Source organism: Legionella pelazae, assembly GCF_052527395.1.
In genome coordinates, this window is record NZ_JBNVZS010000012.1 from 1 (window position 1) to 106762 (window position 106762).

Genomic DNA, 106762 nt, shown 5'->3' on the forward strand with positions numbered 1-106762 from the left:
AGTTGTAATTATAGAGAAAAAAGCTATAATGCTTGCTCTATAAAAAATTATGCTGGCGTAGCTCAGTTGGTAGAGCAACTGACTTGTAATCAGTAGGTCCTGGGTTCGATTCCTAGTGCCAGCACCATATGAAAGTATAAGCGTGCTTTAGTTTATGCACGCTTTTTTTATGGTTTTTGTTTTAGTAGTAAATACTCCAAAGCAATTAAGATCATGAAAAAACTGTGGAATTTTAAAAGCAGTCAGTAATCAAAGCACAACTGTCTTTTAGTTTAAGCTAGTCCTCACACTATTGTACTTGACATTAGTCTTTACGTGAAAGAAAATGGCGTTCATTTTGGAGGGGTTCCCGAGCGGTCAAAGGGATCAGACTGTAAATCTGACGGCTCAGCCTTCGAAGGTTCGAATCCTTCCCCCTCCACCAGTTACGAAGAAGTAATAGACAAGCGGGTGTAGTTCAATGGTAGAACTTCAGCCTTCCAAGCTGATAGCGTGGGTTCGATTCCCATCACCCGCTCCAAATTTGTTTGTCAAAACTTCAAACCCAGTCTGATGCTTGAAAGCCCACATAGCTCAGGCGGTAGAGCACTTCCTTGGTAAGGAAGAGGTCACTGGTTCGAGTCCAGTTGTGGGCACCATAATTATGAACTTTCTAAGGGGAGATTTTCCGATGGCGAAGGAAAAGTTTGAACGTAAAAAGCCACACGTGAATGTGGGTACGATTGGCCACGTTGACCATGGTAAAACGACGCTGACGGCAGCGATTACAACGATTATGGCCAAGAAGTTTGGTGGTACAGCAAAGGCTTATGATCAAATTGATGCAGCGCCAGAAGAGCGGGAGCGCGGTATTACGATTTCAACAGCGCATGTTGAATATGAGTCAGCCAATCGCCATTATGCACATGTTGATTGCCCAGGGCATGCCGATTATGTGAAGAACATGATTACCGGTGCTGCGCAAATGGATGGTGCTATTTTAGTTGTTTCTGCAGCGGATGGTCCAATGCCTCAAACTCGCGAGCATATTCTTTTGTCTCGTCAAGTAGGTGTGCCTTACATAGTTGTTTTCTTAAATAAAGCGGACATGGTAGATGATGCCGAGCTTTTAGAGCTTGTGGAGATGGAAGTACGTGATTTATTAAGCAGCTATGAGTTTCCTGGTGATGACATTCCAATTGTGACGGGGTCTGCCTTAAAAGCACTGGAAGGCGATACCAGTGAGATTGGTGTACCTGCGATTGAGAAGCTGATTGATACGATGGATTCTTACATTCCTGAGCCTGTTCGTAACATTGATAAGAGCTTCTTGTTACCGATTGAAGACGTGTTTTCAATTTCAGGTCGTGGAACTGTTGTGACCGGTCGAATTGAGAGCGGTATTATCAAAGTGGGTGAAGAAGTTGAGATTGTCGGTATTCGTGATACTCAAAAAACCACTTGTACGGGTGTTGAGATGTTCCGCAAACTGCTTGATGAAGGTCGTGCAGGGGATAACGTGGGTATCTTATTACGTGGTACAAAACGTGATGAAGTGGAGCGTGGCCAGGTACTAGCAAAACCCGGTACTATCAAGCCTCATACTAAATTTGAAGCGGAAGTGTATGTGCTCTCCAAAGATGAAGGCGGTCGTCATACACCCTTTTTCAATGGTTATCGCCCACAGTTTTATTTCAGAACCACTGACGTAACCGGCTCTTGTGACCTCCCTGAAGGGGTTGAAATGGTGATGCCAGGTGATAATGTTCAATTGACTGTACATCTGCACTCGCCAATTGCAATGGATGAAGGTTTACGCTTCGCTATTCGTGAAGGCGGTCGAACTGTCGGTGCTGGTGTCGTTGCAAAAATTATTGAGTAAGTATGTCGAATGTGAGATAGTAACGTCTCACATTCAATTGTGTTGTTAAGTTAGGCCAGTAGCTCAATTGGCAGAGCGGCGGTCTCCAAAACCGCAGGTTGGGGGTTCGATTCCCTCCTGGCCTGCCAAAAACCATAAAAGTATGAAAAATTCAGCAAATTCTAAAAGTAATTTTAAAGACATTGGTTTGTGGGCAGGAGTAGCAATAGTAACGATTGCTGCATTTCTGTGTACTTATTATTTTAACTTTTCAGCACCTATTAAGGCTATTATCTGGATCGCCTGGTTTATATTAGTTGCTCTTCTAGCCTATTTTACTACTGTAGGACGTCAAGCTTTTGCTTTCGCTATTGAAGCAAAAATTGAGCTACTAAAAGTAGTATGGCCTACACGCCAGGAAACTATTCAGACTACATCAATCGTTATGATTATGGTTGCAGTAACAGGTTTTATTCTTTGGGCAATTGATTCTGGTATGATGTGGGCAATTGCTAAAATAACTCATTTAGGTTGACAGACGTGGAAGAGCAGAAATCAAAACAGTGGTATGTAGTTCATGCCTACTCAGGCTACGAAAACTTTGTTATGCGTGAGATTAAGGCACGTGCCGAGCAGCATGAGATGCAAGATAAAATAGGTGAGGTCATTGTTCCTTCCGAAGAAGTAGTTGAAATGCGTGCTGGTCAAAAACGTAAAAGTACCCGCAAATTTTATCCTGGTTATGTACTAGTAAATATGATCATGGATGACAAAACATGGCATATGATTCGTAAAATTCCTCGTGTTTTAGGTTTCATTGGTGGAACAGGTCAAACGCCAACACCGATATCTGACAAGGAAGCATCTGCTATACTTCAACGTATTGAAGATGGTGTTACTAAACCTAGACCTAAAATACTCTTTGAACCAGGTGAAGTTGTACGAGTTAAAGAAGGTCCATTTGTTGACTTTAATGGCGTAGTTGAAGAAGTTAATTATGAAAAGAATAGACTACGCGTTGCAGTTCTCATCTTTGGTCGCTCAACGCCAGTAGAGCTAGAATTTAGTCAAGTAGAAAAAACTTAATTAATTTCCTAATTTTTTAAACCTATTTAATTTTATTTAACTAGCTTAAGGGTTAGAATTAAATAATTTTGAACTGGTTTAATATATTGTGATATAATGTTGCATTTTGTAATCGGGGAGCTTGATAACTCATTTCAAGGTTATTGGGCGCTAGCTAACCCATCGAGGAGTCCTAAATGGCTAAAAAAGTAGAAGCATACATAAAATTGCAGATCCCTGCAGGCAAGGCGAATCCTAGTCCACCAGTTGGTCCTGCTCTAGGTCAGCGTGGTGTCAATATTATGGAGTTTTGTAAGGCTTTTAATGCTGCAACTCAAAATTTAGAGGCAGGATTACCTACACCTGTTGTAATAACAGTCTATAATGATAGAAGTTTCACCTTTGTGACTAAAACTCCGCCAGCATCTGTCTTAATTAAGAAAGCTGCTGGTATTCAAAGTGGTAGTGGAAACCCTAATACTAAAAAGGTGGGTAAGATTACACGTGCCCAAGCTGAAGAAATTGCCAAAACAAAAGAACCAGATCTCACAGCAGCTTCATTGGATGCAGCAGTTCAATGCATTATCGGAACTGCAAGGAGTATGGGTGTTGAAGTTGAAGGCGTGGAGTAAGAGATTATTATGGCTAAATTAAGTAAAAAGCAGCAAAAAATACGCGAAAAGGTTAAGACGAATTATCTTTATCCTGCTCCTGAAGCAATTGATATTATTAAAGAATTTGCAAGTTCAAAATTTGAAGAAAGTGTTGATATTAGTGTTAATTTAGGTGTTGATCCTCGTAAATCAGACCAAGTTGTGCGTACTTCAACTAACTTACCCAAGGGTACAGGTAAAAAAGTTAGAGTTGCAGTCTTTGCACAAGGCGAAAATGCAACAAAAGCTAAAGACGCGGGTGCCGATGTTGTTGGTTTCGAAGATTTAGCAGAGCAGATTAAAGCAGGTGAATTAAACTTTGATGTAGTCATTGCAACGCCTGACGCTATGCGAATTGTTGGTCAATTAGGTCAAATTTTAGGGCCAAGAGGTTTAATGCCAAATCCTAAAGTCGGAACTGTAACCATGAACGTTGAAGCTGCAGTTACAGATGCTAAAGCTGGTCAGGTTCGTTATCGTACCGATAAAAATGGTATAATTCATTGTACAGTAGGTAAAGTTCATTTCTCAGCAGAAGATTTAATAGAAAATATTGCTGCCTTAGTTGCTGACTTAAAGAAAGCAAAACCTGCGTCGTCAAAAGGCGTTTATCTTAAGAAAATTACACTTTCATCTACTATGGGGCCAGGGTTACCTATTGATCTTGCATCAATACCTGTGTAACATACAACGCCCTTAAATCCGCTTTCACGGCATAGACATGGTTCGATGCCGTCGAAGACCGCAGGCGCTAATTAAGTTAGCTTAATCTCCTGCGCAGACGGTGAACCGGCTTCGGTATTTACCTTAGACGGCCACCATAACTGTCAAATCATTTTGATTTGAACAACTAAGGAGGTCATTAACGTGACGATAACTTTAGCTGCAAAAAAAGCCGTTGTTGAGGAGGTAACAGAAGTTGCTTCTAAGGCTGTATCGGCTGTAGTTGCTGATTATCGCGGTTTGACTGTGAATCAAATGACTCAATTACGAACGGAGGCTCGAAAGTCAGGCGTTTATTTACGTGTTGTTCGTAACACCCTTACTCGTCGTGCTTTCGAAAACACTCAGTTTTCTTGCCTAAGCGATAAATTGGTTGGCCCTTTGTTTATAGCACTTTCGCTAGAGGCCCCAAGCGATGCGGCACGTTTACTAAAAGAGTTCGTAAAGACATTTGAAAAGCTTGAAATCAAAGCATTATCTGTAGGCGGCCAAGTCTACGACCCAAGTCAACTTGAAGCGGTCGCTAGCTTACCTACACGTGATGAAGCATTAGCTAAGCTGATGTATGTGATGAAAGCACCAGTAGAGAAATTTGTTCGTACTCTTGCAGAGCCTCATGCCAAATTGGTTAGAACACTTGCTGCAATTAAAGAGCAAAAAGAACAAACTGCGTAATCTAATATAATTTATTAACTAGGAGCTAGAAATGGCTGTTTCAAAAAATGAGATTCTTGACACTATCTCAAACATGACTGTTATGGAAGTGGTAGAGCTTATCGAAGCAATGGAAGAAAAATTTAATGTTTCTGCAGCTGCTGCAGCTGTTGCTGTTGCTGGTCCTGCTGCTGCTACTACTGCCGCCGCGGAAGAAAAAACTGAATTTAACGTAGTTATGACTAACTTTGGTTCTAACAAAGTAGGCGTAATTAAAGTTATTCGTACAATTACAGGTCTTGGCTTAAAAGAAGCTAAAGACTTAGTTGAAGGTGCTCCGTCTACTGTGAAAGAAGGGGTATCAAAAGAAGAAGCGGCTGATATCAAAAAACAACTCGAAGAAGCTGGCGCTACTGTCGAAGTTAAGTAATATTGTTATAATTTTTGAAACCCGGCCATGTTTACATGGCTGGGTTTATGTGTTTGATATTATCAATAATTTACAGAGGAATCACCATGGCCACTGCAAAAGCTACCCCTCAATACTATTCCCATGCTGAGCAAAAACGATTTCGCAAAAGCTTTGGTAGGCAGGCTGATAAAATGGCTATTCCCAACCTGCTTGATATTCAGCTGAAATCTTATGCAGATTTTTTAAAGGCTGATTCAAATTCAAATTTATACCAGAATACAGGTCTCCATGCAGCCTTTTTGTCGGTTTTCCCTATACACAGCTTTTCAGGTAACGCAAGACTTGAGTATGTAAGTTATAAGTTAGGCGAACCTGCATTTGATGTACGTGAATGTAAATTACGTGGTTTAACTTATTCAGCACCCCTACGAGTCAAAATTAGACTTGTTGTCTTAGATAAAGATACTCCAGGCGAGCCAAAACCAATTAAAGATATACGTGAACAAGACGTATTTATGGGCGAAATCCCTTTAATGACCGATGTAGGTACTTTTGTAATTAATGGTACAGAGCGGGTAGTGGTTTCTCAATTACATCGATCTCCTGGTGTGATATTTGAGCATGATCGTGGTAAGACTCATTCATCAGGAAAATTATTATACTCAGCTAGGATTATTCCCTATCGTGGTTCTTGGTTAGACTTTGAATTTGATCCTAAAGATTGCGTTTTCGTAAGAATTGATCGCCGACGTAAGTTGCCTGTTACTATTTTACTTCGTGCTCTGGGTTATGAAGTCGAAGAAATACTTGCTGAATTTTTTGAAACGACGGCTTGTACCTTAAGAAATGGTGAATTTCATATTAATTTAATTCCTTCACGACTACGTGGAGAAATTGCCTCTTTTAACATTCATGTGCCTGATACAAATGAATTAATTGTGGAACAAGGTCGTCGCATTACAGCTCGCCATATTCGATTAATGGAAAAGAGCAATATGCAAGATCTCGTTGTGCCACGTGATTATTTAGTTGGTAAAGTACTTGCAAAAAATATTATTAATACTGATACAGGGGAAATGTTAGCGCAAGCTAATGATGAAGTAACCTCTGAGTTACTTGATCAACTAGCCGAACAGGGCATTTTAACCTTCTATATGATTTATACCAATGATTTGGATCACGGTTCTTATATTTCCGATACCTTAAAAATTGATCCTACTACGAATCAATTAGAAGCATTGGTTGAAATTTATCGCATGATGCGTCCAGGTGAGCCACCTACAAAAGAAGCAGCCGAAGCACTCTTTAAGAACTTATTCTTCGCCGAAGATCGCTATGATCTTTCTGCTGTAGGCCGTATGAAGTTTAACCGTCGAGTAGGTCGAAAAGAAGATACAGGCCCTGGTACGCTTACTAAAGAGGATATTCTTGCTGTTATCAAGACACTTATCGATATTCGTAACGGTATCGGTATGGTGGATGACATTGATCATTTAGGTAATCGCCGGGTAAGAAGTGTTGGCGAGATGGCTGAAAATCAATTTAGAGTTGGATTAGTTCGTGTAGAACGTGCCGTTAAGGAACGTTTAAGCCTTGTAGAATCAGAAAACTTAATGCCGCAAGATTTAATTAATGCCAAACCTGTTTCAGCGGCTATTAAAGAATTCTTTGGTTCAAGCCAACTTTCTCAATTTATGGATCAAGTTAACCCTCTCTCGGGTGTGACTCATAAACGCCGAGTCTCAGCATTAGGCCCTGGTGGTTTAACACGCGAGCGCGCAGGCTTTGAGGTCCGGGACGTACACACAACACACTATGGCCGTGTATGTCCAATTGAAACCCCTGAAGGTCCAAATATTGGTTTGATTAATTCTTTATCCGTATATGCCCGTACCAATGATTATGGGTTCATTGAAACGCCATGTCGCAAAGTAGTCAACGGCCGAGTCACTGATGAAATTGAGTATTTATCTGCGATTGAGGAAGTTGATCAGTATATTGCTCAATCAACAGTGGCTGTTGATGAAAAGGGTAATATTACTGCTGATTTAGTGCCATGTAGACATCAGAATGAGTTTTCATTAACTACGCCTGATAAGATTAACTATATGGACGTTTCACCCAAGCAAATTGTGTCAGTAGCTGCTTCATTAATTCCTTTTCTTGAGCATGATGATGCGAATCGGGCTTTGATGGGTTCAAACATGCAACGACAAGCTGTGCCGACGTTGCGTTCTGAAAAACCGTTAGTTGGAACAGGTATGGAACGTACGGTAGCTTCTGACTCCGGCGTATCCGTGGTTGCTAAACGTGGTGGCGTTATTGATTTAGTAGATGCTTCAAGAATTGTAGTTCGCGTAAATGATGAAGAGACAAGCGCTGGCGAAACTGGCGTAGACATCTATAATTTAACTAAGTACTTCCGTTCCAACCAGGACACTTGTATTAATCAGCGTCCAATTGTGGCGAAAGGTGACAAGATACGTCGTGGCGATGTACTGGCTGATGGCCCTTGTACAGACATGGGTGAGTTAGCTTTAGGTCAAAACCTGCTTGTAGCCTTTATGCCTTGGAATGGTTATAACTTTGAGGATTCTATATTAATTTCAGAAAGAATTGTTCAAGAGGAGCGGTTTACAACTATCCATATCGAAGAACTAACTTGTATAGCACGTGATACCAAATTAGGCACTGAAGAAATTACCGCAGATATTCCTAATGTTGGTGAATCGGCCTTAGCAAGCCTTGATGAGTCTGGCGTGGTTTATATTGGTGCAGAAGTTAGTGCTGGGGATATTTTAGTCGGTAAAGTAACGCCAAAAGGTGAAACACAGCTTACCCCGGAAGAAAAATTATTACGTGCTATTTTTGGTGAGAAAGCGTCAGACGTGAAAGACTCGTCTCTGCGTGTTCCTTCTGGTATGAATGGTACAGTAATTGATGTACAGGTATTTACGCGCGATGGTCTTGAGAAAGATGAGCGGGCAAAAAGTATCGAAGAAGAACATTTAGCACGTGTACGAAAAGACTTAATTGATGAGCGACGTATTCGTGAAGAAGACATTTATCATCGCGTGTTTAATTTATTGCTAGATAAGCCCGCTACAGGCGGTCCAGGCAAGATTAAAGCGGGCAATATCATCTCGGCAGATTACCTAAATTCAATGACTAGAGAGAAATGGTTTGATATTCGCGTTGACGACGATGCAGTAAGCCAACAATTAGAGCAGCTTTCTAAGCAGCTTGAATTGTTGAGTAAAGAAATGGAAAAGCGTTTCAGTGATAGTCGTAAAAAGATAGTTCAAGGTGATGATTTAGCGCCTGGCGTGTTGAAGATTGTCAAAGTTTATCTTGCTGTCAAACGTCGTATTCAGCCAGGTGATAAAATGGCAGGACGACATGGAAATAAAGGGGTGATCTCTATTGTTGTCCCTGTTGAAGATATGCCTTATATGGAAGATGGTACAGCCGTAGATATTGTGTTAAATCCGTTAGGTGTGCCGTCTCGAATGAATATTGGCCAAGTTTTAGAGACCCATTTAGGTCTTGCAGCAAAAGGGTTAGGTAATCGAATTGCCAACTTAATTAATGAGGAGCGACCTCTTAAAGAGATACGCAGCTTCTTAAATGAGATTTATAACCATGATGGAACACAGCGAGTAAGTTTAGATGCTCTAAATGATAGTCAATTAAAATTACTGGCTGATAATCTGCGCAATGGTGTACCGATGGCAACGCCGGTATTTGATGGCGCCACAGAAGCTGAAATTAAATCAATGTTAGAACTTGCTGGTCTGCCAGCTGATGGTAAAACAACATTAATTGATGGACGGACTGGTCGCAAATTTGATAACCCAGTAACGGTTGGTTACATGTATATGCTAAAGCTCAACCACTTAGTTGATGACAAAATGCATGCTCGTTCTACTGGATCTTACAGCCTTGTAACCCAGCAACCATTGGGCGGTAAAGCACAATTTGGTGGTCAGCGGTTTGGGGAAATGGAAGTTTGGGCGCTTGAAGCATATGGTGCTGCTTATACGTTACAAGAAATGTTAACAGTTAAATCAGACGATGTCGGAGGACGAACTAAGATCTATAAAAATATAGTTGATGGTGATCATCGTATGGATCCTGGAATGCCTGAATCCTTTAATGTGTTGTTAAAAGAGATTCGTGCTCTGGGTATTGATATTGAATTAGACCATGACTAATTACTCAGTGATGTATTCTGACAACTAATTTTTGGAGGCATAGATTTGGCTACTCTAAGCGGTAATCCCATGAGAAAAGCACCGGTAATGAGTGACTTACTAGGTATTCTTAAACAGCAAGGTCAAAGTGAAGAATTTGACGCAATTAAAATTGCACTGGCTTCGCCTGATTTAATACGTTCTTGGTCGTATGGTGAAGTAAAGAAACCGGAAACGATCAATTATCGGACCTTTAAACCAGAGCGTGATGGTTTATTTTGTGCAAAAACATTTGGACCTATTAAGGATTATGAGTGCTTATGTGGAAAATATAAGCGCTTAAAACACCGTGGTGTCATTTGTGAAAAGTGTGGTGTCGAGCTTGCGTTAGCAAAAGTACGACGTGAGCGGATGGGGCATATTGAACTAGCGAGCCCTGTAGCTCATATATGGTTCTTAAAGTCATTACCATCTCGAATTGGTTTACTACTTGATATGACATTAAGAGATATCGAGCGCGTTCTCTATTTTGAGGCGTTCGTTGTCGTTGATCCTGGAATGACAGAGTTAGAGCGTAGGCAACTGTTAAATGACGAAGCCTACCTAGAAGCGATGGAAGAATACGGTGATGAGTTTGACGCGCGGATGGGTGCTGAAGCAATTCGTGAACTGCTTCGTCAAATTGATTTAGAAGAAGAAATTAAATCTCTGCGTGAAGAGTTACCGTTAACCAATTCTGAAACAAAGGTTAAGAAAATTACTAAACGGCTAAAATTACTAGAAGCCTTTTATGAATCAGGTAATAAACCCGAATGGATGATTATGGATGTATTACCGGTTTTACCGCCGGATTTACGTCCGTTAGTACCTCTTGACGGTGGGCGTTTTGCAACATCTGATTTAAATGATTTATATCGTCGAGTTATTAACCGCAATAATCGTTTAAAACGCTTATTAGATCTTAATGCGCCCGATATTATTGTTCGCAATGAAAAGCGTATGCTACAAGAATCGGTTGACGCTTTACTCGATAATGGCCGCCGTGGTCGTGCAATTACTGGTACTAATAAGCGACCTTTAAAATCTTTAGCAGATATGATTAAAGGAAAACAGGGTCGTTTTCGTCAAAATCTGCTGGGTAAGCGTGTTGATTACTCGGGTCGTTCAGTTATTGTTGTTGGGCCTACTTTACGCCTACATCAATGCGGTTTGCCAAAGAAAATGGCACTAGAGCTCTTTAAACCGTTTATTTTCAGTAAACTAGAATTTAGAGGCTTAGCGACTACCATTAAAGCGGCTAAGAAGATGGTAGAAAGAGAAGAGCCTGTTGTTTGGGATATTCTGGAAGATGTTATTCGAGAGCATCCTATCTTATTAAATCGTGCACCAACCTTACACCGCTTAGGCATTCAAGCGTTTGAGCCCGTACTAATTGAAGGAAAGGCTATTCAGCTACATCCTCTTGTTTGTACAGCTTATAATGCTGATTTCGACGGTGACCAAATGGCCGTGCATATTCCGCTTACTTTGGAAGCACAGTTAGAAGCTCGTTCTTTAATGATGTCGACTAACAATATTTTATCGCCAGCCAGTGGTGAGCCAATTATTGTACCTAGTCAGGACGTTGTTTTAGGGCTTTACTATTTAACTCGTGAGCGTGTTAATGCTAAGGGTGAAGGTAAGTTTTTTGCTAGTGCACAAGAAGCACAGAATTTTTATGAAGCGGGTCTCATTGATTTACATGCCAAAGTTAAACTTCGCATTCCTGTTGACATAGAAGAAGAGGAAAGTGGCGATGAAGGTGAGGGCGAAGGTGGTGAAAGACGGCTTAAGTATGAGCTTGTAGAAACTACTGTAGGCCGTGGCATCTTAGCAGATATCTTGCCAAGAGGTATGTCATTCGACCAAATTAATCGTCCGATGACGAAAAAGGCAATATCTAAAGTAGTAGACAGTTGTTATCGTAAATTTGGCTTGAAAGAGACAGTTATCTTTGCTGACCAACTCATGTATATGGGCTTTAAATTTGCAACCCGAGCCGGCGCTTCCATTGGTATCGAAGACATGGAGATACCAGAAGATAAAGCTACAATTATCGAGCAAGCAGATAATGAAGTACGAGAAATCGAATCACAGTATCGTTCAGGTTTGGTAACAAACGGTGAGCGCTATAATAAAGTTATCGATATATGGTCACGTACAAATGAAATGGTTGCCAAATCGATGATGACCCGTATTGCGACGGAAGAAGTGGTTGATAATAATGGAAAAACTGTAAGGCAAGCTTCATTTAACCCGATCTTTATGATGGCGGATTCAGGAGCGCGGGGATCTGCTGCTCAGATTCGCCAGTTAGCAGGTATGCGGGGATTGATGGCCGCTCCAGACGGTTCAATCATTGAAACACCGATTACCGCGAATTTCCGGGAAGGTCTAAATGTTTTCCAATACTTTATTTCGACCCACGGTGCCCGTAAAGGTTTAGCAGATACTGCATTAAAGACAGCTAACTCCGGTTATTTAACTCGACGCTTAGTTGACGTTGCTCAAGATGTAGTAATTACCGAAGATGATTGTGGTACTGATCAAGGTATCCTCATGCAACCATTAATTGAAGGAGGGGATATCGTCGAGCCTCTGCATGAGCGAGTTTTAGGCCGTGTTGTTGCTAAAGATGTCTTTATTCCAAACCAAAGCGAACCTATTGTGATGGCAGGCACTCTGTTAGATGAAGAGTTAGTTGAAAAACTTGAACGCCACAGTGTTGATCAAGTACTTGTCCGCTCGCCAATTGAATGTAGAACGCGTTTTGGACTCTGCGCTAAATGTTATGGACGCGATCTAGCAAGAGGTCACTTAGTTAATACAGGTGAAGCTGTTGGTATTATTGCAGCTCAGTCAATTGGTGAACCTGGTACTCAGTTAACCATGAGAACCTTCCACATTGGTGGCGCGGCTTCACGAGCAACTGCAGCTAATAATATTCAAATTAAGAATAAGGGTGTTATTCGTTTACATAATATTAAAACAGTAACGCATGCAAATGGTAACCTTGTTGCTGTATCGCGTTCAGGGGAAGTGTCCATTGTTGATGATTTTGGCCGTGAAAGAGAAAGATACAAACTGCCTTATGGAGCCGTGTTGACTGTACAAGATAACACAGCTGTTGAAGCAGGTCAGATCATTGCAAGTTGGGATCCACATACCCATCCTGTTATCTCTGAAGTGAGTGGGCGATTGAAATTTATTGACCTTATTGAAGGTATAACGATGAATCGTCAAACTGACGAAATTACAGGCTTAAGTAATATAGTGGTAACTGATGCGAAACAGCGAAGTGCGCTAGGCCGAGACATGCGTCCAATGGTGAAGTTAGTATCGGATAATGGTGAAGATATTTTCTTAGCTGGCACAAACGTAGCAGCACAATATTACTTGCCAGTCGATGCAATCATTAACTTTGAGGATGGTAGTGAAGTAGGTATAGGGGATGTTATTGCCCGTATACCACAAGAGCGTTCTAAGACTCGCGATATTACCGGAGGCTTACCTCGAGTAGCTGACTTGTTTGAAGCGCGTAAACCTAAAGATGCTGCTGTAATGGCTGAAATTTCAGGTATAGTAAACTTTGGTAAGGAAACAAAAGGTAAGCGTCGTTTGATTATTACTGAATCAGAGGATAAATCACATGAAGAGCTTATTCCTAAATGGCGCCATATATCAGTATTTGAAGGTGAGCATGTCGAGCGTGGTGAGATTATAGCTGAAGGACCATTAAATCCACATGATATCTTACGATTGTTAGGTGTAGGCGCATTAGCAAATTATATTGTCAATGAAGTACAAGATGTTTATCGATTACAAGGCGTAAAAATTAATGATAAACACATTGAAACGATTGTTCGGCAAATGCTACGTAAGCGTGTAATTACCTATGCTGGAGATTCAAAATTCCTAGCTGGTGAGCAAGTTGAGGAAAGCGTGATGTTGCAGGAAAATGATAAACTTGCAACCGCAGGTAAGGAATTAGCAAGAGGAACGCCAATATTGCTAGGTATTACTAAAGCTTCTTTAGCAACAGAATCCTTTATCTCTGCTGCATCCTTCCAAGAAACAACTCGCGTACTAACTGAAGCAGCGGTTAGTGGAAAGGTGGATGATTTGCGTGGGTTAAAAGAAAACGTTATGGTTGGTCGTCTAATTCCCGCAGGAACTGGATATACCTATCATCAAAAGCGAAAAGCTAAACGTGCAAAAGCGGTAGGAAATGAGCATAATACGCATACAGTGACTGCTAGTGATGTCGAACATGCGCTTAGCGAAGCATTGAATGCTGACAATCATGATCATTAATTCGGATTAAACTATAGCAGATTTGCTTGACAAATCTGCTATCCCTATATAGAATCCGGCCTCCTTATGCATTCGAAATATGACCAAAAAAATTCGGAGTTAAGAATAAATGGCTACTATTAACCAGTTAGTAAGAAAGCCTCGGGTACACGCAAAAAAGAAAAGTAATGTCCCTGCGCTAGAATCATGTCCCCAACGTCGTGGCGTATGCACACGTGTCTATACAACTACGCCCAAAAAACCTAACTCAGCAATGCGTAAGGTAACTCGTGTTCGGCTCACAAATGGTTTTGAAGTAACTTCCTATATTGGTGGTGAGGGACACAATTTACAAGAGCACTCTGTTGTGCTGATTCGAGGTGGTCGTGTTAAGGATTTGCCTGGTGTGCGCTATCATACTATTCGTGGAAGCCTAGATACCTCGGGTGTAAATGATCGTAAGCAAGGACGTTCTAAATACGGAACGAAGAAGCCTAAAGATAAGAAATAATTTGATGGTAGGAATGTGAAATGCCCAGAAGAAGAGAAGTCCCTAAACGCGAAATTTTGCCTGATCCAAAATACCATAGTGAATTATTGGCAAAATTTATTAACGTATTAATGGTAAGTGGTAAAAAATCAACCGCTGAGAAAATCATATACGGTGCATTAGCGCTATTAGCTGATCGAGTTAAGAAAGCGAGAAAGCATGAGGAAGAGGGTAGTGAGAGTGGCAGTGCTACTGGCACAAATCTCGTATTAAGATACTTTGAGCAAGCGCTCGATAACGTTAGACCTACTGTTGAAGTTCGCTCAAGACGCGTAGGTGGTGCGACTTATCAAGTCCCAGTTGAAGTTCGTACAGATCGAAGTATTGCCTTAGGTATGCGTTGGATCGTTCAAGCTGCTCGTTCACGTGGTGAAAAAGGTATGATGCTACGTTTAGCAGGCGAATTAATGGATGCCTATGAAAATAAAGGCTCTGCCGCTAAAAAACGCGAAGATACACATAAAATGGCTAAAGCTAACCAAGCTTTTGCACATTTTAGATGGAATTAAGAGAGGTAATCCGTGTCTACTCCATTAGAACTTTACAGAAATATTGGTATTGCGGCTCATGTTGACGCCGGTAAAACGACAACAACAGAGCGCGTCTTATTCTATACAGGTATGTCCCATAAAATTGGTGAGGTGCATGATGGCGCTGCGACAATGGACTGGATGGTTCAGGAGCAAGAGCGCGGTATTACCATTACTTCTGCGGCAACCACTTGCTACTGGCAAGGTATGGATAAGCAATATCCTAAACATCGCATCAATATTATTGATACTCCAGGCCACGTAGATTTTATGATTGAAGTAGAGCGTTCTCTACGCGTTCTTGATGGTGCTATTGTTGTATTCGATGCTGTATCGGGTGTTGAGCCTCAATCAGAAACGGTTTGGCGTCAAGCTGATAAATATGGTGTGCCCAGGATTGTTTTCGTAAACAAGATGGACCGTATGGGGGCAAATTTTCTACGTGTAGTGAGTCAAATTAAGCAGCGCCTTGGATCAAATCCTGTTGTTTTACAGCTGCCAATTGGTTCAGAAGATGCTTTTGTTGGGGTAATCGATTTAATTAAAATGAAAGCGATTCACTGGGACGAAGCAAGTAAAGGTATGTCCTTTGAATACAAAGATATTCCGGCTGAAATGTTACCGCAATGTGAAGAATATCGAGCTAAAATTATTGAAGCTGCAGCTGAAGCAACTGAAGAGTTGATGGAGAAATATTTAGAAGGCGAGGAATTTAACGAAAAAGAAATGAAAGATGCCCTTCGTCATCTTACTGTGACCAATAAGATTGTCCCTGTATTTTGTGGATCAGCTTTCAAAAATAAAGGTGTTCAAGCGGTATTGGATGGTGTTGTGGACTATCTTCCATCACCAATCGATGTTCCTGCCATTAAAGGTCATGATGATGACGGCAATGAAGTTAACCGTAAAACCTCTTATGATGAGCCTTTCTCAGCACTAGCCTTTAAGATTGCAACCGATCCTTTTGTTGGTACGTTAACCTATTTCCGTGCTTATTCAGGCGTACTTAAAAGCGGCGATACCGTTTTTAATTCCGTCAAAGGTAAAAAAGAGCGTATTGGTCGTATATTGCAAATGCATGCTAATTCTCGTGAAGAAATTAAAGAAGTACGAGCGGGAGATATTGCAGCAGCAGTAGGACTTAAAACTGTAACTACTGGTGATACACTGTGTGATATTGATAAACCAGTTATACTTGAGCGCATGGATTTTCCGGACCCGGTAATTGCAGTAGCTGTGGAACCTAAAACTAAGGCTGACCAAGAAAAAATGGGAATTGCTTTAGGTAAATTAGCGCAGGAAGATCCTTCTTTCCGAGTTCATACAGATGAAGAATCTGGCCAAACAATTATTCAAGGTATGGGTGAGCTTCACTTAGAGATTATTGTTGATCGCATGAAGCGAGAATTTAATGTTGAAGCAAATGTTGGTAAGCCGCAAGTAGCTTATCGAGAAACAATTAAGCAGGCAGTTGAGCAAGAAGGCAAATTCGTACGCCAATCAGGTGGTCGCGGTCAGTATGGTCATGTATGGCTTAAGATTGAGCCTCAAGAGCAAGGCAAGGGATATGAGTTTGTTAATGCTATCGTCGGTGGTGTGATACCAAAAGAGTATATTCCAGCAGTAGATAAAGGTGTTCAGGAACAATTACAAAATGGTGTTATTGCTGGCTATCCTGTTGTTGATGTAAAAGTAACTCTATTTGATGGTTCATATCATGAAGTGGACTCAAGTGAAATGGCATTTAAAATTGCCGGTTCACAGTGCTTCAAGCAAGGTGCTCTTAAAGCAAAACCAGTTCTTCTTGAACCAATAATGAGTGTTGAAGTTGTAACTCCTGAAGACTATATGGGCGATGTGATGGGTGACTTAAATCGCCGCAGGGGTATGGTACAAGGTATGGAAGATTCACCCGCTGGTAAGATAATTCGAGCAGAAGTTCCTTTAGCTGAAATGTTTGGCTATGCAACCGATGTCCGTTCTATTAGCCAGGGCCGTGGAACATTTTCTATGGAATTTGCACGATACGCTGAAGCGCCTTCGAATATTGCTGAAGCGATAATTAAGAAACAATAAGTTACGAGGTATTGAAATGGCGAAGGAAAAGTTTGAACGTAAAAAGCCACACGTGAATGTGGGTACGATTGGCCACGTTGACCATGGTAAAACGACGCTGACGGCAGCGATTACAACGATTATGGCCAAGAAGTTTGGTGGTACAGCAAAGGCTTATGATCAAATTGATGCAGCGCCAGAAGAGCGGGAGCGCGGTATTACGATTTCAACAGCGCATGTTGAATATGAGTCAGCCAATCGCCATTATGCACATGTTGATTGCCCAGGGCATGCCGATTATGTGAAGAACATGATTACCGGTGCTGCGCAAATGGATGGTGCTATTTTAGTTGTTTCTGCAGCGGATGGTCCAATGCCTCAAACTCGCGAGCATATTCTTTTGTCTCGTCAAGTAGGTGTGCCTTACATAGTTGTTTTCTTAAATAAAGCGGACATGGTAGATGATGCCGAGCTTTTAGAGCTTGTGGAGATGGAAGTACGTGATTTATTAAGCAGCTATGAGTTTCCTGGTGATGACATTCCAATTGTGACGGGGTCTGCCTTAAAAGCACTGGAAGGCGATACCAGTGAGATTGGTGTACCTGCGATTGAGAAGCTGATTGATACGATGGATTCTTACATTCCTGAGCCTGTTCGTAACATTGATAAGAGCTTCTTGTTACCGATTGAAGACGTGTTTTCAATTTCAGGTCGTGGAACTGTTGTGACCGGTCGAATTGAGAGCGGTATTATCAAAGTGGGTGAAGAAGTTGAGATTGTCGGTATTCGTGATACTCAAAAAACCACTTGTACGGGTGTTGAGATGTTCCGCAAACTGCTTGATGAAGGTCGTGCAGGGGATAACGTGGGTATCTTATTACGTGGTACAAAACGTGATGAAGTGGAGCGTGGCCAGGTACTAGCAAAACCCGGTACTATCAAGCCTCATACTAAATTTGAAGCGGAAGTGTATGTGCTCTCCAAAGATGAAGGCGGTCGTCATACACCCTTTTTCAATGGTTATCGCCCACAGTTTTATTTCAGAACCACTGACGTAACCGGCTCTTGTGACCTCCCTGAAGGGGTTGAAATGGTGATGCCAGGTGATAATGTTCAATTGACTGTACATCTGCACTCGCCAATTGCAATGGATGAAGGTTTACGCTTCGCTATTCGTGAAGGCGGTCGAACTGTCGGTGCTGGTGTCGTTGCAAAAATTATTGAGTGAGCAAGATGAGTAACAATCAAAATATTAAAATTCGCTTAAAGTCCTTTGATCATCGTTTAATCGATACATCGACTCGCGAAATTGTAGAAACAGCAAAGCGTACAGGGGCTCAGATTAGAGGCCCCATTCCCCTTCCTATTAAAAAGGAAAAATTTACAGTATTGATTTCACCACATGTTAATAAAGATGCGCGTGATCAATACGAATTACGAACCCATAAACGTCTAGTAGTAATCGTTCATCCAACTGAGAAAACAGTGGATGCCTTAATGAAACTAGACCTAGCTGCCGGGGTCGATGTTCAGATAAGTCTAGATGATGAGTAATCATTACAAGGCAATGGATACTAAAGAGGTATTACTATGACGACATTAGGGTTAATTGGCAGAAAGGTAGGCATGACACGCGTCTTTACAGATGCTGGCGTTTCTATACCTGTTTCCGTAGTAGAGGTACTACCCAATCGAATTTCTCAGTTAAAAACTTTAGAAAATGATGGCTATATTGCTATTCAACTAACTGCAGGTGAGAAAAAAGCTAGTCGAGTTAGCAAACCACTTACCGGACATTTCGCAAAAGCAAAAATTGATGCAGGCGATACGGTAGGGGAATTCATTGTAGAATCAATTGATGAATTTCAAGCAGGCCAGGTTATTAATATTTCAGATGTATTTACAAATGGTCAATTTGTAGACGTTTGTGGAACGTCAAAAGGTAAAGGTTTTGCTGGTACCGTAAAACGCCACAATTTCCGTACTCAAGATGCTACACATGGTAACTCTAGATCTCATAGAGTGCCGGGCTCTATCGGTCAAAATCAGACACCTGGTAGGGTATTTAAAGGCAAAAAGATGGCTGGTCATATGGGTAATGCTCGTTGTACCACACAGAATTTAGAGTTAGTACGCGTTGATGCAAAACGAAACTTACTACTCATTAAGGGTGCGATTCCTGGTTGCCCAGGTTCTAAGGTGCGCGTAACACCAGCTGTTAAAAAGCAAGCAAGGGGAGAATAATGGAACTGACTACTAAAGATACCAATACTTCCTTAAAGGTGAGCGAGCAGGTTTTTGATTACAATTATAATGAAGGTTTAATTCATCAAGCAGTTGTAACTTTCATGAATAATGCCCGCAGTGGTAATAGTGCGCAAAAAACTCGTGCAGAAGTAAGAGGCGGCGGCAAGAAGCCTTGGAATCAAAAAGGAACAGGCAGAGCTCGTGCAGGAACTATCCGCAGTCCACTTTGGCGTAGTGGTGGTGTAACTTTTGCCTCTAAAAAGAGAGATTATAGCCAAAAATTAAATAAAAAAATGTACAAAAGGGCATTACGTAGTATAATCTCTGAACTTTATCGCAATGGTAACCTAATTGTTGTTGATGATTTCCAATGTAACTCACATAAGACAAAAGATTTTATTGCGAAGGTAAAAGAATTTGAGCTCACTAACGCATTAATTGTAATGGATGAAATAGGTGAACAGGAATATTTAGGTTCACGCAATTTAGCTGAGTTTGATATTTGTGATGTTATATCTGTAGATCCTGTAAATTTACTACGATTTGAAAAGGTAGTTATGACTAGTGGCGCAGTTAAGCGACTTGAGGAGTTATTACAATGAATGCTGAACACATTATAATGGTTCTGCGTGAGCCCCATACTTCTGAAAAGTCTACAATAATGGCTGAAAAATTTAAGCAATTTACCTTTAAAGTGTTGCCTACAGCGACTAAGTCAGAGATCAAAAAAGCAGTAGAACAGATGTTTAACGTCAAAGTTAAAAGTGTGTCAGTAATAAATGTTCCTGGAAAGCAGAAACGTTTTAGACAATTACAAGGTAAAAGAAGTGATTGGAAAAAAGCTTATGTTTCTCTGCAGGAAAATTATGATATTGACTTTAGCTTGGCAGAATAAGGCAGATTAAGATGGCTCTTTTAAAATCTAAACCCACCTCACCGGGTAAGCGTGGTGAGTTAAAGGTTGTACATCATAATATTCACAAAGGACAACCACATGCCGCTTTAGTTGAGAAATTGAATAAAACTGGCGGACGTAATAACTCTGGCCGCATCACAGTTCGCCATATTGGTGGCGGAGTTCGATGCAAATATAGACTCATCGATTTTAAACGTAATAAAGATGGTATTGAAGCCAAAGTTGAACGCTTAGAATATGATCCTAATCGTTCGGCCCTGATTGCCCTTATTGTGTATAAAGATGGGGAACGACGTTATATTATTGCTCCGTCTAATTTAGAAGTTGGTGCTGTTGTTGTAAGTGGTGAAGATGCGCCTATTAGTGTAGGCAATTGCCTCCCTCTTCGTAATGTTCCTGTCGGAACTACTATTCATTGTGTAGAATTAAAGCCTGGCAAAGGTGCACAGCTTTTACGTAGCGCAGGATGTAGTGGCCAGATAGTTGCTAAAGAAGGTGCATACGCCACATTAAAATTACGCTCTGGTGAAATGCGAAAAGTATTAACCTCATGTCGTGCGGTAATTGGTGAAGTTAGCAACAGCGAGCATAGCTTACGTAGCCTTGGAAAAGCCGGTGCTAAACGTTGGCGCGGTATTAGGCCGACTGTTCGAGGGGTAGCTATGAATCCAGTTGATCATCCTCATGGAGGGGGAGAGGGAAGAACTTCAGGCGGACGTCATCCTGTAACACCGTGGGGTGTACCTACCAAAGGGTATAAAACTCGGAGCAATAAGCGAACTGATCGCTTTATTGTAAGACGACGCAAAAAGAAATAATTAGTTAAGAGGATATTAAGGTGCCACGTTCCATAAGAAAAGGTCCATTTATAGATCGACACTTATTAAAGAAAATAGAATTGGCGAATCAGACAAAGTCTAAGAAACCAATAAAAACTTGGTCTAGACGTTCGACAATAATTCCTGAAATGATTGAACATACAATTGCTGTTCATAATGGTAAAGTGCATGTTCCTGTCTATATTACTGATAATATGGTCGGTCACAAATTAGGTGAGTTTGCTATGACTCGAACATTTAAAGGGCATTCTGGTGACAGAAAGGCTAAAGGTAAATAAGAGGTCATGATGGAAGTTACAGCTAAATTAAGTAATGCACCTCTATCTGCCCAAAAAGGTAGATTGATTGCGGATTTAATTCGTGGTCTAAGTGTTTCAAGTGCACTTGATGTATTGCGCTTCACACCTAAAAAGGGTGCGAAATATATGTTAAAATTATTAGAATCAGCGATTGCTAATGCTGAAAATAATAATGGTGCTGATATAGACGAACTAAAAGTTGGAACTGTCTGTGTGGATGAGGCTGCTACTTTTAAAAGAATTAGTCCACGTGCCAAGGGAAGAGCTAATCGCATTTGCAAACGCAATTGCCACATTTTAATTAAAGTATCTGACGGGGTATAGCATAATGGGACAGAAAGTAAACCCAATAGGTATTCGTTTAGGTATTACTAAAGACTGGAATTCAAAATGGTACGCCAGTAAAACGTTTGCCAAATTATTAAACGAAGATATTAACTTAAGAAAAGAACTTAAGAAAAAATTTATGTCAGCTGCCGTCAGCCGGATACAAATTGAAAGACCAGCCAATAATGCAGTCGTAACTATTCATAGTGCTAGACCTGGTGTTTTAATTGGTAAGAAAGGAGGCGGTATTGAAGGTCTACGTAGTGAGATCGCAGCTAAGTTAAATGTACCTGTTCATTTGAACATTGAAGAAGTTCGCAAACCAGAGCTAGACTCTGTTTTAGTTGCAGAGAGTATTGCTCAGCAATTAGAACAACGAGTCATGTTTAGAAGAGCAATGAAGAGGGCTGTAACTTCGGCTATGAAAGCTGGTGCAAAAGGAATCAAGATTTGCGTTAGCGGCCGTCTTGGAGGAGCTGAAATTGCTCGTAGCGAATGGTATCGTGAAGGACGCGTTCCCTTACATACTTTTCGTGCAGACGTTGATTATGGCACTGCAGAAGCAAAAACAACGTACGGTATTATTGGCGTTAAAGTATGGATCTTTAAAGGTGAAGTGCTGCCACAAAAAAATCGTAACGTTGAAAGCAGTAAATGAATGAGGATTGTTAATCATGTTACAGCCTAAACGTACTAAATATAGAAAACAAATGAAAGGTCGCAATCGCGGTCTGGCATTGAAAGGTAATAAGGTCAGTTTTGGTGAGTTTGGTTTAAAAGCTTTAGAACGCGGACGTTTAACTGCTCGCCAAATTGAGGCTGCTCGACGAGCCATGACTCGTCACATTAAACGTGGAGGAAAAATATGGATTCGTGTTTTTCCCGATAAACCAATTACCCAAAAGCCTCTTGAAGTTCGTCAAGGTAAAGGTAAAGGAAGTGTAGAATATTGGGTTGCTCAAATTCAGCCTGGAAAGGTTTTATTTGAAATGGAAGGTGTGACTAGAGAATTGGCTATGGAAGCTTTTAATCTAGCGAAAGCAAAATTACCTTTCAAGGTTATCTTTGAAGAGCGGAAGGTGATGTAATGAAAGACAACAGCGAATTAAGAGAGCTTTCTCTAGAGCAGTTAAATGAAGAGTTACTTGATTTAAGAAAATTGCAGTTTAAATTAAGAATGAAAAAAGCAAATGGCTTATTAGAAAAAACTCATCCTATTAAAGAAGCGAGACGAGCCATTGCTAGAGTAAAAACAATTATGACGGAAAAGGTTGGAAAGACTTATGTCGAAAAATAGTGAATCTAATGCCAGAACGCTGGTTGGAAAAATCGTTAGCGATAAGATGCAAAAAACTATTGTAGTCATGGTCGAGCGTACAGTAAGGCATCCTAAGTACGGCAAAATTATAAAGAAAAGAACAAAATTACATGCCCATGATGAAAACGAGATAGGCAAAATTGGCAACACTGTTAAGATTCGTGAATCACGACCTCTCTCGAAAACTAAAAGTTGGGTTCTTGTTGAAGTTATTTCTTAATAGGTTGTAACGACTTTTAAAATTCAAAAAGGGCTGATATAATCAGCCACCTTTTTCTGGTCGTATTAAGAACTGGAGTTTATTATGATACAAATGCAGACGGTGCTTGATGTTGCTGATAACAGCGGCGCGCGCAAAGTGATGTGTATCAAAGTGCTAGGGGGCTCTCATCGCCGCTATGCACGAGTAGGAGATGTCATCAAAGTTAGTATTAAAGATGCAATTCCTAGAAGTAAAGTAAAAAAGGGTGCAGTCATGAAGGCTGTAGTGGTTAGAACTAGCCAGGGCGTTCGCCGCGATGATGGTTCACTTATTCGTTTTGATGGAAACGCAGCTGTTCTCTTAAATAACCAAAACGAGCCTATCGGTACCCGTATATTTGGTCCAGTAACACGCGAATTAAGGGAGAAATTTATGAAAATTATCTCTTTAGCCGCAGAAGTATTGTAAAAGGATAAAATTATGAAGCGTATCCGTTCTGGCGATACAGTCATTGTTATCACTGGTAAGAGTAAAGGGCATATTGGTAAAGTAACCCGCGTATTTGGTGACTCAGTGGTTGTTGAAGGCGCCAATTTGGTTAAAAAACACATTAAGCCTAATCCACAGGTCAATGATAAAGGTGGCATTCGCTCTATTGAAGCACCGCTGCATATTTCTAATGTCGCCTTATACAATCCTGCTTCAAAAAAAGCAGATAAAGTAGGTTTTAGAAACATAGAGAAAGATGGCAAAACATATAAAGTTAGATATTTCAAGTCTAACGATGAAGTAGTTGACTTAATCTAATTACGTAGGTGGCGGGAAATGGCAAGACTTAAAGAATATTATAAAAGCGAAGTAGTTGAAATGATGATGAAGAAGTTCGGCTACAAAAGCGTAATGCAAGTCCCTAAAATTGTTAAAATTACATTGAATATGGGTGTTGGTGAAGCAGTAGGTGATAAAAAGGTTATGAATCATGCTGTTGAAGATATGTCTTTGATTGCTGGTCAAAAACCAATTATAACTAAGGCTCGAAAATCATTGGCTGGTTTTAAAATCCGTGAAGGTTGGCCAATAGGCTGCAAAGTTACTTTACGAAAAAACCAAATGTATGAATTTTTAGATAGGCTAATTAGTATCGCTCTGCCACGCGTTCGTGACTTTCGTGGTCTCAGCCCTAAATCCTTTGACGGTACTGGTAACTATAGTATGGGGTTAAGCGAGCAAATCGTTTTTCCTGAAATTGATTTTGATAAAACTGACGGAATTAGGGGTTTAGATGTTTGCATTACAACTAGTGCTAAAACGAACGAAGAGGCAAAAGCTTTACTAGAAGCGTTTAATCTACCTTTAAAAGACAGAGACAAACATTAAAGAAGGGTATTACCGTGGCTAAAAAATCAATGCTCGAACGAGAAAAAAAGCGTGCAAAGCTGGTTGAAAAGTATAGACAAAGACGAGCTGAATTAAAGATATTAATCAAATCTTCAGAAGATTTTGATACAATTATGGATGCACAAGAGCGGTTAGCGAAACTGCCTGTTAATTCTAATCCGGTCCGTCATAGCACTCGATGCCAACAATGCGGCCGGCCTCACGCCGTATATAAAAAGTTCGGGCTTTGCAGAATTTGCTTACGGCAACAATTAATGAATGGTAATGTTACTGGCGGTCGTAAATCTAGCTGGTAATATCAAGACTATTGGAGAAAAAGAGTGAGTATGCATGATCCTGTAGCTGATATGCTGACCCGAATTCGAAATGGACAGCAGGCGAAACACCAAAGCGTTACTCTTCATTCATCAAAACTGAAAGAAGAAATCGCTCGTGTATTAAAAGAAGAAGGCTACATACTAGATTATAGTATTGAGTCTAGTAAGAATAATATTAAAAGTATTACTATCGATTTAAAATATTATCATGGTAGACCTGTAATCGAGCGGATTGAACGTATAAGCCGTCCTGGCTTAAGAGTTTATAAGCCTTTTAATGAATTATCAGCTATACCTGGATTTGGAATTGCCATTTTATCAACTTCTAAGGGTGTTATGACTCATGTGGCAGCTAAATCCCAACGGGTTGGTGGCGAAGTACTTTGTGAAATAGCTTAAAGTTTGCGAGGAATGATATGTCAAGAGTAGCAAAGGCCCCAATATCTCTACCCAATAATGTAGGGTTAACTGTAACGAAAGAATTTATGACCGTTAAGGGGCCAAAAGGGGAATTAACACAACCTTATAATAAATTAGTTGATATCTCTACTGACGGTTCAAATGTAGTAACATTCAAGCCTGCTTCTAAAGATCCTAAAAGTTGGGCTCATGCAGGCACTGCTAGAGCGTTACTCAATAATATGGTTAAAGGTGTAACTGAAGGTTTTACTATAACCTTGGAGCTGGTCGGTGTCGGTTATAGGGCACAAGCTAGTGGAAAGATACTTAATTTATCTTTAGGTTTTTCTCATCCAGTAGAATTTAAACTACCTGAAGGCGTAACAGCCGAAACACCAAATAATACTACTGTTAATTTACGTGGTATTGACAAACAGTTATTAGGTCAGGTTGCTTCCGAAATTAGAGCAATAAGAAAACCTGAACCTTATAAAGGCAAAGGTGTTAAATACGCTGGCGAATATATAGCTCGTAAAGAAGCTAAGAAGAAATAGGGTTTAAAATATGAGTAAACGAACTTCTCGTGTTCGACGTGGTATGAAAGCTAAAGCAATACAGCGAAATTGTAATCGTCCGCGTCTTGTTGTTTATCGTAGTGCATGTAACATCTATTCTCAGATTGTTATTGGAGGTGAAAACGGAGACGTTGTTTTAGTTTCTTGTTCAACACTTGATACTGAATTAAAACCTTCATTAAGCGGCACTAAAGTTGAGCAAGCCCATCAAGTTGGTAAACTACTTGGTGAAAGAGCTAAAGCTAAAGAAATTCTTAATGTAGCTTTTGATCGCTCTGGCTATAGGTATCATGGTCGTGTTAAAGCATTGGCCGATGGTGCACGTGCAGCTGGTTTGAATTTTTAAAGGAAAAGTAATGGCATTTGATGATTCTAAAGTAAACGAGGGCTACCAAGAGAAATTAGTTTCCGTTACTCGTACAGCCAAAGTTGTAAAGGGTGGCCGCGTTTTTGGCTTTGCTGTTTTAGTTGTAATTGGTGATGGTAAAGGTAAAGTTGGTTTTGGTCGTGGTAAAGCGCGCGAAGTTCCAGTAGCAATTCAAAAAGCTATGGAACAAGCGAGAAAGAATATGACTTATATTCCACTAGCCGGAAATACTATTCATCACGAAATTACTTGGAATTATGGTGCTTCAAAAGTATTTATGAAGCCAGCCAGCGAAGGTACTGGTATTATTGCTGGCGGTGCTATGCGTGCTGTTTTAGAAGTTTTAGGCGTGCAAAATATTTTAGCTAAAAGTATTGGTTCAACTAATCCTAGCAATATTGTAAGGGCTACTATTGGTGCCTTAACTAATATTGGCACTCCTGACTATGTTGCAGCGAAACGCGGTAAGTCAATTGAACAAATAACGGCAGATCAGCATGAGTAAAAATATTAAAATTACTTTAGTTAAAAGTATTATTGGTCGTAAGCCTAAGCACATTCAAATTGTTAAACAGCTTGGCTTAGGTAAATTAAATAGTTCTGTCATTCATGCAGATAATCCTTCTATTCGTGGGCTAGTGAATGCAGTTGAATATTTATTGAAAGTCGAGGAGTGCGCTTAAATGAACTTAAATTCACTTTCCCCTGATTATGGTTCACGAGCAGCGAAACGTCGCGTTGGCCGTGGCATTGGTTCAGGCTTAGGTAAAACAAGTGGAAGAGGTCACAAAGGCCAGAAAGCAAGAGCAGGCGGTTTTCACAAAATCAATTTTGAAGGCGGTCAAATGCCTATTCAACGTCGTTTACCTAAAATGGGCTTTAAGTCAAGAAATGGTAAATTAGTTGATGAAATTACTTTATCTGAGCTTGCAAAGTTAGATACTGATACTGTTGACATGAACAGTTTAAGAGAATTCGGTTTAATTAATAAACTTATTAAAGATGTAAAAATTATTCTTTCTGGCGAGATTACTAAGCCTTTAAAGATCAGAGGTCTTCGGATTACAAAGGGTGCGCGTGCAGCAATTGAACAAGCAGGTGGAAGCATAGAAGATTAATATGAATAGCAAAAAACAATTAACTAGCCAAACCAAAGGTGGGTTGGCAGAATTAAAAGCTAGGCTTTTATTTGTAGTTCTGGGTATTCTTGTGTATCGTCTAGGAGCGCATATTCCTGTTCCTGGACTAGATCCACAGAAATTAGCTAACTTCTTTGGCGAACAACAGAATACTATTTTTGGCTTGTTTAATATGTTTTCTGGTGGTGCATTATCTCGGGTTACAGTTTTTGCTATTGGGATAATGCCTTACATTTCTGCTTCAATTATAATTCAACTTTTTTCTGTTGTATCACCTAAGCTTGAGCAATTGAAAAAAGAAGGTGAATCTGGAAGGCGGAAAATAAATCAGTACACCCGCTATTTAACATTGGTTTTATCTATTTTTCAATCGCTAGGTATGGCTCGTTGGTTAGCTGGTCAGAACATTGCATTACATGCTGACATTTTTTTCTATTTTACAGCTGTAGTTACTTTGGCTACTGGTACGATGTTTCTGATGTGGCTGGGTGAGCAAATTACTGAAAAAGGTGTCGGTAATGGTATTTCCCTAATTATCTTTTCAGGAATAGTTTCAAGTATGCCTCATGCATTAGCTTCTATTTTTCAGCAAGTACGTGAAGGGCAGATGCAAGCGCTTACTTTAATTTTAATAGGTTTCATTGTAGTTGTCGTTACAGGATTTGTTGTGTTTATGGAAAGAGCGCAAAGACGAATTCGTGTAAATTATGCTCAGCGTACTCAAGGTCGAAAAGTCTATGCAGCTCAAACAAGCCATTTGCCCTTAAAAATAAACATGTCTGGAGTAATTCCACCTATTTTTGCTTCTAGTATTATTTTATTACCAGCTACCTTGGCTCAATTCTTTGCTAAAGGTAAGGGAATGGATTGGTTAGCTGATATTGGCATGGCACTTTCTCCTGGTCAGCCTCTTTACCTTATTGTTTATGGTGCCGCTATCTTATTTTTTGCCTTTTTCTATACTGCTCTTGTCTTTAATCCAAAAGATACTGCAGATAATTTAAAGAAGTCGGGCGCTTATATTCCTGGTATTCGGCCTGGTGAGCAAACAACACGTTATATTGATTCAGTTATGACGCGTTTAACATTAATAGGTGCTATCTATTTAGTTTTAGTATGCTTGTTACCACAAATTTTAATGTATACCTGGCACGTTCCCTTTTATTTTGGCGGGACTTCACTTTTAATCATTGTTGTCGTAATTATGGATTTTGTTGCGCAAGTACAAGCCCACTTAATGACTCAACAATATGATTCTTTGATGAGAAAGGCCAATTTTAGAGGCACAAAATTACCTGGTCTTTTATAAACAAATTTTTTGGAGTTATCAATGAAAGTTAGAGCATCAGTCAAGCGCCTATGCCGAAATTGTAAAATTATTAAGCGAAACGGAATAATTCGTGTTATTTGTAAGGATGCAAGGCATAAACAAAAGCAAGGTTAATAATTATTGCTTGATTTTGTATCAATAAAATAGTATTCTTCTGTCCCTTTCTGGCAGAGCAAAATAACGTACGGAGAGATTAATGGCTCGTATTGCAGGTGTAAATATACCAGATAATAAACATATTGTTATTGCATTAACGTCAATTTATGGTATTGGTAAAACAACTTCAAAAAAATTATGCCAAGCTGTGGGGGTTGATCCAGCCACTAAAGTTTCTCAAATTCCTGAGGAATTGCTTGAAGCGTTACGTGCTGAAATTGCAAAAATGACAATCGAAGGTGATTTACGCCGTGTTGTTACGATGAATATTAAGCGTCTAATGGACTTAGGTTGTTATCGAGGCTTACGTCACCGTCGAGGTCTTCCTTTACGCGGGCAGCGTACTAAAACTAATGCGCGTACTCGTAAAGGTCGTCGCAAAGGCGTAAGTAAATAATTATTTTAGGAAATTGAGATGGCTACAGCTAAAGCAAAGCAACAAAAGACCAGAAAAAAAGTTAAACGTGTCGTTTCTGACGGTATTGTGCATGTACATGCATCCTTTAATAACACTATTGTTACTTTCACAGATCGGCAAGGTAATGCTCTTTGTTGGGCAACCTCTGGCGGATCTGGATTTCGCGGTTCAAGAAAGAGTACTCCTTATGCTGCTCAGGTAGCTACTGAACGCGCCTCTGCAATTGCTAAGGAATTTGGTATGAAATCTGTGGCTGTATTTGTCCACGGGCCTGGACCTGGACGCGAATCGACAATTCGTGAATTAATATCTCAAGATTTCAAAATTGTTGAAATTACCGATGTTACAGGCATACCTCACAATGGTTGCAAGCCCCCTAAAAAACGTCGCGTTTAAAGATTCAGGAGTGATTAATGGCTAGATATCTTGGTCCTAAGTGTAAACAATCTCGTAGAGAGGGCATTGATCTTCTTACAAAAAGTGCAGTACGAGATTTTAAATCTAAATGTAAAGCAGATAAATTACCAGGTCAACATGGTGGTTCTAAACCTCGTTTAAGTGACTATGGTCTTCAGTTACGTGAAAAGCAGAAATTACGTCGCTATTATGGCGTTTTAGAAAAGCAATTTCGTAATTATTATAAAGCAGCTGCTCGTAAGAAAGGTTCTACTGGCGAGAACTTGATGGTATTACTTGAAAGTCGTCTTGACAATATTGTCTATCGTATGGGATTTGCTAGTACCCGTGCTGAGGCAAGACAACTTGTAAGTCATAAAGCAGTTTTAGTGAATGATCAAGTAGTTAATATTCCATCTTATCTTGTTAAACCTGGTGATGTTATTGCTATTCGTCAACGAGCTAAAGAGCAAGGTCGTATTAAAGCAGCTATTGCTTTATCTGAGCAAAGAGCACCATGCGATTGGTTAACAGTAGATTCTAATTCGTTAAAAGGTACATTTGCTTCTGCTCCTAGTATCAATGACTTGTCGTCTGATTTTAACGTCAATTTAGTTGTAGAACTTTACTCTAAGTAAGATCTGGAGACATTGTCTAATGTATGAAATTAATGAAATGCTGACACCCACTGTACTTAAAGTACAGGCGAACACTAAACATCATTCTCGTATTGTACTTGAACCTTTAGAGCGTGGATATGGTCATACTTTAGGAAATGCATTACGAAGAATTCTTCTTTCATCTATGCCAGGTTGGGCAATCACTGAAGTAGCAATTGACGGTGTCTTGCATGAATATAGTACAATAGAGGGCGTTCGTGAAGACGTTGTTGACATACTCTTAAATTTAAAACAAGTTGCAATCAAAATTGCTGCTGGCCGTGAAGCAACTCTTACTTTAAATAAAGTTGGACCTTGTGTTGTTACTGCCGGTGATATTGAATTGTCAGCTGATCAAGAAATTGTCAATCCTGAACACGTTATTGCTACATTAAACGAAAATGGCCAACTCAATATGACAATGAAAGTAGAGCGAGGAATTGGTTTTCACACAACCGATAACGCCGGCTCTATATTCGAAGAAGAAACTGCTCAGAAATCTGTTGGTAAGCTTAAACTTGATAATAGTTTTTCACCTGTGGTTAAAGTTGCCTATTTTGTTGATAGTGCTCGCGTAGAAAATCGAACTGATCTAGATAAATTAACTATTGATTTATTTACTAATGGTACTTTAGATCCTGAAGAAGCTATTCGAATTTCTGCCTCTATTCTACAACGTCAGCTCCATGCCTTTGTTGATATGAAATTTGAGGAGTCTCGTACTGATAACAAAGAGCGTAATGACTTTGATCCAATTTTGTTAAGACCAGTGGATGATTTAGAACTTACTGTTCGTTCAGCTAACTGCTTAAAAGCTGAAAATATTTATTATATTGGCGATTTAGTGCAAAAGACTGAAAATGAATTGTTAAAGACGCCTAATTTAGGTAAGAAGTCACTTACAGAAATTAAAGACGTGCTTGCTTCTCGCTCATTGTCTTTAGGAATGAAACTTGAAAATTGGCCTCCAGCTAATCTAGGCGATTAATATTAGGAGTTTAAGATGCGTCACCGTAATGCCGGCCGAAATTTTAGCCGAACTAGTAGCCATCGTAAAGCGATGTTTTCGAATATGTGCTGCTCTTTAATTGAACATGAATTAATTAAGACTACACTTCCCAAAGCAAAAGAACTACGTCGTTATTTAGAGCCATTAATTACTGTTAGTAAGAAAGATTCAGTTGCCTCTAGAAGACATGTTTTTGATAAATTACGCTCTAAAAGCGCTGTAGGTAAATTATTTACTGTTCTAGGGCCTCGTTTTTCCGAAAGACCTGGCGGCTATGTACGCATTTTAAAATGCGGTTTCCGTCCTGGCGATAATGCGCCTATGGCTGTAGTTGAACTTGTTGATCGTCCCGTACAAACAGACGAGAGTGATTCTGAAGAATAGATTTAATTTTTTTGCAAGCCCACACAATGTGGGCTTTTTATTTTTATAAGTTCTGTATTTTTTATATTGTCTTTAATGTTTTAACGCTGCCTTTAAAGTTCTGCATTAATCTAATGATAGGGCGTACTTTCATTTAATAAAAAATAATTATACTATCTGCTTCTATTTTCTCTTTTACTTGTAAGTGAAATTTGCATGTCAGCAAGAAGCTTTAAATGGGCCTTAATTGATATTGAAACAACAGGCTTACATGTTAAACAAGATAAAATTATTGAAATAGCGGTAATTATTTTAACTGAGAAAGGAGTAGAAGCTACCTGGCATAGTTTAATTAATCCTGAGCGGTCTATTCCTGAACAGATTATAAAATTAACTGGAATAGATAATAACTTAGTCCAAAGCGCTTCAACTTTTAACGTCATTGCTGAGGAGTTAATATTACTTTTGCAGGGATGCGTATTAGTAGCGCATAATGCTCGCTTTGATTATAGTTTTTTAAAAAGTGCTTTTAAAGTATGCGAGCTCTCTTTTCAAATGCCTGTTTTATGTTCTATAAAATTATTAAAAGATTTCTATCCTGCTCTTAAGAGTTATAAGTTATCTGCTATAGCAAAAGCTTTTTTTCTTTCTAAAGATGTTATTCATAGAGCGCAGGATGATGTTAATTTATTACGAAAAATAATAGATCGTCTGATTCAAGAATTTTCGTTAATAGAGGTACTTAAAAAAGCAAAAAAAGCCTATCAACAGCCGAGTATTCCTTCAACTTTAATAACGGACTGTAGTACCTTTCCGGAGACACCCGGTGTGTATATATTTTATGGAAATGAAAAAACTTTACCTTTATATATTGGTAAAAGTATTTCGCTTAGACAAAGAATATTATCTCATTTTCAAGCTGATCATGCTCATGCAAAAGAGTTTGCTTTATCCCAACAAGTTAAACATATTGAAATCATTCCTACAGCAGGTGAGTTAAGTGCTTTACTTTTGGAGTCAGCACTTATTAAAGAAAGAATGCCATTATATAATCGTCGTCTGAGAAAGAAGAAAAGCTTAGTTACTATAAGAGCAATGAGGGTAGATGGTTATATAACTTTAGCGGCCATGCGAACTACAGTGGAAGATGAGTCTGAAATGGTAACAAATGATTTATATGGTGCTTTTAGAAGTATAAGTGCAGCTAAAAAAATGTTGCTGTATTGGATCAAAGAATTTGGTCTTTGCGCGAAACTTTGTAACCTTGAACAAACAAGGCATGCTTGCTTCTCTTATCAATTAAAAAAATGTCAGGGTGCTTGCATACATGCTGAGACTTACGAAATTTATAATAAGCGTGTTGAAGAAGCTTTAAGGCAATATAAACGCGAAACTTGGCCTTATAAGGGCAGTATTGCTATTAAAGAAGAAGATAAAGGTAATAAAATGACGCAATATTTAGTTTTTGATCAATGGCATTATCTTGGCTCAGTCAATACTGAAGCAGAACTAGGTGCTTTAAAGAAGAATAAGAAGCAACTGGCAGATACTTTTGATGATTACAAAATATTATTAGCTTTCCTTAAAAACAAACATAATAAATTAGACATTTTGGAATTAAACAACTCTTAAGATTTGTTTAAGATCCCCATCATTAATAATTTGATTAAATGATTTAGTAATGAACTTGCAGTCAGTTGATAGTTCAAGAAAACGCCTTTGAAGGTCAATATTTGCTATAGGATTAATGACAATAATTTCTTTTTTTGCAATGTCAGATTTAGATAATATGGCTTTAATATGAACGTCGGCTTCTGGAAGAGAGTACCCGATAAAAACTATCTTTTTTGCTACCCGAATTTCAGCGCTGGCTTCATTTAACATCTGACTTATAATAGGATGCATTAAATTTTTATTATAAGAAGGTGGAATAATTAAGCTTTTCATAGCATTGCCATCTAGTGAGCAAAAATTTGAATTGGTTTCCGTTAGTAAATCAGTTGTACTGGGGCTACTTGCAAACTCGTTCTCTTTCTCCCAGGCCCTTAATATTAGTTGATTGCAACAATTACAATATTTCCAATTTAAGCTCCCATGCAATTTAATATATTTTATTCTTAATGGGTAACTGGCAGAGGTTGATAAAATAGGTTTCTGGGGATTTACCCACCAATCAGAGGGATGTAAATATTCAAAATTGTAATTTGCAAGAGGATAACGATAATCTAGATAACAATTAAGCGGGTATAAGACAGAAAATGCATCTTCAGCTAACGTGTCATAGTTAACAGTAATAATAGAAATATTTTGCTGAAGTACGAAAATTTGCTTCCAGAACTCTTTTAAAACAATACTTTTTCTTCGAGCACTCGCACCAATAATATAATAGATTAATTTAATTAAACTTTCTCTTAAGTAAATAATATACTCTAAAGTATATAAGCCACTTAAACTCTCTCCGCGCATAATAAAGTATTCAATAAATCCAAATATTTGTTCTAGAGGCGGAAAACAATCTTTGTTTAAATCACAGATAAAGTAAGTTTTAATAAAATCGGTGACAATTTTATAAAGATTAGATTTTTCATAATGATCATTTCTAAAGTTAAATAGTAGAGGAATAATATTTTTTTGTAATGGTGCTCCATCAGCGATAGATGCTCCTGCGCCTAAAAAAAATACCGCATCTCGTATCATAGGGTATTCATGATAGATATTACGGTTAAAGTAAACAGCTTCCTTAGGATCGTGAGGATAAGACTTGGAAGATATATTTAGGGCTTGCTTATATAATTCAGAGAGTGATTTGCCATCTTTATTATGCCAAACTACCCAGCCATTTATAGGACGGGCATCGCCTATACTAAGTAAGTATTGAATGGCAGCGAAGCTAGGATTTAAATAGGCGGTTCCCACTAATAAACCTTTCGCTGTTACCTTCGCTTCAAACTTATAAGTTTTATGATTGTTAGCTAAATAGTCAAAAAATAAAGTCTCATTTAAATGAATTAATTTTTTTTTCAGCAATAATTGATAGATAGAGAACGCTTCCGATTTTTTTGCTCGCATAAGAACAATCATTATTTGAATTATATAATTTAGTGTAACAAACTTTATAATCAAATTCCGCTTAGGTCATGTTTAACAACGCGTTAAAAGTAAAATCTACAAGTTATGTAAAAGCTCTATTAAACATATTTTTGTCTAGTCATTACCCTGTTTTACGGTATTTAATTTGTTTCTAAAGTTAAAACGAAATTTGCTGTTTATAGTGAGTAGACGTTAGAATTGAGATCTAATTTCTCTTATCTGCCATTTCATTAAAGTAAGGTTTAGTGACGCATAGGCTCTTTGCCTAAGCTTAAACAGGGTAGAGGTCGTGCCAATTATTAATTTGGCACGGGAAATTTGAAGCTATAAAGTTATTGCCAGGCCGACCTAAATCTTTTAATAAACAGGCTCTTAATTAAGCAAACTTAAAATAATACATGAAGTTTGACATGACGTGACGTAATGTTAAACACTATCCAATTAAAATGGAATATCATCATCTAATTCTGCAAAAGCATCTTCTGCTGGATTTTTGCGATTAGTTGATTGGTAAGAAGGTTGTTGCTGCTGAGGAGGCGCTGATTGCGTATCATCATAGCCAGCTGAGCCACCACCTACTTTACTATCAAGCATTTGCACATCAGTAGCAATAATTTCAGTTGTGTAGCGATCTTGACCTTGCTGATCTTGCCATTTACGAGTACGAAGGCTACCTTCAATATATAGTTTAGAACCTTTACGCACATATTCGCCAGCAATTTCCCCTAAACGGTTAAAGCAAACAACACGATGCCACTCAGTTCGCTCTTGCTTATCACCACTTTGCTTATCCTTCCAAGTTTCACTGGTGGCTATTGATAGGGTAGCAACAGCATTGCCATTAGGCATGTACCGGACTTCGGGATCACTACCAACGTTACCTATTAAGATGACCTTATTAATTCCACGAGCCATTAAATTCTCCTGCTTGCGAGATAGTTAGAGCAAACATTATAGCCAATATAAGCTGATTTTCGAAGGTTTATAAGTAATAATCTACTCTAAAATTAAGATGATAAATAAATTAATATGCTATATAGCATACTCATTTATCGATAATGGTTTAGGATTTTTTCAGCACTTCCGGCCCTATAAATTGCTTTATTAGCGCTTACATAAACTGTATTTTCTTCGCTTGCAATAATAACATTAATTACACCTGGTAAGGATTGTAATGTACTTATTAATTTTTTTTCTATATATTTATCAATATTAGGTTTAGCAAGAACGATATTAATTTGATGTGAATGAATAGTCATTGGTAGAGCAATAATAAACCATATTAATCCTAATAAAGCATTAGTAATAAAAATAGCGTGAATACCTATATACTGATATAAAATACCAGCGCTAAAGCCGCCAATAAAAATCCCCAAAAACTGACAACTGGAGTAGACACCCATGGCAGTTCCTTTATTATTTGCACTTGCTTGTTTAGATATTAATGAAGGTAAACTTGCTTCAAGAATGTTAAAAGCAGTGAAATAAAATAGCATAGTAAAGCAAAAAAAGATCCACTCATTATGTAAAAATACAAGAATAAATTGGGCCCCAGCAGTTAATATTACAGCAGATAAAAAAATAGGTTTCATAAATTGCTTTTTTTCGGCGAGAAAAATAAGCGGTACCATAAATATAAAAGAGGAGATCATTAACGGTAAATAAAAGTGCCATTGTTGGGTTAAATGGCCTAGCTTTAAGTGTTGCTGTAACAATAGAGGAATAGCAAAGAACGTAGCAGTTAAAATAAAATGTTGCAGAAAAATACCAAGATCTAAACGTTGTAAATCTCTATCGGTCAGCGTCGTTTTTAAGAGTGATACTTTAGCCTCACTATCTGTATGAAAACGCTGTTTTTGCGGATTAGGAATCACGCCATAGAGCATTACTAAACCGAGAAGTGCTAACAGTGTAGTTAGATAAAAAATACCAGCCAGACCATAATAGTGTGCAATTGCAGGACTAATTACCATAGCTAAACTAAAAGAAATACCTATGGTCATACCGATAACAGCCATTGCTCGGGTTCGTTCTTCATCAGCTGTTAAATCGGCAAGTAAGGCAATTAACACACTGCCAATAGCGCCCATACCCTGTAAGATGCGGGCAATAATCATCCCATAAATAGAATGTGTTAAAGCACCTACTAAGCTGCCAATGGCGAATAAAATTAAACCAATGGCTATAATTTTTTTTCTACCATAGTAATCAGATAAAATGCCAAAGGGCATTTGTAATAATCCTTGACTTAAGCCATAGCTGCCTAGGGCAATGCCAATTAAAGTAGGTGTGGCATAATTTAATTGATTAGCAAGGACTGTAAATACTGGGATTAGCATAAACAGGCCTAACATGCGAAATGAGAAAATAGCTGCGATTGGAAAAGCGCTTTTTAACCAAGAATGTTTCATGTAAATCTAAATGACTATGTTGATCATGAAATAGTACAAAGTTGAGCAGTTATGCACAAGTTGTTTTTTTGCTACAAGAAAAGTTAAATCAGAGTAGTGTGTCTTTGCCGCAGTTGGGATCCATTATCACGTTATCTGACAGATTTCCCATCAATCTGTTTTTCCCGCGTAGGTGGAGGTCCATTCTGCAAATACAGCAGAGCTTGCCTAAGAGCTAGTTTTCTGCTTGCGCAGGAATGACACAAATAGGATCAAACAGGCGAGTATCTAGTTGCTAACTTACGCTTTGGGATAAGTTAACATTGACAGTTAATAATATTGACGATAGTTTTGGTTCTCTATTTAAATTTTGGGCGATAATATGAGTCTTGTTTTTAATAATAAGGTGGCATTAATTACAGGCGGTGCTCGGGGTATAGGCCGTGCTACTGCAATAAAGTTAGCTAAAGCAGGTAGCGATATTGCCATTGTTTACTATAGTAGCTCAGATGAAGCACAACAATTAGTAGTTGAAATCCAAGAGCTTGGCTGCAAGGCAATAGCCTTACAGGCAGATGTGGCTGATCATCAGTCAGTTAAAGATATGTTTGTAGCGTTTCGCAAGACATTCAATGAACTTCATTTTTTAATTAGTAATGCTGCAAGTGGCGTGCTTAAATCGGCCTTAAAAATGTCGACAAAGCATTGGCGTTGGTGCCTAGAAACAAATGCCCTGGCTTTAAATCATTTAGTACAAGAAGCAAAAGATTTAATGCCTAAGGGCAGCGCTGTTATTGCTCTGTCTAGTTTAGGCGCGCATCGGGCTATTCCTAATTATGCCTTCATCGGTGCCTCGAAAGCAGCATTAGAGGCGTTAGTTCGTTCGCTTAGTCTTGAGTTAGCACCATTTGATATTCGTGTTAATACCGTTTCTGCTGGCGTAGTCGATACTGATGCACTGAAATATTTTCCCAATCGTGAGCAATTACTTGATGAATCACAATCCCGCTCATTGGCTTCTCGGCCTTTAACGCCAGAAGATGTGGCTAATGCTATCTACCTTTTATGTCTACCTGAGGCTCAAATGATCAATGCGCATACCTTAGTTGTTGATGCCGGCTATAGCCAAGTAGGTTAGTTGCTTTAATCATTCATGCAGAAGGTTAAAAATAGCAAATAATCCTTCTATATAACGCATAGCTCGGCATTAAAACTTTGTGATATACTCGTTAAATTTACCATTTAGCAGAATTTTGAGGATATAAAATGAATGTAGAAAGCGTTTACCCAAAGGTAAGGGAAATTATCGCTGATGTTCTTGTTATTGATGAAGATGAAATAAAACTTGATAGTCGGCTCATTACCGATTTAGGTGCTGAATCGATTGATTTTCTTGATTTGGTTTTTCAATTAGAAAAAGAATTTGGTATTAAAATTCCTCGCGGACAATTGGAAAAGAATGCTCGTGGCACACTTGCTGAAGATGAATTTGAAAAAGGTGGTGTGTTAACTGAACAAGGGATGCAAGCATTAAGAAATTACTTGAGTGAAGTCCCGGAAGCTTACTTTAAACCAAATTTAAGGGTAAATGAAATTCCGATGCTTTTTACAGTAGAGACGTTTTGTAAGCTTGTAATTAACGCTGTAAATACTAATAAGTCTTGTGAAACTGTTGTCTAATGCGCTTTCTATTTGTTGATCAAATCTTAGAGCTCGTTCCAGGCAGCTTGATACGGGGCGTTAAGCATATCACGCATGATGATAGCTATATTTATAAGAATGAAGAGGGGCAATATTATTTTGCCCCTTCTTTAATTGGTGAAACATTAGGTCAGCTTGCTGCATGGAATGTTATGTATACTAATAATTTCACCAAACGTCCTGTAGCAGGAATTGTTGCCTCTGCTCATTTGTATCGGCAGGCTTATGTTGGTGAGACACTTCTATTAGAATCAGTTATTGATTCCTTAGATGAACAGGCTGTTCAATACCATAGTATAGCGCGTATTGGTAATGAAGTCGTTTTTAAGGTAAATGGTGCCTTAGGGCCCTTATTACCTATGGAAAATTTTATTAGCCAGGAAGAAATTCGCCGCCAGTTTAATGAAATTTATCGTCCAGGTGATTGGTCTCTCTATCAAGAATTATTTACTCCAGACGGTGAAGCCATTGCTGCTAATTCAGAAACGCTAAGCCCTTTTCAAATGTCTTTTGATAAAATTATTCACTGTAAACCTGGTGAATCGATGACGGCTGTCAAACGGATTAGCCGCAGCGCTCCTTATTTTCCCGATCATTTTCCTAATAAACCCGTTTTACCTATGACGATCTTATTAGAATGTAAGTTACATTTAGCGCAGTTATTTTTACAAAAAGCCAAGTTAATAGATTGTTATCAGGTTTCAGAGTTACGTAAGATCAAAATGAGTGAATTTGTCTATCCGGGCAATATATTGTATTGTTATGTATCTTTTGTGCAGCAGAGTGAGCAGCAATTGATCTTAAGATTTCGTAGTGAAGTTGAAAGTAAGAGAGTATGTATTTTAGATGTGGTTATGACTGCAAAGGGTATTTAAATGAATAAACGAAGGGTTGCAGTAACTGGTTTAGGTGTCGTTTCACCTTTAGGGCATAATATCGATTCTACATGGCAAAATTTATTAGCAGGCCAATCAGGTATTGCACCAATACAGCAATTTGACGCATCAGCTTTTCCTACCTATATTGCCGCAGAGGTCAAGCCTTTCCAACCTACATACCAAAAAAACAAATATAATCGTTTTGCCATGCATTTCACACGTTTTGCACTTGAAGCAGCAGAGCAAGCCTTTCTTGATGCTGGTATTAAACCTAACCTGGTTGACGCCGAACGTTGGGGAGTGGTAACTGGTAGTGGAATGATGACTGCTGAATTTAATTATTTACATCGATTTCAACAAACGTGTGCCTTAGATGGTGTAGTAGACTGGAAGTTATTACAACAGAAAGCGGACGATTTTTATCAATTAACTGATTTTGGTAAGACAACTTCAAATTCAGGTTTATCGTTACTTATCCAGCAGTTTAATATTCGTGGCTATGCTGCATCAGTACATACAGCCTGTGCATCTGGCGGACAAGCTTTAGGGCTTGCAATGCAGGTGATTAAACGTGGTGAAGCAGACTTTGTATTAGCTGGTGGCTTTGATTCAATGATTAATCCATTAGGTCTTTCTAGCTTTTGTTTATTAGGTGCTTTATCTACTTATAATAGTACACCTGATTCAGCAAGCCGGCCTTTTGATAAAACTCGTAATGGTTTTGTTCTAGGAGAGGGCGCTGCTTTTTTAATTCTAGAAGAATGGGGAAAAGCAAAGGCTCGAGGTGCAAAAATATACGCTGAGCTAGCTGGTGAAGGCAATTCATTAAGCTCTTATCGTATTACAGATTCTCATCCCAATGGTGATGGGGCAATTCAAGCCATTGAACGGGCCTTATATGATGCAGGAATAGACGCAGATGAAGTAGATTATATTAATGCTCATGGTACCTCTACTAAAATGAATGATTTAAGTGAAACAAATGCTATTAAAGCTGTTTTTGGTGATCATGCGTATAGGTTACCTGTAAGCTCAACTAAAAGCCAAACGGGCCATTTAATTGCTGCAGCTGGCGCGCTGGAGGCAGTCTTAGCTGTACTATCTATTGAACATCAACAAGTTCTACCTACTCGCAATTTAACAACGCCTGATCCTGAGTGTGATCTAGATTATGTTACTGATGGGCCTCGCGAGAAATCATTAGGTGTTGTATTATCTAATTCATTTGGGTTTGGCGGCTCAAATAGCTGTTTGCTGTTTAAGCACCCTGAATTAAGAGGATGACTTAAATGAGCAATGAATGTAACAATCGTGTTTTTATTACAGGTTTAGGTGCTTTAACTGCTTGCGGTGCTACTGCTGAATCGACATGGGATGCAGTAGTAGCAGGGCAAAGTGGACTAGGCCAGATTAGCTACTGGGATATTTCTTCTTGGCCTAGCTCAATAGGGGGTGAATTAAAAAATTTTAATCCCGCTCGACTGTTACCTGATCGAAAGTTAATTAAAGTTATTTCGCGTCAAGATGTTATGGGAATTCATGCAGCAGTTAAAGCTGTTGAAGATAGTCAATTCTTAACGTATAGAAAAAATTTACCTAATAAAGACATTTTTAATGAGAATACAGCCGTTTATGTTGGCTCACCTGGAAACAAATATTTTCAACAATATGATTTTCTGCCGCTTTTAGCTAAAACAAATGGGAATATGCTTGAATTTGCTAAACATTTATTTAATGAAGTACACCCTATGTGGTTACTGCGTATTTTACCTAATAATGTTTTAGCTTATACGGGTATCACTTATAATTTTAAAGGTCCTAACCATAATATAACTAATCATGCAGTTGGTGGAACGCAAGCTATTCTTGAAGCTTTTCATGCTATTAAAAGTGGGCAAGCAGAACGAGCTATTGTTGTTGCTTATGATATGGGAATTGAACCACAAGCACTATTTTATTATGACAAACTAGGTGTTATTAGTAAGAAGCATTTAAAACCTTTTGATAAAGATCATGATGGAACTTTGCTAGCCGAAGGCGCTGCAGCTATTGTCCTAGAAAGCCAAGCAAGTGTACAAGCACGAGATGCATTTTGTTATGCTGAGGTCTTAGGCGGTATGGCTACAACAGAGGGAGCAGGTTTATTTTCTCTAGAGAGTAAAGGTAGACCTTTAGCTGATTTACTCTGCAAAACTTTAGAATCCTTAAATATTACCCCAACAGAGATTGATTTGATTGTAGCTCATGGTAATGGGAATAAAAAATCAGACGATACAGAAGCGCAAGCAATTGAGTCAGTGTTTAGTGAATACAATATTCCTGTTACTGCTTTCAAATGGGCTATGGGGCATACTTTATGTGCTTCAGGCTTGATTGATGCTGTTTTAACTACCTATTCGTTAAAAAATCGCTGTATACCGGGTATTGCTAATTTTTCCGAACCGGCAGTCAATTGTAGCAGTTTAAACATAAGCAAGGAGCACCGCTGCTTGCAAGGCCAAAGCCCGATCGCTGTTATGATTAATCGCGGTTTTGCGAGTATGAATGCTTGTCTGGTTATTAAAGCGAATGGATAATTGGGCTGAAAAAATTGCTAACTTACCCGTTACATTAATCGGGCGCCTAATCTATAATTTTCTGCCTTATCGTCGTTCCGTAATTCTAAGTAATATTAACCAAGTTTTTGGCGATCAATTAAATGAATCACAAAAAAAACATTTAACCAAAGCTTTTTATTCTCATTTAGTTATTTCTCTTAAAGAAACAATTTTATTACGGTTTATGCGAGAGGAAACTTTAAAAGAGCGCGTTGAAGTACGTGGCCATGAACGCATGTTAGAGATTGTTGCTAAAGGTCGTGGTGTTCTAGTTTTAACAGGACATTTTGGTAATTGGGAATTTGCTCCGCTTGGAGGTATCTTAAATTTTAAGCAATTTCAAGGGCAATTTCATTTTATAAGACGGACTTTAGGTAATAAAACGATAGAACGTATCCTCTTTCGTCGTTATTACAAAGCAGGCTTAAATGTAATTCCAAAGAAAAACTCTCTTCAACAAGTATGCGATGCTTTAGAGCAAAATCATGCAGTCATTTTTGTTTTAGATCAGCATGCATCTCTAAAAAACCGAGATGGTATTGCTGTAGAATTCTTTGGCAAAAAAGCAGGCACTTATCGTAGCTTAGCAAGCTTCGCTCGCCATACGGGTGTGCCGGTAGTACCGGCAGCAGGGTATCGTTTACCTAATGGACGACACGTACTTGAATTTTATGAGCCCATTTTGTGGCAAGAATACGCTAATACTCAAGAAGCAATCTATCGTAATACCTTACGGTATAATCAAGCATTAGAACGTATTATTCTAGCCCATCCAGCGCAATGGATATGGCTACATAAGCGCTGGAAGTTAAAAGACTCCTAATCCTTGTAGGGTGGCTTGCAAACACTTAATTAGCATAAATTAAAGATAGCTTGCACTTCATTATGGATAAGGCTCTGATTTTGCTATATTAACATTAGTATCACTTTGCGTATCTTCTTCAGTTCTATTAAAAAATAGTGGTGTATAATTAGTATTGCTTGAGTAGAGGGCAACTGCACTAGTTTCACCTTTGTCTTCGGAAACTGCTACATCTTCCTCTGCTTTGGAATTTGATTCTCTCTCTACTTGAGTCATTAATTCTTTTTGGGCCATTAATTCTCTAATAGTATGAAGAGCAGGCTTTAAATTAACAATTAATTCAATAACCGTTTTTAAAATAGTCTGCTGACGTAACTCACCTTTCTCATAACAAACTACATCATAACCAACTGGATCAAGCAGTGGATCACCATGCTCAATGTAGTTACGTAAAGTACGAATAGCTTCATAGTCTTCATTTAAATATCGGCAAAATCTGGCTTCAGGAAATTGTTTAATTTGATCTAAATATTGTAATAGGTGCCCAGCATTATATTCAATAGCATCATTGAGTTGACGATTAAGCTCGAGTTGCTGCGCTAATTTTTTATTGCCACGAGCCATATGATAATGATCCAGCTCTTTAAGTGTTTTGTAGGAACTCCCTTTAATTAAATAGCCTTCCTCTAGAAGAAACTCTTCAATATTTTCAAGCGCCTCTATGGCTAAGCCAACTCGTTTCAGTGGGCTTAATTGATGCGCCTTTATGGGCTCTTGTGCAAAATGTTTTGCTAATTCTCTTAAAGTGGGAAAATAGACAAATTTACTTACTCTTTGTAGTTCTCGCTGCTTTGCTTGCTCTATAAGCGCTTGTCGTTGGCGATTTCTTTCTTCTTCAGTGGTTTGAACCGCATCTGTTTTAGGGAAAATAGCTGTAAGTTGTTTATAACGTTCTTTATTTTCTGAACGAGCAGGTAAGGAGCGGAAGATTTCGCCTTGTCTTTTCTTATTGGGAATAGGAATTTTGCCAGCAAAAATATTACGGCATTCTTCAATAATTTCTTGGGGTGCAGTTTTTTCGATAAGTGCATCTATAAACAATTTCTCGTTTGCTTCTGAGACACGTCGTACTACTTTTTGCACCTCTTTTGGCTCATTTTTTGTTGGAGAAATTGTTTTGGCTGTATAAAGTTGTAGAATTTGCGACCAGCGCTTTTGAGAATCATGCTCATATTTGCCGATTTGCATTTCACGAGTTTTGAGAATCTGTGGAATTTTAAGCCAAAACTCGCTAAATTCAGCATCGACAATTTTTTCTAAGCGTGATAAATCTGCCAGTAACAAATTAATTATATTTTGGTTATCTCTTTCTTCAGGGTGACACAGACCATCTCGTACGGTAACAAAAGCATCCCAGTCAATTGTATCATCTAAATCGGTGACCTCTCTGGAAAGTTTTTTACCTGTACATAGTTCGCCTATCGCTTGTAGACGGCGTAAGGCTGCATGCTGGCCAGATTTTTTAGATAAATCAAAGCGTTGCAGATATGGTTTGCTCTTTTCTGATGAAGGATTAATTATAAATGCTTTCTCATAATTTAACTGTTTTCTTTCGTATAATTTAGACTCTTCATGTTCAGTATAATTAAACAAGTTAAGTAAATTAAGGAGTGTTAAAGTATCCCCGACATGACTTGTAAAGGCTTTAATAGCAACTAATGAGATAGGTGGTATAGGTGGTATAGGTGTATTTTGTAATTGCGCTCGATTTATCAATATTTTTTCAAAAAAATTCTGTAGAATTGGAAGATCCATACTAATAATGAATGGAACAGCATCTTCAACGATTTCTTCTAAGTCTCTGCATTCATCATATAGCCTTAAAAATACATCAGGATAACTTTGTTGAGGACTGTCTAATGATACCTGCATAGGTAATAAGATATAGCGGTTTTCATTTTTAATTCGTACTAAACCGCCTAATAGCTCAAATGTATTCCAGGTAAAGGGCGCTGGCCCAAAAAGCTTTTTATATTTTTCGCGAAATTCAACAGATAAGTTACGGATTGTCAGAGAAATTCTTTCTAAATGAGTTCTTGCTTGTTGTAAGGTAAGATCGAAAACAACACGTGCTTCTAGTTCATCCGCAGTAAACGTGACTGGAATGCGTTTACCTGCGGCTATATCGTGATAGTTGAAGATATGGCTAATAGCTTGTAAAATGAATTCTAGTCTTTGTAAGTCATATTGAGCATTATCTCGATCTCTTTGAAAGCTATCTTTTGAAGGTAAGTTATTAAATAATTTTTCAATTCGAGTGTGTTGCTGCTTGAAAGTCAACTCAAGATTATTTAATATTTTTTGTGAAATATTATAACGATGCGCATCAAGTATAGTATAGCCACTGGCTAACTTTTGATTAATATCTACTCCAGCATTTTTTAATAGATTAAATAAAATACTATTGCGATTTTCTACAGCATAAAGGATAGGAGCCTTACCAACTTGATCTGTTTTATCAAGATCTATTGCGATTTTATCTTTATAGTTTAACAGTGTTTCAATTAATTGAAGGCGAGTTTTGTCCTCGTTTTTACACTTTTGGCAAAGAATTAATAAAGCTTTAGTGTAATTTTTTTTTCCTACGTATTTGAAAAAACGATCAAATGATTTATTTGTTGTTATTTTTTTAAGATCAGACATTAAATTGAGGTGTGCTTGTGCTGGCATTCATTTAACTCCCATAAATGCTGTCTTAGGTTAATAATTAGTAGCTGACAACCTTGCCAATAATGCATTAATTAGACAGATTTTGTATAACTAAAACAACAAATCTCGTTTTATACTATTGTGATTCGTTTTTGTCTAGTAAAATGACCCTCGTGTTTATAATTAATGCACTTTGTAGGCATTTGCTGAGATTAATTAAAATTGCATTTAAAGTAGCTATAAGCGCTAGGAATGAAGCTTGGAGATAACCTAACCGTAGAAGAGATTAAAATTATTTTGCAATAAATTTTGCTAATTATTTTTCCCAAAAATGACGCGAAAAAAGAATAAGCAAGGAAAATATTTCTAATCGGCCTGCTAACATAGCAAAAATTAAAACCCACTTGCTTGGCAAATTTAAAGCAGCGAAGTTAGAGCTAATTGCACCAATACCGGCTCCGGCATTGGCTAAGCTCGCGATAACAGAAGAAAAAGCGGTTGTAAAGTCATTATTGAAGGCCATTAAAAGAAGCACTAAGGTCCAAAATAAGGCGATAAAGACAGAAATAAACCCCCACATCGATTGTAAGACAGATTCTGATAAAGCATGCTTGCCAAATTTAATGGTATAAACAGCATTGGGGTGCACTAGACGAGCCATTTCTCGCTTGCTTTGTTTAAATAAAAGTAAGACCCGGATCACTTTAATTCCGCCACTTGTAGAAGCAGCACAGCCACCAACGAGTGCAAGTAAAATAATGAGTAGAGGCACAAAAGTGGGCCAATAACCGAAGGGTTCAGAGAGAAAACCTGTTGTTGTCGCAAGCGAGATAATATTAAATAAGCTCTTAATTAAAGTATGATGACTTGCATTAAAAAAACCATACAACACTAAACTTAAGGTAACAATTAATGTTGCTAATAACAGAAAGGCTAGATAAGAGCGAAATTCTTCATCCTGCCAATAATGAGATAATGTTTTTTTTCTAAATGCAGTAAAGTGTAGTGCAAAATTAGTGCCCCCTAATAACATAAAAAAGCAGGCAATTAACTCAATTTTTTCATTATGGTAATAAGCAAAACTAGCATCATGCATAGAAAATCCACCTGTAGAAACAGTAGCAAAGCTCTCACCTAAGGCGTCAAACCAATCCATACCTGCTGCCCAATAACATAGCATACAAAGCAACGTTAAAAGGACGTAAATAAACCATAATGCTTTTGCAGTTTGTGCGATTCGAGGTGTAAGTTTACTGTCTTTAAGCGGCCCTGGCGTTTCTGCTTTATAAAGTTGCATACCACCAACACCTAACATGGGTAAAATAGCCACTGCTAAAACTACAATACCCATACCCCCTAAAAATTGTAATTGTTGTCTATAGAATAAAAGGGCATTGGGTAAACCGTCTAGATGGGTAATAATGCTTGCGCCTGTAGTTGTAAAGCCTGATACGGATTCAAAAACTGCATCTGTAAGATGATGACCATTAAGTGCAAAAACGAAAGGAAGTGAGGCAAAGAAACATAATACAAACCAAAATAATACGACAATTAAAAAGCCATCGCGGATTTTTAATTCATGATTCTCATGTCTAAATAACAAAGTAAAAAAGGCGCCCATAGCAAAGGTACATGTAAAAGCCGCAATAAATGGAAACCAGAAATGCTCATGGAAAATAAGATTGAACAATAAAGGCGTTAGCATACTGACGCTAAACATCATTAAAAGTAAACCTAATAAACGAAAGATGGTTTTAATCTGCATGGTAATACTAAATATCGTAAAATATTATTTTATCCGGCTCATTATATACCTCATCGTCAATGAAAGTACTGGATTTTTACTATTACTTTCCATGCTTATTAAAGACAATGCGTCCGCATAGAGTTAAAAAAGAAAGAAATATTTGCAACTTACATTAATTCTTAGGCCTAGCTAAAACACTTTCAAGGCCCAAGTCTTTTTTGTTTTGCTGATGTGCCGCAATTTGGTCTTTAATCCATTGTGGTGCATTTTGTATATCTTGGTAAGTGATTTTTCTTTCATAATTAACTGGATGATGGCCATTTGCTTTTATATGTGCTTCTAGTGCTTCTCTTTCATATATTGGAGGAATTTTATCGCCTTGGATTACGACAGGATCCTCGGGGATTTCAAGAGTAATTGGACATTCTAGATCTAATTGTTGATCTAATAGTTGATCTAATACCGCGTTTTGCTCGCTCTTTCCATTGGATGGGGGCTTAAAAAATCCTATATGCACAGATTGTGGAAGTGGAACAGTAATTTCGCGTGTATAATGTCCTAATTCTTTCATTTTTTCTAATTTAGCAGGATTTTTATCTGTTATTTTTTCTATAAGATTTTGAATTTGTTCAGGATATCTAAATGAAAGTAGTATAAAGGGACCACCATCTTCTGCTGCATGGCTAAGTAAGAAATTATATCTGTCAAACTCCTCAAGTGCTAAAAAATTTGGAAAACGTGTCACAAAAGATTTAACAAACTCTTTATCCTTTGCATTAGCCATAGCAAGATCAATACCTAAGTATTTTGCAAAATTATGTTCAGGATCTTGATATAGATCACGCCCTTGATTTAGATTACGATCTTGATGTCGCTCCTCTTTATAGACAGACAATGCTTGCAGTTGTTGTTCTCGAGCATTGTTATCGCCGATAACCTTTGTTCTCAAACGAGATGCCAAGTTTCTATTGGAATCCATGATTTTAAAAAAAGAGACATATTGAGGAGATGACAAGTCTGAAAGATCGCGAATTAATTTAAATTTTTTATCCTCGTCAACATCAAGGAATTTAGGATAACGTTTTACAAAGTCAATAATAAATTGTTTATCCGCATCAGAACAATTTTTAAAATCTATTCCTAAATAGTGAGCAAATTTCATTTCGTTTGGATTTTCGCTGCTTAAAGAGGAATGTGGCTCCAGTTGCGAAGAAGGTTTATCTTGAGGTTTTTTTTGTTGTTGATGGATAAGGTGAGTAGCTTGAATAGGATCTATAGCATGTATGTTTTCCAACTTGGAGGATATAGTGGATAATTTATGACACGTGCAATCAAAGACACCTGTTGCACTTAACCTATTATTTTTTAGTACTATTTCTCTATCATCTACTACAAACTCAGCATAGAGCTGTTGTGATAGGTTAATTTTTCCATTTTGCAAATCCGCCTTATAATACTGTAGTAATTCTTCTCGTGTAGAAAAAGCAGGGTTGGGATTTTTGATAAATGGTCTATTCATATCTATCAAAGCATAAAGTCTTGCCATGATATTTATCTCTATTTTTACATCAATACATAATTAGTATTATAGATAATAATTTTTTGGCAGGTTTTTTGATTAAGAGCTTTTTTATTAGAGATTAATTCATGAAGGTTAAAGTAACCTGAAATAATGTTTCAAGTTGACGTATATATCGTCTTTTAAGTAAAAGTAAAATAACGTGATCATCTGGCTCAATTGTTAATTCAGGCGACGCTAAAATGGGCTTATTATCACGAATAATGGCTGCTATCACGCAGCTTGGTGGCACCTCAATTTCATCTAGTCTTCGTCCTACGACATGTGATGTATAGTGATCGCCATGGGTAACAAGTTCAATTGCTTCTGCTTCCCCGTCTTGTAGTCTATGCACTTTAACCATATGGCCGCCTCGCAATTTTGCTAAGATACAGCCTATTGTAATAAGTTGCGGTGAAATGGCTTGATCAATAGCACTGTCTTTAATTAATTCCACATAAGCATGACGATTAACTAGAGCCATGGCTTGACGCACGCCTAAGCGCTTAGCCTGTAAACAAGACATAATATTAGCTTCATCATCATCAGTAACTGCACAAAAGACATCGGTAAATTCAATGTTTTCATTAATCAATAAATCACAATCGGCAATATCACCTTGTAAAACTGTTCCTCTATTTAATTGCGAGGCTAAATCTATTGTACGATTGATATTATGATCAATCACCTTAATACGGTAGCTTGTCTCTAGTGTCTGAGCAAGCTGCGAACCTATATGGCCACCACCAGCAATAATAATACGTCGATTGGGAGGCGCATAACAACCCAAAACAATCATAATATGTTGAATGTCTTGCGGTGGAGCAATAAATAAGATTAAATCATCTGCTTGTAATTTTGTCTCAAGACTAGGATTAATGGCAATATTGTTACGAAAAATAGTGATAATACGAAAATCAACATGAGTAAGTTTTTGTTGTAATAAAGAGAGATTTTGATTTGTCATCGCACTGTCGGAAAAGAGCTTAATCGTTACCATTAATAACAAACCATCTCCAAACTCAAAAACCTGTGTTGCACCAGGGTAGTCAATAAGATTTCGAATATGCTCGGTGATGAGTTTTTCAGGACTAATACAGACATCAACTGGCACATGATCTTTATGGAAAAGCTCAGGATAATTGTAATAATGCTGAGATCGAATACGAGCTATTTTCACTGGTGTACGAAATAAACTATAAGCTATCTGACAGCCCATCATATTAATTTCATCGCTATTGGTTACGGCAATAAGCATATCTGCTTGCTCTATGCCTGCTTCGATGAGAACACTTGGATGAGAGCCCGAGCCATGCACTGTCTGAATATCTAGGCGATGACCTAAATCACGCAGCTTATTTTCATCTAAATCAATGAGAGTAATATCGTTTTCTTCGCGGGCTAGATTACGTGCTAAAGTGCCGCCCACTTGGCCTGCGCCAAGAATTACTATTCGCATAATTTTCCTTCATAAACAAAGGTTGCGGGTCCTGTTAAAAAAGCTGGAGCTGATAAACCTGCCCATGCAACGAGTAAATTCCCTCCCGGCAAAACGACTTCAATAGGACTCGTTAAATGATGATATAATTGAGCGACTATAGCTGCTGCAACTGCACCACTGCCACAAGCTTGTGTTTCACCACAGCCCCGTTCATAGACACGCAGAGCTATTCGATTTTCATTTATAATTTTCATAAACCCTGCATTTGTTTGCTCTGGAAACAAGGGATGCTCACTAATTTCTCTACCTAATTCTCTAACTGGCGTATGCGTTAAATCATTAACCACAGTGATAGCATGCGGGTTCCCTACACTTAAAGCATGCACCTGATGGTTTTTACCATTCTTTAATGGCAAGAAGTAAAGAGGCATTTGCTTTAAGGCCTGCAAAGGAATACTTCTGGGTTCAAAAAGAGGCTGGCCGAAATCAACAGTCACTGTCTCATCGGGGTTTATTTGTAAAGACATATAAGTTGTTTTAGTAGCAATGTTTATTTTTGTTTTTGTAGTTAACCCATAATATTTTACAAAGCGCGCTAAGCAACGAGCGCCATTACCGCATTGACCAACTTCTTGTCCATCTGCATTAAAAATTCGATAGAAAAAATCAATTTTATCATCTTGACTGGCTTCAATGATTAAGCACTGATCAAAGCCAATACCAGTATGACGATCTGCTAAGCACGGTATATTTAACTGACTTAGCTCAACTCTTTGTCTGATGGCATCAATAACAATAAAGTCATTACCTAAGCCATGCATTTTAGTAAAGTGAAGAGGCATATTATTCTCAGCCAAAGCTAGTTAGGATACAGGTTTTTGTTGATTAGGAGGAGGGGGAAGATAGAGAGGCCCTTTTTGGCCGCAGGAAGAAAGATTAATGACAGTAATTAAAACAAATATTGTTAATATAAATTTCATAATAATAAGGAAATTAGCTTGCTTGTTGTTTGATTATAAAAAATAGACTAAGAGATCGCTATAGGATTTTATTTGAAGTATTTGTTAATTCTTCTTCTATGCCTTTATCTTTCCTCATAAAATCAATGGCTGCACGTGCATTCTGATTCAATTTTAAATTAGAGCGTGCACTAAGATTAATTATTTCTTTTTTTGAAATGATTTCCAGATCACTGTTAATTTCTTCCCAAGTTAATTCAAAATTTATTACTTCAGGTATGAGCACTTCTGAATCTTTACTATAAACAGGTGTTACTTTGATATTAATTTGCTCAATTGGAAATTCTCTTTCTTCACTGAGTTTATCAATAATGAAATTTTCAACAATGAGTAAGGTACTATAGTTAGAAGCAGCTGTCGCTGGAAATAAATGTTCTGAAGAATGTTGGCCGCCAATACAAAGACCTCTAATATGGTTCCAATGGTAATCACTTCCTTTAGGTTTTATTATGGTATCTGCTCCATAAGCTTCAAATACTTCGCGACAGGACGCACCTGCTAAGCCATTTTGACCGAAACGTCTTCCTTTTTTGCTGGTTTTTTGGATATCTTTTAATGTAACTGTATATTCTAGAGGTTGTATTTGCTTAGAGACTAAACCTGGTATTTTATCCTTAACTTCTTTGGCTTTTAAGTCGCTTATTTTTTCTCGACCCCGTCCCGACTTATCTTTCATCGGGGTTACTTTCTTAAAGAGCCTGCATTGGTATACAGAATTTTCGTCTGCTATACTTTTTACTTTAGTTTCTTTCGCATAAACTTGATAGGCAACCGATTTGCCAGGCGTCAGCACGGTAGCTGCTCTTCCATAACCTTTTACTGGAGAAGCACTTGTAAGGGGCGTTACTCTTACCTTAAGTTTTTCTAATTTTTGTATCTTTTGAGGCGTTAAGCTATTAGCGTCTATAATAAGTTGTTGTTGAGGATCTTGATTTTCTTTATCTTGTTCATATTCTCTTTCAAATGGCCTTTTCCGGCGAGAATGAGTGGGCTCGGTTTCTACGGCTAAAACCTGTTTACAGGCCCTATCTACCTGTCTCCTTTGTAAGCTAGTTTTAATAGTATCATAGTCAGTGCCCAGAATTTCACTTAAAAATTGAATAAGGCGAGTATTACTTAATTTTTTAATCTGGCGTGCGTTAACCCGCTCATATAGTTGCGCCCAATGATCATCACTAAGCTCTTTGCCATTCCAAGTAAAACCTTTTAATACTGGTAAATCAATATTACGGTTTTTAAAAGCTTGAACATCGGGGTGCATAAAAATAAGTCCTTAACAATCCTAATAAATAAGTTTTGATTAAAAAATATACAAATTAATTATAAATGATTCTATTTGATATTAGAAGTACCCAGATAGTTTATTTTGAGTAAAAATTAACTTACTTATTCATAAATAAGATAAAATTGGGAAATTTAATTCTTAATATTAAATGATTAAATTAAGTTCAATAGATGATTTAATAAGCAAAATCGCTTAAACTACCCGGTTTAGTTCAACAATCTTATAAAATGAGCTGATGATAAAAGGCTCAAGTTAATTAAGGATAGTGTTAATAATTGTTTGGAGTTTAAGTGAGTAATTTTAGTTCTAAAGATGCTATATCCACAACGGGCTGTGTCATTTGGATGCATGGCCTCGGTGCTGATGGTTCAGATATGGCAGGCTTAGTCGCAGAGTATCCTATTGCTGAATTAGCTTTACAACATGTTTGTTTGGATGCGCCTATTCGACCCGTTACTTTAAACGCAGGCATGCCTATGCGCGCTTGGTATGATATTGTTGGCTTAAATTTAACCGATAGAGAAGATAGAGCCGGTATTTTACACTCTTTTAATTGTATTAAAGAAGTTATTGAGCAACAAATAAAGGCAGGTTATGAAGCTTCGCAAATTGCACTTGCGGGTTTTTCACAAGGTGGGGCAATGGCCTTATATACTGCTCTTCATTGTGATTTTCCTCTAGCTGGTGTCATTGCTTTATCTTCTTATTTGCCGCTTGCTCTTGAATCTAAACCTATTTTAGCGAAAAATACACCTATTTTTTTAGCCTCAGGGCTGTATGATCCAATTGTTTTGCCGGATTGGTCAAAGCAAACGAAAGACTGGCTGATAGGCAATGGTTTTAACAGCATCACCTGGCGGCAGTATCCCATGGAGCATGCCATTTGTCCTACAGAAATTATAGATATCGCCAGTTGGTTATCGACGCAATTTAAAGGAGCTTAACTGGCTATGACAAGTGTTAAAAAATTACGAACTGTTCCTTTTTCTTGCGAACAAATGTTTAATTTAGTTAATGATGTTGAGCGTTATCACGAATTTCTTCCTTATTGCTCTGAAAGTAAGGTTAATTACCGCGATGAAGATGAAATTCAAGCTACCCTAGTCATTAGCGCTGCTGGTATAAGCAAATCATTTACCACCAGAAATCTCCAACAACACAATAAAATGATTGAAATTCGTTTAGTTGATGGGCCTTTTAAACATCTAGAGGGTTTTTGGCGGTTTGATGAAATACCAGAAGGCTGCCAAATCTGTTTTGATTTAGAGTTTGAGTTTGCAGGTAGAATGTTTTCACTCCTGTTAGGGTCTGTATTTGAGCAAGTCACTGATAAAATGGTAGATGCTTTTTGTGAGCGTGCAGAGTCTTTATATGGTCGAGGTTGAAGTCATTTATATTGATAGCGAGCAGGTAATTACGCATTTATATTGTAAGCTCCCTGAAGGCGCAACGGTAGAAGATGCACTTAAAGAGTCAGCGATATTTACTCTTTGCCCAGAAATAGATGAATTACCTATTGGCATTTTCTCAAAACGTGTAGAGCGAACGACGCCATTAAGAACAGGCGATCGGATTGAAATTTATCGCCCCTTACTTACTGATCCTAAAGAGAAACGTCGCTTACGAGCTAAGAAAAATTAATATTTTAATTTAAGGCTTATGTTCAATCTGAATTAATCGATTGTGTTTAAAATACAATACAATATTACGAACTTCCATTGTACCATTACCACGTTGCCAAGTATAAGCATAGTCCCAGCGATCATTATTGAAGGTAGGGCTTAAAAGGCTTGTTCCCATTAAAATAGCTACATCTTCTTTACTCATGCCAACATGTAAGCGTTCAACTTTATCTTGAGGTAATAAATTTCCTTGTTGAACGACACGTCTAGTAAAGTCATAGGACATACAATGTGTTAATGTTAATACTAAAGCAATCAGTAAGATATGTGGTGTAAATCTCATTTTTTTGCCCACTATTAAAAATTTCGCCATAATATCATGCTATCTTTAGAAAAAACACCTGCTTTAAGCATCATAACTGTTTTAGGAGTACTTGTGGAAGAAAGTCAGCAATTAAAAGACGCCGGTTTAAAAATTACTATACCAAGATTAAAAGTGCTACAAATTTTAGAACAAACAGCTGATCATCATCTCAGCGCTGAGGCTGTTTATAAAAAATTATTAGATATGGGAGAGGATGTAGGGTTGGCAACGGTCTATCGTGTCTTAACTCAATTTGAAGCAGCCGGTTTAGTCTCTCGTCATAATTTTGAAGGTGGTTATTCGGTTTTTGAATTATCTCAAGGCGAACATCATGATCATCTCGTCTGTGTTAAATGTGGTAAGGTTGAAGAGTTTATTGATGAAGTCATTGAACAACGGCAGCAATTAATTGCTAAGCAAGCCCAATTTAAAATGACGGATCATGCCTTAAACATTTATGGTTTATGTCCTAATTGTCAGTAATACAGCGATTCTCAATTTGTATTATAAATAGCCTTTTTGTTTAATTATTTTAGAAAATATGGTATGATAGACGTAAGTTGTTGATTTAGGCTTTTTCTATGTATTTAGGTCCTTTTTGGTGTGAAGAACAAAAACTTTGGTTGCGTCTTAATATTCAAAAAAGTGGTTCATGTCGGGCAGAAATTGCTACGGAATACAACATGTACTCAGAATGGGTAACTGTTAATGATGGATATTGGATAACCAATGCTGAGTTAAAGATTAAGGTATCGCCTAATTCTCTAGAAATGGAAGATTATTCATTAACAGCAACAAATCACGGTTTTTATTTACATGAAGGGACACTCTATAAGGCGAATTGGCATAAATCCTCTTATTCTCAAGGGCAATTTGAGATGAGCAAATTAATGACTGATAGTCAATTTGTCCTTATCCCTCCTGGAAGCTTAAAAGACAATCCTTTTATAGGTATTGCTACTCCTAAGCCTATACCACTCCCTTTACTTTCGGAATTACCGCCTACACCTGAGATGCAGCCAACGAGACTAGAAAGTTGGCAAAAAGCCTTTCGGCGACGTTCTTTGGTTAGTCAAGTTAGTTTAATTAGTGAACTACCTAGATTAAATAAAAAGCTAAAAGATTTAAATAAGAAAGAAGAAATCTTCTATGATTACTGTGGCTCTAGACTTTTTGAAGTACTAGCTCCTGAATTATTTGCAAATCCTTCCAGCTATTTAGCCACTTTAGAAACTATTACGGATGAAACAAGTGATCTTTATCAATCGCTTAAATACATTGCTGCTCAGACTGCATTTGATAGAGAAACAGGGCTTAACCCAAATAATAAAGATAGTGAAATTAGACAACACTTATATGTAAGCAAGCTTCATTATTTGCTTGATCTTGTTTCAGCAGAAAGAGCATCTTTATTACAAGATTTTCATTTGCCCGTTACACCATTAATTTATCCCTTACCTATTATATTGCCCAAAGAGGTTGAGCAACCAGTAAATAAAAGCAATGAAGATAAAATGGAAGAATTTGAACCTATAGATGAGTGGTCTTTAGAATCAAATGTTTTTGCAAATCCTGATTATGAAGGAACCTTTCCTGAGCAAGCGCTTCCTAATATTTCAGCCAGGCATGAACTACCAGTAACTGTGGATCTATCTCGTCAGGAAGAAGCTATAGAGACACTAACAGAAGAAGAACAAATTCAATACGCAATAAATTTATCTCAAGGTACTGAATCTAAAGAAGAGTTGCATAAATTAGATGCACCTCTAGATGAAACGCTAGTTGATGAATCAATATTATCTGCAATAAAAGAAGCTGTTATTAGAGCAGTTATTAAATACCAAGAATGGTATTTTAATGATGATAAAGATATTCGCTCTAATGGCTTTTTTAGTCGATGGTCCTATAACGAAAATGGTCAACAAAGAGCACTTGAGGTAAATGATAAAGTGCAGGCAGTTGCCAATAGTGCTGACGCTATTGAAATTATTTATGAATTCTTAAATGACTCTAAGTCTGGGTATCGTCGTCACTCTTTTAGTTCCTTTTTATTAAATGAATTAAAAAATATTCCCAACGAGAATTTACCTTGGTCGGACTTAGATGATAAAGCAAGGAATAGCTTATGCTTTTAGCGTAAGAATTCCCTTCTTTTAAAGCAGAAAAAGTATATTATAGTTTGATGTAAATTGCTTTAAAAATAATAAATGAATAAGCTATCAATATCAGCCTTAACAGCGTCTTATCAAGTTGAGCAAACTTCTTCTTTTAACTTAGGCAATATTTTAATTAATAATGAGCTTGTTCCTGAGGCTTCAGTCAATTTACTTTTTAAAAATTTTAATCGTCATGGGCTTATTACTGGTGCAACAGGCACAGGTAAAACAAAAACTATGCAAGTGTTGTGTGAGCAATTGTCACGAGCGGGTGTTCCTTCTTTCGTAATGGATATTAAAGGCGATATATCGGGGCTAGCTATGCCTGCCCAAAGGAGTGATTTTCTAGAAAGTCGTAGCCAGTTATTAAATCTGCCCTTTACGCCAAGAGCTTATCCTATTGAATTATTTACCCTAAGTGAGAAGCTTTCAGGCGTTTTTCTACGTACAACATTAACTGATTTTGGAGCGCTTCTATTCGCGCGTCTTTTAGAACTTAATGAAACACAAGCCAGTATTATTACCGTTATTTTTGAATATGCAAAAGTAAACAATTTACCGCTCAATACGTTAGATGATTTCAAAGCTGTTTTAAATTTTATTCAAACAGAAGAGGGAAAAGCTGACTTTAAGGCCCAATTTGGCAACATTGCTAGTTCATCAATTAATATTATTTTACGTAAAATTATTAATTTAGAAGCACAAGGTATTGAGGCGTTTTTTTCTAAACCCGCTTTTAAAATAGAGGATTTACTGCGTGTTAATGCTGAAAGAGAAGGTGTTATCTCTATCCTACGTTTAATGACCATGCAAGAAAATCCCAAGCTATTTTCAACGTTTATGATTAAACTCTTAACGGATGTCTATCAAAAATTGCCTGAAATAGGTGACCCGATTAAGCCAAAATTAGTTCTATTTATTGATGAGGCCCATTTAATTTTTAGCCAAGCTAATCAAACATTATTAAAGCTGCTAGATACCACAGTAAAGTTAATTCGCTCTAAAGGGGTAGGTGTTATCTTTTGTACGCAAACACCTAATGATATTCCTGCCAGTATACTTAGTCAGCTCGGTTTAAAAATCGAACATGCTTTACGTGCATTTACAGCGAAAGATAGACAAGCAATAAAATTAATAGCGCAGAATTTTCCACCTTCTGAATACTATAATATTGAAAATTTATTAACCTCACTAGGTACAGGAGAGGCATTAGTAACAGCACTTGATAACCGTGGCCAACCAACGCCAGTTGTGCACTGTATGATTCGTCCGCCTGAATCACGTATGGGTCCTTTGACCGTTCAAGAGGCTAATTCTATTATTATTAAATCTGAGTTATTCGCCTATTATAATGAAGCGAAGACTGAAAATTCAGCGGCAGAAATATTAGCTACTAAGCAAAACTCAGAAACTGGCAAATTAAGTAAAAATAATCAGGGAAAAGATTCGCCGTCTATTATGACAACTCTCGGTAAAAGCAGTTTGTTTCGACAGATTGTACGTCAGGTTTTTCGTGAATTAACAAGAACAATCTTACGAGCCATGGGTTTAAAAAAATAAAATTACAGCAAGATTGGTGAAGATAGTTTCAATAATTAAATTTTATATGCGCATCTAGTGTCTTTAACTGCTTAAATAATAATGTTAAAGACTCAGCTAAGTTTGTATTAAGCGCTGCTAAGGAATCTGGTTTTTCAGTTAAACTTTGTTTGCATTCTAACTCAACGCCTAAATAATCGTTTGCTGTATATTTTTTCCTTAAACTTGTTGTAAAGCCATCACTAGTACCACGATAAGGATAGTTTAGTCGCACTCGTAAATGTTGATTATGCTGCTTTAATACTTTTTGCCACAAACGAGCAAGTTTTTGCTCTGTAGATCGTTTAGGATCATAAAGAAGCCCAATATCTGTTGTTCTACTAGTACCATTCAAACTCGAAGTAAAGCTATGGATAGATAAATGCCAGACTTGATACCCTTTACAGATAGCTTCCTGAATGAGCTGCTCAGTCAATTGCCGAAAAGGTAGATAATAATTCTGTATTAAATACTCTTTTTTTTGTGCAGAAAATTGTTGTGAAACCTCAGAAAAACAGGCTTTATGTTTAAGACTACGATTGCAGTCAATCAATAAACGACTAACTGTAGCGCAAACTAAAGGGTAATTAAATGTTTTACTTAAGTGCTTAGCTATAGCTAAAGCGCCAATATCAAGGCCCCTATGGGTATCTAATAGTTGTTGATAATCTTTAAAATAATGTTCATACGCTGGCGGTATGGTATTAACTGCATGCTCACAGCTTAAAATAACTTTTATTGGTTTCACGTTGGATTAAATTGTTGATTAGTTAACAAACAATGGCCAAGCTGGCGATAAATACTTAATAAACTATTTTTATCAACGTTTAGGCCGCTAGCTTTTAATAAACGCTCACTTAAGTTACCTTGACTTAAAATATATTCTAAGGCACGTTGATCTACGTTATCTAATTGGCTACTTACTTGTTCAATGAGCTGTGACCATATTTCTCTACAATCTTTGCCAGGACGTTTTAACTGCCATTGCTTTAATAATTCTTTATCATCGATTGTTACTGCTAATCCATTCACTTTAGTTTGGTCAAAGAGCGCTCTTAAACAGTGGGTAGGATAGGGATTTTCTAAAAAATAACTTGATTTTTCAATCCAGTTTTTAAGAATATAAAAAATTGCCTTTGCAATAGCGATATCCGCTTTGATACATTCTTGGGTATCTAAAATACGAATTTCGATCGCTTTATAGTTAAATTTCGGAATTGCTGCCCGTGAGTTTAGCCACTCATATTGTAAAATTCTTTCTGGATCGTAAGGATGAATGTCCCTATACATGGGCGTTAGGATTTTCTGCTGATATTCTTCTTCTGAATTTATAAATTCAGGAATTATGCTACCACTTATAGAGGGGACTTTACGCTGATTACTGCCATAAAAATCTAAACGTGTATCTTGTATACCAGTAGATTGTCCTTCAAGAAATGGTGTGCTTGCTGCAAGCGCGGGTAATAAAGGTAAGAGCAATCGAATAGCATTATGTAGTTGATTAAACTCAGTATCATTAGCGAAGGGCAAATTAATATGCATACTTTGTAAATTTGACCAGCCATGGCCTTCACAGTTAAAAATATTATCAAATTGTTGATAAATTTCTCTATTACCATGAGGCCAACGTTTCGTCTCTTTAAAAGGATCCATCCATGGGTGAGCGCCTGTAGGTAATAATTGTAATTGATGCTTAGCTAATATTTCATTCAAATTTTCAATTGTCTTTTGAAAATAATCGCTTAGAGGTTCTGAAAATGGACGTGGTTTACTATTTTTTAGCTCAAGAACATGTAAGACTAACTCATTACTAATAGCAATGTCACCTAAGCTCGTTTCATTGACTATCTCTCCAGCAAGTTCCTGCAGAATAAGATCGCTTTTAGGTACGATATTTAGTGACGCTTTGTCAACTAACATGTATTCAATTTCAAGACCAACTACAGAAAAAAGAGAGTAATTAGACATAACCATGCTTCCTGCGAATGCGTTGGAGAAAGACATTCATGATTTGCTGATAGAGATTCTCACCTAATATTTGATCTTCTAAGCCATAGTCAATATTAGGATTATCATTAACTTCAATCACATAATGTTTATCACCGTAACTCTTCATATCAACACCATATAACCCGTCACCAATTAAACGAGTAACTTTTAAAGCAGTTCTAATGACTGCTTCAGGTACTTCATGAATAGGAACAGATTCAACTTCACCTTCTCTAGTATCTTTTGTTGCATCCCAATTGTAAATTTGCCAATGATTTTTAGCCATATAATATCGGCAAGCAAAAATAGGCTTATTATCTAAAATACCAATACGCCAATCAAAATCGGTTGGAATAAAGGGTTGAATCAATACCAAATCGGAAGTTTTAAAAAATTGTGACAGGGATTTTTGCAACGATTTATTATCCTCAATTTTAATGACGCCGTGTGAAAAAGCACCGTCAGGTTTTTTTAACACACAAGGGAAATCAATTTTAGGAACATCTTTATCATACTTACTTAAAAAGAGCGTTTCGGGTGTTAAAATTTGATGGCTACGCATTAATTCAGCTAAATACACTTTATTACTGCATTTAACAATTGATTGTGGATCATCAATAACAACCATATTTTGCTGATGAGCATATCGCGCCATGCGATAAGTATAATGGTTGACTGCCGTTGTTGCCCGAATAAATAATGCATCATATTCAGCAATCGATTTACTATCGCTTTTCTCTATAAAATCAACATTAAGGCCCATCTCTTCCCCCGTATGCGCAAAGAATTCTAATGCTTTCTTATTTGATGGGGCATTATGTTCTGTAGGATCAATTAAAATGGCTAAATCATGGTAGCGTTGTTTCTTACGCCATTGGTGGAAGCGTTTTTTAGATAAATAACTCTTTGCCGCTTCCTCCAAGAACTCCATGTGATGGGCAGGTACATCTGCTATTGATAATGCTTGTAAATGTTTAATTCGCCATTGTTTCTTTCGCTCAAGGGTAAAACGAAGCAAAGGAAGAGGAAAAAGACCGTGTAACTTTTTAGCAAGTAAGGCATGGCGTTTAGCCATGTTTTGCCCAAAATAAAGGCTAAACACAAACTCATCGGTTCTGATATCATGTAAGCTATGTTCTATTTCATCATCAATTTCTTGAGAAATTAACTTAGATAGACTAGTGCTTAATACATCTTGAATACTGTCTACAGATGGAATTGCTTTATGATCACGTGCATGTGCTAAGAGTGAAACATAATATCCAATACTTTGATGGTGATAAGATTGGCAAAGATTAATGACACGTACAGCTTTACTTTGAGTATATTCTTCTTTAGATAAGTAATCTCTTGCATGAACAATTGGTGCCAAGTGGCTCAAAAATTCCCAACTGGGAGGTTCATCAGTTACGACTATAGTTTGCATCTAGCGCCCCCTTAGGTTGAATGATAAGTAAGTTAGCATCGTAGGTAAGAACACCTAGCATGATGGCATTAATTAATCGATTACTATTTACTTTATAGTAGTTATCTTGTGACAGTGGGTTCTCCCGATGCGGATCAGCGACGATAATTAATTTTTGTGATTCATCATAGCCGCATAGAACAACAAAGTGGCCAGCAGGTGTACCCCGAATATCATCATAGAGGCCTTGACCAGCTTTGTTATAAATTTCTCGCGCACTGCGATATAAATAAGTTGCGCTTAAACCCGTTAAGATGGGAATTTGTTGGTTAAAATATTCTTTTAAAAGTTGAATACTTAATGTTTTAAAGCGTATTTCGCCTCCTAAAGCGATATAATCTAAATAGGAATGACTGGCTTGTAGAAAGCGCTTTGTTCTTTTGTATTTCATTTGGGTTTTAAGCTTCCGAGTCAATAGCTCAGGGCAGCCAATTCCATCATTTTCAAACCAAGTTGGGTCAAAAACATTAAGGTTATTAACGTATAAAATTGTACTAAACCCTTGTAATAGAGCATGCTTCCCTAGCATGGATGCTAAGGTGCCTCCTGAAATTGAACGTTCAACGGTACTAATTATCTGCTCTAAGGGGAGATTTAAATGATAATAACTATAAATCGCATGTAAGCTTGTAGGACCGCATGTTTCATCATCAGGCTGGGTATAAATTGTTAAATCAATCATAGCTGCTTTAAACAATTCCCTTACTCAATTTATTAACGTTAATCTTAAGATTTATTCTTGTCAAATCAAGGTCTTTTTAAAAGGCCATTTATTTTTTAGCTCAAAATTTTCTCTTAAGAAGCATATTTAAGCTAAGTGTGCAACAAAAACTAGCAGTGGAATAAATAATCCAAAGGATAAGATAAGCATAGCAGGAAATTGTAAATAATTCTTTTTTATAGAATTTAGCTCTAAATTAGGCGCTTCATGTCTAATTTTAGGTTGGCTCAAAAGATAGACCATGATGAATAAGCCATAAAAATAAATAGAAAAAAGGGTTAATTTATAGAAAATAAAAGATGGCATTTGGTGAGCGGGTAGATAACCTATAGGAAAATTAACAAAAAGAAAACTAATTATCCATAAATTCCTATTAATCATATTAGTAGATTTTTGCTGGCTAATCGATTCATATAAATGAACAAGCGGCATTACTAAAAGTGGAAAATAATAAAGCCATCCTAAAGGACTTAAAAATAGCATTATAACTAAAGTTAAACAAAATAAGCGGTGATTATTTAATTCTAGATAATTAAGCTTCCTAATATACCAACTTAAGCCCCAAATAAAGATAAGATAATAACTTAAATTAACTAACCATAAACTGGGCTTCCTGCTATAAGGATTTGTCATAAGCCGAAATAAAAAACCGTAGATGGAAGCATTCCATGAATCGCCATACCAAAGTACACGTCGTAACACAGAAAAATAAAGGTGATAGATGTGGCTTCCATAGGTAAAAATAGGAATTAGATGTGCAACAAGGCACGTTATAATCATGATGATTAAAACCTGATAGCGCCTTTCTTTCCAAGCAAAAATAAATAATAAGGCAGGAAATAGTTTAAGTGAGATAATAATTCCCCATAAAATACCAGCATAAAAGTCATTTTTTTTAAGATAAAAAAAATAGCCAATCATAATAAAAAATAATAGTAAGCTGCCTATTTGTGCAAGATTAGCACTCATTATAGTTGGGTAAAAAGCAAGATAAACAATTAACCAATAAAACCAATGCTTTTGAAACACACTCGGCCTAAGCGCTAACTTAAAGGAAAAATAGGCGCCTATGAGTCCTAATATAAATAAGCTTACCGACCAAACTATAACAGCCTCTCTATAGTTAAGGAGTGCTAATGGCCTAACAAATTCTATAAAAAAAGGGGGGTTTAAATTAATGGGTAGTTTCTCATTGGTAGATAAAAAGGTGGCACTTAAGGCAGCATAGGGATCAGAATGGTTATTATAAGCAATAGCTGAAGCATAAAAAGAGACAAAATCCAGCCGTAAATCTAATTTAAATAGAAAATAAAAAAGTAAAGTATAAGTAAGTATTACTAAGAAGATAAAAATGAACTTAAACGATGAAGGGAACATGTTTTGCTTTATCATATAGCTAAAATATTGAAACAGGCTTACGTTGTAAGCACTTTTATTGATAATTCAAGTTTAAAAGTTGCTACTAATTCAGCAGCTTTAGAATAATGAGTATAGGCTTGGACTTCGATAAATTTATTAATTCGTTCCTTAGTTTGTTCCGACTCTAGAACCATTTCTTTGACGCTATCGCCCATTTGGCAAACAAAATAAACAGCTGATTCAGGTCGTTTGATAAATTGAGCTTGAAAAGACTTAAAAACTAACGATATTTTCTTCTTCATTTGATTAGCATAGTAAAAGCCATATAATCCACCTGCTAAATCAGCGCCAACTGCAAGAGCGCCAAAATACATTGAATTTAAATGATTTTTACTACGTCGCCTTAACGGTAATTTAATAACTAGATTTTTATCATTGATGTCAATAATCTTAGGCTTTAAATAACCAATTAAAGGTACTTGAAAATGCCCAAAGTACCAAAGAAAAAATTTAAAGCGCGTTAAAATAGTCATGAAACAATATCCTTTTGTTAATGATTAAAAGTTAAGACGGTTCTTTTTTATTTACTTCTAAATGGGAAATAACTTTCTTAACGCCACGAACTTCGGTAGCTCGTTTAAGAATTGCGACGATAGATTTTCTATTTTTTACTTGCCCACTTAGGGTAACTACACCATTGGCAGTGGTAGCATTAATGCCTACTAATGGAATAGAATCATCATCCAACACTTTAGCTTTAAGAACGGCTGCTTCAACTTTGGCGGTAATATAAGTATCGGTTAAAGCAGTATTAACCTGTTTAACTATTAAGTCTTCTACATCAATAGATTTTACGCCTTTGGTTGTGTTAACTAATCTTAGTGCTTTAATAAAAGCATCATTATTTTTAACATAACCTTTTAAGGTTACAACGCCGTTTGTTGTTGATACAAAAATTTTAAGCGGATTTAAATCTTTATCTTTAGTAAATTTAGCAGTGATTTTTGTAGTGATAACAGAATCACTAATAGTTTGTTCAATTTCTTTAAGCTTGGGCTCAGCAGTATAGCCAACATTAACCGTTGCTAAAATAAAGAGAATAAGTATTAAATTAATAAAGATTCGCATAATGATGGTTAAAAGCTAAGCAGACTAGAATTATATCATCTTTAAACGCGTATCCATAGTTTTCCAGGTAGCAATACACAGATTTATCCACAGGTTTTGTGGATAAATTTAAAAAGGTAGTTTTGTAACATCTAAACTTTGAATTAAATAAGGCGGATTCTTAGCAGGAATGACAACAACAGAAAAATAAATGGTTGTTTTTAATTCAGGAATATTAAAACCTTGGTTTACTCGCCAATAAATAATATTTTCAAAACCCTGTTGAGCAATAAATTGTTTTTTATTAACTGCAGTAGGATGTAGGATAAGTTGATTGTCTCTAACAGTACTTATCTTATCGCCAAGAAAACTCTTTAAATTTTGCCAAGCCTCAGGCGTATAATGTGATTTTACTGAATTTAACTGGTTGTCAATGGTTTGATAGTTGAGTGATAATGTTTTTAAAAGCGTTTGTTTTGTCCAGGCTAAAACTCGGTTATTATCAGCAAAGGATGTAGTTGGTAAAAGTGTAATGATTAAAATGAATCTATAGACATACCTAAACATTGAAATTTCCCTATCTTAAATAATTTATGCTGCCAAACGTACATAGTATAGCAATTTAATGTGTTTAATATTTATCCTTATTGGATAAATGAAGATATAAACTCGCAAAATATTTGGTAACAGGTATAATTTGTAATTTTTTATAGCAAGATGGCTAGTCTTATGCAGTCAATAAGTATTCGCGGCGCAAGAACACATAATTTAAAGAATATTGATGTTAAAATCCCGCGCAATCAATTAACAGTCATTACAGGTTTATCGGGTTCAGGTAAATCATCCCTTGCCTTTGATACTTTATATGCAGAAGGACAACGGCGGTATGTTGAGTCGTTATCTGCTTATGCGCGTCAATTTCTATCAGTTATGGAAAAGCCTGATGTAGATGCTATTGAGGGTTTGTCCCCAGCTATCTCTATTGAACAAAAAGCAACTTCTCATAATCCGCGCTCAACAGTAGGTACCATTACAGAGATTTATGATTATCTACGTTTGCTGTTTGCACGGGTAGGTGAACCGCGTTGTCCTATCCACCAACTTAGCTTACATGCTCAAACAGTAAGTCAAATGGTTGATCAGGTCTTAGCATTACCGCCAGACTGTAAAGCGATGATTTTAGCGCCCGTGGTTCGTGAGCGAAAAGGCGAGCATTTACAGTTATTACAACAATTACAAGCACAGGGTTATATTCGAGCAAGGATCGACGGCGAGATTTATGAATTAGATGATCCACCTAAGCTGTCTTTACGACAGAAACATACTATTGAAGTTGTTGTTGATCGTTTTAAAATTCGTGATGATATTAAACAACGTCTTAGCGAGTCTTTTGAAAATGCGCTTAATTTAGCTGAAGGAATAGCACTGGTTGTTTCCTTAGATGATAGCTTTGCTGATCTTACTTTTTCATCAAAATTTGCCTGCTCTGAATGTGGTTACAGTCTCAGTGAATTAGAGCCAAGATTATTTTCCTTTAATAATCCTTTAGGTGCTTGCTCTACCTGTGATGGATTAGGCGTTAAGCAATTCTTTGACCCCAATCGTGTAATACATGATGAAACAGCGAGTTTAGCTTCTGGCGCTGTTCGGGGTTGGGATAGAAAAACGACCTATTATTATTCTTTATTGGAATCATTAGCCCATCATTATCGCTTTGATCTTGAAACAGCTTTTTGTGATTTACCAGAAAAAATAAGAAATGTTGTCTTGCATGGCAGTGGTAAAGAAGAAATCGAGTTTCGTTATCAACGACCGCGTGGTGGTTACTTTCTCAGACGTCATGCCTTTGAAGGAATTATTCCTAATATGCAACGTCGCTACCATGAGTCAGAATCATTAGCAACACGAGAAGAGTTAGCGAAATACCTTTCTTCGCAACCCTGTCCAGTTTGTTTTGGTGCTCGTTTGCGCGAAGAAGCAAGACACGTTTTTGTTGATAATAAAAATTTACCTGAGCTTTGCGCTTACTCTATTGATAAAGCATATGACTTTTTTAAGAATCTACATCTAACTGGTTATCGTGGTGAAATTGCAGATAAAATTAATAAAGAAATTGTTGAGCGCCTTGGGTTTTTAGTTAACGTGGGTCTTGATTATCTATCGCTTTCTCGTAGTGCTGAAACCCTATCTGGCGGAGAAGCACAACGTATTCGTCTAGCTAGCCAAATAGGCTCAGGATTAGTGGGTGTGATGTACATATTAGATGAGCCATCTATCGGATTACATCAACGAGACAATGATAGACTGCTAAAAACACTAATGCATCTACGTAATCTAGGCAATACAATTATTGTTGTAGAACATGATGAAGATGCAATCCGTGCCGCTGATTATGTCCTTGATGTAGGACCAGGGGCAGGTGTGCATGGCGGCGAAATTGTTGCATCTGGAAGCCCGGCTGAAATCATTAATAATTCAGCTTCATTAACTGGAAAATATTTATCTGGCATTGAATGCATTGCTATTCCTGATAAAAGAAGAGCCGTAGATGAGTCGCATATGCTGCATTTATCAGGTGTTAAGTGCAATAATTTAACTAATGTTAAGGTAAGTATTCCGCTTGGTTTGGTAACCTGTGTTACCGGCGTCTCTGGCTCAGGTAAATCAAGTTTAATCAATGATACTTTATATCCCATTGCAGCGAATAAACTTAACCGAGCTAATTTATTATGCAATGGTACTATAGAGAATATTCAAGGATTAGAGTTATGTGACAAAGTCATTGATATAGATCAAAGTCCTATCGGCCGCACTCCGCGTTCTAATCCTGCTACCTATACAGGCGTATTTACGCCTATTCGTGAATTATTCTCAAATACACCGGAAGCGCGTGCGCGAGGCTATCAACCTGGCCGTTTTAGCTTTAATGTTAGAGGTGGGCGCTGCGAGGCCTGTCAAGGTGATGGATTAATTAAAGTTGAAATGCATTTCCTGCCGGATATTTATGTGGCTTGTGATGTTTGTAAAGGAAAACGGTATAACCGTGAAACGCTAGAAATTGAATATAAAGGCAAGAATATTCATGAAGTATTGGAAATGACTGTTGAGGAAGCAAGAGAGTTTTTTGACGCAATTCCTGTCATAGCACGGAAATGCCAAACTTTAATTGATGTAGGCTTGTCTTATATCCATATTGGCCAGAGTGCAACAACCTTATCAGGCGGTGAAGCGCAACGAATTAAGCTTGCTCGTGAATTGTCTAAGCGTGATACCGGTAAGACGCTTTATATACTTGATGAACCTACTACAGGTTTACATTTTCATGATACAAAGCAGCTATTAGCAGTTCTATTTCGACTGCGAGAGCACGGAAATACTATTATCATCATTGAACATAATTTAGATGTTATTAAAACGGCAGATTGGATTATTGACTTAGGACCTGAAGGTGGTAGTAAAGGCGGACAAATTATAGCAACAGGAACACCAGAGATGGTTGCTGAATGTAAGAGCTCTTATACTGGACAATTTTTAAAAACACTGTTATCTAAATAATTTGTTATTTTTGATTTTTTCTGTCATTTTTGCCTCTTTTCTGTTTTTCTCGCCACCCTTCTTTTACTCCTGCAACATTCCTGTCATTCCCGCGTGGCGGGAATCCATTATTTCTAGAAAACTGTGTCGTAATGCTTGCAAAAAGCTGAGCATATCTTAAGCAAAGGGTAGGTTGGGCTAAACGAAGTGCAGCCCAACAAATGATGAATAGGCTATACACCTTATGACTGAAACTGTTGGGCTGCGCTATACTTAGCCCAACCTACCCTTGCTATCAGGAGGGAGAGCTTAAATTTTACATTCTACCTCTTATCAAATTATGATTTTACTTAAGTAGAATTTGGCTTATAGTGCATTATTAATATAAAACCCCTATCATAAAGTAAGATTATTTACTCTTTTCTGCCCAATAGAGCTCCAGTAAACATAAGGATACGCTTATGAGTTTGAAAACTTATCATGAAAAGCGGGATTTCAATAAGACAACAGAGCCTAAAGGTAAAGTCCAGCACACTCATAAAAATTTGTTTATTATTCAAAAGCATGCAGCTAGCCACCTTCACTATGATTTTCGCTTGGAATTAGAAGGTGTGCTTAAAAGTTGGGCTGTACCTAAAGGACCTTCTCTCGATCCTACCGTAAAAAGATTAGCGATGCAGGTTGAAGATCATCCTGTTGAATATGGCTCCTTTGAAGGCATTATTCCTGAAGGCGAATATGGCGGTGGAACAGTGATGCTTTGGGATAAAGGCAAATGGCGCTCCTTAGATGATAACCCAAAAGCCGCCTATGAAAAAGGACATTTGCGCTTTGAATTAAATGCTGAGAAGTTAAAAGGCCGTTGGGATTTAATTAAATCTAATCGAGATAAAAAAGTTTGGTTTTTAATTAAATTTAAAGATAAAGAGGCAAAACCATTAGCTGAATATGATATTACCGAGGCCGAGCCAAATAGTGTTTTAACTGATCAGACTTTAGAAGAAATTACTGAGAACTATACTTACAGTTGGGATAAAAAAGGCTTAAAGAAGGCTCCAAAAATTAGAAAATCAGAAATTGCTAAACAACTAGCTTCTGCATTATCAGAAAACAAAGCAAAATCAAGTTTCCCAGAGATAATTTCACCTGAGCTTGCGACGTTAGTCGATGACATACCAGAAGGCCCTGATTGGCTTCATGAAATTAAATTTGATGGATATCGCATTATAGCATTTAAAGATGGCAACACAATTCGACTTATGTCGCGTAATAATAAGGATTGGACAGGCAACTTTTCTAATATCGTTGCTGAGCTTAAGAAATTGCCTGTAAAACGAGCAATTTTTGATGGCGAAATTGTAGTACTTGATGAGCAACATAAATCTAATTTTCAACTTTTACAAAATTCAGTTAAGGCTAACAAGCAAACACCATTTATTTACTATATCTTTGATTTGCTCTATGTTGAGAAATTAGACCTAAGAGAAAAGCCTCTATTAGAAAGAAAAACAACACTAGCTAAAGTTCTAGAATCGAGTAATAAGCAAATTCTGCGTTTTAGCGAACACATTATTGATCAAGGTGAAGCGGTATTAAGACAATCATGTGCCTTAGCTTTAGAGGGGATTATTTCAAAAAAAGTTAACTCGCCTTATTTGGAGAAACGGACAGAAGATTGGGTTAAAGTTAAATGTGTTAAGCGGCAAGAATTTGTTATTGGCGGTTATACTCTACCTAAAGGTGAACGTCACTATTTTGGTTCCTTACTAGTGGGGTTTTATGACAAACAAGGCCAATTACATTATTGTGGTAATGTAGGCACAGGTTTTACACAGGCATCATTAAAATCCGTTTTTTCTGAGTTAGAGAAAAATCGTACAACAAAAAATCCCTTTAACTCACGGCCTCCCGTTGCTTCGAAAGCACTATGGGTAAAACCAATTTTAGTTGCCGAAGTTGAATTTACTGAGTGGACTAAGGATGAGCGCCTACGTCATCCTAGTTTTCAAGGCTTGCGTTATGATAAAGATGCATGTTCAGTCGGTAAGGAAATTGAAGTGCCTATTAAAGAAGTTAATCAATCAACAACTAATCATGCAAAGAAAACTAAAAAAAAGCAAAATCCAGTTGTTTTAACTCATGCTGATAAGATTATTTACTCCGAAGACAAGATTACTAAAGGAGAACTATTTAATTATTATGAGGAGATAAGTGAGCATATTTTGCCTTATATAGAAAATCGCTTACTCACTTTAGTAAGGTGTCCTAAAAATTATTCAAAGTGCTTTTACCAAAAGCATTTGTATGCCAATAACTCGCCAGCACTTTATTCTTTAGCTGTTGAAGGAAAAACTGAAACGGAACAGTATCTCTATCTTAAGGATCAGCAAGGTTTATTAAGTTTAATTCAAATGGGTGTTTTAGAAATTCATCCTTGGGGAAGTCAAATTGAAAGTCTTGAATACCCAGATACTATTACCATTGATCTTGATCCGGCCCCAGACGTACTTTGGAAAGAGGTAGTGCAAGCCGCTTGGGAAATAAAAAAATATTTAGCAGAAGTTAAATTAGCCTGCTTTGTTAAAACAACGGGTGGTAAAGGATTGCATGTTGTTGTACCGATTTTGCCGGAATATGATTGGGAAGATGTAAAGCAATTTACTGAAGTTTTTGTGCAATTTTTAGAAAAATTAAGGCCAGAGGCTTATGTTAGTAAAATGACAAAAGCCAAGCGCAGAGGAAAAATATTTATTGATTATTTGCGCAATCAGCGCAGTGCGACAGCTATTAGTGCTTATTCAACACGCGCACGGTTACATGCACCAGTAGCGACACCGCTTGATTGGGATGAGCTAACAAATAACTTTAATGATACCTTTTATACCATTCGTACATTGCCTAAACGTTTAAAAGAATTAACGTCTGATCCTTGGCAGGAATTTAGAAAAGTTAAACAGTCATTAAAGCTAGATGCACTAAGAAGCTAATTTTCTCATGCAGAATAAAAAAGTTAAAAAATTGTCTTTTGGCTTTTTAAGTCGGTCGGGGTCTGGACTTATTACAGGCGCCAGCGATGATGATCCATCGGGTATTGCTACCTATTCACAAGCTGGCGCTCAATTTGGTTTTGCAACCCTTTGGACTGCTCTAATTACCTTTCCTTTAATGGTTGCAATTCAAGAAATGTGCGCACGTATTGGTGTTATTACGGGCGAAGGGTTAGTAAGTAATATAAAAAAACATTACTCACGGGCCATTTTATACTTTGTTTTATTTTTTTGTATTCCGGCAATTATTTTAAATATTGGAGCTGATATTGCTGGCATGGGCGCTGTGACGCATTTACTTTTTCCGAGAGTTCCTGCATATATTTTTTCTATTTTATTTACACTTATTTTAACGGTGGCAATTGTTTTTTTGTCTTATCAAAAAATTGCTGCTGTTTTAAAATATTTATGTTTATCACTGCTGCTTTATCTAGTTATTCCTTTTTTAGTTAAACCTAACTTATTTGAAGTACTGAAATCTACCTTTATTCCAACAATTCATTTAAACAAAGAATTTATTAGTATCTTGGTTGCTATTTTAGGTACCACAATCTCTCCTTATTTGTTTTTTTGGCAAGCAACTATGGTGGCCGAGGACAGAAAACATCAAATTAAAAAAATTATTGTTAATATACGAATGATTAATGAAGTGAAGTTCGACATCCAAATTGGCATGTTATTTTCAAACTTAATTATGTATTTTATTATTTTAACTACAGGAGCAACTTTATTTAACGCCGGTATTCATCAAATAGATACAGTCGAACAAGCTGCTAAAGCATTAGAACCTCTTGCTGGAAGATTTGCTTATTTGCTATTTGCCTTAGGTGTTATCGGTACAGGGTTTTTAGCTATTCCTGTTTTAACAGGCTGTCTTTCTTATACTCTCTCTGCAGCATTTAATTGGCAAGGTAGTTTAGATAAAAAGTATCATCAAGCCAAAGCTTTTTATGGAACTATTTTCATTTCATTGCTGTTAGGATTAAGTATTAATTTTATTGGTATATCTGCTATTGATGCTTTAATTTATACAGCTATTTTTTACGGGATTACCGCGCCTATTTTAATCTTAATTGTTCTACATATGGCTAATAATGAAAAGATCATGGGTAAGTTTGTAAACAAGCGACTGTCAAACCTACTAGGCTTTATTACTTTCTTTTTCATGTTACTAGCAATTATTATTTTAGTATATTTTCAATTTGCTTAGTCTACGCTTATTAAAAGCACTATAAAATTCTAATCATTGATAGGATTTAAATAATGGAGAATAAGTTAAGGGATTGCTTAATAGTTGGCGCCGGCCCTGCCGGATTAACAGCTGCAATATATTTAGCTCGTTTTCGACGAAATATTGCTATTTATGATTTTAACTACAGTAGAGCTTCATTAATTCCTACTTCTCATAATTATCCTGGCTTCGTTAAAGGTATTTCTGGCAAGGAGCTATTAGAGAGATTAAAGCAGCAATTACAAGCTTATAATGTATCAGTGGTGAGAGAGAAAATTGAATCACTAAAACAAGTTGATGGCCACTTTATAGCAAAGAGTGCCAATAGTGAAATTTTAAGTAGCTATGTCATACTAGCTACCGGTGTTAAGGATATTGAACCTCAATTGCCTTTTATTAATAATGCAATACAGCAGGGATTAATTAGACACTGTCCTATTTGTGATGCTTATGAAGTAATTAATCAAAAAGTTGCTGTAATTGGCGAAGGGAAAGAGGGACTAGGCGAGGCTCTTTTCCTGCGACACTATACCCCTTATCTCACTTTGCTTACTTTAGGCCGAGCGCCGCAATGGAGTAAGAAGGAACTTAAAGATATTAAGGAAGCTAATTTAATTATCAACCCATTGCCGCTAGTTAAAATTGAACTTACTCTAAACACAGGAGCAACACTTTATTTTGCAGATGGGAAAAAGGAGCATTATGACTGTATCTATTCAGCGCTTGGTTGTGTTAAGCATGCAGAGCTAGCTCGCATGTTAAATGCTAAACAAAAAAATGGTACTTTAGTTGTTAATCGTTATTATGAGACATCCGTTAAGGGGCTTTTTGCTATAGGTGATTTAGTTTCTAGTTTATATCAAATTTGTGTGGGTGAAGGCCAAGCAGCTATTGCCACCACAGCAATTCATAAAAGGTTAGCTAAGCTTAATTAATTACCCTCTAAATTATTTAGAGTTAAATGAAAATTTAAGTAAAGTAGTTAAGGTTTGTTTAACAGCATAAAAAATTCCCTACTTTTTTATAGATTTATGTTAGTTAGGATAAGAATTTATGAAAACCGTAAAAGAGGTTGTTGATTTTCTTAAGGAAAATGATCTTACTTTAGTAACCGCAGAGTCATGTACCGCAGGCCAAATTCTTGCCTTATTAGGAAAAATTGAAGGCTGCGGTAGCTGTCTTGAAGCTGGTTTTGTCGTTTATTCTTCTCAAGCAAAAAAGAGGCTTTTAGGGGTTAAGCCAACAACAATTAAAAAGTATACCTTGACAAGTGAAGAAGTCGCTCTTGAAATGGCTAAGGGTGCTCTAAAAGACAGTAGCGCTAATGTTGTTATTGCAACAACAGGTATTACCGGTGATGAACCTATGGATGGTATTGCCCCTGGTACAGTTTGTTTTGCTTGGGGAGTTAAAAAAAAGGGGACGCTAAAATTGGCTAGTGCAACAAAACGTTTCCAGGGAACTCGTGCTGCTGTACAACTTAAGGCAGCTAAGTACGCATTATTAAGACTTTCAACTTATTACCACAAGCTTAACTAATTTCTTCATCTTTCCTACCAGCAAAAATCTTTAAGATGCGACAGACTCCGCTAAAGAATTCTTTTCCTGACTATTCGGTAATGACAAAAATAGAAGTTTTGACAGAAATCGATTATTAGATAGTTTAAACTTTTCACATAAATTTTCTGATTTATTACAGACATTATGGTTTTATTTGTTATACTGCGATCAAATAATAATCATGTGAACCGATCTATGCTTAAGAAAAAAGTACATAACCCTGAAAAACAATTTAGAAAACTAACTCAACAATATTTTGCTTTATTTAATAACCTTACGAATTGCACGAATGAACATAATATGAGGTTACTTTTAAAGCGACATAATAAAGTCATTAAGAGAATTGGGCAGGACCAATTAAATCAAGAAAAATTACTTGCAGTAAATCATTTAGAACTTATTCTGCAAGACTTACAAAAGAAGAAAGAAAATGAATTTGGCATCTCTATTGATCAAGAAACGCCAGTAAATTCTGTAAATTTAGAAGAAAAGTCTGCTAGGTCATCACCTTTAGTAACTAACATGAAGGCCTTACACACAGAGTCTGATTCTCTAGTACAAAATGAGCTAGATGTAGCACAAAATAATTATAAGAAGGCTGATTCTGAAATTGAAGAAAAAATCTCTACTCCTACATTACCTCAAATAACTAAAAGCAAAAGCCTAGGTCTTAGTATAGATTTTAATCAGACTATGCCTGAGCAAAGCTATCTGAAACCAAGTCAAGCGAATTATGAAGAAATGCTAGCCTGGCTTGATAAGCAAGGAACAATAGGTAAGGGATTAAGCCAAGTATTAATTCGCTTACATAATGGTGTACAGCATCGCTGGAATCCTTATTGGAGAAGTAGTAGCGAAAAATTAAATAAAATATTGGATGCGCTTAATAATTTAAGCTCTAATGTATCCTTAGCGAATGAACTAGATAACAAAGACTCGGAACTCTATCAGGCAATTAATATGCCGCGTATTATGGCTCGTTTTAGCTTATTTGATGGTGCTTGCGGTATTAAGCACAGTAAATCTTTACAAAAGATTGAAGCACTAGATAACGATTTGCAAACTCCCACATTCTAATCGCTTAACAGCTCACATAGCGCAGTAATCTGACATGTGAGCGGCTATTCAGTCAGTATTTTGCTATTTTTTACTTTAAATTAACCAATTCAATTTTTATATAACATACTTTATTGTTCTTTAATTATGTTGATTTTTATCTTGTTAGAGCCATAATTAGTAATAATTAAACCATTAGGAAGGACTGATGACTAAGTTTTTAATTGTTGTGTTAATCATCTTAGCCATATTGTTTTTTTGGGCTATTGGTATATTTAACAATCTAATTGGCTTGATTGAGGCAATTAATAATAATAAACGCCAGATTGATATCCAGTTAGATCGCCGCTTTAAAGTATTTCAATCATTGATTGAAACAGTGAAAAAGTATATGGATTATGAACAAACAACACTAAAAGATGTTGTGGCATTACGTAATCAAGCACAAGCTGCAAGAGCTGCCGGTGATGAGAAAGCAAGAATTGCTGCTGAAAATGGAATTTCGCAAATTGCATCGGGATTGAATGTCGTTTTCGAACAATATCCAGATTTAAAAGCAAATCAAAATGTCTTGCAACTGCAAGAAGAGATCGTTAATACTGAAAATAAACTTGCCTATGCAAAGCAAGCTTATAATGACAGCGTTGAGCGTTATTACGCAAAGAAAAAATCATTTGTTGAATCAATGATAGTAAGCTTCTTCTCTGCAAAATTAGATAAGGAATTTGAGTATTGGTCATTGCCTGAAGAACAAATTAAGGCTAATGAAAATTATACCGTTAAATTTTAATTAAGTAGCTGCTATGTCACTCCGTGATTATGAAGCAAGCGTCGGGAACTGGCGAGCTGAATTGCAGCGTAATGAACGCAAGACTCGCTTTGTTATTACTACATTTATTTTAATCTATCTAGTTGTTGGATTAATTGCTGATTGTGTAATTAATCTTTCGAATTATCCTAATGCGATGTTATCTCAAATTCTTATGGCTCTGGTAACTTTTCAAATTGTTCCTTGGGCCACTATTACTATGGTTATCGTTGCTGGGATTTCTTTGCTTATTACCTATTCGATGTACGATCGTATTATGTTATTAGGTACTGAGTATCGAGAAATCACACCAGAAAATAGCCAAAACCTACAGGAAAAGCAACTTTATAATGTAGTGGAAGAAATGAAGGTGGCAGCTGGTTTGAAATTCATGCCCAAAGTGTATCTTATCGAAGCAAATTATATGAATGCCTTTGCTAGTGGTTACAGCGAAAAATCCGCCATGGTTGCTATTACACGTGGCTTAATTGAAAAACTGGATAGGGCTGAATTACAAGCGGTGATGGCTCATGAGCTGAGTCATATACGCCATCATGATATTAAATTAACTTTAACAGTTGCAGTGTTAAGCAATATTCTGCTTATTGTCATTGATATGTTGTTTTATTCAGTAATTTATCGACCTAATAACCGCCGGCAAGGCAATAATGCGGGTAATGCTTTAGTACTAGTAGTTATCTTATTACGGTATTTATTACCTTTGATAACAGTCTTATTAACACTCTTTTTAAGTCGTACACGGGAATACATGGCTGATTCAGGTTCAGTGGAGCTCATGCGTGATAATGAACCTATGGCACGCGCTTTATTAAAAATAAGTGAAGATCACGTAAGTCATGCTGATGAATATACTCATGAATATGGCAAAACCCCACATGAGCAGATAAGGCAAGCATCCTATTTATTTGATCCATCGAGTATTGATCCTATTAAATCCTTAGCTAATGCTTTTTCTACTCATCCACAAATTGAACAGCGTTTGGCAGCAATAGGTTTTAGACGCAGAAAAAGTTAATAAGTGTCTAATATTTGCGCTTTAAAACGTAGATAAAAAATTTTATTAAATTTTAGTTGCAACGCAATTACTTGATTATATATTATCTACCTTTAATTAGTTGCAACTAGCCTGATTAAGTTAAGTCAATTTAAAGACAAGGATGCATTGTGAGTTTCAAAAGGTTTTTGATAATTATGGCTAATGCTTGCTTAGCCACAACAGTTTTTGCAGAGGATTTTACTGATTTTACGCCAGACTGGACTAAAGTAATCACCTTAAGTGGTGGACCTGCTTGGACAAGCCCAGGCCGTAGTCAAACTTATTATATTCCACCAGGAATTTCACCATTTACCCGCTATGTTCAATATCTGGCCCGTGAAACGACTGAAACTATTACTTCAGGAGAAATATTTTTTGCTCTACAAAGACCTGTAGCGCCATGGTTAACAGAACGCTTGGGTATTGCTTTTGCAGGCGCTACAGAAGCAGATTTATATGGTACTTTGGCATTAAACCTTATACCGCGTGCAACTTATAGATATAAAATAAGCCATGGCCGTGCCGCTGTTAAGGGTTTATTGACTGCTTGCCCAGATTTTTGGGTGCAACCTTATATTAGTGGCAGTGTTGGTTACAGCTTTAATTCCTCTGATGCATTTAAAACAAATCCCCCCATTAATGTTTATAACGTTACTGACGGCACGCTGAGTCTTTTAAAATTTAAGTCGACAACGAAAGGTTCCTTTGTATATACAGTCGGTCTAGGCTTTAAAGTCAATGTTGCTAAAAACTGGGAAGTTGGCCTTGGCTATGAATTAGCTGATTGGGGTAGAAGCCAGCTTGAGAAACCTACTTATTTATCTTGGGCCTTTCCACCACCAAAATTATCTAATGTTTATACACATCAACTTCAGTTTAGTTTAAGTTATTTATATTGCTTGTAAACTTAGTTAAACAAAGTATTTTCAATAATTTCAAGATGATAGTTAGCTCATTGAGCGTTTTATTTACTAGCAAAATTATATTTATTAAATAAATTAACTAAAAATAAGAAAATATTAGTAAGCGTTTTTTGCGTTTCTGATAGCTAAATTAATGTTTATACTAGGATGTTTTAAAGTAAGCAAAATACAAATCATTCCGCTTGGCTAAAAAGGCCTAGCGTATTAGCCATAAAGAGTTATATCGAGAATCATAAAAATATGCAACTAGAGTTAGCAATCTTTTCCAAAAAAAGTGCTTTAATCCAATACAATTCATTTCCTTTTATTATTGAGTTTACTTGTAAAAGTTTAATAACTCGCACAAATATAGGTTAGTAATGGAATATCATTAACGCCTAGTAAACTGAAAAAAACTATAGCATACAGCTGCATTATTAAATTTCCAATGCATTATACAAGATATTTAATTTCGATTTAATTTTGAGCTAAGTTAAATAATAATTTACAAATAGATTAAATATTAATCATTCCTTAATTATTTTATGCGACAATTAGAAAATTTAAAACAAAAGATATTTAATTATGAAGAGTATTTTAGTGCAATTTTTTAATTTAAGTACATCTAGGCCACAGCAACAAGCTGATTTAACCAAAACTAAAAAAGTTAAAGTTATTGCAATTAATATAAGTCATAAGGATCCAGAGTTTATTTCTTACAAGCTTAACAAAAATACCCAAGAAAAGATGGCATTGATCCTCGAAAAAGTAAAAAGTGCTTATGAAATAGCACACAATCTAGATCCTGATAGTGAAATTTTAATTACTTGGCGTGAATATGGTCTGACAGATGAAAAGCGCTCCAAATCGATTGACAATAAGGATAAGAGAATGTTCTTGGCAGAAATTCAAAAACTAGTCAGAACTAATCCTACACTTTCGGTGTTAGTTGGGCCAACATTAATTCGGAAAGAACAAACGTCAGAAGCAATCTCTAGACTAGAAAAATATTACAATGAATTATCTTGGATTGACAAATTAGAAAAACCTGATGTTCCAAATATATGGGGTAAACCAACTGTCAATAAGCATTTTCGAGATAATCAGAAGGTAATTACTGATATGGTTGGCAAACCAACATTTAGTATTGTTAAAAACTCTGCATATTTTCTAAGAAAAGATTCTATTCAGCCGATTGCTAAAAAAGCACCTTATGGGGAAATTGAAGAACACACAGCAATCGATTTTAGTAAATATTATGGTGCTGACTCTTGTAAAAGAGAACCATATACAGTTTTTCGACCTGGGAAAGGCCGATCTAAGAATTCTTTTTTTACTTTACCGAATGACAAGCAAGCTCTTTTACAGATTTGTCGCGAGCATTGGTTAGGGGCGGCTGTTCCCTTAAATATGCAGAATGAAATAGTAGATGCTCATTTCGTACTTTCTGCATCTATCTCTCCACAACTAGATAAAATCCGCGGTAAACATACCTTCTTTGTTGACAATGATTATTTTCCACTGCACCTTGTCAGAAATATAGAAGATCTTGCAGATGATAGTATTGATTTGTCGGTGTTAAGTTTATTCGATAATTCTAATACCTTGGTTAAAGTAAGAAGTTTTTGTCCAATTCAGTTTTATTTAATTTCATTTTTAGAAAATTTGCCTTACGCAGATGGTTCATGTAAAAGCTTTGTCGATGTATTAAGACATCATATAAAGCTTGGGCCAATCTTTGAGATAAGTGAATACGAAAAAATCATTAAGCTAATTAATAAAGAATATATAGAATCAAATAATTCACCCGAAAAAAGAGTAATGCTATATGAAGCAATGCTTAGAGTGGTTGAAGAATTACAAATTCGTTATGGAAAGGAATTTGTCGATAAATTTTTGTCAAAAAATAATAAAGTACCTATAAATAAGAAAGACTTAGTGACAGATACGCTTGTAGAAGCTTGGATGTTAGAAGATTTTAATTATCTACGCAAAACAGCTACAATTGCTGGAATTGATTTGAACGAAAAAGATTCTGCAGGTTTATTTATATATGATCTTGGAAGTTACACTTCGCTAAGAAATGAGCCAGATCAACCGTTAGATGTTGATCAAACAGATGATCGTGCTCAGGTAGGAGATGCGGATGCAGATCAACCGAATGATGGTGCCCAAGTAGATGATGCGGATGCAGATCAACCGAATGACGGCGCTCAAGTAGGTGACGTGCATGTAGAGCAAGTAAATGATATTTCTCAAGATCTATTGAAGTTAACATTTTAAAATATTTATAGCAAAGAACGATATATTTTTATATTAACCCCTATTAATTTAATAACGGTTAATAATAATATCTAAAGTATTAATGATTAAAGGAGAAGAATGCGCTGGATTTGCTGTAGACACCAATGCTGTGAATTCAATATGCCTTTCGATCTCTGGCACAACAAAAGATTGATGGACTCGCCAGCAGCTGGCTTCGCCACATTCCTCGGGCGCAACTATCTCAGCCGGTACAATGGGCTCTGGTTGGAAGGTGATAGGTGGGTGTCCGCGTAACTTACTTTCTACACTGTTGCCTAGATACCGATTTAGAAAAACATCCATAGTGCGCCACGCCCTATGCTTATAAAATCTACGTACATTGGCTGCTTCAGAAATTTTCTCATGATGGCCTGCTATAAGAGTATGCATTAAAGTTTGCTCTGTCCATTCACTAATTTGATCAGGTGTATAAGCAAAAATCCTTATGGGAAGAATAAGGACAATTAGAATCACGAAATTTCTTAAGCAGAATTTTGCCATAATAAAGATCCATCTCCATGTTCAGCAAATGATATTACTAATTACTATTTATTGTTGGCCATAAAAATGAATAAATCAATTTTCAAAGCAATACTACAATAGTTAATTGTTGTGAAGATGATCAATATGTTATTAATCCCTTAAGCCAACTCCTTTTTTTAATAGAACTAGATTAAGAATAGTTAGCGCAATAACCATCAGAAAAATAATGCTCATTGAAAGATTAATATCAACCTCTTCATAGCCAATCATTGCATGTCGTAGCGCATTAACTTTGTACAAAATAGGATTGAAATGTGAAATTTTCTGCCAAGTAGGCGCTAGCATATTTGTGGAATAAAATACGCCGCCTAGATAAGTCAACGGTGTTAAGACAAAGGTGGGAATAATCATCACATCATCAAAGTTGCGAGCAATCATCGCGTTGGTAAAGCCAGCCAGGGAAAAAAGTGCTGATACAAGTATAATAACTAATATTGTTAGAGGTATATTATCAATTCGCATGGTTACAAAAAAACTTGCCACTAGAATGACTAATACTGCTACGATGAAGCCACGAATGATACCGCCTAACACATAACCTAGTAAAAGCAGGCTATTGTGCATAGGACTTACAAGAATTTCTTCAATACTTTTTTGAAAACGCAAGCTAAATAAGGAAGTTGAAACATTACCATAGGCATTAGTAATAACAGACATCATCACTAAGCCTGGCGCAATAAAAGTAATATAATCGATGCCTTCAATAGGGCCAATACGCTCACCAATTAAACTACCAAAGATTAAAAAATAAAGTGCTGTAGTAATAACAGGTGGCAAAAATACCTGGCTTGCTATGCGAAACATCCTAACGACTTCACGTCTAACAATAGTATATAGGCCAATGAATTGTTGTTTAGTGGTCATTATTAATTACATCCAGGAAAAGCTCTTCTAAACGGTTAGTTTTATTTCTTAAACTATGAATTTGTATGCCTTGTTTGCTTAATTGCTCAAATACATCATTTAAGCTTACACTATTATCAATGCGTAGCTCAAAGGTATGAGTATCAATTAATTCAGGCTCAAAAGGTGGGAGAGGAGGTAATACTTCTATAGGTGTTTGGGTTGTAAACACTAATGTTTGATGACGTAAACTTGTTAGTAATTTTTTCATAGAGGTATTTTTAACAATCTCACCTCTATCGATAATCGCAATGCTTTTACAAAGCTGCTCAGCTTCTTCTAAGTAGTGAGTTGTTAAGATGATTGTTGTACCTTCTCTATTTGTTTTAATGAAAAAGTCCCACATGCTACGTCTAATTTCTATATCCACACCTGCTGTTGGTTCATCGAGAATTAAAACTTTAGGTTTATGAATAAGTGCCCGCGCTATCATTAAGCGGCGCTTCATTCCGCCTGATAAGTGACGAGCTATTGTTTGCCGCTTTTCCCATAACCCTAGCTGTTGAAGTAATTCATTAACACGAGGTTTTGCTTTATTACGCGTAATACCATAGAAGCCTGCTTCATTAATTAGAATTTGCTCGCATGTTTCAAAAATGTTTAAGTTAAACTCCTGAGGAACTAAACCTAAACAAGATTTAGCTTGCGCAGGATTTGTGTCTAGATCATAGCCACAAATATTAATTTTACCTGATGTCTTAGTAAGAAGAGTAGTAATTACACCAATGGTCGTTGATTTACCAGCGCCATTAGCGCCTAAAAGAGCGAAAAAGTCACCCGCTTTTACTGCTAAATTAATACCTTTTAATGCTTCAACGCCACTTTTATAAACCTTACGTAATTCTTTAATTTCAAGAGCATACATACATTCTCATTATCAATAATTTTACAATCGCAATTATAACCGATACTTAAAAATATCATAATTTAGGTTTGTGGTGATACTTATTAAGTATTTTGTATAAATATTGATTGCTTTGTTTCTTATAAATCAAATTCATTTGAATAGAAATCATTTTCGTCATCAGATTCATCTTTATTCGCTTTGCGAATAGCAGCGATCCGTTCTAGCAGTTTTGAATCACCGAGTAATCCTAGATCCGGAGGGTATTTTTTTTTTCTTGGCTTGGTAATTCATATTGCTTATTTTTTTTATTATCTTCACGCTTCTTAATCGCCGCATCAAGCTCTGATCGAAACGTTAGCCCGCTAGCGAAATTTTTTTGATGTTTTTTAGTCTCTGATACTTCTTTAGGTGTAGTTAATTTAGTATCTTTATTATCTTTTAATGCTAGGGGAGTGTTGCGCGGAGGTATCGGCTCAGGCAGTTTAGGTGGAGGAGGTATTAAGCTTTCCATAATTTTTACTGGGCTGCCGTTAACGGGTAGAGGATTGCCATTAGGTAAGCTAACTGCTGAATTTTTATTTTCTTGTATAGTCGGTTCTTGTAGAGAAATAGTAAGGGTTAATAAGGACTCAGGTTCAATTAGAGTATTTAAGCTAGCAGCTGCATCTTTTATTTTTTCAATTATGGACTTTGCTGAGGATAATTTCTCCCACTGATTTTTAGACGATTCTAAAGTATTTACTTGTTTTCTTAAGTAATCATTTTGCTCTTTTAACACATTCTTTTCTCTTTGCAGATCTTTAATTTGATCTAAGAGCATTGTTTTTTCACTCTGATGTGCTTTTTGTAAATTGCCAAAGGCATGTTGTAATTCACTTAACGCATTAATAGAATAACGGGCTTCAGGATTGACCTTAATTAGCATACCCTGCTCAGTAAGGTAAGTATTATAATTAACCAATTTATAATACTTATCTATTAAGGAACTAACTAAATTAGCAAATATTGGATCTGTGGCTGAAAAACGAGTCGCTGTAATTGATAGAACTGAAAGTAAACTCATGTCATCAAATGAGTTATCATCTTTATTACTATGTTCAATAATAGTTAAAATACTTTCTAAATTAATTTTGAGATTATCAAAATGGCTATCCCTTCCATAGGAAAGGAGACTACCTCTAGCTTTTTGCTGATAATTGGTAGTCAATTCACTAAACAATTTAATGAAGGTTGGTGAAAGTGGCATTCCTAGCTCCTAAGAAATTCCCTTATTGCATTTAATACTAACCTGTAGCGTGCGTCAATTATACATTATGGAAATTACTAATATATTTTGCAATTTAAATAGCTATATAAGAAGATTCTCTTTAGTTTTTAGCCAGCCTGTAATGCTAAGTCTATCCATTGTTGTTTTATTAACTTCATGAGGTAGATGGCTTAAGAAGCAGATAAAGCGATTCCAAGTTGGAGAAATTGATGTTATTAATTTATTTTGCTCATCATAAATTAGTAATTGGCCACCAAAACTATCTTGCCAATCTGCGTTAAGGTAGTAAACAAAAGAAATTTTTCTATTCTTTTTATCTTTAAACTGATCGATATGCTTCCTATAAAAAGTGCCTGCCTGATAAAAAGCAAAATGAACTTCAAATTCATTTAATCCTAAGTAAAGTGTTTTATTTAAACGTGTTTTAATTTGAGTGATGATTTGCCAGAAATGCTGGGTATTAGGAGAATTTGACTCTAGCCAGTAGATTTTATCAGTACGAATAGACTCATTGTAGGTGGTATTTGTTAAGCTACCTATTTTAGCAGCACGAAATTCGTTTCGCTTCATTAATTCTAATGCTCTACATCTTAATAACTGGGCACTCTCTTCCTCTAAAAATTGGTCCCCAATATAAAAGCCCTGTTCGTAGAGTTGATTTACTAAGAGATTAAGATCAATCATATCATTTAAGACTAATAAATAGTTTGCATTTTAAGCAACCATGTTTTCTTTACAAGTATTATTTGATGAAAATCTTCATCGTCGGCCAGGAATACAAGGCGCATCAATAAATTCACCATTTATTTTAAGTACCATATTTATACTGCGGCGATGGTAGCGTGAAAGAATGTCAAAATTGGCAGGTGTAACGTAACCATAGCTACTACCGCAATAAACAAGCGATGTAGCGCCTCTAGTGGGTTTAGCATAAACAGGAATATCACATTCCCAGCGGAAACGTGTTAGATCGCAATTAGCAAATGCTAATTGTAGCGGGAGAACGATTAGCACTATAAAAATTTTTATTCTATGCATAATATTCCTTATGTTAATTTTATTGTCGACTAAGCAAAGAAGATCTTTAATATCTAAAATTCATTATTTAGGCGTAGATTTTTAGATAAACCTGTTTTTATTAGTTAATACTTGCTTTAATAAATTAAATATAGCGCTATAAAGGCAGGATGCGAGACTAATTCTTTATGCTTAAAGCAAGGATTAAAGGAGGAATAGCTTGTCTACAGAACACTTTTTAAATTCACTTCGTCAAGGTGATTATGTAGATGCATTAGATTGGCCTAATTTTTTGCTTACTAAATATAGTCCTAATAAGCCTCTAGATGGTGATGGCTTGTTAAGCTTAGCCATTTATGAACTTATTAACTCGCCGTTTTCTCAAAGTGATTTAAAATTTATAGAAATTTTATACGCCTTCTTAAACTCTTTTATTTTACCTGCTGAAAAAGCTTATGCTGGTACAGTTATAATGAGTGCAGCGATACAATATTATGTTTATCTAGAGAAAGGTTTACTTAATTTTTTTAAAGGTAGCCTCATTGAGTTAAGAAATTTTTTTAAAGATAAACAGTTAACGAATGCAGAAATAATTGAAGCTTGGATGAGTCGACAAAATCCAATTTTTAATATCGAAGCGAATAATATTTATTTAGCTGAAAAATCACTATTCTTCGAGCGAAAGTTACCAGAATATACTAAGTTAATGAAGGAAATAGAGCAGGGTATCTTGCTTATAAATCACTATCAGGGACTTTGTTTGGAATATATTCAACTTTTATCAAATCTTCCTCAAGAGGAAAAGACAGTAAAAGTCGGCATGCGTATAGGGATTGCGCAATCACTTTATGATTATCTTTGTCAACAGCTAATTCTTAAACCAGCCATAAAGAAAGAAATATCTCTGTATCTTGCTAAGATTCGGGCTGAACAGGAACCTAGTTTAATATTTAAGCGAGAAGAAGTTTATCTTAAGAAACTAGAAGATAAACATGCTTTCAGACGTTTGTATGATAATTCTAAATACTTCCTGGGCTTTTTTACAAAAAGCGTTATCACAACTATATTTGATTTTAATGTCAATGAAAAAAGTAAGAAGCAAAATAGTAAAAACTCTGCGCCTTAATTATTAATCTATGGACTTAAGTAAATTAAAATTAGGGCATTCATGTTTTAATAAGCCTATCTTATAAGTAATCGCCTTAAGATCGCCCATATACCCGCCATGTGTTGTTTTACCTACAACTCGATGGCAGGGAATAAACAAGGCTAACGGATTACTTTTACACGCTTGACCTATTGCTCGCGGGCTTGTTTGCAAAATTTTAGCTAATTCACCATAAGCTATCGTCCGACCTACAGGGATCACTAAGAGCGCATTCCAAACTCGTTGTTGATATGTTGTGCCCTGAGGTTTTAAGGGCAACTGAAAGCGGTGATGGCAATTATGAAAATATGAGTTAAGCTCAGATGCAATTAATGAAGACAATTTATTAATAGCTGAGCTTATAATCGGTTCGTTAGTAAAAGTAGCTTGATAGATATAATGCTCATCAAACTCCAATTGAAGCCAACCCACTGGTGTTTCAAAAGAAGTAGTAATGAGCATATAAATTAACGATCTTTTTTGGTAGCTAATTTTTCTTTAATGCGAGCTGCACGGCCAGCTAAATCGCGTAAATAATACAATTTAGCGCGACGTACATCACCGCGGCGTTTAACAATAATGCTATCAACAACAGGACTATAAGTCTGGAAAACTCGCTCAACGCCAACGTTATGAGAAATTTTTCTGACAGTAAAAGCAGAATTTAAACCACGATTACGCTTAGCTATTACAATACCTTCAAATGCTTGTAAACGCTCACGTGAGCCTTCTTTCACTCTTACCTGAACTAAAACGGTATCGCCTGGGCTAAAATCTGGAATATTTTTGCCTTGCATTTGCTCAGCATTCAGTTGGTCAATAATATTAGTCATGAAGTAACTCCTCAAAATGGCGCTTCTAACAGGAATCGCCGTGTTCGCGTTTAAACTCGACAAGTAGCTGCTTGTCTAGATTACTCAATTCAATCGAATCTAATAATTCTGGCCGCTTTAGCCATGTCTTTCCGAGCGCTTGTTTTCTGCGCCAACGTTCAATTTCATAATGATTTCCACTAAGTAAGACTGCAGGAACATTCATTCCATCTACCGTAGCAGGTCTTGTATAATGAGGATAATCAAGTAACCCATTCATAAATGAATCTTGCACAGCTGATTCCGGGTGACCAAGGCTTCCCGGAAGAAGACGCAAGATAGCATCAATAAATACCATGGCAGCTAATTCGCCACCACTTAAAACAAAATCACCAATCGACCATTCTTCATCAACATGACGTTGAATGATCCGTTCATCTATTCCTTCATACCGCCCTGCAATAAAGAGTAGCGGCGTTTTATATTGAGCAACATCGTTTAACTCAGACTGACAGATTCTTTTACCTTGCGGACTTAAATAAATTATTTTACATTCCGCAGGCATCTCTGCCTTTGCATGCAAGATAGCAGCATTCAAAGGCTCATACATCATAACCATACCAGGGCCACCGCCATAGGGTTTATCATCTACTTGACGATAAGGCCTAGAAGACCAGTCACGTGGATTCCAACAATCAATCCTTGCTAATCCTTGAGCTATTGTTCTTCCGGGTATTCCATAGCCTAATCCTGCAAATATCTCAGGCATTAAAGTAATTATGCCTAAATGCAATGTATCAACCATGGTACCTGCGCTTTTATGCTCAATATTAATTAATCACTTAATGCTTGCCTCAGAAGGCATCTCCAAATAAGGTTTATTAGACTTCTTCGGAAACGCTACTCCAGAGGCGCATTGCTTCGTCGATACGGTGCTCGAATCCTCATGTACTTAAGTGTACACTCCGGTTCTGCGCGCCGTCTCTCCTCGCACTGCGCTCTCTGCAGCGAGTTTCCGAAGAAGTCTATTTTATCATGATTTACGAATAAATATTATACAAAACCATGTTAATTAAGCTAATTAGTGGATTTCTAATCCTAAAAATCAATGTCCCAATCAGCTATAATACGCTGCTCTTTGAGATTAATATCTACTATAAACTGGCCAAGTAGATAAGGAATTAAATATTGTTTATTTTCATTCCCCCGTACTACTAAAACATCGTTAGAGCCAGTAGGTAATATACCGACAACTTTACCAAAGGTGTCACCTTGTTGATTTATAACTTCCAATCCTAAAAGTTCATGCCAGTAAAATTCGCCTGGATCAAGTTTTGGCAATTGCTCTTTTTGAACCCTAATATCACAATTAGTTAAGTTCATTGCTAATTCTCGCTCACTAAATCCTTCTACTTTAACAAGAAGATGTTTAGTGGTAACTTCAACATCTAATAACTTGATAGGTTGCCACACTTGATTAATGTAAGCGTGCCATCCTTGATAATTAAGAATATTAGTATGTGGCTCAGTATAAGAATTAACTGAAATAAAACCTTTAATTCCATGAGCCCTGCCGAAACGTCCTACAATAACCCAATCATCAGCCACGTTATTCAGTTGTGCCAGTCTTTTTATATTCTTTAATTAAAGCACGTACTCGATCAGATAATTGCGCACCTTGGCTTTGCCAATGGGTCACTTTTTCCATATCTAAATGTAAGCGAACTTCCTGACCACGTGCTACAGGATTAAAGTATCCTACGCGCTCAATGTAGCTTCCATCCCTACGTTTACGGCTATCTGTAACAACCATGTGATAAAAAGGGCGCTTCTTGGCACCTGCTCTTGATAAACGTATAACGACCATTATATTCCTCTTTAAGAGTGTTACGGTAAAAATGCCGTGTATTGTACGAAAATTAACTCAGTAAGGGAAGTCTTCCAGATAATTATTTAATGGGAATTCAATAGAAAAGATACTGATATCTTTTCTGGCGAATTTGTTTAGTTTGATCTGGATCCCATGCAAATGCTTCGCATTTTACGGAATAACGTTCGTTTAGCGACAGAAAAGGGCCTTCGTCTCTTTTCTGTTGAACTTAAGTTATTTAAATTCATCCGGTAGCATCCCTTTTAAACCTGGAAATCCCTTTATTCCACGCATCATTTGTTTAAGGCCGCCAGGCTTAGTAAATTTCTTCATCATTTTTTGCATCTGCTCGTATTGCTTTAAGAGGCGATTGACATCTTGAATTTGGGTGCCTGAACCGAGCGCAATTCTTTTTTTCCTTGAGCCTACAATAATTTTTGGTATACGGCGTTCTTTAGGTGTCATGGAATTAATAATAGCGATTGTTTGCTTCATTGCTTTATCATTAACTTGGCTTAGCGCTTGTTGAGGAAGTTGGCCAATTCCAGGAAGTTTACTCATCATCCCAGTTATTCCACCCATATTATTCATTTGCAGTAGTTGCTCTTTAAAATCCTCTAAATCAAATCCTTTCCCTTTTTTTATTTTCTTAGCTAACTTTTCGCTAGCCTTTTTATCCGCTTTACGCTCAACTTCTTCAATTAAAGTTAAAATATCACCCATGCCAAGAATACGAGAGGCAATACGATCAGGGTGAAAAGGCTCTAGCGCATCTATTTTCTCACCGCTACCTAAAAATTTAATAGGTTGGCCGGTAACTGATTTGACAGATAAGGCAGCGCCACCACGCGCATCACCATCTATTTTCGTTAAAATAACGCCCGTTAGAGGCAGGGCTTCATGAAATGCTTTGGCTGTAGTTGCTGCATCTTGCCCCGTCATGCTATCAACTACAAATAATGTTTCAATAGGCGTAATGGCTTGATGAATAGATTTAATTTCATTCATCATGTCATCATCAATATGCAGTCGGCCCGCCGTGTCTACAATAAGCATGTCCATATATTGCTTTCTTGCGCTATCTAAAGCTTGTTTGGCAATGTCTACAGGCTTTTCATGCGTAGCTGCAGGATGAAAAGGTACATTAATTTGATTTGCTAGCAATTGTAATTGTTCAATGGCTGCAGGACGATAGACGTCTAAACTTACCAGCATGACTTTCTTATCGGCTTGCTCTTTTAAATAACGCGCTAGTTTAGCAGCACTGGTGGTTTTACCAGAACCTTGTAAGCCTGCCATAAGAAAAACAGCTGGCGGTTGTGTTTTAAAATTAAGGTCAACTCGCTCATCGCCTAAAAAATGGATTAGCTCATCGTTAACTATTTTAACTAGTGCTTGCTCAGGCTTTAAATTAATATCAACTTCTTGACCCAGTACTTTCTCTCTTACTTGTTCAATGAATTGTTTTACAACGGGTAAAGCAACGTCAGCTTCAAGTAATGATAAACGTATTTCACGTAACGCTTGTTGGGTATTTTCCTCGGTAAAACGACTCTGCCCACTAAGTGATTTAAAAGTACGCGTCAGCCGCTCGGTTAAGTTTTCAAACATAGTGTTATCCAGGTGAAAAAGAATAATTGTAGCACGCCAAAATGCGTCTGCAACGATCGCATGCAAACATTAGTGGGCAAAGCTATATAAAACAGTTGTCAGTAAAAAAACTAAATTATAATCTAGCTTAGACTAAGGTCTCCAGCTAATATGCAATTATTTAATTTAATTTAATTTAATTTAAAGGAAGTTAGTGGATCTCTCCTTAATTATACTATTTTTGATGTTAATCCTTTTAATTTGTATCTCTGCTTTTTTTTCTGGCTCTGAAATAGGGATGATGTCATTAAATCGTTACCGCCTGCGCCACCTTGCTAAGAGTAAAGATAAACAGGCAATTCGGGTAAGTAAGTTATTATCACGCCCTGACAAATTACTAGGTGTCATTTTAATTGGCAATACGTTAGCTAATATCGTTGCTTCTATGGTAGCAACCTTAATTGGTCAACGTTTATATGGAAACGCAGGTGTTGCTATCGCAACTATTTTACTGACCTTAGTTATCTTAGTTATCTCAGAAATGATTCCTAAGACATTAGCTGCTTTATATCCACAGCAAGTTGCTTTTGCTGTTTCTTTCTTGCTTAAGAACTTACAAAAAATAATGTCTCCGCTAGTCTATGTTATAAGCTGGATAACAAATAGCATGTTAAAGTTATTTGGTCTCCCCCTTGATCAAGCTCAACGTGAAGCTTTAACTGCGGATGAATTACGCTCCGTTGTCAATGAGGCAGAAGGTTTATTGCCGCTAGAGCATAAAAGTATGCTTATTGGTCTGCTTGATTTAGAAAAAGCGACTGTTGAGGATATTATGATTCCTAAAGCAGACATTGTCGGCATCGATTTAAACAAATCCTGGCATGAAATACTTGATCTGTTGGAAACAGCGCAACATACTCGCCTACCTCTTTACAAAGACAGTATTGATCAGTTAATTGGGATCGTTCATGTACGAAGCATTCTTAATTTAAGTTTGGAAGAGCGTCTAGATAAAGAAACATTAGTAAAAATTGCTGATGTACCTTATTTTATTCCTGAAGAAACGCCTTTAAGTGCGCAGATACTCAATTTCCAAAAAGTAAAAAAGCGTATTTCTTTTGTAGTTGACGAATATGGCGATTTACAAGGATTAGTTACCTTAGAAGATATACTTGAAGAGGTCGTAGGTGAATTTACGACAGACATCGCCACACTGGGTAAAGATATTATTGAGCAAGGTGATGGAACAGTCATTGTTGATGCAAGTATTACTCTCAGACAGTTAAAGCGATTGTTAGGATGGCAATTACCAGCGCTTGGCCCACGCACATTAAGCGGACTTATTATAGAATATTTAGGTTATATTCCACCTGCTGACTGTTGTTTGAAAATAGAAGCCTATCAAATAGAGATTTTAAAAGTTAGCGATAACATGATTAAAACCGTACGAATGAAAAAGATTAATTCTAAAAGAAATTAAAAACGCTATGAATTAAGACCATGTTTTAGCTTCAGCTAAAGAATTTAGTGTTTTTTCTTGTGCAGTGGCTATTTTTAATTTAGTAAAATAATAAACCCCTGGAAGTACAAATAAAGTAAAAAATGTGCCGAATAAAAGGCCGCCAATTAAAACAGTACCAATGGCATGCCGTGATTCAGCGCCTGCTGCATGAGATAAGATTAAAGGAATAGCGCCAAAGATCATAGCGCCCGTAGTCATTAAGATAGGTCTAAAACGCAACTTACATGCTTTTTGAATTGCCTCTTGTAAAGATAATCCTTGCAAACGCAATTGATTAGCAAATTCAACAATTAATATACCATGCTTACTGATTAAACCAATCAGCGTTATTAATCCTACTTGAGAATAGATATTAAGAGATTGCCCAAATAGCCAAGCAAAAAACAAGGCGCCAGAACTAGCTAAGGGCACTGTAAATAGGATAATAAAAGGATCGATAAAATTTTCAAATTGAATGGCTAAAATTGCATAAATAAATACTAAAGCCAGTAGTAATAAATACAACATGGTATGTGATGTTTCTGTATAAGTTTTAGCTATACCCGTCCAAGTTAATTTATAATGTTCTGGTAGTTCATGTTTAGCTATATTCCAAAGTTTAGCCATTGATTGTGAGATAGACTGACCTGGTCGCAAGCTAACATGCAACGTTGTTGAACGCATTTGTTTAAAATGTTCAAGTGTTGCTGGTTGTGCTTTAGTAGTCATTTGGGTAATAGCACCTAAGGAGATGCGCTTGCCTGCTGGTGTTGTCAGATAGAGTTCATCTAAGGCCCATGGTGAATGAGGCCCTTGTACTGTCAGATTATAACTAATACTATCTTTTTGAAATTTAATGGATTGATCACCACTAAAAAAGACTTCAATTGTTTTAGCAATTTGTGCTGCAGACAGACCAAGCTTAGCGATAGCATTCTTATCAACATCAATTTGATAGCCTGGCGAATCAAGTCGTAAATCATAATAGGAGGATTCAAAATCCTTTGTGCTATCTAAATATTTTTTGAATTTCTCCAGGTAGGTAAATAATTGGCGATAACTATCGGTTGTTGAAATAACTAAGGTAAGCTCTGAGGCGCTGCCAGCATTATCATTTCCGGGTAGACCTGTATCCCAACTCCATACGGCAGGATCAATAGAGGGAAACTGAGTAAATTTAGGCTTTAATTCTGTTGTAATTTGTTCAGCAGAACGATGTCGCTTATTATGAGGTTTTAAGGGAAGGATGACGTTAGCTCCCCAGTCGCCGATAAAGGTTAATTTATTATTAGCTTCTGGTAATGAGTTTGTTTTTTCTTCTATATTGGCAACTTTTCTATCTAAATCATCAATTGCCTCGCCTGCAACAGACGGTATATAGACACCAATGAGCCCTCTATCTTCACGTGGGGCAGTTTCACTGGACATTAGATTATAAAATACAATAGAGAGACTTATGAATAAGAGAGCAGCTAACAAAGAGAGATAGTTTCGCTGTAATACCCAACTTAATTGCCTAGTATATTTTTCACTTAGCCACGATAGAAAGACATCAAGCTGTGGTAAATAAGGTTTATCATTTTTATTAATTAATTTTGCACACATTAAAGGTGTTAAAGTAAGAGCAACGATGCCTGAAACAATGACACTTCCCGCTAGAGCGACTGCAAATTCTATAAAAAGTTGACCTAATAAACCTTCAATAAAGGCAATAGGCATATACACACTTGCTAAAGTAAAAGTCATGGCGATAATAGCGAAACCTATTTCTTTAGCGCCTTTTAATGCAGCCTGCAGTGGACTTAGTTTATTTTCAATGTGTCGCCAAATATTCTCTAAGGCAATAATGGCATCATCAACAACTAAACCAATTGCTAATACCATGGCTAAGAGAGTCATTAAATTAATTGAAAAACCAACTAATTTTAGAAAAATCAATGAACCTAATAAGGAAATTGGAATAGTAATTAAAGGAATAATCGTTGCTCGTAAATTTCGTAAAAAAAGAAAAACAATAATTAAAACCAGAATAATAGCTTCTATAATCGAGGATTTAATATTATGCAAAGATGCTTTAATAAAATCCGATTGATCAATGATTATTTTAGCCTGCATACCAGCAGGTAAATTTGCTTGAACAGATTTTAATTCTTGGCGAACTAGGCGCGACACTTCCAGAGGATTAGCATCATTGGCACGCGTAAGCGAAAGGACTAAGCCACTATGCCCATTAACACGAACCCGCATTTTATGGGTATCAGTCGCTAATTTTATCTCGGCAATCGATTTCAATAAAATGGGACGTTGTTTGTGCGTTTTAATTAACAAATTTTCATAATCTTTAATCGATTTTAATTCAGAACTTAATGTACTAGGCACTCTATTTTGAAAATTACCGGCCGGAAGAGAAACTTGACTATTGTTAAGCGCATTGAGTACTTCATCAACATTAATGCCAAATAAAAATAATTTCTTTGGATCAAGCGTCACTTCATAAGTATAAGGCTGGCCCCATACTTCAACTGCCGCCACGCCAGGAATACTACGAAATACATTTTTTAAACGCAAATGAGCAAAATGGGTAAGCTGGCCAAAATCTAAAGAAGTAGAGTCAAGTGCAATACCAATAAAAGGTAAACCATTTGCTTTTACTCTTCGTTCAACTAAAGGTGTTTTAACTTCAGAAGGTAGCAGGGCTTTAGCCAAATTTACAGCGTCTTGGGTACTGTTGTAAGCCTTATCCATAGGGATATTGCTATGAAAAGTTAGAGTAATATGCGCATAGCCGGCATTCGACTCGGAAGTAATGGTCTCTAAGCCTTCAATTCCAGCAAGTCTGTCTTCTAATATATTAGTGACCATATTTTCTATTAAATCAGGGCTAGCATTAGGATAAGTAGCAGTCACTGTAATAATTGGAAAACTAATATTAGGATATTCTCTTACGGGTAGGCTTTGAAAGCAAAGTAGTCCAACCACAATAATTAAACAATTAAAAATAATTGTAGTAACGGGATGTTTAATAAAATAATCAGTTATTTTCATTCTTGCTCAAGCATGGTAAATAGCAACTTGTAAGCCCGGATATAATCGTTCTAGCCCTTTAATAACGAGTTGCTGTCCAAATTTTAGACCAGAAATCACTTCAATTTGAGATTTATTTTTTATACCTGTTGTTACCTGAATTAATTCAATGACATTATCTTTGACAATATAGACATGAGGTTTACTACTGCGCAAGAAAATAGCTTGTTCAGGAACGACAATAGTATCTTTCTTTTTGTTAAGCACTAATTCAATTTCTGCACTTGCTCCAATTAGACAATCTTTACAGGAAATAGTGACGTCAGCTGGACACATATGACTATCTTCATCAATCATTTTTTGTAAATGCGAGAGCTTATAAGGCCTATTAAAGATACGTACTAATTGGCCTTCATGAAAAGCAGATATATTAGTACAAGGGATATCAAAATCCACAACTAATGTAGTGGGATCATAAATAGTTACTATAGGATCACCTGCGTTGATCTGCGTGCCTTCTTTCTTTTTATAAGCGCCAACGATGCCATCAAAAGGTGCATAAAAACGTAGTGTGTCTAACTCAATTTTTGCTTTAGATAATTCTTTTTGTGCATCTAACCAAGTTTGTTTTTTCTCTTCTACCTCTTTAGAGCTTACAAATCCCCTTTTTAAAAGGGCAAGGAGACGCTCATATTGGCTTTTAGCGATAGTGACTGACCCTTGTGTTAATTCCAGATTATTTTCAATTTCGGGATTATTGATCTTAGCAATTAAGTTCCCTTTATGTACTTTCTGGCCAGTAGGAATTAGAGCGTCTAAAGTACCGTGGTTTTTGGCAACTAAAACAGTAGCGTGTTTGGGATTAATAGTACCTAAAAGGTGTATAGTTTCTTCTATTTCCGCTTTCCCTAGAAGCTTTACTTCCACAAGCTTTGGCTTATCTGAAGTAGTATCTGCCCTTTTCTTAAAAGAGAAAATAGAGACTACTATCATTGTAACTACTATTAAAAGGATAAAAAGTATTAGCCACTTTTTTTTATTAAGGGTCATATTTTTACTCAACCTTGGAATAAGAATTCGTTCCTTCTTTCATTGTAAAAACCTGAGCGGTAAAAAGATATCCACCGTTACGAATGGTCTTAATTAATGCTGGCTTTTTTGTATCTGTTTCAATCTTCTGTCTTAACCGACTTATTTGCACATCAATACGTCTGTCAAATGGATTTAAATCGCTACTTTTAGTAATCTGCAAAAGAAATTCTCTACCTAGAATTTGTTGCGGTTGGCGAACAAAAGCTAGCAATAAGTCATATTCACCAGCGCTTAATTGTAATTCCTGTTGATTGCTACCAAAAACCTGCCTTGAAGCAGGATAAAGTCGCCAGTTATCAAATACTAAAACCTCCCTTTCTTGATCATCTTTGAGAGAGCGTTGTACTCGTCTATTAATTGCGCCAATTCTAGCATGGAGCTCACGGGCAAGTATGGGCTTTATTAAAAAATCATCAGCGCCTTCTTCTAGCATTTGAACACATAACGTTTCATTTTTTTCTTCATTGAGAACAATAAGAGGAACAGCCCATTGATAAAACGCATTAATTGTTGATAATTTTATTTCAGCTAACATACTGCTATGGATTAAAAAGGCAGCAGGTGTTTCTACAATAGTATTTAGGTCTGGTACGATATTGTAGTGCAAAATCTGATAATCATATTTATTAAAATATTCTTCAACTTGAATATCTTTTGGGGCATCGTCAATAATTATGATGTATTTTCGATGCAATAACATTAAACTTCTCCATTAATCAAAGTAAACCAAAAATACATTTTTATTGTAGTAAATTTTTGCTTCAAATGAATTTTCCGGCTAAATTACCATTAAATAAGATTTGCTACAAATCTTTGATAGAAAATTATAATTTTTATACAAAAATAAGCCTAAAATAGATGGCTTTTGTAAGTAAATATTCTAAATAAATACGTTTTAGAGATTAGGAATAAAAGCTATTCTTTATTTAAGCTTTAAGTTTTGCTGCATCTTTATTTCTTCTTCATTAGCAAGTTGTGCTTTTAGATCTGGAATAGCCCCTAATGTTTCATGTAACTGACCATGTAAAATAGGAACATTCCCTGTTCCTAAAGTAGGAATTCCCATTTCATTATCAGCATTATCAAGAATACGATTAGCTACTTTTTTACCTAAAATTTCAGTTAATAACTCAAAAGATAGTTTTTTTCTCGCTAATAAAGATAATAAGAACTGCTTAAAAGGTTGATGTCTTTTATTGTTCATAAATAATACTCCTTGGTTATATATTGATTATAAACAGGAATATATCATATTTAAAGTGTTATTAATGACTATAATTAGATAAATGGCTATGAAGATAATTGAACTATTAGACTAACTTTTAAATTGTAAATCTTTTTGCAGCAACTGAGTTTAGTTACTTTATTATCATCTTAGAGTATGCTCATTTAGAGTAGTTATTAAATTGCATAGCTAGTCCGACTTCCATAATAAATGCTTGGAGGATAAAGGATGAAAAATGATAAACAAGCATTGTTCCCTTGGTTGTTTGATGACGTTTATCAGGCTAAAGCATCTATTAAATATGATATTAAGCAAACTGAAATCCGCTTTCAAAAAGAAATAATGCAAAGCTGGCAAGATACTCCCTTACAAAGACAATCAGCCTTAGAATTCTCTATCGCCTTAATTAAATTATACAGTGAATTATTAGCAATTCTTAAGGCAGATACGGCAGTTAAGATAACTAAGGTATCTTTCGCTTATGAAAATGATTTAATGAATTGTTACTTAAGAATTCAGCAATTAAGGCAGAAGTTGCTAGGAATTTTCTCTCTGCAAGAAGAAGCAGCGCTTATTAGCGAATTACTCTTTTTTTATAGAAATTTAAAGTCATTATTAATCGAGCCCATAGAGATTGTAAAAGATAATTCTTTGCCTAAAAGTGTTTATTTAAAAAAACTAATTCAAGCAAATACGACAGAAGATTGGTTATTAGCCTTAGTTGGGTTTGCTAATGAGATAGGTGGCGATATTATCTGTTTTCAAAATCATCTAAGTAACTTAACTAAGGATGAATTATTAATACTTGATCAAAAATTAATGAAACAAGATTTTATTGCTCTTAACAACAGTATTTTCTTTTTTAAAATCAATCCTAGTTATTTGTATACAGAGGCTATTCACCCAGAAAAGTTAATTTCTATAAAAACAAGATTAAAATTTTTATATAATTTGATTGAACTACTGCAATACTTTTCCAGTCAATTACTAAAACAGCGTGGGTTGAAAGCTGAATATGATTATTTATTTCATGGCGATGAAATTCCGTCTGGTATTAACATAGATGTGAATAGTAAAGACCAAGATTTAATTATAAAAGCGCTTAAATTATGGCGATTAAATTATGCAAACCTACGTATTGACTCCTCAGAAAGCCAATTAGGAGAAATATTTCGAGCTTATAAATTCTGGTTTAATCCTATTAGCCTTATTGATTCAATAATGAATTTTTATGCAAAAGTCACTAGTAATAAAACGCATATAGATGGAAGAAAGCTATTCTTAAAACAATTAAATTTATTCTATCACCAATTAACTACTACAGAGTGCTTAAATTTGTATGGTTATTTTTCTAATAAAGATACTAATTATTTAATGCGTACGCTAATTGCAACTTATAAAGGCCAAAATCTTTTATCTAAGCCTTTATCCAATTTTGAAAAAGAAGCTGTTCTTAATGTTTATATGATTTTATATACAGTTATGGATACATTACGTGAGGAACTTAAAAATAGACATATTGTTACAGCTGCCTATAATCATAAGATTAATGATAAAGTACTAACGCCTGGGCGTCGTAACTTACAGGCGTTACAGCGTATACTTGATATCTACTGCGATCACCCTCTAAAAGAATCTAGTTGTCTTGAGGAGTTATTTTCAAAACTTGAAGATTAAAAATAGAGATTTAAAAATTAAGTTTAGAAGAGGGTTTCATTAAGGTTATGATTTATATTAATGAAGGACATAAGGATAAGTACTTAAATCTTTTTTATAAAATTGCCGTAACTCCTGTAGCATTTCTAAAGCAGGCGAAGATTTAGCAAAATTACTGTTTAAATCATCTGTCCAATAGCCAGTTTTTAACTGTAAAATAACAGGTATATAGTAATTATCATTTGGATATAGGGCAAAAAGCCAATTATCTTTAATTATTCCATACTGCTTCATTGCATTTATGGTGGCAAATCTATCTTTGCGAATTTCTAGATAGGTTGTTATTGGATTAACTTGAAAGAGCTCTTTTACATATTTAATTACTTTATCCGGTGTTGGCGCTAGATTAGGCAGCATACCGCTTTCAAGCATGATAGCTCTATTTTGTGGTGGCGATTCTTTACCTAAAATAGTATTTAGTAGAGAAATGCCATCTGGTTTTTCCTGTAAATTAAAATTAAAGAAATTAGCAATAGTAGGTGCAATATCAATTAAAGCCACGGGCAAGGAAATTATTTTAGGGAGAGTTATCAGTTTGCTATTCTTAAAAACTTTAAACCCTAGTATACAACGATGCTGCCCTGGACTTAATAAATCGGTTCCATGTCCTGAACTTCTTTGTAACTTTGTATCTGTTTTTTTATTGATATAATCAATAAATTGGCTATAATTTTTTCCTTGATAGAGTCGAGGGTCAGTTTGCCGCGAACCCTCGTTATATAAAACTTCGCCATGATCACTTAATAAAATGATAAAGCTATTGGTTAAAGCCCCATTTTGCGCAAGAAACTTAAGTAATCTTCCTACTTGTTGATCAACTTGGCTCACTGCTGCTTTATATAGAATTTCGCGATTATTGATGTCGAATTCATCTTGAACAAGCTCTGGCGGCGAAATGGCCCAAGCATACGGCCAATGCGGTAATGTAAAATGAACGGCTAAAAACAGTGGCTTTGCGTTATTTTTTGTAGCTAAATTGTGCTCTAACTCTAAACTAAAGGTTCTAGGATAGTAAGAAAAGTGGCCGGCACGATTTGCATAATTATAGGGAAATAACCATTTAGTTAAACCAAAATTAATCAATAAATTGCTTAAAGGCATATCATAAAATGAGCCTAATAAGATTTCATTAATGCCAATACGAGGGCCTATAATTTCATCAAAACCAAATTCTTTTCCTAAACTATTAAATCGCCTGTCATCTGTAGCAAATACAGTCTGATAGCCTTTTTGACGTAAATTCCAAGCAAAGCTTGCCGTATACTTAACCCCGTCAATAGGATATAAGTTCTCACGTGCATGATGATGAAGTGGATAGAGGCCCGTTAATATTGTAATCCAGGCTGCATAAGTCCGTCCTAGTGGACTAATTGTTTCAGTAAAATACACACTTTTTTGCAAGAATCTGTATAAGTTAGGCGTGGATTTACTATTAACCTGACTAGGATTTAATGAATCTACACCAATAATAATAAGATTGGGTTTTTTATGAGTTAAATTCGTTTTATTCAATTTAATTTGTGAAAAGACAAGCGATAAAATAATGATTGCTACGAGAATGTTCCACCAGGGATGCCTATAAAGAAACTGAATTAAAGCGATAAGACTAAGAAGAATAAGAATACTTAAGCTACCAATCATTAATGCATTTAAAAAAATAGTAGAGAAATCCGGTAAAAAAATGCGGCTAAATTTACTTAAGGGGAAAAAGTAACAATTAAGCGTAATTAAAGCAGTGATGGTAAGCGTATAAATAAAGATTTGCCAATTTTCAATTACCTTTTTTCTTGAGGAAAAGTGGGCAATACCCCACAATAAGCTTGTTTGAACGAATGATAAAAAAACATAGAGAAGTAGTTGAATAAATAAAGCTGCTAATAACTCTATATAAACTTTAAGAGGATAGTTAACTGCTTGAATAAAATTATTACTTTTTTTAAAAATGAAAAGCAGTTGTAGGAAGATAAAAACTAAATTATAAACAAAAAAATCACTTAAATACTTTTTAAATTGAAATGATTTATTCACGAGTCGCTGTGATTGTTGTATTTAAATGCCAATTATAGACATAACCATCAATACTATTAATGTGGTTTAGTTGCTTACATAAAGGCTCTCTAGCAAATTGCTTTAAGTGTTTAAGTATATCTTGAGTATTACCACCAAAATCTTCTGCAAACCACTCATACAATTTAGATACGATTAATGCTCCCTCAATAACCTGCACTCCTCGTAATGAATTAATATATTCAGAGGCAGCAAGAGTAAGTTGCTTATCTATGAGTGGACCTTGATAAGCTTGTTTGCTTAAATTTGCAGCACCTATTGAACCATTGTTAAGTGCATATAACGTTCTAGGATCATTCCATATAGGGCGTATGATGCGATTTTGAATGTCATCGAGAGACAAAGGTAGGTTGTTAACGGTAATTAATTTTGCTCCCCATGGCCCTATGCTAAATAAACCAGGAGAAATATTAATTTCCTCAATACTACTTACCGGGTAATAGCTTGCAACTGTTTGGATAATCAATGCGTTATAAAGATTAATCCAATAAGCGAGTTGTTCATTGCGATTATAATTACTGATATCGATATGACTTAGTTCATTAATATAACGCTTAAGCAAATTTAGATCGGCATCTGTTAAGTGCGGATAGTCTACTAAATTAATTCCTTCTTCATTGGTCATCACTCTTTTATTAAGAAATATTTGCCAATTTTCATGTGAAATTGTTGCAGTCGATAAGGGGTTAAAGACCTGCCAGACGCCCCATAAATTTTTAGTGGTTGCAGCAAGAGTAATGTTTGCTACAAACAGCAAAGATATCATGACAGTGATGAGTCGATAAGGGAAAATTCTAATAGACTTCTTTGGAAACTCTACTGCAACGGCCAAGTTACAGGCCGCGGCAGTGCTCGAATCCTCATGTACTCTATGTACACTCCGGTTCTGTGCGCTGGTGCAACCTGCAACTTGCCTCTTTGCAGCGAGTTTCGAAAGAAGTCTAATCATTTAATTCAGCACGATTCCGAAGGGCACTACTAATGGTTATTCCATCCATAAACTCTAGTTCTCCACCAGAAGGAATTCCATGCGCTAGTTGACTTACTTTAATAGCATGGGGACGTAGCAGCTCACAAATAAAATGGGTTGTTGTTTGACCTTCAATAGAAGGGCTTAAAGCTAAGATAACTTCTTTAATTCCTTCAGATACAATCAAATTCTCTAAGCGTGGTAAGCCAATTTCATCGGGACCAATGCCATCTAAAGGGGATATTTTCCCCATTAGTACAAAATAGCCGCCTTTGTAGGCATCGCTTTGTTCAATTGCTAAGACATCTGCCGGATTTTCAACGATACAAAGAATGGATAAATCGCGCTCTCTATCTTGGCACAGAAGACATAATTCATCCTCTGTATAATTATTACAACGCTGGCAATGTTTAATGGCTTCCATAGCATATTGCAAACAAGCAGCGAGATGTAATCCTCGCTGGCGTTGTCGTTGTAATAAATGATAAGTCATTCGCTGTGCAGATCGAGGGCCTACGCCAGGTAAGCAACGCAAAGCGGTGATGAGCTGATTTAATGCATCCATTCTACCAATTATTCCTTATCATCCTGCATAAAGTCAGTAGGAATATTTAAACCAGCTGTAAGCTGACTAATTTTTTCTTTAGATGCTTTTTCAACTTTACGAACGGCATCATTAAATGCTGCAGCAACTAAATCCTCAATTAACTCTATATCTTCTTCTGCTAAAGAAGGTTTAATACTTACTTTTAGCACGTCATGACGACCATTCATTTCAACAACGACCATGCCACTACCAGCTTCACCGCGTACTTGCAGTTTAGTAAGCTGCTCTTGGGCTTCTTGCATACGTTGTTGCATCTTTTGTGCTTCTTTCATTAAATTTGCTAAATTTTGATTCATATCCATGTAAAAAACCTCACAGTTATGGTTATTTAATTAATTATAATTGATCTTAACGTGGTTCAATAGAATTTTTGACCAATTCTGCTGAAAATTCTTGCTTTAAGCTCTTTAAAAAGGAATCTTGTTCTAAACTTAGCTCTGCTTCTTGTAGGCTTTGAGTATAAGCTGCGTTTTTTTGCAGCGCTGGTGACGCTTGCACTTCGCTAAAATCAAAGCTAAGTTTAATCGTTTGCTGGTAATATGTCGATAATGTTTGCTCAATACGTTGAATAACACTAGGCGTAAAAAGGGAGCGATGTCCTTTATTGACCCGTAATTTAACTTTACCAGCAGATTTACTAATCATTTCAGCATTTTCAGAAGCTGTTTGTGCTAAACCCGTTAATTGAATTTTTTGAAGTATTGTATTCCAATCTTCGGTTGATTCAGGAGGTATTGCCATTTTAGGTGGTTCTGCCGGCCTAGTAATTAACGGTATATCTTCCTTGAAAGTGGAGTCTAACCTATTATTTTTAGATATTTGGCTATTAATTGGCGGAGAGGAAGATAGAGCTCGCTTATTGTTATGGCTAAGCTCATGCGCTAATGTTGGTATAGGTATATCGGCAGGTTTAAAAGTACACATACGTAATATAGCCATTTCAAAGCCAATAGCTAAAGTAGGTGCTAGATGAATTTCTTCCGTACTTTTAAGGCCAATTTGATAGAAAAGTTGAATATCTTCCGGTTTAAATTGCTCTGCTAATTCTTTAAGTTCAAGTGAGTAATTGCTTAATGGATTATCTTCTGGCAAATGTTGGATAAGCGTTATGTCATGTAAATAAGATAGAAGTTCATCTAGAACAAAACTAAAATGACCACCTTCTTTACCAATTTGCCGACTAATTTGAATTAATTGACACGCATCTAATCTTGCCAATGCTTGTAAAATTTGTAGGGCGTAATCTTGTTGAGTATAGCCCAAAATGTTTCTAACTTCTTCAGCAGTTAATATTGAAGTAGAACTTGCTAGCGCTTGATCAAGTAGGCTCAAAGCGTCTCGCATGCTGCCTTGCGCTGCTTTTGCTAAGAGGCAAAGTGCTTCTTCTTCATAAGAATGATTTTCTGCCTTCATAATTATTTTAAGCTGGTTGACAATCGTTTCTTGTGAAAGATGCTTAAGATTAAACTGTAAGCAGCGGGAAAGAACAGTGACAGGTAATTTTTGTGGATCAGTCGTTGCTAGTAAAAATTTTACGTGTTCTGGCGGTTCTTCTAATGTTTTAAGCAAAGCATTAAAGCTGTGCTGAGACAACATATGAACTTCATCGATAAGATATATTTTATAACGTCCTATTGTAGGCGCATATTGAACATTTTCTAGTAATTCACGTGTATCTTCGACACGGGTTTTAGAGGCAGCGTCAATTTCTATTAAATCAAGAAAGCGACCTTGCTCAACGGCTATACAGGCTTCACACTCCAAGCAGGGGTCAGCACTCACGCCTTTTTCACAATTAAGTGCTTTTGCTATAAGACGAGCTATGCTGGTCTTGCCAACACCGCGGGTCCCTGTAAAAAGATAGGCATGATGCAAGCGTTGTTGATTAAGCGAGTTAATTAACGCTTTATTAATATGATCTTGGCCAACCAATTGCAGAAAAGTGCGCGGTCGCCATTTACGTGCTAGCGCAAGATAGCTCATAGGTATTCATAATTTAGGGCGGCAGCTCTAAGAGCCACACCTCGGCGCCCGCATCGATTGTTACCGCTGCTCCCTTCCAGGCCTGACGGGGTTCACAATCTAGCGTCGCGAGGGGACCCATAGAGCCACCATGATCGAGTCATGAAGATTAACAAAGAAAAGGGCGGATTACTAGTAAATAATTAAATTTTTCAAAAGAAGTCCCTTTTAGATTTAAAACATTAAATATGTATATCTCTTAAGTATATATTATTTAAATAATGTATAGTAATTAAGACTATTTAAATATAATCTGATCATCCTTAATCGTTTTTCTAAAGGTACGGTGCATTAAGTCTTCTGCTAACCCAGTTTAACTTAAACTTGCGCGTATTAACTAGAAAAGCACTAACATCTATTATTTTTGTTGCCAATGATTAAAAATAGAGCTAAATTTGCCGCCTTCACTAATAATGGTTCCCTAAGCCGCTTCTATCAATTTAACTTTATGACGTTTAATAAAAAAAGGCTAATGCCTTGGATTAATTGGGGTATAGCAGTAAGTTTCGTTTTATCACAATTTTTTTTACAAGCTGCCTCGGGATTGATGGCTGCGTCATGGCAGAGGGATTTTCACTTAAATACAACCCAATTAGGATTTTTATCTTCTGTGTTTTTTATTGCCTATGTGGGTATGCAAATTCCTGTAGGACTTGCTTATGACCGCTTTGGAGCCCGTAAAATTCTCTTAACGGCATCTGTTTTACTATGTTTAGGCACGTTCGGCCTTAGTTTAAGTCATACTTATGGGCAAGCTATTATAGCAAGAATTCTTATGGGCTTTGGTAGTTCTTTTGGCTTTGTTGGCATGCTCTATACTACATCCTCGTGGTTTTCAAGTAGATACTTTGCCTTATTAGTCGGCCTGGCTGAAACATTAGCTATGATTGGGGTGGCATTAACTGAAATAATCATGGCCTGGGTAATCAGTCACTATGGTTGGCGTGTCATGCTATATATTGCTGGTAGCGCTATGTTTCTTCTTAATTTTTTAATTTATTTGTTTGTTCGAGATCGCAAAGCACATCACTCTAAAGCCAAACATGCAATTTCTTTGACAGATGCATTGTTAAAAATAGTTAAAAATAAGCAAGTCTGGTTTGCTGGCTTATATGGCTTTGCAACATTTGCTGTTATTAATGTTGTTGTAGGTTTGTGGGGTATCCCATACCTTACCCAGTATCATAACTTTTCTTTGTCAATGGCAAGCTCAATGATGTCGATGGTTTTTATTGGGACCGCTATTGGTGGGCCTTTTAATGCTTGGTTCGTTGAGCGCTGGTTGAATGGACGTTGGTTAAATCGACGGTTTTCAACTACGTTATTTGCTTTAATAACTACAATACTATTTGGCGCCTTGCTTTATATACCTACTTTATCCGCTATTACCGGATTTGTATTGTTATTTCTAATTGGTTTTTTCTCATCTATCTATATTCAAGTCTTTGCAATTGTCAAAGATCATACTGAATTAACTGTAAGGGCAACTGCCTTAGCTGCAACTAATATGTTGCTTATGGCTAGTGCGCCTGTGCTACAACCGGTAATTGGTAAACTACTAGCATTAAACTATAGTTTCCCGCAAGCATTAACATTGTTAGAAGTTATTTTTGTGATTGCTATCGTTTTATCCTTTAATTTGGATAAAAAAGGGGCAGAAAAAATATAATTCCCTTAATTTTGAATAATTTAAATTTTCTTCCGGAAATAATTGAGAAAAAAAGGAAAAAAGTATTTGACAAGGAGATGCAGATGAGTAGAATACGCATCACGCCTTCGGGGCA

Annotated in this window: 108 protein-coding genes, 5 tRNA genes and 1 other RNA gene; 73 read left to right on the forward strand and 41 right to left on the reverse strand. The window is 36.6% G+C overall.

The genetic code is table 11. The features are described from left to right. The first annotated feature begins 51 nt into the window (after positions 1-51). The 47 genes from ACQUW5_RS11645 to ACQUW5_RS11875 all read left to right on the forward strand — a co-directional run bounded on the left by ACQUW5_RS11645 (position 52) and on the right by ACQUW5_RS11875 (position 33313). Positions 52-127, forward strand: a tRNA-Thr gene (locus tag ACQUW5_RS11645). A 212-nt stretch (positions 128-339) separates the two neighbouring features. Further along, a tRNA-Tyr gene (locus ACQUW5_RS11650) sits at positions 340-424 on the forward strand. Positions 425-446: 22 nt separating this feature from the next. Then, positions 447-520: transfer RNA gene (locus tag ACQUW5_RS11655), tRNA-Gly, on the forward strand. 42 nt (positions 521-562) lie between these two features. After that, positions 563-638 (forward strand) — tRNA-Thr (locus ACQUW5_RS11660). A 32-nt stretch (positions 639-670) separates the two neighbouring features. Then, positions 671-1861 carry an elongation factor Tu gene (gene tuf / locus ACQUW5_RS11665; RefSeq protein ID WP_444991429.1) on the forward strand — a complete coding sequence of 397 codons (1191 nt, stop codon included), beginning with the start codon at positions 671-673 and terminating at the stop codon, positions 1859-1861. Between the two features lie 52 nt (positions 1862-1913). Then, positions 1914-1989 (forward strand) — tRNA-Trp (locus ACQUW5_RS11670). A gap of 14 nt (positions 1990-2003) precedes the next feature. Beyond that, positions 2004-2375 carry a preprotein translocase subunit SecE gene (gene secE, locus ACQUW5_RS11675; protein ID WP_444991430.1) on the forward strand — a complete coding sequence of 124 codons (372 nt, stop codon included), beginning with the start codon at positions 2004-2006 and terminating at the stop codon, positions 2373-2375. A gap of 5 nt (positions 2376-2380) precedes the next feature. Continuing rightward, positions 2381-2926, forward strand: a complete 546-nt coding sequence (gene nusG / locus ACQUW5_RS11680) for a transcription termination/antitermination protein NusG (protein ID WP_444991431.1) — start codon at positions 2381-2383, stop codon at positions 2924-2926. A gap of 176 nt (positions 2927-3102) precedes the next feature. After that, the gene (rplK, locus tag ACQUW5_RS11685) at positions 3103-3537 is read left to right on the forward strand and encodes a 50S ribosomal protein L11 (RefSeq protein WP_444991432.1); all 435 of its coding nucleotides are present in this window, start codon (positions 3103-3105) and stop codon (positions 3535-3537) included. Positions 3538-3546: 9 nt separating this feature from the next. Then, complete coding sequence (rplA, locus tag ACQUW5_RS11690; protein WP_444991433.1) at positions 3547-4242, forward strand: 50S ribosomal protein L1; 696 nt, start codon at positions 3547-3549, stop codon at positions 4240-4242. A 183-nt stretch (positions 4243-4425) separates the two neighbouring features. Continuing rightward, on the forward strand, positions 4426-4956 hold the full coding sequence (rplJ, locus tag ACQUW5_RS11695; RefSeq protein WP_444991434.1) for a 50S ribosomal protein L10: 531 nt from the start codon (positions 4426-4428) through the stop codon (positions 4954-4956). A gap of 31 nt (positions 4957-4987) precedes the next feature. Further along, complete coding sequence (rplL, locus tag ACQUW5_RS11700) at positions 4988-5365, forward strand: 50S ribosomal protein L7/L12 (protein ID WP_444991435.1); 378 nt, start codon at positions 4988-4990, stop codon at positions 5363-5365. 86 nt (positions 5366-5451) lie between these two features. Next, positions 5452-9561: a DNA-directed RNA polymerase subunit beta gene (gene rpoB, locus ACQUW5_RS11705; protein WP_444991436.1), complete on the forward strand. Its 4110-nt coding sequence runs from the start codon at positions 5452-5454 to the stop codon at positions 9559-9561. Positions 9562-9648: 87 nt separating this feature from the next. Continuing rightward, positions 9649-13893, forward strand: a complete 4245-nt coding sequence (gene rpoC, locus ACQUW5_RS11710; protein ID WP_444991529.1) for a DNA-directed RNA polymerase subunit beta' — start codon at positions 9649-9651, stop codon at positions 13891-13893. Between the two features lie 109 nt (positions 13894-14002). Then, positions 14003-14383, forward strand: a complete 381-nt coding sequence (gene rpsL / locus ACQUW5_RS11715; protein WP_131784064.1) for a 30S ribosomal protein S12 — start codon at positions 14003-14005, stop codon at positions 14381-14383. A 20-nt stretch (positions 14384-14403) separates the two neighbouring features. After that, entirely contained in the window at positions 14404-14931 is a 528-nt protein-coding gene (gene rpsG / locus ACQUW5_RS11720) for a 30S ribosomal protein S7 (RefSeq protein ID WP_444991437.1), read from the forward strand. A gap of 12 nt (positions 14932-14943) precedes the next feature. After that, positions 14944-17028 (forward strand): elongation factor G, encoded by a 2085-nt coding sequence (gene fusA, locus ACQUW5_RS11725; RefSeq protein WP_444991438.1) that lies wholly within the window; start codon positions 14944-14946, stop codon positions 17026-17028. 16 nt (positions 17029-17044) lie between these two features. After that, the gene (gene tuf / locus ACQUW5_RS11730; protein WP_444991429.1) at positions 17045-18235 is read left to right on the forward strand and encodes an elongation factor Tu; all 1191 of its coding nucleotides are present in this window, start codon (positions 17045-17047) and stop codon (positions 18233-18235) included. A 5-nt stretch (positions 18236-18240) separates the two neighbouring features. Beyond that, positions 18241-18561: a 30S ribosomal protein S10 gene (rpsJ, locus tag ACQUW5_RS11735; protein WP_115329912.1), complete on the forward strand. Its 321-nt coding sequence runs from the start codon at positions 18241-18243 to the stop codon at positions 18559-18561. A 36-nt stretch (positions 18562-18597) separates the two neighbouring features. Further along, positions 18598-19251, forward strand: coding sequence for a 50S ribosomal protein L3 (gene rplC / locus ACQUW5_RS11740; protein ID WP_444991439.1), 654 nt, complete (start codon positions 18598-18600; stop codon positions 19249-19251). Next, positions 19251-19856: a 50S ribosomal protein L4 gene (gene rplD, locus ACQUW5_RS11745; protein ID WP_444991440.1), complete on the forward strand. Its 606-nt coding sequence runs from the start codon at positions 19251-19253 to the stop codon at positions 19854-19856. Before rplC ends, rplD begins: the two co-directional genes overlap by 1 nt. Then, positions 19853-20149 carry a 50S ribosomal protein L23 gene (gene rplW, locus ACQUW5_RS11750; RefSeq protein WP_444991441.1) on the forward strand — a complete coding sequence of 99 codons (297 nt, stop codon included), beginning with the start codon at positions 19853-19855 and terminating at the stop codon, positions 20147-20149. Before rplD ends, rplW begins: the two co-directional genes overlap by 4 nt. 11 nt (positions 20150-20160) lie before the next feature. Then, positions 20161-20988, forward strand: coding sequence for a 50S ribosomal protein L2 (rplB, locus tag ACQUW5_RS11755; RefSeq protein WP_444991442.1), 828 nt, complete (start codon positions 20161-20163; stop codon positions 20986-20988). Positions 20989-21008: 20 nt separating this feature from the next. Further along, entirely contained in the window at positions 21009-21287 is a 279-nt protein-coding gene (gene rpsS, locus ACQUW5_RS11760) for a 30S ribosomal protein S19 (protein ID WP_115329923.1), read from the forward strand. Positions 21288-21296: 9 nt separating this feature from the next. Further along, positions 21297-21632 carry a 50S ribosomal protein L22 gene (rplV, locus tag ACQUW5_RS11765; protein ID WP_444991530.1) on the forward strand — a complete coding sequence of 112 codons (336 nt, stop codon included), beginning with the start codon at positions 21297-21299 and terminating at the stop codon, positions 21630-21632. Positions 21633-21636: 4 nt separating this feature from the next. Then, entirely contained in the window at positions 21637-22293 is a 657-nt protein-coding gene (rpsC, locus tag ACQUW5_RS11770; RefSeq protein WP_444991443.1) for a 30S ribosomal protein S3, read from the forward strand. 16 nt (positions 22294-22309) lie between these two features. Continuing rightward, positions 22310-22723 (forward strand): 50S ribosomal protein L16, encoded by a 414-nt coding sequence (rplP, locus tag ACQUW5_RS11775; RefSeq protein WP_444991444.1) that lies wholly within the window; start codon positions 22310-22312, stop codon positions 22721-22723. Continuing rightward, on the forward strand, positions 22723-22932 hold the full coding sequence (gene rpmC / locus ACQUW5_RS11780; protein WP_444991445.1) for a 50S ribosomal protein L29: 210 nt from the start codon (positions 22723-22725) through the stop codon (positions 22930-22932). Before rplP ends, rpmC begins: the two co-directional genes overlap by 1 nt. After that, complete coding sequence (rpsQ, locus tag ACQUW5_RS11785; RefSeq protein WP_444991446.1) at positions 22919-23173, forward strand: 30S ribosomal protein S17; 255 nt, start codon at positions 22919-22921, stop codon at positions 23171-23173. The genes rpmC and rpsQ overlap by 14 nt, the downstream gene beginning before the upstream one ends. Before the next feature lie 84 nt (positions 23174-23257). Further along, positions 23258-23623 (forward strand): 50S ribosomal protein L14, encoded by a 366-nt coding sequence (gene rplN / locus ACQUW5_RS11790; protein WP_115329935.1) that lies wholly within the window; start codon positions 23258-23260, stop codon positions 23621-23623. 12 nt (positions 23624-23635) lie between these two features. After that, complete coding sequence (gene rplX, locus ACQUW5_RS11795; RefSeq protein ID WP_444991447.1) at positions 23636-23962, forward strand: 50S ribosomal protein L24; 327 nt, start codon at positions 23636-23638, stop codon at positions 23960-23962. An 18-nt stretch (positions 23963-23980) separates the two neighbouring features. Continuing rightward, complete coding sequence (gene rplE, locus ACQUW5_RS11800; RefSeq protein ID WP_444991448.1) at positions 23981-24532, forward strand: 50S ribosomal protein L5; 552 nt, start codon at positions 23981-23983, stop codon at positions 24530-24532. Between the two features lie 14 nt (positions 24533-24546). Further along, positions 24547-24849, forward strand: coding sequence for a 30S ribosomal protein S14 (rpsN, locus tag ACQUW5_RS11805; RefSeq protein WP_444991449.1), 303 nt, complete (start codon positions 24547-24549; stop codon positions 24847-24849). A 30-nt stretch (positions 24850-24879) separates the two neighbouring features. Continuing rightward, positions 24880-25269: a 30S ribosomal protein S8 gene (gene rpsH / locus ACQUW5_RS11810; RefSeq protein ID WP_444991531.1), complete on the forward strand. Its 390-nt coding sequence runs from the start codon at positions 24880-24882 to the stop codon at positions 25267-25269. 17 nt (positions 25270-25286) lie between these two features. Further along, a complete protein-coding gene (rplF, locus tag ACQUW5_RS11815) occupies positions 25287-25823 on the forward strand; it encodes a 50S ribosomal protein L6 (RefSeq protein WP_444991450.1) in 537 nt (178 codons plus the stop codon). Positions 25824-25833: 10 nt separating this feature from the next. Continuing rightward, positions 25834-26190, forward strand: coding sequence for a 50S ribosomal protein L18 (gene rplR / locus ACQUW5_RS11820; protein WP_444991451.1), 357 nt, complete (start codon positions 25834-25836; stop codon positions 26188-26190). 10 nt (positions 26191-26200) lie between these two features. After that, entirely contained in the window at positions 26201-26716 is a 516-nt protein-coding gene (gene rpsE / locus ACQUW5_RS11825; protein ID WP_444991452.1) for a 30S ribosomal protein S5, read from the forward strand. Continuing rightward, positions 26709-26894 carry a 50S ribosomal protein L30 gene (gene rpmD / locus ACQUW5_RS11830; RefSeq protein WP_444991453.1) on the forward strand — a complete coding sequence of 62 codons (186 nt, stop codon included), beginning with the start codon at positions 26709-26711 and terminating at the stop codon, positions 26892-26894. Before rpsE ends, rpmD begins: the two co-directional genes overlap by 8 nt. Then, positions 26895-27329: a 50S ribosomal protein L15 gene (gene rplO / locus ACQUW5_RS11835; protein WP_444991454.1), complete on the forward strand. Its 435-nt coding sequence runs from the start codon at positions 26895-26897 to the stop codon at positions 27327-27329. A gap of 1 nt (position 27330) precedes the next feature. After that, on the forward strand, positions 27331-28659 hold the full coding sequence (gene secY / locus ACQUW5_RS11840) for a preprotein translocase subunit SecY (protein ID WP_444991455.1): 1329 nt from the start codon (positions 27331-27333) through the stop codon (positions 28657-28659). A gap of 21 nt (positions 28660-28680) precedes the next feature. After that, a complete protein-coding gene (rpmJ, locus tag ACQUW5_RS11845; protein ID WP_115329957.1) occupies positions 28681-28794 on the forward strand; it encodes a 50S ribosomal protein L36 in 114 nt (37 codons plus the stop codon). 82 nt (positions 28795-28876) lie between these two features. Further along, positions 28877-29233: a 30S ribosomal protein S13 gene (gene rpsM, locus ACQUW5_RS11850; RefSeq protein ID WP_444991457.1), complete on the forward strand. Its 357-nt coding sequence runs from the start codon at positions 28877-28879 to the stop codon at positions 29231-29233. Positions 29234-29251: 18 nt separating this feature from the next. Further along, positions 29252-29650: a 30S ribosomal protein S11 gene (gene rpsK, locus ACQUW5_RS11855; RefSeq protein WP_444991458.1), complete on the forward strand. Its 399-nt coding sequence runs from the start codon at positions 29252-29254 to the stop codon at positions 29648-29650. Positions 29651-29667: 17 nt separating this feature from the next. Continuing rightward, positions 29668-30288: a 30S ribosomal protein S4 gene (gene rpsD / locus ACQUW5_RS11860; RefSeq protein ID WP_444991459.1), complete on the forward strand. Its 621-nt coding sequence runs from the start codon at positions 29668-29670 to the stop codon at positions 30286-30288. Positions 30289-30307: 19 nt separating this feature from the next. Further along, entirely contained in the window at positions 30308-31297 is a 990-nt protein-coding gene (locus ACQUW5_RS11865; RefSeq protein ID WP_444991460.1) for a DNA-directed RNA polymerase subunit alpha, read from the forward strand. Between the two features lie 15 nt (positions 31298-31312). After that, positions 31313-31702 (forward strand): 50S ribosomal protein L17, encoded by a 390-nt coding sequence (gene rplQ, locus ACQUW5_RS11870; protein WP_444991461.1) that lies wholly within the window; start codon positions 31313-31315, stop codon positions 31700-31702. A 195-nt stretch (positions 31703-31897) separates the two neighbouring features. Beyond that, entirely contained in the window at positions 31898-33313 is a 1416-nt protein-coding gene (locus ACQUW5_RS11875; RefSeq protein ID WP_444991462.1) for a 3'-5' exonuclease family protein, read from the forward strand. Here the strand turns inward: ACQUW5_RS11875 and ACQUW5_RS11880 are convergent. The 3 genes from ACQUW5_RS11880 to ACQUW5_RS11890 form a co-directional block, all read right to left on the reverse strand. Further along, positions 33299-34750 (reverse strand): hypothetical protein, encoded by a 1452-nt coding sequence (locus ACQUW5_RS11880; RefSeq protein ID WP_444991463.1) that lies wholly within the window; start codon positions 34748-34750, stop codon positions 33299-33301. The two genes, ACQUW5_RS11875 and ACQUW5_RS11880, sit on opposite strands and share 15 nt — an antisense overlap. A gap of 462 nt (positions 34751-35212) precedes the next feature. After that, on the reverse strand, positions 35213-35686 hold the full coding sequence (ssb, locus tag ACQUW5_RS11885; protein WP_444991464.1) for a single-stranded DNA-binding protein: 474 nt from the start codon (positions 35684-35686) through the stop codon (positions 35213-35215). A 134-nt stretch (positions 35687-35820) separates the two neighbouring features. Next, positions 35821-37182, reverse strand: a complete 1362-nt coding sequence (locus ACQUW5_RS11890; RefSeq protein WP_444991465.1) for an MFS transporter — start codon at positions 37180-37182, stop codon at positions 35821-35823. Between the two features lie 361 nt (positions 37183-37543). Here ACQUW5_RS11890 and fabL point away from each other — a divergent pair, with 361 nt between their 5' ends. The 6 genes from fabL to ACQUW5_RS11920 all read left to right on the forward strand — a co-directional run bounded on the left by fabL (position 37544) and on the right by ACQUW5_RS11920 (position 43160). Next, positions 37544-38299, forward strand: a complete 756-nt coding sequence (fabL, locus tag ACQUW5_RS11895) for an enoyl-[acyl-carrier-protein] reductase FabL (protein ID WP_444991466.1) — start codon at positions 37544-37546, stop codon at positions 38297-38299. 128 nt (positions 38300-38427) lie between these two features. After that, on the forward strand, positions 38428-38841 hold the full coding sequence (locus tag ACQUW5_RS11900) for an acyl carrier protein (protein WP_444991467.1): 414 nt from the start codon (positions 38428-38430) through the stop codon (positions 38839-38841). Continuing rightward, positions 38841-39737 (forward strand): ApeI family dehydratase, encoded by an 897-nt coding sequence (locus ACQUW5_RS11905; protein WP_444991468.1) that lies wholly within the window; start codon positions 38841-38843, stop codon positions 39735-39737. Before ACQUW5_RS11900 ends, ACQUW5_RS11905 begins: the two co-directional genes overlap by 1 nt. After that, the gene (locus ACQUW5_RS11910; RefSeq protein ID WP_444991469.1) at positions 39738-41024 is read left to right on the forward strand and encodes a beta-ketoacyl-[acyl-carrier-protein] synthase family protein; all 1287 of its coding nucleotides are present in this window, start codon (positions 39738-39740) and stop codon (positions 41022-41024) included. 5 nt (positions 41025-41029) lie between these two features. Next, complete coding sequence (locus tag ACQUW5_RS11915; RefSeq protein WP_444991470.1) at positions 41030-42316, forward strand: beta-ketoacyl-[acyl-carrier-protein] synthase family protein; 1287 nt, start codon at positions 41030-41032, stop codon at positions 42314-42316. After that, positions 42285-43160: a lysophospholipid acyltransferase family protein gene (locus ACQUW5_RS11920; RefSeq protein ID WP_444991471.1), complete on the forward strand. Its 876-nt coding sequence runs from the start codon at positions 42285-42287 to the stop codon at positions 43158-43160. The genes ACQUW5_RS11915 and ACQUW5_RS11920 overlap by 32 nt, the downstream gene beginning before the upstream one ends. 60 nt (positions 43161-43220) lie before the next feature. Here the strand turns inward: ACQUW5_RS11920 and ACQUW5_RS11925 are convergent, their stop codons facing one another. From ACQUW5_RS11925 to ACQUW5_RS11955, 7 genes are all read right to left on the reverse strand, one after another. Further along, complete coding sequence (locus ACQUW5_RS11925; protein ID WP_444991472.1) at positions 43221-45869, reverse strand: hypothetical protein; 2649 nt, start codon at positions 45867-45869, stop codon at positions 43221-43223. A gap of 295 nt (positions 45870-46164) precedes the next feature. Further along, positions 46165-47613: a TrkH family potassium uptake protein gene (locus ACQUW5_RS11930; RefSeq protein ID WP_444991473.1), complete on the reverse strand. Its 1449-nt coding sequence runs from the start codon at positions 47611-47613 to the stop codon at positions 46165-46167. Positions 47614-47767: 154 nt separating this feature from the next. Then, complete coding sequence (locus ACQUW5_RS11935; RefSeq protein ID WP_444991474.1) at positions 47768-49141, reverse strand: RING finger protein; 1374 nt, start codon at positions 49139-49141, stop codon at positions 47768-47770. Between the two features lie 94 nt (positions 49142-49235). After that, entirely contained in the window at positions 49236-50612 is a 1377-nt protein-coding gene (gene trkA / locus ACQUW5_RS11940; protein WP_444991475.1) for a Trk system potassium transporter TrkA, read from the reverse strand. Next, positions 50603-51436 carry a diaminopimelate epimerase gene (dapF, locus tag ACQUW5_RS11945; protein ID WP_444991476.1) on the reverse strand — a complete coding sequence of 278 codons (834 nt, stop codon included), beginning with the start codon at positions 51434-51436 and terminating at the stop codon, positions 50603-50605. The genes trkA and dapF overlap by 10 nt, the downstream gene beginning before the upstream one ends. A gap of 21 nt (positions 51437-51457) precedes the next feature. Beyond that, entirely contained in the window at positions 51458-51574 is a 117-nt protein-coding gene (lptM, locus tag ACQUW5_RS11950) for an LPS translocon maturation chaperone LptM (RefSeq protein WP_444991477.1), read from the reverse strand. Between the two features lie 58 nt (positions 51575-51632). After that, positions 51633-52874, reverse strand: a complete 1242-nt coding sequence (locus tag ACQUW5_RS11955; protein WP_444991478.1) for a hypothetical protein — start codon at positions 52872-52874, stop codon at positions 51633-51635. Between the two features lie 314 nt (positions 52875-53188). On the opposite strand from ACQUW5_RS11955, the gene ACQUW5_RS11960 reads away from it, so the two are divergent. The 3 genes from ACQUW5_RS11960 to ACQUW5_RS11970 are packed head-to-tail and all read left to right on the forward strand — an operon-like array spanning position 53189 to position 54539. After that, on the forward strand, positions 53189-53842 hold the full coding sequence (locus tag ACQUW5_RS11960) for an alpha/beta hydrolase (RefSeq protein WP_444991479.1): 654 nt from the start codon (positions 53189-53191) through the stop codon (positions 53840-53842). A gap of 6 nt (positions 53843-53848) precedes the next feature. Further along, complete coding sequence (locus ACQUW5_RS11965; protein ID WP_444991480.1) at positions 53849-54283, forward strand: type II toxin-antitoxin system RatA family toxin; 435 nt, start codon at positions 53849-53851, stop codon at positions 54281-54283. Further along, the gene (locus tag ACQUW5_RS11970; protein WP_444991481.1) at positions 54270-54539 is read left to right on the forward strand and encodes an RnfH family protein; all 270 of its coding nucleotides are present in this window, start codon (positions 54270-54272) and stop codon (positions 54537-54539) included. Before ACQUW5_RS11965 ends, ACQUW5_RS11970 begins: the two co-directional genes overlap by 14 nt. 9 nt (positions 54540-54548) lie before the next feature. Here the strand turns inward: ACQUW5_RS11970 and ACQUW5_RS11975 are convergent, their stop codons facing one another. Further along, positions 54549-54893, reverse strand: coding sequence for an outer membrane protein assembly factor BamE (locus ACQUW5_RS11975; RefSeq protein WP_444991483.1), 345 nt, complete (start codon positions 54891-54893; stop codon positions 54549-54551). Positions 54894-54956: 63 nt separating this feature from the next. On the opposite strand from ACQUW5_RS11975, the gene fur reads away from it, so the two are divergent. The 3 genes from fur to ACQUW5_RS11990 all read left to right on the forward strand — a co-directional run bounded on the left by fur (position 54957) and on the right by ACQUW5_RS11990 (position 58600). After that, positions 54957-55367: a ferric iron uptake transcriptional regulator gene (gene fur / locus ACQUW5_RS11980; protein ID WP_444991484.1), complete on the forward strand. Its 411-nt coding sequence runs from the start codon at positions 54957-54959 to the stop codon at positions 55365-55367. 98 nt (positions 55368-55465) lie between these two features. Then, complete coding sequence (locus ACQUW5_RS11985; RefSeq protein ID WP_444991485.1) at positions 55466-57019, forward strand: hypothetical protein; 1554 nt, start codon at positions 55466-55468, stop codon at positions 57017-57019. A gap of 72 nt (positions 57020-57091) precedes the next feature. Then, positions 57092-58600: a helicase HerA-like domain-containing protein gene (locus tag ACQUW5_RS11990; RefSeq protein ID WP_444991486.1), complete on the forward strand. Its 1509-nt coding sequence runs from the start codon at positions 57092-57094 to the stop codon at positions 58598-58600. Positions 58601-58628: 28 nt separating this feature from the next. Here the strand turns inward: ACQUW5_RS11990 and ACQUW5_RS11995 are convergent, their stop codons facing one another. From ACQUW5_RS11995 to ACQUW5_RS12030, 8 genes are all read right to left on the reverse strand, one after another. Further along, positions 58629-59366, reverse strand: a complete 738-nt coding sequence (locus tag ACQUW5_RS11995; RefSeq protein ID WP_444991487.1) for an N-formylglutamate amidohydrolase — start codon at positions 59364-59366, stop codon at positions 58629-58631. Continuing rightward, on the reverse strand, positions 59363-60586 hold the full coding sequence (locus ACQUW5_RS12000; protein WP_444991488.1) for a glutamate-cysteine ligase family protein: 1224 nt from the start codon (positions 60584-60586) through the stop codon (positions 59363-59365). The genes ACQUW5_RS11995 and ACQUW5_RS12000 overlap by 4 nt, the downstream gene beginning before the upstream one ends. Beyond that, positions 60579-62033 carry a RimK family ATP-grasp domain-containing protein gene (locus tag ACQUW5_RS12005; protein WP_444991489.1) on the reverse strand — a complete coding sequence of 485 codons (1455 nt, stop codon included), beginning with the start codon at positions 62031-62033 and terminating at the stop codon, positions 60579-60581. Before ACQUW5_RS12005 ends, ACQUW5_RS12000 begins: the two co-directional genes overlap by 8 nt. Further along, positions 62011-62754 carry a C39 family peptidase gene (locus ACQUW5_RS12010; protein WP_444991490.1) on the reverse strand — a complete coding sequence of 248 codons (744 nt, stop codon included), beginning with the start codon at positions 62752-62754 and terminating at the stop codon, positions 62011-62013. The genes ACQUW5_RS12005 and ACQUW5_RS12010 overlap by 23 nt, the downstream gene beginning before the upstream one ends. 126 nt (positions 62755-62880) lie before the next feature. Continuing rightward, positions 62881-64170 (reverse strand): glycosyltransferase family 87 protein, encoded by a 1290-nt coding sequence (locus ACQUW5_RS12015; protein WP_444991491.1) that lies wholly within the window; start codon positions 64168-64170, stop codon positions 62881-62883. Between the two features lie 38 nt (positions 64171-64208). After that, positions 64209-64685 carry a DUF4442 domain-containing protein gene (locus ACQUW5_RS12020; protein WP_444991492.1) on the reverse strand — a complete coding sequence of 159 codons (477 nt, stop codon included), beginning with the start codon at positions 64683-64685 and terminating at the stop codon, positions 64209-64211. Between the two features lie 31 nt (positions 64686-64716). Then, entirely contained in the window at positions 64717-65280 is a 564-nt protein-coding gene (locus ACQUW5_RS12025) for a BON domain-containing protein (RefSeq protein WP_444991494.1), read from the reverse strand. 108 nt (positions 65281-65388) lie between these two features. Continuing rightward, positions 65389-65826, reverse strand: coding sequence for a DotI/IcmL/TraM family protein (locus ACQUW5_RS12030; protein ID WP_444991495.1), 438 nt, complete (start codon positions 65824-65826; stop codon positions 65389-65391). Positions 65827-65988: 162 nt separating this feature from the next. Here ACQUW5_RS12030 and uvrA point away from each other — a divergent pair, with 162 nt between their 5' ends. From uvrA to ACQUW5_RS12080, 10 genes are all read left to right on the forward strand, one after another. Continuing rightward, complete coding sequence (gene uvrA / locus ACQUW5_RS12035) at positions 65989-68814, forward strand: excinuclease ABC subunit UvrA (RefSeq protein ID WP_444991496.1); 2826 nt, start codon at positions 65989-65991, stop codon at positions 68812-68814. Positions 68815-69254: 440 nt separating this feature from the next. Continuing rightward, on the forward strand, positions 69255-71780 hold the full coding sequence (gene ligD, locus ACQUW5_RS12040) for a DNA ligase D (RefSeq protein WP_444991497.1): 2526 nt from the start codon (positions 69255-69257) through the stop codon (positions 71778-71780). 7 nt (positions 71781-71787) lie between these two features. Next, on the forward strand, positions 71788-73050 hold the full coding sequence (locus tag ACQUW5_RS12045) for an NRAMP family divalent metal transporter (RefSeq protein WP_444991498.1): 1263 nt from the start codon (positions 71788-71790) through the stop codon (positions 73048-73050). Positions 73051-73103: 53 nt separating this feature from the next. Then, positions 73104-74006: an NAD(P)/FAD-dependent oxidoreductase gene (locus ACQUW5_RS12050; protein WP_444991499.1), complete on the forward strand. Its 903-nt coding sequence runs from the start codon at positions 73104-73106 to the stop codon at positions 74004-74006. Between the two features lie 118 nt (positions 74007-74124). Continuing rightward, the gene (locus tag ACQUW5_RS12055) at positions 74125-74610 is read left to right on the forward strand and encodes a CinA family protein (RefSeq protein WP_444991500.1); all 486 of its coding nucleotides are present in this window, start codon (positions 74125-74127) and stop codon (positions 74608-74610) included. Positions 74611-74826: 216 nt separating this feature from the next. Next, positions 74827-75708, forward strand: coding sequence for a hypothetical protein (locus ACQUW5_RS12060; protein ID WP_444991501.1), 882 nt, complete (start codon positions 74827-74829; stop codon positions 75706-75708). Between the two features lie 187 nt (positions 75709-75895). Continuing rightward, entirely contained in the window at positions 75896-76477 is a 582-nt protein-coding gene (locus ACQUW5_RS12065) for a LemA family protein (RefSeq protein WP_444991502.1), read from the forward strand. A gap of 13 nt (positions 76478-76490) precedes the next feature. After that, entirely contained in the window at positions 76491-77531 is a 1041-nt protein-coding gene (gene htpX, locus ACQUW5_RS12070) for a zinc metalloprotease HtpX (RefSeq protein WP_444991503.1), read from the forward strand. A 176-nt stretch (positions 77532-77707) separates the two neighbouring features. After that, positions 77708-78457, forward strand: a complete 750-nt coding sequence (locus tag ACQUW5_RS12075; protein ID WP_444991504.1) for an outer membrane protein — start codon at positions 77708-77710, stop codon at positions 78455-78457. Positions 78458-79039: 582 nt separating this feature from the next. Continuing rightward, complete coding sequence (locus ACQUW5_RS12080; RefSeq protein WP_444991505.1) at positions 79040-80737, forward strand: hypothetical protein; 1698 nt, start codon at positions 79040-79042, stop codon at positions 80735-80737. 48 nt (positions 80738-80785) lie between these two features. Here ACQUW5_RS12080 and ACQUW5_RS12085 read toward each other — a convergent pair whose 3' ends face one another. The 6 genes from ACQUW5_RS12085 to ACQUW5_RS12110 all read right to left on the reverse strand — a co-directional run bounded on the left by ACQUW5_RS12085 (position 80786) and on the right by ACQUW5_RS12110 (position 85359). Further along, the gene (locus ACQUW5_RS12085) at positions 80786-81259 is read right to left on the reverse strand and encodes a hypothetical protein (protein WP_444991506.1); all 474 of its coding nucleotides are present in this window, start codon (positions 81257-81259) and stop codon (positions 80786-80788) included. A 132-nt stretch (positions 81260-81391) separates the two neighbouring features. Continuing rightward, positions 81392-82165 carry an ABC transporter permease gene (locus ACQUW5_RS12090; RefSeq protein WP_444991507.1) on the reverse strand — a complete coding sequence of 258 codons (774 nt, stop codon included), beginning with the start codon at positions 82163-82165 and terminating at the stop codon, positions 81392-81394. Further along, positions 82155-83069, reverse strand: a complete 915-nt coding sequence (locus ACQUW5_RS12095) for an ABC transporter ATP-binding protein (protein ID WP_444991508.1) — start codon at positions 83067-83069, stop codon at positions 82155-82157. Before ACQUW5_RS12095 ends, ACQUW5_RS12090 begins: the two co-directional genes overlap by 11 nt. 229 nt (positions 83070-83298) lie before the next feature. Then, a complete protein-coding gene (locus ACQUW5_RS12100) occupies positions 83299-84297 on the reverse strand; it encodes a hypothetical protein (protein ID WP_444991509.1) in 999 nt (332 codons plus the stop codon). 102 nt (positions 84298-84399) lie between these two features. Beyond that, the gene (locus tag ACQUW5_RS12105; protein WP_444991510.1) at positions 84400-85002 is read right to left on the reverse strand and encodes a 2OG-Fe(II) oxygenase; all 603 of its coding nucleotides are present in this window, start codon (positions 85000-85002) and stop codon (positions 84400-84402) included. Positions 85003-85077: 75 nt separating this feature from the next. Beyond that, positions 85078-85359 (reverse strand): hypothetical protein, encoded by a 282-nt coding sequence (locus ACQUW5_RS12110; protein WP_444991532.1) that lies wholly within the window; start codon positions 85357-85359, stop codon positions 85078-85080. A 196-nt stretch (positions 85360-85555) separates the two neighbouring features. Here ACQUW5_RS12110 and ACQUW5_RS12115 point away from each other — a divergent pair, with 196 nt between their 5' ends. Next, a complete protein-coding gene (locus ACQUW5_RS12115; protein WP_444991511.1) occupies positions 85556-86461 on the forward strand; it encodes a helical bundle domain-containing protein in 906 nt (301 codons plus the stop codon). 3 nt (positions 86462-86464) lie between these two features. On the opposite strand, the gene ACQUW5_RS12120 is transcribed toward ACQUW5_RS12115, so the two are convergent. The 6 genes from ACQUW5_RS12120 to ffh form a co-directional block, all read right to left on the reverse strand. Further along, on the reverse strand, positions 86465-86944 hold the full coding sequence (locus ACQUW5_RS12120) for a methylated-DNA--[protein]-cysteine S-methyltransferase (protein WP_444991512.1): 480 nt from the start codon (positions 86942-86944) through the stop codon (positions 86465-86467). A 5-nt stretch (positions 86945-86949) separates the two neighbouring features. Further along, complete coding sequence (gene rplS / locus ACQUW5_RS12125) at positions 86950-87315, reverse strand: 50S ribosomal protein L19 (protein ID WP_444991513.1); 366 nt, start codon at positions 87313-87315, stop codon at positions 86950-86952. Between the two features lie 25 nt (positions 87316-87340). Continuing rightward, positions 87341-88099: a tRNA (guanosine(37)-N1)-methyltransferase TrmD gene (gene trmD / locus ACQUW5_RS12130; RefSeq protein WP_444991514.1), complete on the reverse strand. Its 759-nt coding sequence runs from the start codon at positions 88097-88099 to the stop codon at positions 87341-87343. A 293-nt stretch (positions 88100-88392) separates the two neighbouring features. Further along, positions 88393-88911, reverse strand: coding sequence for a ribosome maturation factor RimM (gene rimM, locus ACQUW5_RS12135; RefSeq protein WP_444991533.1), 519 nt, complete (start codon positions 88909-88911; stop codon positions 88393-88395). Continuing rightward, positions 88904-89161, reverse strand: a complete 258-nt coding sequence (gene rpsP, locus ACQUW5_RS12140) for a 30S ribosomal protein S16 (protein WP_444991516.1) — start codon at positions 89159-89161, stop codon at positions 88904-88906. Before rpsP ends, rimM begins: the two co-directional genes overlap by 8 nt. A 237-nt stretch (positions 89162-89398) precedes the next feature. Next, the gene (ffh, locus tag ACQUW5_RS12145; protein ID WP_444991517.1) at positions 89399-90775 is read right to left on the reverse strand and encodes a signal recognition particle protein; all 1377 of its coding nucleotides are present in this window, start codon (positions 90773-90775) and stop codon (positions 89399-89401) included. Between the two features lie 193 nt (positions 90776-90968). Between ffh and ACQUW5_RS12150 the strand changes: the two genes are divergently transcribed. Then, positions 90969-92234, forward strand: coding sequence for an HlyC/CorC family transporter (locus ACQUW5_RS12150; protein ID WP_444991518.1), 1266 nt, complete (start codon positions 90969-90971; stop codon positions 92232-92234). 12 nt (positions 92235-92246) lie between these two features. Here ACQUW5_RS12150 and ACQUW5_RS12155 read toward each other — a convergent pair whose 3' ends face one another. The 4 genes from ACQUW5_RS12155 to ACQUW5_RS12170 form a co-directional block, all read right to left on the reverse strand. After that, positions 92247-95300, reverse strand: a complete 3054-nt coding sequence (locus tag ACQUW5_RS12155; RefSeq protein WP_444991519.1) for an efflux RND transporter permease subunit — start codon at positions 95298-95300, stop codon at positions 92247-92249. Positions 95301-95306: 6 nt separating this feature from the next. Then, positions 95307-96272, reverse strand: a complete 966-nt coding sequence (locus tag ACQUW5_RS12160) for an efflux RND transporter periplasmic adaptor subunit (RefSeq protein ID WP_444991520.1) — start codon at positions 96270-96272, stop codon at positions 95307-95309. Positions 96273-96333: 61 nt separating this feature from the next. Next, on the reverse strand, positions 96334-97071 hold the full coding sequence (locus ACQUW5_RS12165; RefSeq protein WP_444991521.1) for a winged helix-turn-helix domain-containing protein: 738 nt from the start codon (positions 97069-97071) through the stop codon (positions 96334-96336). Positions 97072-97293: 222 nt separating this feature from the next. Beyond that, on the reverse strand, positions 97294-97575 hold the full coding sequence (locus ACQUW5_RS12170) for a hypothetical protein (RefSeq protein WP_444991522.1): 282 nt from the start codon (positions 97573-97575) through the stop codon (positions 97294-97296). 249 nt (positions 97576-97824) lie between these two features. Here ACQUW5_RS12170 and ACQUW5_RS12175 point away from each other — a divergent pair, with 249 nt between their 5' ends. Then, positions 97825-99273, forward strand: coding sequence for a hypothetical protein (locus ACQUW5_RS12175; RefSeq protein WP_444991523.1), 1449 nt, complete (start codon positions 97825-97827; stop codon positions 99271-99273). Between the two features lie 57 nt (positions 99274-99330). Here ACQUW5_RS12175 and ACQUW5_RS12180 read toward each other — a convergent pair whose 3' ends face one another. The 6 genes from ACQUW5_RS12180 to ffs all read right to left on the reverse strand — a co-directional run bounded on the left by ACQUW5_RS12180 (position 99331) and on the right by ffs (position 105061). Continuing rightward, positions 99331-101340 (reverse strand): sulfatase-like hydrolase/transferase, encoded by a 2010-nt coding sequence (locus ACQUW5_RS12180; protein WP_444991524.1) that lies wholly within the window; start codon positions 101338-101340, stop codon positions 99331-99333. Beyond that, the gene (locus tag ACQUW5_RS12185) at positions 101333-102145 is read right to left on the reverse strand and encodes a DUF547 domain-containing protein (protein WP_444991534.1); all 813 of its coding nucleotides are present in this window, start codon (positions 102143-102145) and stop codon (positions 101333-101335) included. The genes ACQUW5_RS12180 and ACQUW5_RS12185 overlap by 8 nt, the downstream gene beginning before the upstream one ends. Positions 102146-102320: 175 nt before the next feature. After that, positions 102321-102914 (reverse strand): recombination mediator RecR, encoded by a 594-nt coding sequence (recR, locus tag ACQUW5_RS12190; RefSeq protein ID WP_444991525.1) that lies wholly within the window; start codon positions 102912-102914, stop codon positions 102321-102323. 8 nt (positions 102915-102922) lie between these two features. After that, positions 102923-103258 carry a YbaB/EbfC family nucleoid-associated protein gene (locus tag ACQUW5_RS12195; protein WP_444991526.1) on the reverse strand — a complete coding sequence of 112 codons (336 nt, stop codon included), beginning with the start codon at positions 103256-103258 and terminating at the stop codon, positions 102923-102925. 46 nt (positions 103259-103304) lie between these two features. Next, positions 103305-104939: a DNA polymerase III subunit gamma/tau gene (gene dnaX, locus ACQUW5_RS12200; protein ID WP_444991527.1), complete on the reverse strand. Its 1635-nt coding sequence runs from the start codon at positions 104937-104939 to the stop codon at positions 103305-103307. Positions 104940-104964: 25 nt separating this feature from the next. Further along, an RNA gene (gene ffs, locus ACQUW5_RS12205) (signal recognition particle sRNA small type) lies at positions 104965-105061 on the reverse strand. A 290-nt stretch (positions 105062-105351) separates the two neighbouring features. On the opposite strand from ffs, the gene ACQUW5_RS12210 reads away from it, so the two are divergent. Further along, positions 105352-106647 carry an MFS transporter gene (locus tag ACQUW5_RS12210; protein WP_444991528.1) on the forward strand — a complete coding sequence of 432 codons (1296 nt, stop codon included), beginning with the start codon at positions 105352-105354 and terminating at the stop codon, positions 106645-106647. The last annotated feature ends 115 nt before the right edge of the window (positions 106648-106762 follow it).

Excerpts from the sequence above, each read along its gene's own strand:
- ACQUW5_RS11965 (WP_444991480.1), top strand. The coding sequence starts at position 53,849 with ATGACAAGTGTTAAAAAATTACGAACTGTTCCTTTTTCTTGCGAACAA.
- rplA (WP_444991433.1), top strand. The coding sequence starts at position 3,547 with ATGGCTAAATTAAGTAAAAAGCAGCAAAAAATACGCGAAAAGGTTAAG.
- rpsH (WP_444991531.1), top strand. The coding sequence starts at position 24,880 with ATGCATGATCCTGTAGCTGATATGCTGACCCGAATTCGAAATGGACAG.
- rplS (WP_444991513.1), bottom strand. The coding sequence starts at position 87,315 with ATGACTAATATTATTGACCAACTGAATGCTGAGCAAATGCAAGGCAAA.
- ACQUW5_RS11935 (WP_444991474.1), bottom strand. The coding sequence starts at position 49,141 with ATGGCAAGACTTTATGCTTTGATAGATATGAATAGACCATTTATCAAA.
- ACQUW5_RS12095 (WP_444991508.1), bottom strand. The coding sequence starts at position 83,069 with ATGTATGCTCTTGAAATTAAAGAATTACGTAAGGTTTATAAAAGTGGC.
- ACQUW5_RS12005 (WP_444991489.1), bottom strand. The coding sequence starts at position 62,033 with ATGCAAACTATAGTCGTAACTGATGAACCTCCCAGTTGGGAATTTTTG.
- secE (WP_444991430.1), top strand. The coding sequence starts at position 2,004 with ATGAAAAATTCAGCAAATTCTAAAAGTAATTTTAAAGACATTGGTTTG.
- rplW (WP_444991441.1), top strand. The coding sequence starts at position 19,853 with ATGAATGCTGAACACATTATAATGGTTCTGCGTGAGCCCCATACTTCT.
- ACQUW5_RS11905 (WP_444991468.1), top strand. The coding sequence starts at position 38,841 with ATGCGCTTTCTATTTGTTGATCAAATCTTAGAGCTCGTTCCAGGCAGC.
- ACQUW5_RS11880 (WP_444991463.1), bottom strand. The coding sequence starts at position 34,750 with ATGCGAGCAAAAAAATCGGAAGCGTTCTCTATCTATCAATTATTGCTG.
- ACQUW5_RS11925 (WP_444991472.1), bottom strand. The coding sequence starts at position 45,869 with ATGCCAGCACAAGCACACCTCAATTTAATGTCTGATCTTAAAAAAATA.
- rpsP (WP_444991516.1), bottom strand. The coding sequence starts at position 89,161 with ATGGTCGTTATACGTTTATCAAGAGCAGGTGCCAAGAAGCGCCCTTTT.
- rpsL (WP_131784064.1), top strand. The coding sequence starts at position 14,003 with ATGGCTACTATTAACCAGTTAGTAAGAAAGCCTCGGGTACACGCAAAA.
- ACQUW5_RS12000 (WP_444991488.1), bottom strand. The coding sequence starts at position 60,586 with ATGTCTAATTACTCTCTTTTTTCTGTAGTTGGTCTTGAAATTGAATAC.
- ACQUW5_RS12065 (WP_444991502.1), top strand. The coding sequence starts at position 75,896 with ATGACTAAGTTTTTAATTGTTGTGTTAATCATCTTAGCCATATTGTTT.
- rplN (WP_115329935.1), top strand. The coding sequence starts at position 23,258 with ATGATACAAATGCAGACGGTGCTTGATGTTGCTGATAACAGCGGCGCG.
- ssb (WP_444991464.1), bottom strand. The coding sequence starts at position 35,686 with ATGGCTCGTGGAATTAATAAGGTCATCTTAATAGGTAACGTTGGTAGT.
- rplV (WP_444991530.1), top strand. The coding sequence starts at position 21,297 with ATGGAAGTTACAGCTAAATTAAGTAATGCACCTCTATCTGCCCAAAAA.
- secY (WP_444991455.1), top strand. The coding sequence starts at position 27,331 with ATGAATAGCAAAAAACAATTAACTAGCCAAACCAAAGGTGGGTTGGCA.
- ACQUW5_RS12080 (WP_444991505.1), top strand. The coding sequence starts at position 79,040 with ATGAAGAGTATTTTAGTGCAATTTTTTAATTTAAGTACATCTAGGCCA.
- dnaX (WP_444991527.1), bottom strand. The coding sequence starts at position 104,939 with ATGAGCTATCTTGCGCTAGCACGTAAATGGCGACCGCGCACTTTTCTG.
- rplQ (WP_444991461.1), top strand. The coding sequence starts at position 31,313 with ATGCGTCACCGTAATGCCGGCCGAAATTTTAGCCGAACTAGTAGCCAT.
- ACQUW5_RS11955 (WP_444991478.1), bottom strand. The coding sequence starts at position 52,874 with ATGCACCCCGATGTTCAAGCTTTTAAAAACCGTAATATTGATTTACCA.
- ACQUW5_RS11970 (WP_444991481.1), top strand. The coding sequence starts at position 54,270 with ATGGTCGAGGTTGAAGTCATTTATATTGATAGCGAGCAGGTAATTACG.
- rplL (WP_444991435.1), top strand. The coding sequence starts at position 4,988 with ATGGCTGTTTCAAAAAATGAGATTCTTGACACTATCTCAAACATGACT.
- ACQUW5_RS12210 (WP_444991528.1), top strand. The coding sequence starts at position 105,352 with ATGATTAAAAATAGAGCTAAATTTGCCGCCTTCACTAATAATGGTTCC.
- ACQUW5_RS12100 (WP_444991509.1), bottom strand. The coding sequence starts at position 84,297 with ATGCCACTTTCACCAACCTTCATTAAATTGTTTAGTGAATTGACTACC.
- ACQUW5_RS12090 (WP_444991507.1), bottom strand. The coding sequence starts at position 82,165 with ATGACCACTAAACAACAATTCATTGGCCTATATACTATTGTTAGACGT.
- ACQUW5_RS12175 (WP_444991523.1), top strand. The coding sequence starts at position 97,825 with ATGAAAAATGATAAACAAGCATTGTTCCCTTGGTTGTTTGATGACGTT.
- ACQUW5_RS11990 (WP_444991486.1), top strand. The coding sequence starts at position 57,092 with ATGAATAAGCTATCAATATCAGCCTTAACAGCGTCTTATCAAGTTGAG.
- rpoB (WP_444991436.1), top strand. The coding sequence starts at position 5,452 with ATGGCCACTGCAAAAGCTACCCCTCAATACTATTCCCATGCTGAGCAA.
- trmD (WP_444991514.1), bottom strand. The coding sequence starts at position 88,099 with ATGGTTGATACATTGCATTTAGGCATAATTACTTTAATGCCTGAGATA.
- tuf (WP_444991429.1), top strand. The coding sequence starts at position 17,045 with ATGGCGAAGGAAAAGTTTGAACGTAAAAAGCCACACGTGAATGTGGGT.
- ACQUW5_RS11875 (WP_444991462.1), top strand. The coding sequence starts at position 31,898 with ATGTCAGCAAGAAGCTTTAAATGGGCCTTAATTGATATTGAAACAACA.
- rpsM (WP_444991457.1), top strand. The coding sequence starts at position 28,877 with ATGGCTCGTATTGCAGGTGTAAATATACCAGATAATAAACATATTGTT.
- ACQUW5_RS12015 (WP_444991491.1), bottom strand. The coding sequence starts at position 64,170 with ATGTTCCCTTCATCGTTTAAGTTCATTTTTATCTTCTTAGTAATACTT.
- lptM (WP_444991477.1), bottom strand. The coding sequence starts at position 51,574 with ATGAAATTTATATTAACAATATTTGTTTTAATTACTGTCATTAATCTT.
- ACQUW5_RS12160 (WP_444991520.1), bottom strand. The coding sequence starts at position 96,272 with ATGATAGTAGTCTCTATTTTCTCTTTTAAGAAAAGGGCAGATACTACT.
- ACQUW5_RS12030 (WP_444991495.1), bottom strand. The coding sequence starts at position 65,826 with ATGTTTAGGTATGTCTATAGATTCATTTTAATCATTACACTTTTACCA.
- ACQUW5_RS12060 (WP_444991501.1), top strand. The coding sequence starts at position 74,827 with ATGCTTAAGAAAAAAGTACATAACCCTGAAAAACAATTTAGAAAACTA.
- ACQUW5_RS12120 (WP_444991512.1), bottom strand. The coding sequence starts at position 86,944 with ATGCTCATTACTACTTCTTTTGAAACACCAGTGGGTTGGCTTCAATTG.
- ACQUW5_RS12050 (WP_444991499.1), top strand. The coding sequence starts at position 73,104 with ATGGAGAATAAGTTAAGGGATTGCTTAATAGTTGGCGCCGGCCCTGCC.
- dapF (WP_444991476.1), bottom strand. The coding sequence starts at position 51,436 with ATGCCTCTTCACTTTACTAAAATGCATGGCTTAGGTAATGACTTTATT.
- ACQUW5_RS11900 (WP_444991467.1), top strand. The coding sequence starts at position 38,428 with ATGAATGTAGAAAGCGTTTACCCAAAGGTAAGGGAAATTATCGCTGAT.
- rplB (WP_444991442.1), top strand. The coding sequence starts at position 20,161 with ATGGCTCTTTTAAAATCTAAACCCACCTCACCGGGTAAGCGTGGTGAG.
- rpsK (WP_444991458.1), top strand. The coding sequence starts at position 29,252 with ATGGCTACAGCTAAAGCAAAGCAACAAAAGACCAGAAAAAAAGTTAAA.
- rpsJ (WP_115329912.1), top strand. The coding sequence starts at position 18,241 with ATGAGTAACAATCAAAATATTAAAATTCGCTTAAAGTCCTTTGATCAT.
- rplC (WP_444991439.1), top strand. The coding sequence starts at position 18,598 with ATGACGACATTAGGGTTAATTGGCAGAAAGGTAGGCATGACACGCGTC.
- ACQUW5_RS11865 (WP_444991460.1), top strand. The coding sequence starts at position 30,308 with ATGTATGAAATTAATGAAATGCTGACACCCACTGTACTTAAAGTACAG.
- recR (WP_444991525.1), bottom strand. The coding sequence starts at position 102,914 with ATGGATGCATTAAATCAGCTCATCACCGCTTTGCGTTGCTTACCTGGC.
- ACQUW5_RS12025 (WP_444991494.1), bottom strand. The coding sequence starts at position 65,280 with ATGCGAATCTTTATTAATTTAATACTTATTCTCTTTATTTTAGCAACG.
- htpX (WP_444991503.1), top strand. The coding sequence starts at position 76,491 with ATGTCACTCCGTGATTATGAAGCAAGCGTCGGGAACTGGCGAGCTGAA.
- rpmJ (WP_115329957.1), top strand. The coding sequence starts at position 28,681 with ATGAAAGTTAGAGCATCAGTCAAGCGCCTATGCCGAAATTGTAAAATT.
- ACQUW5_RS12010 (WP_444991490.1), bottom strand. The coding sequence starts at position 62,754 with ATGATTGATTTAACAATTTATACCCAGCCTGATGATGAAACATGCGGT.
- rplK (WP_444991432.1), top strand. The coding sequence starts at position 3,103 with ATGGCTAAAAAAGTAGAAGCATACATAAAATTGCAGATCCCTGCAGGC.
- rplX (WP_444991447.1), top strand. The coding sequence starts at position 23,636 with ATGAAGCGTATCCGTTCTGGCGATACAGTCATTGTTATCACTGGTAAG.
- rplO (WP_444991454.1), top strand. The coding sequence starts at position 26,895 with ATGAACTTAAATTCACTTTCCCCTGATTATGGTTCACGAGCAGCGAAA.
- ACQUW5_RS11910 (WP_444991469.1), top strand. The coding sequence starts at position 39,738 with ATGAATAAACGAAGGGTTGCAGTAACTGGTTTAGGTGTCGTTTCACCT.
- ACQUW5_RS11930 (WP_444991473.1), bottom strand. The coding sequence starts at position 47,613 with ATGCAGATTAAAACCATCTTTCGTTTATTAGGTTTACTTTTAATGATG.
- rplD (WP_444991440.1), top strand. The coding sequence starts at position 19,251 with ATGGAACTGACTACTAAAGATACCAATACTTCCTTAAAGGTGAGCGAG.
- rpmC (WP_444991445.1), top strand. The coding sequence starts at position 22,723 with ATGAAAGACAACAGCGAATTAAGAGAGCTTTCTCTAGAGCAGTTAAAT.
- rplP (WP_444991444.1), top strand. The coding sequence starts at position 22,310 with ATGTTACAGCCTAAACGTACTAAATATAGAAAACAAATGAAAGGTCGC.
- ACQUW5_RS12155 (WP_444991519.1), bottom strand. The coding sequence starts at position 95,300 with ATGAAAATAACTGATTATTTTATTAAACATCCCGTTACTACAATTATT.
- ACQUW5_RS11915 (WP_444991470.1), top strand. The coding sequence starts at position 41,030 with ATGAGCAATGAATGTAACAATCGTGTTTTTATTACAGGTTTAGGTGCT.
- ACQUW5_RS11975 (WP_444991483.1), bottom strand. The coding sequence starts at position 54,893 with ATGGCGAAATTTTTAATAGTGGGCAAAAAAATGAGATTTACACCACAT.
- rplR (WP_444991451.1), top strand. The coding sequence starts at position 25,834 with ATGAGTAAACGAACTTCTCGTGTTCGACGTGGTATGAAAGCTAAAGCA.
- ACQUW5_RS12055 (WP_444991500.1), top strand. The coding sequence starts at position 74,125 with ATGAAAACCGTAAAAGAGGTTGTTGATTTTCTTAAGGAAAATGATCTT.
- uvrA (WP_444991496.1), top strand. The coding sequence starts at position 65,989 with ATGCAGTCAATAAGTATTCGCGGCGCAAGAACACATAATTTAAAGAAT.
- rplF (WP_444991450.1), top strand. The coding sequence starts at position 25,287 with ATGTCAAGAGTAGCAAAGGCCCCAATATCTCTACCCAATAATGTAGGG.
- rpsG (WP_444991437.1), top strand. The coding sequence starts at position 14,404 with ATGCCCAGAAGAAGAGAAGTCCCTAAACGCGAAATTTTGCCTGATCCA.
- rplE (WP_444991448.1), top strand. The coding sequence starts at position 23,981 with ATGGCAAGACTTAAAGAATATTATAAAAGCGAAGTAGTTGAAATGATG.
- ACQUW5_RS11920 (WP_444991471.1), top strand. The coding sequence starts at position 42,285 with ATGCTTGTCTGGTTATTAAAGCGAATGGATAATTGGGCTGAAAAAATT.
- rpsD (WP_444991459.1), top strand. The coding sequence starts at position 29,668 with ATGGCTAGATATCTTGGTCCTAAGTGTAAACAATCTCGTAGAGAGGGC.
- ACQUW5_RS12085 (WP_444991506.1), bottom strand. The coding sequence starts at position 81,259 with ATGGCAAAATTCTGCTTAAGAAATTTCGTGATTCTAATTGTCCTTATT.
- ACQUW5_RS12170 (WP_444991522.1), bottom strand. The coding sequence starts at position 97,575 with ATGAACAATAAAAGACATCAACCTTTTAAGCAGTTCTTATTATCTTTA.
- rpmD (WP_444991453.1), top strand. The coding sequence starts at position 26,709 with ATGAGTAAAAATATTAAAATTACTTTAGTTAAAAGTATTATTGGTCGT.
- rpsC (WP_444991443.1), top strand. The coding sequence starts at position 21,637 with ATGGGACAGAAAGTAAACCCAATAGGTATTCGTTTAGGTATTACTAAA.
- ligD (WP_444991497.1), top strand. The coding sequence starts at position 69,255 with ATGAGTTTGAAAACTTATCATGAAAAGCGGGATTTCAATAAGACAACA.
- rpsQ (WP_444991446.1), top strand. The coding sequence starts at position 22,919 with ATGTCGAAAAATAGTGAATCTAATGCCAGAACGCTGGTTGGAAAAATC.
- ACQUW5_RS12020 (WP_444991492.1), bottom strand. The coding sequence starts at position 64,685 with ATGACTATTTTAACGCGCTTTAAATTTTTTCTTTGGTACTTTGGGCAT.
- tuf (WP_444991429.1), top strand. The coding sequence starts at position 671 with ATGGCGAAGGAAAAGTTTGAACGTAAAAAGCCACACGTGAATGTGGGT.
- ACQUW5_RS12045 (WP_444991498.1), top strand. The coding sequence starts at position 71,788 with ATGCAGAATAAAAAAGTTAAAAAATTGTCTTTTGGCTTTTTAAGTCGG.
- rpsE (WP_444991452.1), top strand. The coding sequence starts at position 26,201 with ATGGCATTTGATGATTCTAAAGTAAACGAGGGCTACCAAGAGAAATTA.
- ACQUW5_RS11890 (WP_444991465.1), bottom strand. The coding sequence starts at position 37,182 with ATGAAACATTCTTGGTTAAAAAGCGCTTTTCCAATCGCAGCTATTTTC.
- ACQUW5_RS12195 (WP_444991526.1), bottom strand. The coding sequence starts at position 103,258 with ATGGATATGAATCAAAATTTAGCAAATTTAATGAAAGAAGCACAAAAG.
- ffh (WP_444991517.1), bottom strand. The coding sequence starts at position 90,775 with ATGTTTGAAAACTTAACCGAGCGGCTGACGCGTACTTTTAAATCACTT.
- ACQUW5_RS12165 (WP_444991521.1), bottom strand. The coding sequence starts at position 97,071 with ATGTTATTGCATCGAAAATACATCATAATTATTGACGATGCCCCAAAA.
- fabL (WP_444991466.1), top strand. The coding sequence starts at position 37,544 with ATGAGTCTTGTTTTTAATAATAAGGTGGCATTAATTACAGGCGGTGCT.
- ACQUW5_RS12185 (WP_444991534.1), bottom strand. The coding sequence starts at position 102,145 with ATGATATCTTTGCTGTTTGTAGCAAACATTACTCTTGCTGCAACCACT.
- ACQUW5_RS12105 (WP_444991510.1), bottom strand. The coding sequence starts at position 85,002 with ATGATTGATCTTAATCTCTTAGTAAATCAACTCTACGAACAGGGCTTT.
- trkA (WP_444991475.1), bottom strand. The coding sequence starts at position 50,612 with ATGCGAATAGTAATTCTTGGCGCAGGCCAAGTGGGCGGCACTTTAGCA.
- rpoC (WP_444991529.1), top strand. The coding sequence starts at position 9,649 with ATGAGTGACTTACTAGGTATTCTTAAACAGCAAGGTCAAAGTGAAGAA.
- ACQUW5_RS12075 (WP_444991504.1), top strand. The coding sequence starts at position 77,708 with ATGGCTAATGCTTGCTTAGCCACAACAGTTTTTGCAGAGGATTTTACT.
- ACQUW5_RS11985 (WP_444991485.1), top strand. The coding sequence starts at position 55,466 with ATGTATTTAGGTCCTTTTTGGTGTGAAGAACAAAAACTTTGGTTGCGT.